The 109,935-nt window shown below is 69.1% G+C and carries 116 protein-coding genes, 4 tRNA genes and 1 pseudogene (1 of these 121 only partly in view); 52 read left to right on the top strand and 69 right to left on the bottom strand.

The window, feature by feature from the left end; translation table 11 throughout:
- Positions 1-95: 95 nt before the first annotated feature.
- A complete protein-coding gene (locus ACLBWP_RS14035) occupies positions 96-533 on the bottom strand; it encodes a MarR family winged helix-turn-helix transcriptional regulator (RefSeq protein WP_243564264.1) in 438 nt (145 codons plus the stop codon).
- A gap of 46 nt (positions 534-579) precedes the next feature.
- On the opposite strand from ACLBWP_RS14035, the gene ACLBWP_RS14040 reads away from it, so the two are divergent.
- On the top strand, positions 580-1,827 hold the full coding sequence (locus ACLBWP_RS14040; protein WP_447655639.1) for a multidrug effflux MFS transporter: 1,248 nt from the start codon (positions 580-582) through the stop codon (positions 1,825-1,827).
- A gap of 202 nt (positions 1,828-2,029) precedes the next feature.
- Here the strand turns inward: ACLBWP_RS14040 and ACLBWP_RS14045 are convergent, their stop codons facing one another.
- Complete coding sequence (locus tag ACLBWP_RS14045; RefSeq protein WP_447655640.1) at positions 2,030-2,746, bottom strand: phosphatase PAP2 family protein; 717 nt, start codon at positions 2,744-2,746, stop codon at positions 2,030-2,032.
- 144 nt (positions 2,747-2,890) lie between these two features.
- Between ACLBWP_RS14045 and poxB the strand changes: the two genes are divergently transcribed.
- Positions 2,891-4,615, top strand: a complete 1,725-nt coding sequence (gene poxB / locus ACLBWP_RS14050; RefSeq protein WP_447655641.1) for a ubiquinone-dependent pyruvate dehydrogenase — start codon at positions 2,891-2,893, stop codon at positions 4,613-4,615.
- A 64-nt stretch (positions 4,616-4,679) separates the two neighbouring features.
- Here the strand turns inward: poxB and ACLBWP_RS14055 are convergent, their stop codons facing one another.
- Positions 4,680-5,363, bottom strand: a complete 684-nt coding sequence (locus ACLBWP_RS14055; RefSeq protein ID WP_447655642.1) for an SDR family NAD(P)-dependent oxidoreductase — start codon at positions 5,361-5,363, stop codon at positions 4,680-4,682.
- 102 nt (positions 5,364-5,465) lie between these two features.
- Between ACLBWP_RS14055 and ACLBWP_RS14060 the strand changes: the two genes are divergently transcribed.
- The gene (locus ACLBWP_RS14060) at positions 5,466-6,326 is read left to right on the top strand and encodes a helix-turn-helix transcriptional regulator (RefSeq protein ID WP_447655643.1); all 861 of its coding nucleotides are present in this window, start codon (positions 5,466-5,468) and stop codon (positions 6,324-6,326) included.
- 131 nt (positions 6,327-6,457) lie between these two features.
- On the opposite strand, the gene ACLBWP_RS14065 is transcribed toward ACLBWP_RS14060, so the two are convergent.
- From ACLBWP_RS14065 to ACLBWP_RS14075, 3 genes are all read right to left on the bottom strand, one after another.
- Positions 6,458-7,345, bottom strand: a complete 888-nt coding sequence (locus ACLBWP_RS14065) for an SDR family oxidoreductase (RefSeq protein ID WP_447655644.1) — start codon at positions 7,343-7,345, stop codon at positions 6,458-6,460.
- A 95-nt stretch (positions 7,346-7,440) separates the two neighbouring features.
- Positions 7,441-8,934 carry an AAA family ATPase gene (locus ACLBWP_RS14070; protein WP_447655645.1) on the bottom strand — a complete coding sequence of 498 codons (1,494 nt, stop codon included), beginning with the start codon at positions 8,932-8,934 and terminating at the stop codon, positions 7,441-7,443.
- 104 nt (positions 8,935-9,038) lie between these two features.
- Positions 9,039-9,770: a S1 family peptidase gene (locus ACLBWP_RS14075; protein WP_447655646.1), complete on the bottom strand. Its 732-nt coding sequence runs from the start codon at positions 9,768-9,770 to the stop codon at positions 9,039-9,041.
- 212 nt (positions 9,771-9,982) lie between these two features.
- Here ACLBWP_RS14075 and ACLBWP_RS14080 point away from each other — a divergent pair, with 212 nt between their 5' ends.
- Entirely contained in the window at positions 9,983-10,441 is a 459-nt protein-coding gene (locus ACLBWP_RS14080) for a DUF4383 domain-containing protein (RefSeq protein WP_447655647.1), read from the top strand.
- Between the two features lie 108 nt (positions 10,442-10,549).
- On the opposite strand, the gene ACLBWP_RS14085 is transcribed toward ACLBWP_RS14080, so the two are convergent.
- The 5 genes from ACLBWP_RS14085 to ACLBWP_RS14105 form a co-directional block, all read right to left on the bottom strand.
- Complete coding sequence (locus ACLBWP_RS14085; RefSeq protein WP_447655648.1) at positions 10,550-11,470, bottom strand: ROK family protein; 921 nt, start codon at positions 11,468-11,470, stop codon at positions 10,550-10,552.
- The gene (locus ACLBWP_RS14090) at positions 11,470-13,194 is read right to left on the bottom strand and encodes a dipeptide ABC transporter ATP-binding protein (RefSeq protein WP_447655649.1); all 1,725 of its coding nucleotides are present in this window, start codon (positions 13,192-13,194) and stop codon (positions 11,470-11,472) included. Before ACLBWP_RS14090 ends, ACLBWP_RS14085 begins: the two co-directional genes overlap by 1 nt.
- Positions 13,191-14,087, bottom strand: a complete 897-nt coding sequence (locus ACLBWP_RS14095) for an ABC transporter permease (RefSeq protein ID WP_447655650.1) — start codon at positions 14,085-14,087, stop codon at positions 13,191-13,193. The genes ACLBWP_RS14090 and ACLBWP_RS14095 overlap by 4 nt, the downstream gene beginning before the upstream one ends.
- 55 nt (positions 14,088-14,142) lie before the next feature.
- Positions 14,143-15,102 carry an ABC transporter permease gene (locus ACLBWP_RS14100; protein WP_447655651.1) on the bottom strand — a complete coding sequence of 320 codons (960 nt, stop codon included), beginning with the start codon at positions 15,100-15,102 and terminating at the stop codon, positions 14,143-14,145.
- Between the two features lie 96 nt (positions 15,103-15,198).
- Positions 15,199-16,995, bottom strand: a complete 1,797-nt coding sequence (locus tag ACLBWP_RS14105; RefSeq protein WP_447655652.1) for a peptide ABC transporter substrate-binding protein — start codon at positions 16,993-16,995, stop codon at positions 15,199-15,201.
- 187 nt (positions 16,996-17,182) lie between these two features.
- Between ACLBWP_RS14105 and ACLBWP_RS14110 the strand changes: the two genes are divergently transcribed.
- From ACLBWP_RS14110 to ACLBWP_RS14120, 3 genes are read left to right on the top strand one after another with little or no spacing between them, the layout of a single operon-like run.
- Positions 17,183-18,367, top strand: coding sequence for an ROK family protein (locus tag ACLBWP_RS14110; RefSeq protein WP_447655653.1), 1,185 nt, complete (start codon positions 17,183-17,185; stop codon positions 18,365-18,367).
- The gene (locus ACLBWP_RS14115) at positions 18,360-19,886 is read left to right on the top strand and encodes a M81 family metallopeptidase (protein ID WP_447655654.1); all 1,527 of its coding nucleotides are present in this window, start codon (positions 18,360-18,362) and stop codon (positions 19,884-19,886) included. The genes ACLBWP_RS14110 and ACLBWP_RS14115 overlap by 8 nt, the downstream gene beginning before the upstream one ends.
- Complete coding sequence (locus tag ACLBWP_RS14120; RefSeq protein WP_447655655.1) at positions 19,883-20,641, top strand: copper homeostasis protein CutC; 759 nt, start codon at positions 19,883-19,885, stop codon at positions 20,639-20,641. Before ACLBWP_RS14115 ends, ACLBWP_RS14120 begins: the two co-directional genes overlap by 4 nt.
- Positions 20,642-20,852: 211 nt before the next feature.
- Here ACLBWP_RS14120 and ACLBWP_RS14125 read toward each other — a convergent pair whose 3' ends face one another.
- Positions 20,853-21,473: a GNAT family N-acetyltransferase gene (locus ACLBWP_RS14125; protein ID WP_447655656.1), complete on the bottom strand. Its 621-nt coding sequence runs from the start codon at positions 21,471-21,473 to the stop codon at positions 20,853-20,855.
- 80 nt (positions 21,474-21,553) lie between these two features.
- Between ACLBWP_RS14125 and ACLBWP_RS14130 the strand changes: the two genes are divergently transcribed.
- Together ACLBWP_RS14130 and ACLBWP_RS14135 are read left to right on the top strand one after the other, a co-directional pair.
- Entirely contained in the window at positions 21,554-22,174 is a 621-nt protein-coding gene (locus ACLBWP_RS14130; RefSeq protein WP_447655657.1) for a TetR/AcrR family transcriptional regulator, read from the top strand.
- Between the two features lie 77 nt (positions 22,175-22,251).
- Entirely contained in the window at positions 22,252-22,692 is a 441-nt protein-coding gene (locus ACLBWP_RS14135) for a DUF4190 domain-containing protein (RefSeq protein ID WP_447655658.1), read from the top strand.
- An 87-nt stretch (positions 22,693-22,779) separates the two neighbouring features.
- Here ACLBWP_RS14135 and ACLBWP_RS14140 read toward each other — a convergent pair whose 3' ends face one another.
- From ACLBWP_RS14140 to ACLBWP_RS14155, 4 genes are all read right to left on the bottom strand, one after another.
- Positions 22,780-24,120 (bottom strand): ABC transporter substrate-binding protein, encoded by a 1,341-nt coding sequence (locus ACLBWP_RS14140; protein WP_447655659.1) that lies wholly within the window; start codon positions 24,118-24,120, stop codon positions 22,780-22,782.
- A gap of 62 nt (positions 24,121-24,182) precedes the next feature.
- Positions 24,183-25,016: a carbohydrate ABC transporter permease gene (locus ACLBWP_RS14145; protein WP_447655781.1), complete on the bottom strand. Its 834-nt coding sequence runs from the start codon at positions 25,014-25,016 to the stop codon at positions 24,183-24,185.
- Between the two features lie 200 nt (positions 25,017-25,216).
- Entirely contained in the window at positions 25,217-26,134 is a 918-nt protein-coding gene (locus ACLBWP_RS14150) for a carbohydrate ABC transporter permease (RefSeq protein ID WP_243563013.1), read from the bottom strand.
- The gene (locus ACLBWP_RS14155) at positions 26,131-28,167 is read right to left on the bottom strand and encodes a beta-galactosidase (protein WP_447655660.1); all 2,037 of its coding nucleotides are present in this window, start codon (positions 28,165-28,167) and stop codon (positions 26,131-26,133) included. Before ACLBWP_RS14155 ends, ACLBWP_RS14150 begins: the two co-directional genes overlap by 4 nt.
- Positions 28,168-28,380: 213 nt before the next feature.
- On the opposite strand from ACLBWP_RS14155, the gene ACLBWP_RS14160 reads away from it, so the two are divergent.
- The 5 genes from ACLBWP_RS14160 (at position 28,381) to ACLBWP_RS14180 (ending at position 32,957) form a co-directional block, all read left to right on the top strand.
- Complete coding sequence (locus ACLBWP_RS14160) at positions 28,381-29,403, top strand: LacI family DNA-binding transcriptional regulator (RefSeq protein ID WP_447655661.1); 1,023 nt, start codon at positions 28,381-28,383, stop codon at positions 29,401-29,403.
- 146 nt (positions 29,404-29,549) lie between these two features.
- Positions 29,550-30,725: a sensor histidine kinase gene (locus ACLBWP_RS14165; protein WP_447655662.1), complete on the top strand. Its 1,176-nt coding sequence runs from the start codon at positions 29,550-29,552 to the stop codon at positions 30,723-30,725.
- On the top strand, positions 30,722-31,366 hold the full coding sequence (locus ACLBWP_RS14170) for a response regulator (protein ID WP_447655663.1): 645 nt from the start codon (positions 30,722-30,724) through the stop codon (positions 31,364-31,366). Before ACLBWP_RS14165 ends, ACLBWP_RS14170 begins: the two co-directional genes overlap by 4 nt.
- Positions 31,367-31,536: 170 nt before the next feature.
- The gene (locus ACLBWP_RS14175; RefSeq protein ID WP_447655664.1) at positions 31,537-32,274 is read left to right on the top strand and encodes an ABC transporter ATP-binding protein; all 738 of its coding nucleotides are present in this window, start codon (positions 31,537-31,539) and stop codon (positions 32,272-32,274) included.
- The gene (locus tag ACLBWP_RS14180; protein ID WP_447655665.1) at positions 32,271-32,957 is read left to right on the top strand and encodes a hypothetical protein; all 687 of its coding nucleotides are present in this window, start codon (positions 32,271-32,273) and stop codon (positions 32,955-32,957) included. Before ACLBWP_RS14175 ends, ACLBWP_RS14180 begins: the two co-directional genes overlap by 4 nt.
- 69 nt (positions 32,958-33,026) lie before the next feature.
- Here ACLBWP_RS14180 and ACLBWP_RS14185 read toward each other — a convergent pair whose 3' ends face one another.
- The 6 genes from ACLBWP_RS14185 to ACLBWP_RS14210 all read right to left on the bottom strand — a co-directional run bounded on the left by ACLBWP_RS14185 (position 33,027) and on the right by ACLBWP_RS14210 (position 38,305).
- Positions 33,027-33,707: an NUDIX domain-containing protein gene (locus tag ACLBWP_RS14185; RefSeq protein WP_447655666.1), complete on the bottom strand. Its 681-nt coding sequence runs from the start codon at positions 33,705-33,707 to the stop codon at positions 33,027-33,029.
- Positions 33,708-33,711: 4 nt separating this feature from the next.
- A complete protein-coding gene (locus tag ACLBWP_RS14190) occupies positions 33,712-34,788 on the bottom strand; it encodes an ABC transporter permease (protein ID WP_243563006.1) in 1,077 nt (358 codons plus the stop codon).
- Positions 34,785-35,666 carry an ABC transporter ATP-binding protein gene (locus tag ACLBWP_RS14195; RefSeq protein ID WP_447655667.1) on the bottom strand — a complete coding sequence of 294 codons (882 nt, stop codon included), beginning with the start codon at positions 35,664-35,666 and terminating at the stop codon, positions 34,785-34,787. Before ACLBWP_RS14195 ends, ACLBWP_RS14190 begins: the two co-directional genes overlap by 4 nt.
- Before the next feature lie 140 nt (positions 35,667-35,806).
- Complete coding sequence (locus ACLBWP_RS14200) at positions 35,807-36,481, bottom strand: response regulator (RefSeq protein ID WP_243563004.1); 675 nt, start codon at positions 36,479-36,481, stop codon at positions 35,807-35,809.
- Positions 36,463-37,821, bottom strand: coding sequence for a sensor histidine kinase (locus ACLBWP_RS14205; protein WP_447655668.1), 1,359 nt, complete (start codon positions 37,819-37,821; stop codon positions 36,463-36,465). Before ACLBWP_RS14205 ends, ACLBWP_RS14200 begins: the two co-directional genes overlap by 19 nt.
- A gap of 127 nt (positions 37,822-37,948) precedes the next feature.
- Positions 37,949-38,305, bottom strand: coding sequence for a VOC family protein (locus ACLBWP_RS14210; RefSeq protein WP_447655669.1), 357 nt, complete (start codon positions 38,303-38,305; stop codon positions 37,949-37,951).
- Positions 38,306-38,407: 102 nt separating this feature from the next.
- Between ACLBWP_RS14210 and ACLBWP_RS14215 the strand changes: the two genes are divergently transcribed.
- The 4 genes from ACLBWP_RS14215 (at position 38,408) to ACLBWP_RS14230 (ending at position 41,196) form a co-directional block, all read left to right on the top strand.
- The gene (locus tag ACLBWP_RS14215; RefSeq protein WP_447655670.1) at positions 38,408-38,974 is read left to right on the top strand and encodes a dihydrofolate reductase family protein; all 567 of its coding nucleotides are present in this window, start codon (positions 38,408-38,410) and stop codon (positions 38,972-38,974) included.
- Positions 38,975-39,167: 193 nt separating this feature from the next.
- Positions 39,168-39,491: a Dabb family protein gene (locus tag ACLBWP_RS14220; RefSeq protein WP_447655671.1), complete on the top strand. Its 324-nt coding sequence runs from the start codon at positions 39,168-39,170 to the stop codon at positions 39,489-39,491.
- Positions 39,492-39,590: 99 nt separating this feature from the next.
- Positions 39,591-40,085: a hypothetical protein gene (locus ACLBWP_RS14225; protein ID WP_447655672.1), complete on the top strand. Its 495-nt coding sequence runs from the start codon at positions 39,591-39,593 to the stop codon at positions 40,083-40,085.
- Between the two features lie 121 nt (positions 40,086-40,206).
- On the top strand, positions 40,207-41,196 hold the full coding sequence (locus ACLBWP_RS14230; RefSeq protein ID WP_447655673.1) for a carboxypeptidase-like regulatory domain-containing protein: 990 nt from the start codon (positions 40,207-40,209) through the stop codon (positions 41,194-41,196).
- Positions 41,197-41,323: 127 nt separating this feature from the next.
- Here ACLBWP_RS14230 and ACLBWP_RS14235 read toward each other — a convergent pair whose 3' ends face one another.
- Positions 41,324-42,064 (bottom strand): SDR family oxidoreductase, encoded by a 741-nt coding sequence (locus tag ACLBWP_RS14235; protein WP_447655674.1) that lies wholly within the window; start codon positions 42,062-42,064, stop codon positions 41,324-41,326.
- Between the two features lie 133 nt (positions 42,065-42,197).
- Here ACLBWP_RS14235 and ACLBWP_RS14240 point away from each other — a divergent pair, with 133 nt between their 5' ends.
- The gene (locus tag ACLBWP_RS14240) at positions 42,198-43,067 is read left to right on the top strand and encodes a helix-turn-helix transcriptional regulator (RefSeq protein WP_447655675.1); all 870 of its coding nucleotides are present in this window, start codon (positions 42,198-42,200) and stop codon (positions 43,065-43,067) included.
- Positions 43,068-43,077: 10 nt separating this feature from the next.
- Here the strand turns inward: ACLBWP_RS14240 and ACLBWP_RS14245 are convergent, their stop codons facing one another.
- The gene (locus tag ACLBWP_RS14245; RefSeq protein WP_447655676.1) at positions 43,078-43,497 is read right to left on the bottom strand and encodes a MerR family transcriptional regulator; all 420 of its coding nucleotides are present in this window, start codon (positions 43,495-43,497) and stop codon (positions 43,078-43,080) included.
- A 54-nt stretch (positions 43,498-43,551) separates the two neighbouring features.
- On the opposite strand from ACLBWP_RS14245, the gene ACLBWP_RS14250 reads away from it, so the two are divergent.
- Complete coding sequence (locus ACLBWP_RS14250) at positions 43,552-44,262, top strand: SDR family oxidoreductase (protein WP_447655677.1); 711 nt, start codon at positions 43,552-43,554, stop codon at positions 44,260-44,262.
- 184 nt (positions 44,263-44,446) lie between these two features.
- Here ACLBWP_RS14250 and ACLBWP_RS14255 read toward each other — a convergent pair whose 3' ends face one another.
- Entirely contained in the window at positions 44,447-44,881 is a 435-nt protein-coding gene (locus tag ACLBWP_RS14255) for a hypothetical protein (RefSeq protein ID WP_447655678.1), read from the bottom strand.
- Between the two features lie 366 nt (positions 44,882-45,247).
- Here ACLBWP_RS14255 and ACLBWP_RS14260 point away from each other — a divergent pair, with 366 nt between their 5' ends.
- From ACLBWP_RS14260 to ACLBWP_RS14310, 11 genes are all read left to right on the top strand, one after another.
- A complete protein-coding gene (locus tag ACLBWP_RS14260; protein ID WP_447655782.1) occupies positions 45,248-45,586 on the top strand; it encodes an SDR family NAD(P)-dependent oxidoreductase in 339 nt (112 codons plus the stop codon).
- A 352-nt stretch (positions 45,587-45,938) separates the two neighbouring features.
- Positions 45,939-46,670, top strand: a complete 732-nt coding sequence (locus ACLBWP_RS14265) for a class I SAM-dependent methyltransferase (RefSeq protein ID WP_447655679.1) — start codon at positions 45,939-45,941, stop codon at positions 46,668-46,670.
- Positions 46,667-48,532, top strand: coding sequence for an alpha/beta fold hydrolase (locus ACLBWP_RS14270; RefSeq protein WP_447655680.1), 1,866 nt, complete (start codon positions 46,667-46,669; stop codon positions 48,530-48,532). The genes ACLBWP_RS14265 and ACLBWP_RS14270 overlap by 4 nt, the downstream gene beginning before the upstream one ends.
- Positions 48,529-49,146, top strand: coding sequence for a DUF5819 family protein (locus ACLBWP_RS14275; RefSeq protein ID WP_447655681.1), 618 nt, complete (start codon positions 48,529-48,531; stop codon positions 49,144-49,146). The genes ACLBWP_RS14270 and ACLBWP_RS14275 overlap by 4 nt, the downstream gene beginning before the upstream one ends.
- On the top strand, positions 49,143-49,310 hold the full coding sequence (locus ACLBWP_RS14280; RefSeq protein WP_447655682.1) for a hypothetical protein: 168 nt from the start codon (positions 49,143-49,145) through the stop codon (positions 49,308-49,310). Before ACLBWP_RS14275 ends, ACLBWP_RS14280 begins: the two co-directional genes overlap by 4 nt.
- A gap of 74 nt (positions 49,311-49,384) precedes the next feature.
- On the top strand, positions 49,385-49,543 hold the full coding sequence (locus ACLBWP_RS14285) for a hypothetical protein (RefSeq protein WP_447655683.1): 159 nt from the start codon (positions 49,385-49,387) through the stop codon (positions 49,541-49,543).
- Between the two features lie 22 nt (positions 49,544-49,565).
- On the top strand, positions 49,566-49,733 hold the full coding sequence (locus tag ACLBWP_RS14290; protein WP_447655684.1) for a hypothetical protein: 168 nt from the start codon (positions 49,566-49,568) through the stop codon (positions 49,731-49,733).
- Between the two features lie 134 nt (positions 49,734-49,867).
- Complete coding sequence (locus tag ACLBWP_RS14295; RefSeq protein WP_447655685.1) at positions 49,868-50,716, top strand: GNAT family N-acetyltransferase; 849 nt, start codon at positions 49,868-49,870, stop codon at positions 50,714-50,716.
- Between the two features lie 377 nt (positions 50,717-51,093).
- Positions 51,094-51,870, top strand: coding sequence for a hypothetical protein (locus tag ACLBWP_RS14300; protein WP_447655686.1), 777 nt, complete (start codon positions 51,094-51,096; stop codon positions 51,868-51,870).
- 114 nt (positions 51,871-51,984) lie between these two features.
- Entirely contained in the window at positions 51,985-52,662 is a 678-nt protein-coding gene (locus tag ACLBWP_RS14305) for a hypothetical protein (protein WP_447655687.1), read from the top strand.
- A 25-nt stretch (positions 52,663-52,687) separates the two neighbouring features.
- On the top strand, positions 52,688-53,185 hold the full coding sequence (locus ACLBWP_RS14310) for a hypothetical protein (RefSeq protein ID WP_447655688.1): 498 nt from the start codon (positions 52,688-52,690) through the stop codon (positions 53,183-53,185).
- A 598-nt stretch (positions 53,186-53,783) separates the two neighbouring features.
- Here the strand turns inward: ACLBWP_RS14310 and ACLBWP_RS14315 are convergent.
- From ACLBWP_RS14315 to ACLBWP_RS14350, 8 genes and pseudogenes are all read right to left on the bottom strand, one after another.
- Positions 53,784-57,269, bottom strand: coding sequence for an amidase domain-containing protein (locus tag ACLBWP_RS14315; RefSeq protein ID WP_447655689.1), 3,486 nt, complete (start codon positions 57,267-57,269; stop codon positions 53,784-53,786).
- 302 nt (positions 57,270-57,571) lie between these two features.
- Positions 57,572-58,738: a hypothetical protein gene (locus ACLBWP_RS14320; RefSeq protein ID WP_447655690.1), complete on the bottom strand. Its 1,167-nt coding sequence runs from the start codon at positions 58,736-58,738 to the stop codon at positions 57,572-57,574.
- A gap of 324 nt (positions 58,739-59,062) precedes the next feature.
- A complete protein-coding gene (locus ACLBWP_RS14325) occupies positions 59,063-59,623 on the bottom strand; it encodes a DUF6338 family protein (protein ID WP_447655691.1) in 561 nt (186 codons plus the stop codon).
- Between the two features lie 41 nt (positions 59,624-59,664).
- Positions 59,665-59,814: pseudogene (locus ACLBWP_RS14330) on the bottom strand (hypothetical protein); the annotation flags it as partial.
- A gap of 150 nt (positions 59,815-59,964) precedes the next feature.
- A complete protein-coding gene (locus ACLBWP_RS14335) occupies positions 59,965-60,282 on the bottom strand; it encodes a hypothetical protein (protein WP_447655692.1) in 318 nt (105 codons plus the stop codon).
- Positions 60,283-60,340: 58 nt separating this feature from the next.
- A complete protein-coding gene (locus ACLBWP_RS14340) occupies positions 60,341-60,964 on the bottom strand; it encodes a hypothetical protein (protein ID WP_447655693.1) in 624 nt (207 codons plus the stop codon).
- A gap of 265 nt (positions 60,965-61,229) precedes the next feature.
- Positions 61,230-61,796 (bottom strand): ImmA/IrrE family metallo-endopeptidase, encoded by a 567-nt coding sequence (locus tag ACLBWP_RS14345; protein ID WP_447655694.1) that lies wholly within the window; start codon positions 61,794-61,796, stop codon positions 61,230-61,232.
- A 3-nt stretch (positions 61,797-61,799) separates the two neighbouring features.
- Positions 61,800-62,177, bottom strand: coding sequence for a helix-turn-helix domain-containing protein (locus tag ACLBWP_RS14350; protein ID WP_447655695.1), 378 nt, complete (start codon positions 62,175-62,177; stop codon positions 61,800-61,802).
- Positions 62,178-62,294: 117 nt separating this feature from the next.
- On the opposite strand from ACLBWP_RS14350, the gene ACLBWP_RS14355 reads away from it, so the two are divergent.
- From ACLBWP_RS14355 to ACLBWP_RS14375, 5 genes are read left to right on the top strand one after another with little or no spacing between them, the layout of a single operon-like run.
- Positions 62,295-62,450, top strand: a complete 156-nt coding sequence (locus tag ACLBWP_RS14355; protein ID WP_447655696.1) for a hypothetical protein — start codon at positions 62,295-62,297, stop codon at positions 62,448-62,450.
- Positions 62,447-62,713, top strand: a complete 267-nt coding sequence (locus ACLBWP_RS14360) for a multiubiquitin domain-containing protein (protein ID WP_447655697.1) — start codon at positions 62,447-62,449, stop codon at positions 62,711-62,713. Before ACLBWP_RS14355 ends, ACLBWP_RS14360 begins: the two co-directional genes overlap by 4 nt.
- Positions 62,688-63,860, top strand: coding sequence for a ThiF family adenylyltransferase (locus ACLBWP_RS14365; protein ID WP_447655698.1), 1,173 nt, complete (start codon positions 62,688-62,690; stop codon positions 63,858-63,860). Before ACLBWP_RS14360 ends, ACLBWP_RS14365 begins: the two co-directional genes overlap by 26 nt.
- On the top strand, positions 63,857-64,255 hold the full coding sequence (locus tag ACLBWP_RS14370) for a DUF6527 family protein (RefSeq protein WP_447655699.1): 399 nt from the start codon (positions 63,857-63,859) through the stop codon (positions 64,253-64,255). Before ACLBWP_RS14365 ends, ACLBWP_RS14370 begins: the two co-directional genes overlap by 4 nt.
- Before the next feature lie 31 nt (positions 64,256-64,286).
- Positions 64,287-65,255 carry a hypothetical protein gene (locus tag ACLBWP_RS14375; RefSeq protein WP_447655700.1) on the top strand — a complete coding sequence of 323 codons (969 nt, stop codon included), beginning with the start codon at positions 64,287-64,289 and terminating at the stop codon, positions 65,253-65,255.
- 91 nt (positions 65,256-65,346) lie between these two features.
- On the opposite strand, the gene ACLBWP_RS14380 is transcribed toward ACLBWP_RS14375, so the two are convergent.
- A tRNA-Ser gene (locus tag ACLBWP_RS14380) sits at positions 65,347-65,436 on the bottom strand.
- Positions 65,437-65,579: 143 nt separating this feature from the next.
- Between ACLBWP_RS14380 and ACLBWP_RS14385 the strand changes: the two genes are divergently transcribed.
- Both ACLBWP_RS14385 and radA read left to right on the top strand, forming a co-directional pair.
- A complete protein-coding gene (locus tag ACLBWP_RS14385) occupies positions 65,580-66,629 on the top strand; it encodes an SGNH/GDSL hydrolase family protein (RefSeq protein ID WP_447655701.1) in 1,050 nt (349 codons plus the stop codon).
- Between the two features lie 9 nt (positions 66,630-66,638).
- A complete protein-coding gene (gene radA, locus ACLBWP_RS14390) occupies positions 66,639-68,000 on the top strand; it encodes a DNA repair protein RadA (protein WP_447655702.1) in 1,362 nt (453 codons plus the stop codon).
- 91 nt (positions 68,001-68,091) lie between these two features.
- Here radA and ACLBWP_RS14395 read toward each other — a convergent pair whose 3' ends face one another.
- Both ACLBWP_RS14395 and ACLBWP_RS14400 read right to left on the bottom strand, forming a co-directional pair.
- Entirely contained in the window at positions 68,092-69,171 is a 1,080-nt protein-coding gene (locus ACLBWP_RS14395; protein ID WP_447655703.1) for a VanZ family protein, read from the bottom strand.
- Between the two features lie 70 nt (positions 69,172-69,241).
- The gene (locus ACLBWP_RS14400) at positions 69,242-69,625 is read right to left on the bottom strand and encodes an SseB family protein (RefSeq protein ID WP_447655704.1); all 384 of its coding nucleotides are present in this window, start codon (positions 69,623-69,625) and stop codon (positions 69,242-69,244) included.
- 294 nt (positions 69,626-69,919) lie between these two features.
- On the opposite strand from ACLBWP_RS14400, the gene ACLBWP_RS14405 reads away from it, so the two are divergent.
- Positions 69,920-70,126: a cold-shock protein gene (locus ACLBWP_RS14405; protein ID WP_056126521.1), complete on the top strand. Its 207-nt coding sequence runs from the start codon at positions 69,920-69,922 to the stop codon at positions 70,124-70,126.
- 116 nt (positions 70,127-70,242) lie between these two features.
- A complete protein-coding gene (locus tag ACLBWP_RS14410) occupies positions 70,243-70,689 on the top strand; it encodes a hypothetical protein (protein WP_447655705.1) in 447 nt (148 codons plus the stop codon).
- 18 nt (positions 70,690-70,707) lie between these two features.
- On the opposite strand, the gene ACLBWP_RS14415 is transcribed toward ACLBWP_RS14410, so the two are convergent.
- Both ACLBWP_RS14415 and ACLBWP_RS14420 read right to left on the bottom strand, forming a co-directional pair.
- Positions 70,708-71,397, bottom strand: coding sequence for a hypothetical protein (locus ACLBWP_RS14415; protein WP_447655706.1), 690 nt, complete (start codon positions 71,395-71,397; stop codon positions 70,708-70,710).
- A gap of 64 nt (positions 71,398-71,461) precedes the next feature.
- Positions 71,462-72,004, bottom strand: a complete 543-nt coding sequence (locus ACLBWP_RS14420; protein WP_243563475.1) for an amino-acid N-acetyltransferase — start codon at positions 72,002-72,004, stop codon at positions 71,462-71,464.
- 60 nt (positions 72,005-72,064) lie between these two features.
- Between ACLBWP_RS14420 and ACLBWP_RS14425 the strand changes: the two genes are divergently transcribed.
- Complete coding sequence (locus tag ACLBWP_RS14425) at positions 72,065-72,517, top strand: SRPBCC family protein (protein WP_243563474.1); 453 nt, start codon at positions 72,065-72,067, stop codon at positions 72,515-72,517.
- A gap of 130 nt (positions 72,518-72,647) precedes the next feature.
- Positions 72,648-73,064: a hypothetical protein gene (locus ACLBWP_RS14430; protein WP_447655707.1), complete on the top strand. Its 417-nt coding sequence runs from the start codon at positions 72,648-72,650 to the stop codon at positions 73,062-73,064.
- A gap of 88 nt (positions 73,065-73,152) precedes the next feature.
- Here the strand turns inward: ACLBWP_RS14430 and ACLBWP_RS14435 are convergent, their stop codons facing one another.
- On the bottom strand, positions 73,153-75,675 hold the full coding sequence (locus ACLBWP_RS14435) for an ATP-dependent Clp protease ATP-binding subunit (RefSeq protein ID WP_056126530.1): 2,523 nt from the start codon (positions 75,673-75,675) through the stop codon (positions 73,153-73,155).
- Positions 75,676-75,968: 293 nt separating this feature from the next.
- Here ACLBWP_RS14435 and ACLBWP_RS14440 point away from each other — a divergent pair, with 293 nt between their 5' ends.
- Positions 75,969-76,901: an NAD(+)/NADH kinase gene (locus tag ACLBWP_RS14440; protein WP_243563472.1), complete on the top strand. Its 933-nt coding sequence runs from the start codon at positions 75,969-75,971 to the stop codon at positions 76,899-76,901.
- A 31-nt stretch (positions 76,902-76,932) separates the two neighbouring features.
- Here the strand turns inward: ACLBWP_RS14440 and ACLBWP_RS14445 are convergent, their stop codons facing one another.
- The 16 genes from ACLBWP_RS14445 to tilS form a co-directional block, all read right to left on the bottom strand.
- The gene (locus ACLBWP_RS14445) at positions 76,933-77,706 is read right to left on the bottom strand and encodes a tyrosine-protein phosphatase (protein ID WP_447655708.1); all 774 of its coding nucleotides are present in this window, start codon (positions 77,704-77,706) and stop codon (positions 76,933-76,935) included.
- A 192-nt stretch (positions 77,707-77,898) separates the two neighbouring features.
- Positions 77,899-78,957, bottom strand: coding sequence for a sigma-70 family RNA polymerase sigma factor (locus tag ACLBWP_RS14450; RefSeq protein WP_243563470.1), 1,059 nt, complete (start codon positions 78,955-78,957; stop codon positions 77,899-77,901).
- 336 nt (positions 78,958-79,293) lie between these two features.
- A complete protein-coding gene (locus tag ACLBWP_RS14455; protein WP_279397035.1) occupies positions 79,294-79,425 on the bottom strand; it encodes a hypothetical protein in 132 nt (43 codons plus the stop codon).
- 52 nt (positions 79,426-79,477) lie between these two features.
- Complete coding sequence (locus ACLBWP_RS14460; RefSeq protein WP_447655709.1) at positions 79,478-79,630, bottom strand: hypothetical protein; 153 nt, start codon at positions 79,628-79,630, stop codon at positions 79,478-79,480.
- A gap of 170 nt (positions 79,631-79,800) precedes the next feature.
- Positions 79,801-80,004 carry a hypothetical protein gene (locus ACLBWP_RS14465; protein WP_071301300.1) on the bottom strand — a complete coding sequence of 68 codons (204 nt, stop codon included), beginning with the start codon at positions 80,002-80,004 and terminating at the stop codon, positions 79,801-79,803.
- Positions 80,005-80,089: 85 nt separating this feature from the next.
- Positions 80,090-81,643 carry a lysine--tRNA ligase gene (gene lysS, locus ACLBWP_RS14470; RefSeq protein WP_447655710.1) on the bottom strand — a complete coding sequence of 518 codons (1,554 nt, stop codon included), beginning with the start codon at positions 81,641-81,643 and terminating at the stop codon, positions 80,090-80,092.
- A gap of 93 nt (positions 81,644-81,736) precedes the next feature.
- A complete protein-coding gene (locus ACLBWP_RS14475; protein ID WP_243563467.1) occupies positions 81,737-82,462 on the bottom strand; it encodes a Rossmann-like and DUF2520 domain-containing protein in 726 nt (241 codons plus the stop codon).
- Positions 82,426-84,198 carry a PH domain-containing protein gene (locus ACLBWP_RS14480; protein WP_447655711.1) on the bottom strand — a complete coding sequence of 591 codons (1,773 nt, stop codon included), beginning with the start codon at positions 84,196-84,198 and terminating at the stop codon, positions 82,426-82,428. The genes ACLBWP_RS14475 and ACLBWP_RS14480 overlap by 37 nt, the downstream gene beginning before the upstream one ends.
- An 8-nt stretch (positions 84,199-84,206) precedes the next feature.
- Entirely contained in the window at positions 84,207-84,728 is a 522-nt protein-coding gene (locus ACLBWP_RS14485) for a PH domain-containing protein (protein ID WP_447655712.1), read from the bottom strand.
- 16 nt (positions 84,729-84,744) lie between these two features.
- Entirely contained in the window at positions 84,745-85,224 is a 480-nt protein-coding gene (locus tag ACLBWP_RS14490) for a DUF3180 domain-containing protein (RefSeq protein ID WP_447655713.1), read from the bottom strand.
- Positions 85,221-85,808: a 2-amino-4-hydroxy-6-hydroxymethyldihydropteridine diphosphokinase gene (gene folK, locus ACLBWP_RS14495; protein WP_447655714.1), complete on the bottom strand. Its 588-nt coding sequence runs from the start codon at positions 85,806-85,808 to the stop codon at positions 85,221-85,223. Before folK ends, ACLBWP_RS14490 begins: the two co-directional genes overlap by 4 nt.
- Entirely contained in the window at positions 85,805-86,212 is a 408-nt protein-coding gene (gene folB / locus ACLBWP_RS14500) for a dihydroneopterin aldolase (RefSeq protein ID WP_447655715.1), read from the bottom strand. Before folB ends, folK begins: the two co-directional genes overlap by 4 nt.
- Positions 86,209-87,093, bottom strand: a complete 885-nt coding sequence (gene folP, locus ACLBWP_RS14505; protein WP_447655716.1) for a dihydropteroate synthase — start codon at positions 87,091-87,093, stop codon at positions 86,209-86,211. Before folP ends, folB begins: the two co-directional genes overlap by 4 nt.
- A 6-nt stretch (positions 87,094-87,099) precedes the next feature.
- Entirely contained in the window at positions 87,100-89,088 is a 1,989-nt protein-coding gene (gene ftsH / locus ACLBWP_RS14510; RefSeq protein WP_243563460.1) for an ATP-dependent zinc metalloprotease FtsH, read from the bottom strand.
- A 115-nt stretch (positions 89,089-89,203) separates the two neighbouring features.
- Entirely contained in the window at positions 89,204-89,755 is a 552-nt protein-coding gene (hpt, locus tag ACLBWP_RS14515; protein ID WP_447655717.1) for a hypoxanthine phosphoribosyltransferase, read from the bottom strand.
- Between the two features lie 9 nt (positions 89,756-89,764).
- Positions 89,765-90,802, bottom strand: a complete 1,038-nt coding sequence (gene tilS, locus ACLBWP_RS14520) for a tRNA lysidine(34) synthetase TilS (RefSeq protein ID WP_447655718.1) — start codon at positions 90,800-90,802, stop codon at positions 89,765-89,767.
- Between the two features lie 64 nt (positions 90,803-90,866).
- On the opposite strand from tilS, the gene ACLBWP_RS14525 reads away from it, so the two are divergent.
- The gene (locus ACLBWP_RS14525; RefSeq protein WP_243563457.1) at positions 90,867-91,358 is read left to right on the top strand and encodes an inorganic diphosphatase; all 492 of its coding nucleotides are present in this window, start codon (positions 90,867-90,869) and stop codon (positions 91,356-91,358) included.
- Positions 91,359-91,512: 154 nt separating this feature from the next.
- Here the strand turns inward: ACLBWP_RS14525 and ACLBWP_RS14530 are convergent, their stop codons facing one another.
- Both ACLBWP_RS14530 and ACLBWP_RS14535 read right to left on the bottom strand, forming a co-directional pair.
- Positions 91,513-92,925 carry an NlpC/P60 family protein gene (locus tag ACLBWP_RS14530; protein ID WP_447655719.1) on the bottom strand — a complete coding sequence of 471 codons (1,413 nt, stop codon included), beginning with the start codon at positions 92,923-92,925 and terminating at the stop codon, positions 91,513-91,515.
- Between the two features lie 32 nt (positions 92,926-92,957).
- Positions 92,958-94,274, bottom strand: coding sequence for a M23 family metallopeptidase (locus ACLBWP_RS14535; protein ID WP_447655720.1), 1,317 nt, complete (start codon positions 94,272-94,274; stop codon positions 92,958-92,960).
- A 311-nt stretch (positions 94,275-94,585) separates the two neighbouring features.
- On the opposite strand from ACLBWP_RS14535, the gene ACLBWP_RS14540 reads away from it, so the two are divergent.
- From ACLBWP_RS14540 to ACLBWP_RS14555, 4 genes are all read left to right on the top strand, one after another.
- Positions 94,586-94,658, top strand: a tRNA-Glu gene (locus ACLBWP_RS14540).
- Positions 94,659-94,727: 69 nt separating this feature from the next.
- Positions 94,728-94,804, top strand: a tRNA-Asp gene (locus ACLBWP_RS14545).
- Position 94,805: 1 nt separating this feature from the next.
- Positions 94,806-94,878: transfer RNA gene (locus tag ACLBWP_RS14550), tRNA-Phe, on the top strand.
- A gap of 146 nt (positions 94,879-95,024) precedes the next feature.
- Positions 95,025-95,663 (top strand): hypothetical protein, encoded by a 639-nt coding sequence (locus tag ACLBWP_RS14555; RefSeq protein WP_447655721.1) that lies wholly within the window; start codon positions 95,025-95,027, stop codon positions 95,661-95,663.
- Positions 95,664-96,081: 418 nt separating this feature from the next.
- Here ACLBWP_RS14555 and ACLBWP_RS14560 read toward each other — a convergent pair whose 3' ends face one another.
- From ACLBWP_RS14560 to ACLBWP_RS14600, 9 genes are all read right to left on the bottom strand, one after another.
- The gene (locus ACLBWP_RS14560; protein WP_447655722.1) at positions 96,082-96,219 is read right to left on the bottom strand and encodes a type II toxin-antitoxin system VapB family antitoxin; all 138 of its coding nucleotides are present in this window, start codon (positions 96,217-96,219) and stop codon (positions 96,082-96,084) included.
- Positions 96,220-96,222: 3 nt separating this feature from the next.
- Positions 96,223-96,609: a hypothetical protein gene (locus ACLBWP_RS14565; protein ID WP_447655723.1), complete on the bottom strand. Its 387-nt coding sequence runs from the start codon at positions 96,607-96,609 to the stop codon at positions 96,223-96,225.
- On the bottom strand, positions 96,606-97,730 hold the full coding sequence (locus ACLBWP_RS14570; RefSeq protein ID WP_447655724.1) for a tyrosine-type recombinase/integrase: 1,125 nt from the start codon (positions 97,728-97,730) through the stop codon (positions 96,606-96,608). Before ACLBWP_RS14570 ends, ACLBWP_RS14565 begins: the two co-directional genes overlap by 4 nt.
- Complete coding sequence (locus ACLBWP_RS14575) at positions 97,714-97,947, bottom strand: hypothetical protein (RefSeq protein WP_447655725.1); 234 nt, start codon at positions 97,945-97,947, stop codon at positions 97,714-97,716. The genes ACLBWP_RS14570 and ACLBWP_RS14575 overlap by 17 nt, the downstream gene beginning before the upstream one ends.
- Complete coding sequence (locus ACLBWP_RS14580) at positions 97,937-99,298, bottom strand: replication initiator (protein ID WP_447655726.1); 1,362 nt, start codon at positions 99,296-99,298, stop codon at positions 97,937-97,939. The genes ACLBWP_RS14575 and ACLBWP_RS14580 overlap by 11 nt, the downstream gene beginning before the upstream one ends.
- A complete protein-coding gene (locus ACLBWP_RS14585; RefSeq protein ID WP_447655727.1) occupies positions 99,285-99,692 on the bottom strand; it encodes a hypothetical protein in 408 nt (135 codons plus the stop codon). Before ACLBWP_RS14585 ends, ACLBWP_RS14580 begins: the two co-directional genes overlap by 14 nt.
- Complete coding sequence (locus ACLBWP_RS14590; RefSeq protein ID WP_447655728.1) at positions 99,689-101,092, bottom strand: FtsK/SpoIIIE domain-containing protein; 1,404 nt, start codon at positions 101,090-101,092, stop codon at positions 99,689-99,691. Before ACLBWP_RS14590 ends, ACLBWP_RS14585 begins: the two co-directional genes overlap by 4 nt.
- Entirely contained in the window at positions 101,092-101,490 is a 399-nt protein-coding gene (locus ACLBWP_RS14595; protein ID WP_447655729.1) for a plasmid replication, integration and excision activator, read from the bottom strand. Before ACLBWP_RS14595 ends, ACLBWP_RS14590 begins: the two co-directional genes overlap by 1 nt.
- Positions 101,491-101,571: 81 nt before the next feature.
- Complete coding sequence (locus ACLBWP_RS14600) at positions 101,572-102,351, bottom strand: GntR family transcriptional regulator (protein ID WP_447655730.1); 780 nt, start codon at positions 102,349-102,351, stop codon at positions 101,572-101,574.
- Between the two features lie 289 nt (positions 102,352-102,640).
- On the opposite strand from ACLBWP_RS14600, the gene ACLBWP_RS14605 reads away from it, so the two are divergent.
- Together ACLBWP_RS14605 and ACLBWP_RS14610 are read left to right on the top strand one after the other, a co-directional pair.
- Positions 102,641-103,657 (top strand): nucleoid-associated protein, encoded by a 1,017-nt coding sequence (locus ACLBWP_RS14605; protein WP_447655783.1) that lies wholly within the window; start codon positions 102,641-102,643, stop codon positions 103,655-103,657.
- Between the two features lie 3 nt (positions 103,658-103,660).
- A complete protein-coding gene (locus ACLBWP_RS14610; protein ID WP_447655731.1) occupies positions 103,661-104,632 on the top strand; it encodes a hypothetical protein in 972 nt (323 codons plus the stop codon).
- 443 nt (positions 104,633-105,075) lie between these two features.
- On the opposite strand, the gene ACLBWP_RS14615 is transcribed toward ACLBWP_RS14610, so the two are convergent.
- A complete protein-coding gene (locus ACLBWP_RS14615) occupies positions 105,076-106,086 on the bottom strand; it encodes an aldo/keto reductase family protein (RefSeq protein WP_447655732.1) in 1,011 nt (336 codons plus the stop codon).
- 103 nt (positions 106,087-106,189) lie between these two features.
- On the opposite strand from ACLBWP_RS14615, the gene ACLBWP_RS14620 reads away from it, so the two are divergent.
- On the top strand, positions 106,190-107,188 hold the full coding sequence (locus tag ACLBWP_RS14620; protein WP_447655733.1) for an NAD-dependent epimerase/dehydratase family protein: 999 nt from the start codon (positions 106,190-106,192) through the stop codon (positions 107,186-107,188).
- Between the two features lie 146 nt (positions 107,189-107,334).
- Here the strand turns inward: ACLBWP_RS14620 and rocD are convergent, their stop codons facing one another.
- Positions 107,335-108,570, bottom strand: coding sequence for an ornithine--oxo-acid transaminase (rocD, locus tag ACLBWP_RS14625; RefSeq protein WP_447655734.1), 1,236 nt, complete (start codon positions 108,568-108,570; stop codon positions 107,335-107,337).
- Positions 108,570-109,460 carry a dimethylargininase gene (gene ddaH, locus ACLBWP_RS14630; protein WP_447655735.1) on the bottom strand — a complete coding sequence of 297 codons (891 nt, stop codon included), beginning with the start codon at positions 109,458-109,460 and terminating at the stop codon, positions 108,570-108,572. The genes rocD and ddaH overlap by 1 nt, the downstream gene beginning before the upstream one ends.
- A 220-nt stretch (positions 109,461-109,680) precedes the next feature.
- On the opposite strand from ddaH, the gene ACLBWP_RS14635 reads away from it, so the two are divergent.
- A protein-coding gene (locus tag ACLBWP_RS14635; protein WP_243563451.1) for an Lrp/AsnC family transcriptional regulator crosses the window boundary here: on the top strand, positions 109,681-109,935 show its 5' portion. Its footprint extends 183 nt past the window's final position; only the first 255 of its 438 coding nucleotides appear in the window; its start codon is at positions 109,681-109,683; its stop codon lies off the right edge, out of view.

Below are 109,935 nucleotides of genomic sequence, written 5' to 3' on the forward strand. Positions count from 1 at the left end.
TCCTGGTGATGGCAGAACTAGACAGCTCCATCAAGCCAGGAGGCCTCGTCACGTCACAAGACCCGAAGTGTCACCAACGTCATGGCCGGGTACAGCTAGTCGCGCAGTCCGTCGTCGATCCGGGTCAGCACCGCGAGGGTCGTGGCGACGCCCGCGTGGTCCGTCCCGAGTGCGCGTCGGAGCTGCTCGGCCCAGCGCGCGTGCAGCACGGCGATGCTCTCCGTCGCCCGTGCGGTCGAGAAGAGCTGTACGAGCCGGGCGTCGTCGGGGTCCGGACGGCGGTCGACCATGTCCTTCGCCACCAGCGCGCGGAGTGCGGCGCTGAGGTTGCTCCGCTGCAGCCCGGTGGCCTCGGCCGTGGCACTCGGCGAGGTGCCCTGGTGGCGGTCGATCCACCGCATCACGAGCGCTTCGGTACCGGTCAGCGGGACGATGTCGAGCGCGTGCGACGCACTCGGGTCGACCTCGCGCGAGATGCGCAGGACGACGTCGGCCAGTTCGGCCAGGTCGTCGTCGGTCGGGGCGGGATCCATGCGCCGACTGTACCGCTGGTCGAGAATGGGTTATGGTTTCATAACCATGACGATCAACACCGGCTCGAACCGCGCGGACCTCGCGGCGCCCACGACACGACCGCAGGGCATCACCACCGCACTGCTGCTCGCCCTCGGCCTGCTCAGCGCGGTGGCACCCTTCGCCACCGACCTGTACCTGCCGGCCTTCCCGGAGATGACCACCGAGCTGCAGACGTCGGCCACGACCGTCCAGCTGACCCTCACCGCGTTCCTGGTCGGGGTGACCGCGGGGCAGCTCGTCTTCGGTCCGTTGTCCGACCGCTTCGGCCGCGTGCCCCCGCTGATCGCCGGCGCCGCACTGTGCGTGCTCGCCAGTGTCGTCGCCGTGCTGGCGCCGAACGTCACCGTGCTGATCGTCGCCCGGCTGCTGCAGGGCCTGGGCGGCGCGGCCGGCATGGTCATCGGGCGCGCGGTGATCTCCGACCTGGCGACCGGCAAGCCCGCGGCCCGCGCGTTCTCGCTCATGATGATCGTCAGCGGGGTCGCCCCGGTCGTCGCGCCGCTGCTCGGCGGGCTGCTCACCGGCCCGATCGGGTGGCGTGGACTGCTGACCATCGTGCTCGGGCTGGCGGTCCTCATGCTGGTGACGGTGCTCGCCGTCATCCGCGAGACCCACCTGCGGTCGCACCGGGACGCCCAGCGTGCGGCACGCTCCGCGTCGTCGTCACCGCTGGCGGCCCTGCGCTCGCGGACGTTCCTCGGCTACACCGCGGTGTTCGGGTTCGCCTTCGCCGTGATGATGGCGTACATCTCGGCGTCGCCGTTCCTGTACCAGGACATGCTCGGCCTGGGCACCGTCGGCTACGGGCTGGCGTTCGGGCTCAACGCGCTGGCACTGATGGGCGTGAGTGTGCTGTCGGCCAAGCTCACCGAACGTCGCTCGGTGACCGGGGTGCTGTCGCTCGGCATCGTGCTGGTGCTGGCGTCGACCGTGGCGTTCGCGCTGCTGGTCGTCACCGCGGCGCCGGTGTTCCTGCTCGCCGTGCCGCTGTTCACCGCGGTCGGCAGCCTCGGCCTGGTGCTCGGGAACGCGACGGCCCTGGCGCTCGGGGCCGTGCCGTCGGCGGCGGGCAGTGCCTCGGCGGTGCTCGGCGCGCTGCAGTTCGGACTCGCGGCGCTGGTGTCACCGCTCGTGAGCATCGGCGGGTCGAGCACGGCCGCGCCCCTGGCGATCGTGATGGTCGCCGCCGCGGTCGTCGCCGTGGTCGCGCTGCTCGTGGCCCGGGATCGGCGGGCAGCCCGCGCCGAGTGACTCGGCGTCGCGCCCGCGCCCGCGCCGGCCCTGCGTCGCGCCCGCACCCGCGCCGGCGCCGGCCCTCGTCCGCGCCCGCGCCGGCCCGGCGTCGCCGAGTCTCGGCCCCGCGGACAGAATCGCGGCGCAGAGCGGCGCAAAGTGTCCGCCGGGGCGAGACTCGGCGCGGCACGGTGTGGCCCGGCAGCACCGCGGCGGCGCGTCAGCGGGCGACGGGCTTCGCGGGGCGCAGGTACGGCAGCCGCGGCATGAGCAGGTCGACCCAGAGCACCCGGGCGGCCGGGGCCACGGCGAGCGCCCACGCCACCGAGGCCAGCGCGTCCGTGGGGAAGTGCACGGCGTCGATCGTCACCGCGAAGAACACGACGACGACCGCGACCGCGCCGAGCGTCACGGCCAGGGTGTGCCACCGCGTGTCGCGCAGCACCCAGCAGATCGCGATCGTGAAGGCCACCATGAAGACGGTGTGGCCGCTCGGGTAGCCCGGGTCCGGCTGCACGGCGAACGGGTGCGACAGCACGGACACGTCGGGGCGAGCGCGGTGGACCAGCTCCTTCACGATGTCCGACGGCACCCAGGTGATCGCGACGACCCCGGCGAAGGCCGCGGCCGGACGGACGTTCCGCTGCACCACCCAGATCACCGCGGTGACGATCACGGTGACGACGATCGCGGGCGCCGGGCTGATCGCGTGGTAGACCCCGTCGGTGAACGCGCCGAGGGCTCCGGTGTGCAGGGCGTTGAGCGCGCGGGCCAGCCCGAGGTCGACGGTGCCCAGGAAGAAGCCGATGACCGTGAGCACGACGACCGCTCCGATGCCGATCGTCAGCGTCGCGAGCGGGTACGGCGAGCGGACCAGGATGCCGTTCGCGTCGGGCTCGCGGCGGCGTGGGCGCAGCGGCGGCGCATCGTCGATCATCCGTCCATGGTCGCAGCACCCGGCGATCAGCGGGCACGCAGCGGTCACCGAGTCGATCCGAATGCGCTCAGCCGCGCTCCGTCGCTCAGCCGCGGTCAGCGGGGGACGACTACACCGGAAGGTGTCCACCACGAGAGGAACCGCATGCCCACCGTCGCCGAGAACATCGTCGCCACCCTCCGCCTGAACGACGTCCAGCGGGTCTACGGCCTGCCCGGGGACTCCCTCAACGGCTTCACCGACGCGTTGCGCAAGGACGGCACGATCCGGTGGGAGCACGTCCGGCACGAAGAGGCGGCCGCGTTCGCCGCGTCGGCCGAAGCCGAGCTCACCGGCGACCTGGCGGTGTGTGCCGGCAGCTGCGGCCCGGGGAACCTGCACTTGATCAACGGGCTGTACGACGCCAACCGCTCCCGCGTGCCGGTGCTGGCCATCGCGGCACACATCCCCACGGCGGAGATCGGCTCCGGGTACTTCCAGGAGACCCACCCGCAGGAACTGTTCCGCGAGTGCTCGGTGTACGTGGAGTACGTCGCCGACCCGTCGCAGATGCCCCGCCTGCTCGAGATCGCGATGCGCGAGGCGATCGAGAAGCGCGGCGTCGCCGTCCTCGTGATCCCCGGGGACGTGCTGCTCGCCGAGGCGAAGGACACCAGGACCACCCGCATCGAGCGCACCACGCCGCGCATCCTCCCGTCCGACGCCGAGCTGCAGCGCACCGCGGACCTGCTCAACGGCGCGGACAAGATCACGATCCTGGCCGGCGCGGGTGTCGCCGGCGCGCACGACGAGGTCGTCGCCCTGGCCGAGCGGCTGCAGGCGCCGATCGTGCACGCACTGCGCGGCAAGGAGCACATCGAGTACGACAACCCGTACGACGTCGGCATGACCGGGCTGCTCGGCTTCGCGTCCGGCTACCGCGCGATGGAGGACGCCGACGTGGTGCTCATGCTGGGCACCGACTTCCCGTACCAGCAGTTCTTCCCGGCGAAGGCGAAGCACGTGCAGGTGGACGTGCGCGGCTCGCAGCTCGGGCGCCGGCACCCGGTGGACATCGGACTGGTCGGCACCGTGAAGGACACCGCGCTCGCGCTCATCCCCCTGCTGGACGGAGCGAAGCCGGCCCACCACCTGCAGGACGCCCGCAAGCACTACACGAAGACCCGCGAGAAGCTCGACGACCTGGCCGTTCCCGCTGGCAAGCACAAGCCGCTGCACCCGCAGTACGTCACCCGGGTGCTCGACCGGCTGGCCGCCGACGACGCCGTGTTCATCCCCGACGTGGGCTCGCCGGTCGTCTGGGCATCGCGGTACCTGACGCTGAACGGCAAGCGACGGCTGATCGGCTCGTTCGTGCACGGCACGATGGCGAACGCCGTGCCGCAGGCGATCGGCGCGCAAGCGGCGTTCCCGGACCGTCAGGTCATCGCGATGGCCGGTGACGGCGGCCTGACGATGCTGCTCGGCGAGCTCATCACGATCGTGCAGAACAAGCTGCCGGTGAAGATCGTCGTGTTCGACAACTCGTCCCTCAACTTCGTCGAGCTCGAGATGAAGGCCGCGGGCTTCGTCACGTACGGCACCGAGCTGCAGAACCCCGACTTCGCCAAGGTCGCCGAGGCGATCGGCATCAAGGGCTTCCGCGTGGACGAGTCGGACGACTTCGAGTCGGCCATGGCCGCGGCGCTCGCCCACGACGGCCCCGCGCTGGTGTCCGTCAAGGCCGACCGCCAAGAGCTGTCGATGCCGCCGGCGGTCACGTTGGAGCAGGCCAAGGGCTTCACGCTCTACGCCATCCGCACGGTGCTCAGCGGCCGCGGTGACGAGCTGCTGGACCTGGCCTCGACCAACTTCCGGCAGTTCATCTGACCGGACCCGACGACGGACGGGAGGCTCCCACCGGGTCCGGTAGGAGCCTCCTGTCCGTCACGGATCACCACCCGAGCGGTTCGCCGTCCTCCAGGAACACGCCGGTCGGGCCCTGCGGGCCCTCCGACGCGGCGGCCACGACGGTGGCGGCGCTGACCCCGACCGGGCGCCCGTGCGCGTTCGGCACGCCGCCGAGCTCGGTCGCGGTGTAGCCGGGCTCGAGCACCACGAAGTGCACCTCGGGCACGGCGCGGGCGTACTGCGACGTGAGCATCGACACGGCGGCCTTGCTCGCGCCGTAGACGATCGCGTTCACGGTCGACGCCGGCTTGGCGGGGTCGTGGGTCGCGGCGAACGAGCCGAGCGCGCTGCCGATGTTCACGACGATCGGGTTCGCCGAGCGGCGCAGCACCGGCAGCGCGGCCTCGGTGGTCCGGACGATGCCGACGGCGTTCGTGTCGAACACGGCGAGCGCGTCGGGGCCGTTCAGCCCGAGCATCGCGATGCCGGCGTTGTTGACCAGGACGTCGAGTCCGCCCTGGGCGTCGAGGTGCGCGAACGCGGCGGCGACCGAGGCGTCGTCCGTCACGTCGAGCTGCACCGCGTGGGCGCCGATCTCCTCGGCGACCGCGGTGCCGGCCTGCAGGTCGCGGACGCCGATCCAGACGGTGTGCCCGGCGGCGACGAGCTGGCGGGCGGTTTCCTTGCCGAGGCCACGGGAGGCGCCGGTCACGAGTGTCGTTGTCATGGCGGCAGCATGCGCCTGACCGATCGCGCGCAGGCAGTCGCCCGGTTGTCGTAGGACTCGCCGGGCCTGGCCCGCACGAGGCCCGCGCGGCAGACTGTCGCCATGGACCACTCCGAGTTCGGCACGACGCTGCGACGGCTGCGCGACCACGTCGCCCCGTCGGCGGTGGGGGTGCCGATCGGTCCCCGTCGCCGCGCGACCGGGCTGCGGCGCGAGGAGCTGGCCGGACTGGCCGGGATCTCGGCGGACTACCTGACCCGGCTCGAGCAGGGCCGGGCGACGTCACCGTCCGCCCAGGTGGTCGAGGCACTTGTCCGCGCGCTCCGGGTGTCCGACGCCGAGCGTGAGCTGCTCTACGCGCTCGCCGGGCACGCCACTCCCGGCGCGGACGTCGTGCCGACGCGGATCCCGCCGAGCGTGCAGCGCCTGCTCGACCGCCTGGCGGACACTCCCGTCGCGGTGCTCGACGCGGCGGGGAACCTGCTCGTGGCGAACCTGCCGTACGACGCGCTGATGGGGCCGGTCGGTGCGCTCCGCGGGCACGAGCGGAACACGGCGTGGCGGCACCTGGTCGGGCCCGGCAGCCGCGCCCTGCACACCCCCGCCGAGCAGGCCGCGTTCGAGGAGAACGTCGTCGCCGGGCTCCGAGCGACCGCGGCTCGCTACCCGCTGGACCGGCAGCTGCAGCAGCTCGTGCGGGACCTGCGCGCCGCCAGCCCGCGGTTCGTGGCGCTGTGGGAGTCCGCTGCAGCGCCGGCGGTCGAGCACTCCTCGCGGCAGAAGACGATCCTGCACCCCACCGTCGGGCCGATCCGGATCGACTGCGACACGCTCGTGGTGGGGCCCGAGGACCTGCGGATCATGGCCTACACCGCCGAACCGGGCACGCCGGACGCCGAGCGGTTGGCGCTCGCGATCGTGCTGGGGACGCAGGAGCTGGTCGACGAGCGGGTCGGTCACTGACGCGCTGGTCCGGTCGTCGGCCCCGCTGATGCCCGCGGGTTCGCACCCCCACGCGAACATCGCGCCCCGTCAGGACGGGGCGCGATGTCGTCGCGGGGGTGCGACCCAGGGAATCCGGTCGGGCTCGTGACTCAGAACGCGGGCGTGCCGCCGGCGATCGTGATGGTCGAGCCGGACTGGTAGCTCGACTCCGGGCTGACCAGGTGCACGTAGGCGGCGCCGAGTTCGGCGGGCTGCCCCGGCCGCCCGAACGGCGACTGCTCCCCGAAGTGCGAGACCGTCTCGGCGTCGTCGGACCCGGGCTGCAGCGGCGTCCACACCGGACCGGGTGCCACGGAGTTCACGCGGATGCCCTTCGGCGCGAGCTGCTGGGCGACGGCCTCGGTGAAGAGCTTGATCGCGCCCTTGGACACGGCGTAGTCGATCTTGTCGGGCGACGGCGTCGACGCCTGGATCGAGCCCGTCGTGACGATCGTCGACCCCGGCTCCAGGTGCGGCACCGCGGCCTTCGTCAGCCAGAACAGCGAGTAGATGTTCGTCTTGAACGTCGAGTCGAACATCGCCGTGTCGAGCGTCAGGATGTCGTCGTTGCTCTCCATGCGCCCGGCGACCATGACCAGGGTGTCGAGGCCACCGAGCTCGTCGACGGCCTTCTGCACCAGGTCCGTGCAGTACTGCTCGTCGGAGATGTCCCCGGGGACCAGCACGGCACGACGCCCTTCGGACTCCAGCAGGTCGCGGACCTGCTCGGCGTCCTCCTGTTCGTCCGGCAGGTACGACAGCACCAGGTCGGCGCCCTCGCGCGACATGGCGATCGCGGCGGCGCGGCCGATGCCCGAGTCGGCGCCCGTGACGATGCCACGGTAGCCCGTCAGCCGTTCCTTGCCGACGTAGCTCTCCTCGCCGTGGTCGGGCTCGGGGTCCATCTTCCAGGCGGCACCCGGCAGCGACTGCTCCTGCTTCGGGTACGGCGGTGCGGGGTAGAGGGCGTTCGGGTCGCGCTTGTCGTACTGGCTCATGGTTCCACGGTCCTCGGCCCCGCACGGACGCACACCCAGGTCCGGCCGCGAGCGGTCGGACACGGACCCGCGCTCGGTCCGGTCGCGGCCCGAGCTCAGTCCGTGGTCTCGCCCCGTGCGATGACCTGCCCGGCGAGCGGCGCGTACGCGACCCAGTGTCCACCATCGGAGCCGTCGTCCTCGGTCCCGTCGTCCGAGCCGCCCTCGTCGTCGTCAGCATCGCCGTCCCGCGTGCCGAGCAGCTTGCGGGTGAGCGCCGAGCGCGCGGTCAACAACGACTCGAGCGCATCCGCCAGGTCCTGGTCCTCGGGCTCGGCTCCACGCAACGCCGCCCCCAGGACACTCCGACGCATCAGCTCCTTGGCGAACGAGCCGGTGGTGTCCTCGGCCCGTTCGGCGGCGTCGGCGATCGCCTGGTCGGAGAAGGGCAGCGACCCCGCGTAGCGCCGGAACAGCCGCGTGCGCTCGGGGAGCGCGGGGAGCGGGACCTCGACGGCCAGGTCGACGCGTCCGGGCCGGTCAGCGAGCGCGCGTTCGAGCACCGACACCCGGTTGGTCGTCATCACGAAGGCCACGTCGGCGTCTCCGTCCAGGCCGTCCAACGCGTCGAGCACCTCGAACAGCAGCGGCTGCGGCGAGGCGGTCCGCTCCATCGCGACGAGGTCGATGTCCTCGAGCACGACGACGGACGGTTGGAACGTGCGGGCGATCTCGGCGGCAGCACCGATCGCCGCGATGCTCGATCCGGTCAGCAGGACGGCGGTCACGGTCGGTGTCCGGGTCAGCAGGTGCCGGATGGTCAGGGTCTTGCCCGTGCCGGGAGGCCCGTAGAGCAGGACCCCGCGCTTCAGGTGCTGCCCGGCGGCGAGCAGCGCCGCACGCTGTTCACCGATGCCGACCACGTGCGCCACGACCTCGTCGAGCAACCCGTCGGGCAGGACGACGTCGTCGGCGCTGACGTCCGGGCGCCGCAGGAACGTGGCGCCCGCGTCCGCGCCGTACTCGGAGCGCGTGAACGACAGCACCTGTCCGCGCAGCACGCTGTGCTCGATCATCAGGGCACGCAGCCGGACGAGGAACGCCGACGCACGGTCCTGGTCGGCGGAGAGCACGTCGAGCGTCGCGCTCGCCCGCCCGTACTCGGGCTTCGCCGCGCGCTGCAGGACGGCGATCGGTGTGCCGTCGATCGTCAGCAGCCACAGCCCGAACGACACGACGCGGCGTGTGGTGTCCGGTCCGGTCGCCCTCGCCGCGTAGCTGACCGGGCCGATCGACCACCGCGAGTGTGCGTGTGCGATGAACTCGCTCAGCGAGCTGTGGAACCGGCCGTCGTCCCCGGCGATGCCGACCAGGGACGCAGCATCGCCGCCGCTGAGGACCTCGAGCGCGATGTCGGCGTCCACCAGTCGGTGGTCAGCGATCTCTTCGGTGACGACGGGGACGGTCTGCGGGTCGACGCCCAGGTGGTCGCGGATCCGTTCGCCGATCGGGGTGAGCTCGGTCCGCTCTTCGCGGCCTGCCAGCTCGTTCGCGTGCTCGAGGTAGCGCCTGAGCGCGAGCATCATGGTCCGGTCGTCGTCATCCAGCACGACCGCATCCTGGCAGCACCGGGCGGCGCTCGCCATGAACGCGACCACAGGAAGGACGGGAGGCCCGTGGCGGGTCCGCCACGGGCCTCCGGTTCGTCAGTGGGTCAGATGCCTGCGGTCGACCGGATCCAGGACGCGGACTGCGCGAGCAGGGCGTAGTTCGAGCCGGCCGTGGTGTTCGCGCCCGGGTCGGCGCTGTCGCCCGTCGAGCACACGCCGACGACCTTGCCGTTCACCAGCAGCGGCCCACCCGAGTCGCCGTGGTTCGACGCGCCGCTGATGCCCGTCACGTGCTGCGCGGTGCCGCTGTAGGCATCGGTGCTGGCACCCGTCAGGGACACCGAGGCCTGGTACAGCCCGGTCGACTGCTGGGCGTTGGCGCGCAGGCCGTAGCCCTCGATCGTGCCGGTACCGCTCGACTTGGCGGTCGCGCCGAGGTCGAGGGACGCGTAGGACGACAGCGCGTACGTGCTGCGCAGGTGCACGAGCGCGATGTCCCCGGTCGGGGCTGCGCTGACGCGGTCGACGGCGACCGGGGTCCCGCGGTTCGCCGTGGAGTTGGAGTGGTAGACGTTCATCGCACCGATGCCGTCGATGCAGTGGCGAGCGGTGAGCACCCACGAGGCGTTGATCTGCTCGCCCGTGCAGTTGCTGACGTAGCCGGCGGGGATCGATCCGCCCGACGCCTCGAGCTGGACGGCCCACGCGGTTGCGGGCGCGGTCGAACCGCCGACGATCTGCGGGCTCGAGGTCAGCGCCGAGGCCGGCGCGGCGGCCGCCAGGCTCCCCGCGACGACGACGACCGCGGCGAACGCGGTGGCGATGGACTTCTTCATGACGACTCCTCTGTCGGTGGAAGGACCTGCCCAGTTGCGCTGTGCAACTGGGCACCATCCTCGTCCCCTGTTCGAGGGTGGCACCAGTCCGCTTTTCGACGGAGCCATGTTGTCAACCGCATCCGCTGCAAACCGGCAGCGCATCCGCTCCGAATCTCCTGAGACACACAGGGACGTCGGACGACGACCCACCAACCACGAAAGGTCTCGTCATGACCGCACACGCAGCAACCGGCCGCACCGGCTACGGCTCGACCTGGACCCAGAAGGGTTCCCTGGTCTTCGGGGTCGTCTTCCTGATCGTCGGCATCGCCGGGTTCGTCCCCGGCCTGACGATGGACATGGGCACGATGTCGGCCGCCGGCAACGGGTCGATGGCGCACCTGCTGGGCCTGTTCCAGGTCTCCGTCCTGCACAACATCGTCCACCTGCTGTTCGGCATCGTCGGGCTCATCGCAGCCCGGTCCGCCGCGGGCGCGCGCCTGTACCTGCTGGTCGGCGGCATCGTCTACGCCGTGCTGTTCGTGTACGGCCTGTTCACGGCGAACATGACCAGCGCCGCGAACTTCGTGCCGCTCAACAGCGCCGACAACGTGCTGCACGCGGTCCTGGCGGTCGCGATGATCGTGCTCGGCGTGGTCCTGCCGCGCGTCGGAGCCCGCCGGGCCTGACCCGCACGGCCTCCCCGCACGGCTCCACCCGCACAACCGGAAGCACCTCGCGCCACGGATCGTCGTGGTGCGGGGTGCTTCTCGTTGTGCGAGCGCGCCGGACCGCGGCTACGCGAGCTCGGCGTCGAGCACCAGGGAACGCACCTGCGCGGCGGCCCCGAGCGCGACCGCGTCGGACCCGAGCAGCGCCGGCTCGACACGGATCGTCGCACCGGAGACGGGCGGTTCGGCAGCGATCGCGTCGGCGATGGCCGGCCCGAGCAGGTCCCACGACCGAGCGACCCCACCCCCGACGACGACCGTCGTCACGTCGAGGATCCCGGCGGTCAGCAGGATGCCACGGGCGATCCCCCACCCAGCGGCGTGGAACACCGACGCGGCGTCCGCATCCCCCGATCGGGCGGCATCGGCGATCGCGTGCACCGGCAACCGGGTGCCGGTCAGCGTCGCGAAGCGGTCCGCCATCCCCCGGGCGGCCGCGATCGTCTCGAGGTGACCGTGCTGCCCGCACGTGCACAGCGCGTCGCCGAACCCGGGCACGTGGCCGATCTCGCCCGCAGCGCCACGGGGTCCGGCGAACAGCGCGCCGTCGAGCACGAGGGCACCGCCGACCCCGGTTCCCAGGGTCATCCCGAGCACGTCGCGCTCGCCAACGACTGCGCCGGCCGCGACCTCGCCGAGCAGGAACGCGTTCACGTCGTTGTCGAGCGTCGCGGGCACGCCGAGCGCCTGGGTCACCGCCTCGGTCACGCCGTACCCGGCCCACCCGGTGAACGAGTTGCCGGTCACCAGGACGGTCCCCGTGGCCGCGTCGACCACGCCGGCCGCGCCGATCCCGACACCCGCCAACACGGCCCGGTGCGTGTCGAGCAGACCGCTCACCGCTCCGAGCGCACTCGTCACGATCGCCGCGCCACCCGCGTGCGCCGGCGTCGGCAGGTCGATCCGGTCGACCACCTCGAGCGCCGGGGTCGCGAGCACCACCTTCGTGTTCGTCCCGCCCACGTCGATGCCGGCGAGCACGCGCATCACGAGCTCACCGCGGCGAGGGTCGCCAGCCGCTCCGTCCGACGCTGCCGTTGCAGCACCGGGTCGGGAACGGGCACGGCGGCCAGCAGACGTCGGGTGTAGTCGGTGGTCGGGTGCAGCAGCGTGGTGCCGGTCGTGCCCTGCTCCTCGATCACGCCGCGGCGCATCACCACGACGCGCTCGGCGAAGTGCTGCACGACGGCCAGGTCGTGCGAGACGAACAAGCACGCGAAGCCGAAGTCGGCCTGCAGCTCGGTGAGGACCTCGAGCACCGCCTCTTGCACGCTGACGTCGAGCGCCGACGTGGGTTCGTCGGCGACGAGCAGCCGCGGCTCGAGCACGAGCGCCCGGGCCAGGCTGACCCGCTGCCGTTGCCCACCGGACAGCTCGCGCGGTGCCCGGTTCGCCAGCGCCCGGGGCAGCCGGACGGCGTCGAGCACCTCGTCCACGCGCCCGCGACGCTCGGACGCGGACATCCCGCGACGGTGCACGGCGAGTGGTTCGGCGATGCACTCCCCCACCGACATCCGGGCGTCGAGCGAGGCGACGGGGTCCTGCAGCACGACACCGATCCCCGAGCGCAGCGCCCGTCGATCGCGCCGCGGAGCCCGACGCAGGTCCTGCCCGAACAGGCTGACCGTGCCGGACGTCGGCGCGATGAGCCCCAGGGCCACCCGCGCTGCCGTGGACTTGCCCGAGCCGGACTCGCCGACCAGGCCGACCGTCTCGCCCGCGTGCACGGCGATGTCGATGCCCTGCAGCGCGTGGACGGCGCGCGCCCCGCGCCCGAAGGTCACCGAGACGTCCCGCAGGTCGACCGCCGGAGCCGGGTCGGGCCTCCCGTCCGACGGTCCCGAAGCCGAAGCCGACACCGACGCGGAAGCGGACGCGGACACTGCCGGGGCCGCCGCCCGCTCGCGCAGCGCGATCGTCTCGGGGGTGTCCAGCCGCGGCACCGCGGCGAGCAGCCGCTTCGTGTACGCGTGCTCGGGACGGAGCAGGACGTCCTCGACGGATCCGGTCTCGACGATCTCGCCCTGCAGCATCACCGCGACCCGGTCGGCGAAGTCGGCCACGACACCCATGTTGTGTGTGACGAGCAGCACACCGGTGCCGCTGTCCACGGCGAGCGCGCGCAGCAGCTCGAGGATCTCGGCCTGCACCGTGACGTCGAGCGCGGTCGTCGGCTCGTCCGCGATCAGCAGCTTCGGCGCGTTCGCGATCGCCATCGCGATGACGACACGCTGTCGCTGCCCGCCGGAGAGCTGGAACGGGAAGGCCTTCGCACGCTCGGACGGGTCCGGGATGCCGACCTTGCGGAGCAGTTCGACGGCCTCGGCGGATGCTTCGGACGCCGACGCCTGCCGGTGGTTCCGGATCACCTCGGCGATCTGCGCTCCCACGCGGGTGAGGGGGTCGAGCGCCGTCGCCGGTTCCTGGAACACCATGGACACGGTGCTGCCGCGCAGTCCGCGCAGCGCGGGTTCGGCGGCACCGATGACCTGGTGTCCGGCGATCTCGGCGCTGCCGGTCGCGGTCGCGTTGCCGGAGAGCAGCCCCATCGCGGCGAGCGCGACGGTGGACTTGCCCGAGCCGGACTCGCCGACCAGCGCCAGGGTCTCCCCCGGAGCGACGGTCAGCGAGACCCCGCGCACGGCGTCGACCGGTCCCGACTCGGTGGTGAACGTGACCCCCAGGTCGGTCATCTGCAGGATGTCGGTCATCCTCGTCCCCTCACGTCGAAGGCGTCCCGCAGCCCGTCGCCCACGGCGTTGAACGCGCAGACGACCAGGATCACGGCCAGGCCCGGTGGCACGATCAGCCACCACCGTCCCGAGTACGCGGCGGTGAGTCCCGCCGACAACATCCCGCCCCAGTCCGTCGCGGGCGGCTGCACCCCGAGGCCCAGGTAGGACACGTAGGCGACGAGCAGGATCGCGTCGGCGACCTGGAACGTCGCGGCGACCACGATCGTCGACACCGAGTTCGGCAGCAGGTGCTTGCCGATCGCCCGGGCGTGCGAGCCGCCGATCGCGCGGAGCGTCAGCACGTAGTCGCGGTTCTTGAGCGTCAGGGTCTCGGCGCGGATCAGGCGCGAGGGCACCAGCCACGACACCAGGCCGAGGATCACGATCAGCCCGGCGACGCCCGGCGTGGTGATCGCCGAGATGACGAGCAGGATGAACAGCGCGGGGATCGCGATGCCCGCGTCGACGATGCGCATCATGACGGCGTCGACCCAGCCGCCGACGTACCCGGCGACGGAACCCCAGAGCGTGCCGACGACGGTGGCCAGCACCCCGGCGGCGATGCCCACCATGAGCGAGACCTTGCCGCCGTACATCAGGCGACCGAGCACGTCGTGGCCGACGGCGTCGGTGCCGAGCCAGTGGGCGGCGCCCGGGCCGAGGTTGGCCTGGGACAGCTGGGTGTGGGTCTGGTCGGTCGGGTACAGGAACGGCCCGACGAAGCAGAACAGCACGATGACGACGATGACGGCCAGGCCGATCACGGCGAGCGTGTTGTGCGAGAACCGGCGGGCGGCCAGGCGGAACCCGGTCGCGGCGACCGAGACGGGGGCGCCGGGGGCTTCCGGTGCGATCTGCACGGTGGTCATGCGCGGTCCGCCTTCACTGTGCGGTAGCGGTACGTGTCGATGAGGGCTGCGTCGGTCATGCGCGGTCCGCCTTCACTCGGGGATCGATCAAGGACTGTGCGACGTCGGCCAGCAGGGTGCCGATCACCGTCGCGATCGAGATGACGAGCACGCAGCCGAGCAGCGTCGGGTAGTCCGAGGTCTGGGCCGCGTTCCAGAACAGCAGCCCCATGCCCGGGTAGTTGAACAGCTGCTCGGTGACCAGCGCGCCGCCGAACAGCACGGGCAGGTAGTAGCCGAGCATCGCGACGACCGGGGTCAGGGAGTTCCGGAACACGTGCCGCCGCAGGATGGTCGCGGTCGAGGCGCCGCCGGCACGGGCGGTGCGCACGTAGTCCTCCTGCAGGTTCTCGAGCGTCGAGGCCCGCATGTACCGACTGAACACGGCGATCATCGCGAGCGCTCCGGTCAGCACGGGCAGCACGAGTCCGGCGGGGTCCTGGAACACCTCGGCCAGGGTGGTGCCGCTCGGCGCCTGCGAGGGCAGCCACGGCAGCTGCTGCGTGAAGACGACGATCAGGACCAGGCCGAGGAAGAACGCCGGCGTCGAGTAGAAGACGAACGCCAGCGCCGTGACCGTGTAGTCCACAGCACCGTTGCGGCGGGCCGCCTGCCACATGCCGACCGGGATCGCGATGACCAGGCCGAGCACCGCGGACAGGCCGGTGAGCACCAGGGTCTTCGGCAGGCGCTCGCGGATGAGCTGCGCCACCGGTTCGTTGAGCGTGTACGAGGTGCCGAGGTCGCCGCTGAGCAGCCGGCCGAGGAACCGCAGGTACTGGATCGGCAGCGCCTGGTCGAGGCCCTGCGCCTGGTTGAACGCGGCGATCTGCGCGGGCGTCGCGGAGACGCCGAGGACACCGCGGGCGGGACCGCCCGGCAGCGCGTGCAGCAGGCAGAACACCACGATCGTGACGATGAACACCACGGCGAGCGCCTGGAGCACCCGCCGGGTCAGGTAGAGGACTGTGGTCATGCGGCTTCCGTTGGTCGGTTCTTGCGTGAGCCGGCTGGGAGGCGCGGTGCGGGTAGGACCCGCACCGCGCCTCCAGGCCGTGGTCGCGTCAGCGGCCTACTTGCTCCACTTCCACTGGGCCGGGTGGAAGTTGGCCAGCGAGTCCTGGTCGAACCCGGTCAGGCCCTGCTTGACGACGGAGATCTGGTAGTCCGGGCTGGGCAGCCAGATCACCGGCAGGTCCTTGGCGACGGCGGCGCTGTAGTCCTGCACCGCTGCGGCGTCGGTCGAGGTGGTCGTCGCGTTGATGAGCGCGTCGACCTGCTTGTTCGAGTAGCTGCCGAAGTTGGCCGAACCACCGGTCTGGAACAGCGACTCACCCGTCGGGTAGGCCGGGAAGTACCAGCTGCCCGCGGTGCCGAAGAACGACAGGTCCCAGTCACAGCTCGCCTGGTCCGAGGTGCAGGTCGGGGTCTGCGACAGCACGCTCGACACCGGCGCGGTCTTGATCGTGAAGCCGATGCCGGTCTTCTGCAGCGACGACTGGATCGCGCTCATCATGTTGTCGGTGACGGTCGAGCCGGACTGCGACAGGACCGACATCGTGAACTTCGTGCCCGCTGCCACGCCCTCGCCGCACTGGCTGTCGCCGGAGCCGGCGTCGGTGCAGACCATCGTGCCGCCCTTGGCCGTCCAGCCGTGGCTGGTCAGCAGGGCCTTGGCCTTCGAGGTGCTGAACGGGTAGGGGTTGTCCTTCTGCGTGCTGGACACGTAGTCGGACTCCTGCGCCTGCGGGATCGGACCGTAGGTCGAGGTGGCGGTGCCGTTGAACACGACCTTCGACAGCGAGGCCTGGTCGATCGACATCTGCACGGCCTGGCGGGCGTACAGCTGCTTGAACACGGCACCCATGGTCGGGTTGTTGAAGTTGTACGGCATGTACGTGATCGCCCACCCGGTCCACGGCTTGACGTCGTAGCCCTTCGACGTGAAGGAGTCCTTCTGGTCGAGGTCGGTCGCGTTGATGTAGCCGTAGTCGACCGCGCCCGAACGGACCGCGTTGGTCTCGGCGTCGGTGGTCGTGTAGGGCAGCAGGTTCACCGTCGTGATCGAGGGCTTCTCGCCACCGTCGTACTGCTTGTTGGCGGTGAGCTGCACCTTGCCGGCGGTGCTGAACGAGGTCACGCCGTACGGACCCGAGATGGTCTTCCACAGGTCGTCGGTGGCGTAGTCCGAGATCTTGCCCGCGGCGGTGTTGAGGTACTTCCACACGGCCTTCGCGCCGGCGGTGGTCTCGTCGGCGTCCGTCACCTTCGCGCTCGCGCTCGTCTTGTCCCAGGCGTGCTGCGGCAGCGGGATGATGTGGCTCAGCTGGTTCGCGAGCATCCAGTCGGCGTTGTACGCCTTGTCGAACGTGATGGTGAAGTGCGTGTCGTCGACGGCCTTGAACGACGTCCAGTTGTCCGGCGCCTTGCCCTCGGAGTACGACCCCCACTGGTCCTTGTTCGCCTTGATCAGGTTGAACCAGAACTCGACGTCACGGCTGGTGATGGGCTTGCCGTCCGACCAGTGCCGGTCGCCGAGCGTCATGGTGACGCTCGTGCCGTCGCTGGCGAAGTCGGCCGCCGTGGCGACGGAGCCCGCCTTGTTCCACGCGATCTTGCCCGTCGAGCCGTCGTACGCCACCAGGGGCTCGTACAGCGACTGCGCGATCGAGCCGTTGTTCGTGTTGAGGTGTGCGGCGGTGCCGATGGGCAGGATCCAGTTCGGCGTGAAGTTCGCCGGCAACGCGTAGTTGATCTCGTCGGACTTCGTGCTCGAGGTGGCGGAACCGCCTCCGGAGCATCCGGCGAGCAGGGCGCTCACCGCGAGCGCTGCTCCGGTGAGCAGGGCCCAGCGACGGGGCTTCATCATTTGGACTCCTTGTGCGGGGACGTCGGGATGCGCACAGTCAATGGCCAAAGTCGTTGGAAAAACAAACATTCGCGTGTAAATAGTCTGTTTCTGCCGATCCGACGAAAGCCCAGACCGCCGTTCCGCCCATAGAGTTCCCACCAGACGGCCGGGTCCGGCCGTGCTTCGTGCATGATTGGAGAAAGTCGTGGCCGATCTCAGTTCCCGGGTGCTGGAGCTCATCGCCTCGGGTCAGGCGTCCAGCCGGACCGAGATCGCACAGCTGCTCGGCGCGGCCCCGTCGACGGTGTCGCACGTGGTCGGGCAGCTGCTCGAGCACGGCATCCTGGCCGAAGAGGGCACCGACGTCTCCACCGGTGGTCGCCCCCGCAAGGTGCTGCGGATCGGCGGCGCGGACGAGTACGCGGTCGCCGCCGACGTCGGTGGCGGGCACGCGCGGGTCGGCATCGTCCTGCCAGGAGGCTCGCTCGAGTCCGTCGCGAACGTCCCGTTCGCGCTGTCCGACGGTCCCGACGCCGGGCTCACGCGCCTGGCGACGCTGTTCGCGTCGCTGGTCGAGTCGCGCGGCAGTGCCGGGCTGCGCGGCATCGGTCTGAGCCTGCCCGGCCCGGTCGACGTCGAGGCCGGCGTGGTCGACCTGCCGAGCCGGATGCCCGGGTGGAACGGCTTCCCCGTGGCGGCGTGGCTGACCGAGCGGTTCGGGGTGCCCGCGGCCGTCGACAACGACGCGAACTGCATGGCCGCGGGCGAGCAGACCGTGCAGGACCCGCGCCGACGCCAGGCGATCACGGTGAAGGCCGGATCGGCGATCGGTGCCGGCATCGTCATCGACGGCCGGCTGTACCGCGGCTCGACCGGCGCCGCAGGCGACATCACCCACGTCCGCATCGACGCGGCCGGCGACACCCCGTGCTCGTGCGGCAACACCGGGTGCCTGGAGACCGTGGCGTCCGGAGCGGCGCTCGTGCGGATCCTGTCCGCCGCGGGAGCGCCGGTGACCTCGACCGCCGACGTCGTCCGGCTCGTCTCGGACGCCGACCCCGAGGCCACCCGCGCGGTCCGCCTGGCCGGGCGCTACCTGGGCGAGGTCCTGGCCGCCAACGTGAACTTCTTCAACCCGGACGCCGTCTACCTCGGCGGCATCCTCTCCACCCTCGACCCGTTCGTCGCGGCCGTGCGGAGCCAGCTCTACGAGAGCTGCCACCCGCTCATGACCGAACACCTCGCCATCGAGCGCGCCTCGCTCGGCGCGGACGCGGGTCTCGTCGGTGCCGGACAGTTCGCCCTGCAGCGTGGGCTGGCCGCCTCGTTGCACGAGCTCTCCGCACCGATCCCCCAGTCGACCACCAGGAACAGGAGCGCCCGTGTCTGACACGACCACCACCACCCGTCCGGTCATCGCCATCGCCGGGCTGGCCATCGAGACGTCGACCTTCACCCCGACCAGGACCCACGCCGCCGCGTTCCACCCGGACCGCGGCGACGAGGTCGTGACGCGGTACCCGTTCCTGGCCGACCTGAACGCGGACTTCCACGGCGCGCTCATCGGGCACGCGCTGCCCGGTGGCATCGTCGACCGCGCGTCGTACGAGGAACTGGCGTCCGAGATCGTCGAGCGCCTGCAGGCCATCGTGTCCGCGAACTCCGTGGACGGCCTCTGGTACGACATCCACGGTGCGATGGTGGTCGAGGGGCTCGACGACGCCGAGACCGACCTGCTCGGACGGATCCGCGCGGTGATCGGCCCCGACGTCATCGTGTCGGCGTCGATGGACCTGCACGGCAACGTCACGGCCGAGCTCGCGCACCAGGTCGACCTGGTCACCTGCTACCGGATGGCCCCGCACGAGGACGCGATGGACACCAAGGAACGCGCCGTCCGCAACCTGGTCGACGTGCTCACCACCCGGCCGGTCGGGTCGCAGCGCCCGGTCAAGGCCTGGGTCCCGATCCCGGTGCTGCTGCCCGGCGAGCAGACCTCGACGCGCATCGAACCCGCCGCGTCGCTCTACGCCCAGGTGCCGGTCGTCGAGCAGACGGACGGCGTGCTCGACGCTGCGATCTGGGTCGGGTACGCGTGGGCCGACCAGCCGCGCGACCGTGCGGTCACCGTGGTGACCGGATGGGACCGCGACGCCGTTGCCGCGGGCGCCGAACGCCTGGCACGTGCGTTCTGGGACGTGCGCCAGGACTTCGTGTTCGTGGCGCCGACGGGCTCGTTCGACGAGTGCCTGGCTGCCGCACTGGCACCGGACGCCGCACGGCCGTACTTCGTCTCCGACTCGGGCGACAACCCGACGGCCGGCGGCTCGGGCGACATGACCTGGGGGCTCACGCAGGTCCTGGCGCGACCCGAGTTCGCCGACCCCACCGGCCCGGTCGTCATCTACGCGAGCGTGCCGGGACCAGCCGCGGTGGCCACGGCCGTCCAGGCCGGTGTCGGGGCGACCGTCACCGTGACCGCCGGCGCCGCGGTGGACGACCTCCACGCCGGGCCGATCACCATGACCGGCCGCGTCCACGCGATCAAGCACGGGGACCGCGACGCCGAGACCGAGGTCGTCCTGCAGGTCGGCAGCGTCTTCGCGATCCTCACGACGCTCCGGAAGCCCTACCACCACGAGCACGACTTCACCGACCTCGACCTGGTGCCGCGCGAGGCCGACATCGTCATCGTGAAGATCGGCTACCTCGAGCCCGAGCTGTTCGCGATGGCCGCCGACTGGATGCTCGCGTTGACGCCGGGTGGTGTCGACCAGGACCTCGAGCGGCTCGGGCACCACCGCATCGTGCGGCCGATGTTCCCCTACGATCGGGAGCTCCCGTCGGCCCCGGACCTGGGTGCCCGGATCATCCCGCCGTCCAACGAACCCCTCGGAGTCGTCGCGTGACCACAGCCCTGTCCGTCCCGGTCCCGGTCTCGGCCGCACTCGAGATCGCCGTGACCTCACCGACTGGTGCGCTCGTCGCCCGGGACGGCGGGGCCGACCGGGTCGAGCTGTGCGTCGGGCTGGAACTCGGCGGCCTCACCCCGTCGCAGGCGCTGGTCGAGGCCGTGCACGAGACCGGGATCCCCGCGCACGCGCTCGTCCGCAGCCGGCCGGGCGGCTTCGTGTACGACGGAGACGAACTCGACCTGATGGAGCGCGAGGTCCGGGCCGTGCTGCGGTCCGGTGCCGCCGGTGTCGTGGTCGGGGCCCTGCGCCCGGACCACACGCTCGACGTCGATGCACTCCGACGGTTCGTGGACGCTGCCCGTTCGGTGCGAGCCTCGGTCGAGGTCACCCTGCACCGCGCGGTCGACCACGCCACCGACCCCGTCGTCGCCGTCGCACTGCTCGCCGACCTCGGGTTCACCCGGGTGCTGACGTCCGGTGGAGCACCGACGGCCTCGGCTGGCGCTGCGACGATCGCCCGCATGGTCGATGCCGCCGGCCCCGTGCAGGTGATGGCCGGCGCCGGGGTCACCCCACACGACGTCCCGGCCCTGCTGCGCACGGGAGTGGCAGCCGTGCACCTGTCGGCGAAGCGCTCGGCCGGCAGCGCGCACGACGGGGTCCCGATGGGCACGGGTGACGACGGCTCAGCGCACTTCGTCACCGACGCCGCGGTCGTCGCCGCGGCGCGGGCCGCACTCGACGCCTGACGGCGACGCGGCCGCGTGGCCGCCGTGCGTCGAACGCGTCGCACCCCCTGGCGGACGTCGCGCCCGGGTGCACCAGGGCGCAACGTGCGTGGCGGGGTGCGGAGCCCACCGGTACCGCCCGCCGGACAGGAGGTTCGGTGCGCGTCGGCACCGCGCCTCCCGCCCGTCAGCCCCGCCGGCCCCGCCGGCCCCGCCGGCCCGGCGCACCGTGTCAGGGCGCGACGGCGGGCCGCCACATCGAGATCGGCGCAGCCGACCGGAACCCCGGCACGGGCGCCCCGTCGCTGAACCCGTGCCGCCGGTACAGGCGCCGGTTCACGGGCGTCGAGGACTCCAGGTAGGCGTGCTGCGCCTGCCCGTCGACCCGATCGAGCGCGTGCTCGAGCAGCAGCCCGCCGACCCCCTGCCCACGGGCGACCGGTGCGACGCCGATCCCCAGCAGGTACCAGTGCGGCGCCTCCGGACGCACGCGGTCGGTCCGGCGCAGGTGCCGCAGCGCCGACAGCCCCCCGACCACCCCGAAGACCCCGAGCAGCGCCGGGAGCTGGCGGACGAACGCGATCGTGCCGCCCGGATGGGGTCGCGGTGCCTCCCAGAACGCTGCCCCCACGACGCGGCCGCCGGTCTCGACGGCGACGTCCAGCGCGCGGGACCCGGCCGGCACCGAGCGGACGAGCGCGGCGAACAGCCTGCCGAGCACGGCGACACGGTCCTCGTCGGGGCGGGGCGGCCGGAACTCCGCGAGCACCGGGTCGGTCGCGAACGCCTCGCCCAGCACGGCTGCTGCGACCTCGATCTCCCGCTCGGCGGCGGGTCGGACGGTGATCTGCATGATGACTCCTCGCAATGTTGGCCAAGCGGCCAGATTCATGGTGGCGAACCTGGCTGCGCGGGAGCCGTACGCTTCCTGTGATGGACCAGGACCAGCAGCCGCGGCACTACCGCAGCCGTGCCGACCGCCGCCAGGAACTGCTCGACGCCGCGGCCCTGGTCGTGCGGGACGACGGGCTGTCCGGGCTGACGACGCGCGCGGTCGCCGATCGTGCGGGGGTGGCGCACGGCGTCGTGCACTACGTGTTCGGCGCCCGACGGAACCTGGTGATGGCCCTGCTCGAGCGGCAGGCGCGCGCAGCCCTGCCGCCGGTCCTGGCCGCGGCCGACCAGCACGACGACCTGCACGGCGCACTCGACGCCGCCGTGGCGACGTGGATCGGCCTGGTGCGGCAGGAGCCCGAGCGCTTCCGGCTGCTCGAGGCCATGAGCACCACCGTGTCCGGAACGAGCGGCGACGCGACACTGGTCGAAGCCGAGCGCCGGCTGTGGCACGACGCGGTCTCGGCCGCCATCGAGCGATGGACCGCGACCCGCCGCGTCGCGCTGACGGAGCCCGTCGCAGACGCCGCGGCCGCGGTGATCGCCCTGGTCGACGGGCTCGCGCGGGCGTCGTGGAGCGACCCGGACGGCGCGGCGACCGATCGCTCGCGAGCGTTGCTGGTGCGCGGGCTGGCGTCCGCGCTGACGACGGACAGGTGACGACCGGCCGCTGCCGACCATCGCGCTCGGGTGTCGGTGGCCGATAGGGTGCGGGGACCATCGACGAGGGGACCACGATGACCGACCACGACCCACACCAGCCGGCACCGCCGCACCAGGACGCGCCGCCGCAGTACCGGCAGCCGGCGGCCGCGCAGCAGCAGCAGGCACCGCAGGCGTACGGCCAGCAGCAGCACTTCCAGCAGACGCCCCAGGCGTACGGGCAGCAGCCCCACCCCGGGTACCAGCCCGCACCGCCGCGCGGCCTGAGCATCACGAGCATGGTCCTCGGCCTGGTGTCGATCGTCGCCGGCTTCACGCTGGTGGTCCCGGCCGTCGGCCTCGTGCTCGGCGTCATCGGCATCCGGAAGGAACCCGCCGGCCGCGGGATGGCCATCACCGGACTCGTGCTGAACGGCATCATCATCGCCGGGTGGGTCATCCTGCTGCTGGTCATGCTCATCGCGGGCATCGGCCTGTTCGGCGCAGCGGCCACGAGCAGCACCACCAGCCCGTAGGCGGGTACCGCCACACGACGGACGGGAGGCCCGGTGCCAGCTGGCACCGGGCCTCCCGTCCGTCCCTGCGTCAGCAGGTCAGGGGCGTCAGCCCTTGACCGGGATCGACTGCGCCTTCAGCGCCGCGATCGTCTTGCTCTGCCCGGACTGCAACGCCTGGGCGAGCGTGCCCTGGCCGGACGCGGCCTGACCGAAGCCGTCGGAGACGTCGGCGTAGGTCTGCGTCATCGTCGGACCCCAGGTGAACGGCTGGATGTCCTTGGCGGCCGAGGCGAACTCCTCGTAGATCTTCTGGTTGCCGTAGAAGGGCAGGCCCTCGGTCAGCGCGGGGAGCTCGGCACCGGTGGAGGACGCCGGGTACAGGTTGGCTTCCTTGTTGAGTGCGGAGAGCGCCTCGGTCGAGGTGTTCAGCCAGACCAGGAACTTCGACGCCTCGGCGGGGTGCTTGCTGCCCGCGAAGACGACGTTCGACGAACCGCCCCATGCGGCGGACTTGCTGTCACCGGACTTCCACTGCGGCATCGGGGCGACGGCCCACTTGCCCGAGGTCGACGGCGCACCGCTCGAGATGGTGTTCGCACCCCAGACGGCGGAGACCCAGGTCCAGTCCTGGCCGCTGTCGTAGGCGCTGTTCCACTGGTCGGTGAAGCTCGGCAGGGTGTTGACGAGCTTCTTGTCGATCAGGTCCTGCCAGTAGTCGGCGACCTTCTTGGATGCGCTGTCGGTCAGGTCGACCTTCCAGTCCTGGCCGGAGTTCGAGAACCACTGGCCACCGGCCTGCGAGACGAGCCCGGCGAACTGGTTGACGTCGCCCTTGGCGAAGTTGGTGATGTTGCCGCCCATCGCCTTGATCTTGACGGCGTCCTCGGCGTACTCGGCCCACGTCTTCGGCGCGGACAGGCCGGCCTTGTCGAACAGGTCCTTGCGGTAGTACAGCGCCATGGGGCCCGAGTCCTGCGGGACCGCGTACACGGCCTTGTCCTCGCCGAACGTGACCTGGTTCCAGAGGCCGCTCGAGAAGTCCTTCTTCGCGGTGCTGATGCCGGAGCAGGCGCCGATGTCCTCGAGCCCGCCCTGCACGCGGAACGCCGGCAGGGTGTCGTACTCGACCTGGCCGATGTCCGGTGCCTGCTTGGCCTTCAGCTGGTTGAAGAAGTTCTGGTAGGTGCCGCTGTTGCCGTTGGCGACGATCGAGGTCTTGACCTGGATGTCCGGGTTCGCCTTGTTCCAGATGGCGACGACCTTGTCCATGTTCGGGACCCAGGTCGTGAAGTCGAGCGTGACCTTGCCGCTCGAGGGCTTGCAGCTCGATGCGCTGCTGTCGGAGGAGCCGCTGCTGCTGCCGCTGCCGCCGGTGCTGCAGCCGGCGAGGGCCACGGTCGCCGCGACCGCGATGGCGGCCACGCTGAGGAACTTCGTTGTCTTCATGCTGGTTCCGTTTCGGGATGTGGTGGGGATGGTGCGAAGGGAAGGAGAGGGAAAGCGGGGCGCTACTTCAGGCCGCCGGAGCCCAGGCCGCCGCGCCAGAAGCGCTGCAGGCTGAGGAAGGCGATGAGCAGCGGGATGATCGAGACGAACGACCCGATGAGCACGAGGGTGCGCAGGTCCGGGTACTGGTTCACGCTCGAGTTCCACGTGTACAGACCGAGGGTGACGGGGAACAGCGACGAGTTCCGGAGCATCACGAGCGGCAGGAAGAAGTTGTTCCAGATGGCGACGAACTGGAACAGGAAGATCGTCACCAGGGCCGGGGACATCAGCCGGACGGCCACGGTGAAGAACGTGCGGACCTCGCTGGAGCCGTCGATGCGGGCGGCCTCGATGATCTCGTCCGGCACGCTCGACGCCGCGTACAGGCGCGACAGGTACACGCCGAACGGGCTGACGATGCTCGGCAGGAACACCGACCAGAACGTGTCGGTCAGGTCGACCTGGCTGAAGATCAGGAACAACGGCAGCGCCAGCGCGGTCGCGGGCACCAGGACGCCGCCGAGGAACACGTTGAACAGGGCCTCGCGGCCGCGGAACCGGTACTTCGCCAGGGCGTACCCGCACATCGCGGAGATGACGGTGCCGATCAGGCCGGCGACACCGGCGTACGCGATGCTGTTCGCCATCCAGCGCAGGTAGATGCCGTCCTGCCGGGTGAACAGCTCGCCCAGGTTCGTGATGGTGTCCTGCACCGCGGTGCCGCTGAACCACAGCGGCGCCGAGGTGTTGAAGTTGCCGACGGTCTTGGTCGACGACATCAGCAGCCAGAAGATCGGCAGCAGGAAGTAGACGGTGAAGACGCCCATCACGATCATCGCGGCGCTGCGCGAGATGACGCTCTCGCGCGGTCCGCGGGTGCCCCGCTGGGGCGGACGGGAGGCCCGGTTCGACTCGAGCGGTCGGCCTGCGTCGAGCACGGCTGTCGCGGGGTCGGCGGCGCGCGCGGCGGCGCTCGGGTCGGCGGCGCGCGCGGCGGCGCGGTCGGCGGGGGCGTTGACGGTCATTCGGCGGCCTTCCGAGGGGACGTTGACGGTCATTCGGCGGACTTCCGCTGGGTCAGTCGGAGGAACCCGATCGACAGGATGAACGTGGCGAGGGCGAGGACGACCGAGAACGCGGCCGCCAGGTTGAAGTTCGGCACCGAGGACGTCGAGTACACGAGCATGTTCGGGGTGAACGTGGACGAGATCGTCGACGTGAACTGGCGGAACACGGTCGGCTCGGTCAGCAGCTGCAGGGTCCCGATCACCGAGAACACGGCGGTCAGCACCAGCGCCGGCACGACGAGCGGGATCTTGATCGACACGGCGATCCGCCACTGGGACGCCCCGTCGAGCTTGGCGGCCTCGTAGATCTCCGCCGGGATCGCCAACAGCGACGAGTAGATGATCAGCATGTTGTAGCCGACGTAGACCCAGGTCACGACGTTCGCGACGGCCCACAGCACGGTGTCCGCGCCGAGCAGGTCGAAGCGCGTGGTGACGGCGGAGAACGGCGACAGGTTGGGCGCGTACAGGTAGCCCCACATGATCGCGGCGATCACCCCGGGGACCGCGTACGGCGCGAAGAACGCCAGGCGGAAGAACCGCTTGCCGCGCAGCAGCGGGGAGTCGAGCAGCAGCGCGAAGACGAGCGCCAGCAGGAGCATGACCGGCACCTGCACGATGCCGAACAGCAGCACGCGCAGCACCGAGCTCCAGAACTCGCTGTTCTGGAACACCAGGGCGTACTGCGTCAGACCGCCGAACACCTGCGTCGGGGCGCCGAACGTGCCCTGGCGCTCGATCTTCTGCAGTGACTGCCACACGGCGTACAGGATCGGGACGAGGTAGAACGCGGTGAACAGCACCGCGAACGGGGTGATGAAGATCGCGATGGCCCGCCGGTAGCGGAACCCGCCGGCGGTCCGGCGTCGTCGTGACGCCCGGGTGGGCTGGGCGGAGGTGGTCATGAGCGCTTCCTGTCCTGGCGGATGATGTGGGTCCCCCCGGGGGCGAGTGCGGTCCGGCCGGCCACGGGGTGGTCGCCGACGAGTTCGTGGCCGGACTCGTCGTGGTGCACGGTGCGGTCGGTGTGGTTGAGCAGGAACACCCACTCGTGGTCGTCGTCACGACGGCGGACGACCTCGACGCCGTCGCCCGCCGGAAGGGCACCGGCACGGACCCCCGCGCCGTCGAGCACGCGGCGCAGCAGCGCGCGGCGCGCGTCGTCCTCGAGCACGGTGGAGACGTACCAGGCGGTGCCCTCGCCGTGCGCGTTACGCGTGACGGCGGGCATGCCGTCGAGCGGGCCCTCGGCGTAGGTGGTGACGGCCTCGGCGCCGCGCAGGGCGACGGGCTCGGACCAGAGCGAGCCGCGCGACCCGTCCGACAGGGCGAGCGTGCCCCCGACCGGCAGCGGCATGAACTCGTCGACGTGCACGCCGAGTAGATGGCGGAAGGCGCCCGGGTAGCCGCCGGTGCGGACGGCGTCACGCTCGTCGACGATCCCGCTGAAGAACGTCACCAGCGCGGTGCCTCCGGCGGCGACGAAGCGGTCGATCACGGCCGCGTGCTCGTCCCGCACCAGGTACAGCTCGGGGACGACGACGACCGCGTACCCGTCGAGCGGGGTGCCGGGTGCGACGACGTCCACGCCGACGCCCAGGTCCCACAGCGCGCCGTACAGCGCGTGCACCTGCTCCAGGTAGCGCAGGTCACCGGTCGGGTGGGCTTCGAGGTCGGCGGCCCACTGGACCTCCCACCCGAAGACGACCGCGACGTCGGCGACGACCCGCGAGCCGCGCAGTTCGCCGAGCCGTTCGACCAGCGAGCCGAGGGCGACGACCTCGTCCCAGGTGCGGGAGTCGCGGCCGGCGTGGGGCAGCAGCGCCGAGTGGAACTTCTCGGTGCCCTGCACCGAGGCGCGCCACTGGAAGAAGCAGACCGCATCCGCGCCGCGGGCGATGTGCCCGACGGTGTTGCGGAGCATCTGCCCCGGGGCCTTCGCCAGGTTGCGCGGCTGCCAGTTCACGGCGCCCGTCGAGTGCTCCATGAGCATCCAGGCACCGCCGCGAGCCAGACCGCGGGTGGTGTCCGCGGCGAAGGCGAGCTCGACCTCGGGGCGGTCCAGACGGTGGTCCAGGTAGTGGTCGTTGGCGATGACGTCCATGTCGTCCGCCCAGCTCCAGTAGTCCAGCGCCGTGATGTGGGCTGCGACCATGAAGTTCGTCGTGACGGGCAGGGCGCTGTGCTGCCGGATGACCTCGGCCTCGGCGCGGTAGTGGTCGAGGAGCTGGTCGGACGAGAACCGGTCGAAGTCCAGGGTCTGCGCGGGGTTGACGAACGACAGCGTGGCCCGCGGCGGCAGCACCTCGTCGAAGGCCGAGTAGCGCTGGCTCCAGAACGCGGTGCCCCACGCGGCGTTGAGCGCGTCGACGTCGGCGTACCGGGCACGCAGCCAGTCGCGGAAGGCGTCGGCCGAGACGTCGCAGAAGCAGTACGCGTTGTGGCAGCCGAGCTCGTTCGACACGTGCCACAGCCGGACCGCCGGGTGCTGGCCGTAGCGCTCGGCGGTCGCGCGGACCAGGGCGAGGGCGTGCGAGCGGTAGACCGGGGAGCTCGGGCAGAACCCCTGGCGGCCGCCGGGGAAGCGACGGGTGCCGTCGGCCACCATCGGCAGCATCTCCGGGTGCAGCGTCGTCAGCCACGGGGGCGGCGAGGCGGTGCCCGTACCGAGGTTCACGCCGATGCCTGCCTGGTGCAGCAGCTCGATGACGGTGTCCAGTCCGGAGAAGTCGTACTCGCCGGGCCGGGGTTCGACGTGCGACCAGCCGAAGACGTTGATCGCGACCAGGTTCACGCCGGCCTCGCGCATCAGGGTGACGTCCTCGGCCCAGACCTCGGGGGTCCACTGCTCGGGGTTGTAGTCGCAGCCGAACACGAGTCCGGTCGTGCCGAGGCCGAGCGCGGTGGTGGCCGGCGCCGGCAGGGTGTTGGTGTCCACGGGTCCTCGTGCTTCCGGGGTGACCGCTCCCTGCCAGCGGTCGTCCGACCCCTTCGGCAGTGAAGGTCACCCTTGTTCTGGGAGCGCTCCCAGATCGCGACGGCGGATTCGCGTCGGATCTGTCTGGGAGCGCTCCCAGATCAAAGCCCATGACGGCGTCGATGTCAACACGAGCGTCCTCAGGAGCGCGCTGCGCACCGCTACGCTGGCCAGATGCCCGACGGCCGACCCACGCGCTCCCGCGTCACGATCCAGCACGTCGCGGACGAAGCCGGGCTCTCCCGCGGCACCGTCTCCCGGGTCCTCAACGACGAGCCGTACGTCTCCGACGAAGCCCGCGATGCCGTGCGTGAAGCCGTCCGCCGCGTGGGCTACGTGCGGAGCGCCGCCGCTCGCAGCCTCGTGACCAGCCGAGCCGGGGCGGTCGCGCTCATCGTCCACGAGCCGCACGTCGTCGTGCTGGACGACCCGAACATCGGGAACATCCTGATCGGCACGAACACCGTCCTGTCCGAGGCCGACCAGCAGCTCGTCACCGTCATCGTCGACTCCGCGCGGGACAGCGAGCGCGTGGTCGAGTACCTGCGCGGCGGGTTCGTCGACGGCGCCATCGTCCTGTCGGCCCGCACCGACGACCCGATCACGCGCGCCATCATCGAGATCGGGCTGCCCGCGTGCTTCGTCGGGCGCCCCTCCGACGCGGTCGACATCTCGTACATCGGCATCGACAACGCCGAAGCCGCCGAGCAGATCACGCGTCGTCTCGTCGCCACCGGGCGCAGGCGGGTCGGCATGCTGGCGTCCGGACTCGACCGCGACTCCGGACAGGACCGCCTGGCCGGGTTCCGCGCGGCACTCGGGGACCGCTACGACCCGCGGCTCGTGGTCGACGACCCGCTGTTCAGCTACGCCGCAGGGGGGACCGGGATGCGCGAGCTGCTCGAGCGCGCACCGGACATCGACGGGGTGTTCGCCGCGTCCGACGCGGTCGCCGCGGGCGCGATGGACCACCTGCAACGCCGGGGCATCGACGTCCCCGGGCAGGTCGGCATCGTCGGGTTCGACGACAGCGCGTGGGCACTCCGCTGCGACCCACCGTTGTCGACCGTGCGGCAGCCGGCGCTGACCCTGGGCGAGGACGCCGCCCGCCGCGTGCTGCTGCAGATCGAGGGTTCGACCCCCGAGCCCCGCGGCCTGATCCTGCCGACCGAGGTCGTCTGGCGCGGCTCGGCCTGACCGGTCAGTCGTCTGCCGCCGACGTCGCACCCCGTTGCGGACATCGCACCCCGCCACAGCGGGGCGCGATGTCCGTATCGGGGTGCGATGCGCATCGGCCCCGCATGCGCTGCGTACCGCCTGGACCGGAAGGTACGGTGGGCCGGGTGACGACCGCGTCCCCTGCTCCGCCCCGACCGGGTGCCCTCGAGCGCTGGGCGGGCCGGCACCCAGCGGCCATCGACGTCCTGCTCGTCGTGGTCTACAGCATCGTCACGACCGGGCAGCTGCTGTCGCTCGACGCCTTCACCACCGCGCCGCTCGGGGCGACGGCACTCCTGGTCGCCGGGTTCGTCGTCGGCGTGCTCCGACGACGGGCCCCCCTGGCGGCGTTCGTCGTGGCCGGCATCGCGGCGACCCTCGCGGCCCCGGTGCTCACCCTGCCGTCGATCCTGCTCGTCGTCGCGACGGTCGTCACCCGCGTCGGCGCCCGCACCGGGTGGATCGCGTCCGCCGCCGTCGTGCTGATGGTCACGGTCGTCGGGACGCTGACGCTGCACGATCCGTCCCGGGGCGTGTTCGGCGCGGTCGTGCTGCTGGCCGGCATGGTGCTCGGGCTCTGGATCCGGACGCGCCGCGCGTACGTGCAGGCGCTCGTCGACCTGGCCGACCGGGTCAGGGCCGAACAGGAACAGCGTGCCGTCGCCGCGGTCGAGGACGAGCGCGCCCGGATCGCCCGCGAGATGCACGACGTCGTCGCCCACGGACTGTCGGTGATGATCCGGCTGGCGGACGGCGCGGACGCCCTGGTCGACAAGGACCCGGAGCGCTCGCGGGACGCCGTGCAGCGCATCGGAACGGTCGGGCGTGACTCGCTGGCCGACATGCGCCGCGTACTCGGTGTGCTGCGGACCGGTGACGCAGCCGCCCGCCAGTCGCCGACCGACCCGCAACCGTCGTTCGCCGACCTCGACCGACTCGTCACCGACCAGCGCGCGGCGGGCCTGCCGGTGACGCTGCACTCCGACGACGTCGACGGACTGCCCGACAGCCTGGCCACCACGGTGTACCGGATCGTGCAGGAGTGCCTGACGAACGCGTCCCGGTACGCCCTCGACCCGACGACGGTCGACGTGCGGGTCACCCGGTCGGGCGGCTCGGTCGTCGTGGTCGTGGAGGACGACGGCGGCGCGCAGGGCCCGGTCGCGTCGCAGGGCTCGGGACGCGGACTCGTCGGACTGCGCGAACGGGCGGCGCTCTACGATGGCCAGGTGGAAGCGGGACCGGTGACACCGCACGGCTGGCGTGTGCGCGTCGTCCTGCGTGCCGGAGGGACCGCATGATCCGCGTGCTGCTCGTCGACGACCAGGACCTCATCCGGATGGGGACCGCGATGGTGCTCGGCGCGACCGACGACATCACCGTGGTCGGCGAAGCGGCGACCGGACACGACGCCGTCGAACGCACCGCGGCGCTCGATCCAGACGTCGTCGTGATGGACGTCCGCATGCCCGGCATGGACGGGCTCGAGGCCACCCGCCGCATCGTCGACTCCGGCGCCCGGGCCGCGGTGCTCGTGCTGACGACCTTCGACCTGGACGAGTACGCCTTCGGTGCGCTCAACGCCGGGGCCAGCGGCTTCCAGCTGAAGGACGCCCGCCCCGAGGAACTCGTCAGCGCCGTCCGGACCGTGGCCGCTGGCGACGCGATCGTGTCGCCGCGGGTGACCCGGCAGATGATCGAGCTGCACCGCGGGAAGTTCCCCACCGCCACCGGCGTCGACGACCAGCTCGCAGCCCTGACCGACCGCGAGCGCGAGGTGTTCGTGGCCATCGGTCGCGGCCGGAACAACACGGAGATCGCCGGCGAGCTGTTCCTGTCCGAGTCGACGGTGAAGACCCACGTCGGGCGCGTGCTGGCGAAGCTCGAGCTGCGGGACCGGGTGCATGCCGTGATCCGCGCGCACGAGCTCGGCCTGGTCTGACGCCGCGGCGACGACGCCGCAGCAACACCGCAGCAACACCGCAGCAACGCCGCAGCAACGCCGCAGCAACGCCGCAGCAGCGACGCAGCAGCGACGCCGGTACCCGGGTACCACCGGCGTAGCCCCGCGGGGCGATGGGCGTCGCCGCACCGCTCCGTAGCGTCGGAGCCATGATCGCAGCACGCAACCTGACCAAGCGGCACGGCGCCCGGACCGTGGTCGACGACCTGTCGTTCACGCTCGAGCCCGGCACGGTGACGGGCTTCCTCGGCCCGAACGGTGCCGGCAAGTCCTCGACGATGCAGATGATCGTCGGCCTGGACCGCCCGACCTCGGGCACCGTCACGGTCGGCGATCGTCCCTACGCCGACTCCCCCGCCCCGATGCAGCTGCTCGGCGCGATGATCGACGCCAAGGCCGTGCACCCCGCCCGCACCGCCCGCGCCCACCTGACCGGGCTCGCACTGACGCACGGCATCGGCCGGCGCCGCGTGGACGCCGTCCTCGACATGACCGGTCTGGCAGGCGTGGCGAACAAGCGCATCCGCACGTTCTCGCTCGGCATGGGCCAGCGACTCGGCATCGCCTCCGCGCTGCTCGGCGACCCGCAGGTCCTGATGCTCGACGAGCCGGTCAACGGCCTCGACCCCCAGGGCGTCGTCTGGGTGCGCCAGCTCTGCCGGTCCTTCGCCGCCCAGGGCCGCACCGTGCTGCTGTCCAGCCACAACATGGCCGAGACCGCCGCCACCGCCGATCGACTCATCGTCATCGGCAACGGCCGCCTGGTCGCCGACGGCACCACCGACCAGCTGCTGGCCGCGTCACCACGCCGCAGCGCCACCCTCGAGGACGTCTTCTTCGACCTCACCGCCGGCCACACCAGCCACGACGCAGGAGCCATCCGATGAGCACCGCCACCATCACCTTCCCCGGCCTGCTGCGCTCCGAGCTGCAGAAGACCTGGTCGGTTCCGTCCATCGGGTGGCTGCTGCTGCTGGCCGGACCGGCGATCGTCCTGACGATCGTCGCCGCGGCACAGTACAGTCCGGGGGTCGCGGTCGCGACCGGCAGCATGGTCGGGGGCGCCGTGCTGGCGCTGGCCGGCGGGCTGTCCGTCGCCGGCGAGTACGCCACCGGGTCGATCCGCACGACCTGCACGGTCGTCCCGCAGCGCGACCGCGTCGTGCTCGCCAAGGGCCTGGCAGTCGTGCTGTTCGGTCTGGCGATCGGGTGGGTCGGCGCACTTGTCGGCGCTGCTGCGGTCGGCATCCTCGGCGCCGCGGTGGTGCCCGTCCTGGCGGCTGGTCCCGCGGTCGCGGCGACCGGGCTGCTGGGGCTGTTCCTCGGCTTCCTGATCCGTCGCGTGGCTCCGACGGCCATCGTCACCGTGATCGGCCTCTTCCTGGTGAGCGGGCTGATCGGCGGCGTGCGGATCGGCGACGGCTACGTGGTCGACTGGCTCTTCACCGACAACGCGACCGCACTGGTCGCCGGCACACCCGACTGGGGCCGCCCGCTGGTGAGCGTGGTGCTGTGGCTCGTGGCCACCGGTGCCGTCGCGGTCGTCCGGCTCCGACGGTCGGACGTCTGAACCACCGGACAGGAGGCCCGGTGCCAGTTGGCACCGGGCCTCCCGTCCGGCAGTCCTGCGGTCTCCCCGTCAGCGCCCGTCCGACAGGACGCCCCGCAACGCTGCCCACTGCAGCAGCATGATGGTCTTGCCGTCCACGATCCGACCGTCCTCCACCATGGCCAGCGCCTGGGTGAACGGCAGCTCGAGCACCTCGATCTCCTCGCCCTCGTCCGCCACGCCCCCGCCTGCCGTCACGCGATCGGCGGGGGTGTACTCGGCTGCGTAGAAGTGCACCCGCTCGGTGACGGACCCGGGGCTCATGTACGCGTCGAACACGTGCGTCAGGGTGCCGACGTCGACGCCGAGCTCCTCGCTGGCCTCGCGGCGGATCGCGGTCTCGGGGTCCTCCTCGTCGAGCAGCCCGGCCGCGGTCTCGATGAGCATGCCGTCCGGGTGGTCGTTGACGTACGCCGGGAACCGGAACTGCCGTGACAGCAACACGGTCCCGCGCGACCGGTCGAACAGCAGGATCGTCGCACCGTTGCCGCGGTCGTACGTCTCGCGCTGCTGCGTCGACCAGGTCCCGTCCCGACCGCGGACGTCGAACGTGGTCCGGCGCAGCACGTGCCATCCGTCCGACGTCACCTCGACGTCGCGCACCACCACGTCCGGGTTGCGGTCCAGGTGACGTCCGACCCGGTCGAGTCCCGTTCGGCCACGACTGTCGGGTGTTCGGTGCACGGGGGTGTCCTGCTCGGTCGAGGTCATGCGCTCATCGTCGCATCGCCTCGGTGAGCTTCACGCGGCCACCGGTGCGGAGCAGCGCGTTCTCGTACACGCGGGCGCCGACGACCACGACGAGGGCAGCGGACGCGATGACCACGAGCAGCGACACGATCGGCTCCCACCACTCGGCCGTGCCCAGGAAGATCCGCATCGGCATCCCGATCGGGGCACTGAACGGCACGTACGACATGATGCCGACCACGGTGGGGTTGTCCGCGGCGAAGATGATCAGGAAGTACGGGATCATCAGCAGCATCATCACCGGGGTGGTCACGCTGCCGACGTCCTCCTGCCGCGAGACCAGTGCCGCAGCGGCCGCGAACAGCGACGCCACCAGCACGAACCCGATCGCGAAAAACACGACGAACCACAGCATGCTCGGCCCGAGCAGCCCGAACAGGTTGTCCTGCCCGGTCACGGCGAGCGCCACGGCGGCGGCGATGGCGATCGCGACCACCTGCCCGAGCGCCATGATGCTGCTGCCGATCACCTTGCCGGCCAGCAGCGCGCGGGCCGGGATCGCCGCCATCAGGATCTCCACCACGCGGGTGGACTTCTCCTCGACCACGCTCTGCGCGATCGACTGTCCGAACGTCACGGCGGCAGCGAAGTACACGATGCCGAACGCGATCCCGATCAGCGAGATCAAGCCCGGCGCCATCGCGTTCGGGTCGAGCAGTTCGACCTTCGGTGACACGCTGAGTGCCTGGATGACCTCGGTCGGCGCCTTGTCGAGGCCGACCACGCCGAACCCGAGCGGACCGGACTCGGGCACGATCGCGGCGTCGACGTCCCCGGAGCGGACGAGCTTCTCGGCCGCGGCCCGGTCGTCGACCTGCGTGACCTTCAGCCCGTCGGACGACGGCAGTGACACGCCGTTCACGACCGCGACCGGTGTGGTGTTGCCGGCGGTGGACTTGCCGACGATCCCGCCGACGACGATCGAGGCGACGACCATCACGAGCAGGATGACCGCCGAGATCACGAAGGCCTTGCTACGCAGCCGGGCCTGGATCTCGCGGACGGTGACCAGGCGGACCGCCATGGCGAAGGAGTTGTTCATCGGACGACCTCGCGGAAGACCTCGCTGAGTCGGGGCACGCGCGGGCCGAACGACCCCACGGTCCCGGTGGTGACGGCGCGCTGCAGCACGCGCTGGGCAACGGTCTCGTCGGCCTCGAAGACCGCGTAGCCGCCGTCGAACTCGCGGACGTGCACGCCGGGTTCGTCGCGCAGCCACGCGGCGTCGCCGTCGACCAGCAGCTCCCACGCCGCGGGACCCGCGCTGCGGCGGAGTTCCTCCTGCGGACCGGCCGCGCGGATGCTGCCGCCGGCGATGACCACGACGTCGTCGCAGAGCCGTTCGACGACGTCGAGCTGGTGGCTGGAGAACAGCACCGGGACGCCGTCGGCCGCTGCCTCGCGCAGGACACCCAGCACGACGTCGACCGCCATCGGGTCGAGCCCGGAGAACGGTTCGTCGAGCACCAGGACCTCGGGGCGGTGGGCCAGCGCGGCGGCGACCTGCACGCGCTGCTGGTTGCCGAGCGAGAGCTTCTCGACAGGGTCGTCGGCGTGCTGCCCGATCTCGAGCCGTTCGAGCAGCTCGGCCGTGCGGGTTGCAGCGGCGCGACGGTCGACGCCGTGCAGCCGCGCCAGGTAGGTGATCTGTTCGGCGACCGGCATCTTCGGGTACAGGCCGCGTTCCTCGGGCATGTACCCGAAGCGGCGGCGGTCGGTCGGCCCGATGGGCTGTCCGTCGATCGAGACGGTCCCGCCGTCGGAGTCGAGCACCCCGAGCATGATCCGCATGGTGGTGGTCTTGCCGGCGCCGTTGCCGCCGACGAACCCGGTGAGCCGACCACGACCCACCTCGAACGTCACGTCGTCGAGCACCCGGCGTTCGCCGAAGTGCTTCGTCACTCCTTCGACCCTGAGCATCGTTTCCCCTTCCGGCGGTGAGCTGCTTCCCACCGCACCACCGACGCTACGGAGGACCTGCGCTCGGTACCTCCCGCGCCGGACGGAACCCGGGCCTCCATCCCGAGACGGAGCCGAGCTCCAGCACGACCGTCCGCGCTTCATCCGCCGGAGCGGACCACCCCGTGCTCGTACGCCCACACGACGGCCTGCACCCGGTCACGCAGCTGGAGCTTCTGCAGCACGTTCGACACGTGGGTCTTGACGGTGGCCTCGCCGACGAACAGCTGCGTCGCGATCTCGGCGTTGCTGCAGCCGCGGCCGAGCAGCCGCAGCACCTCGGTCTCGCGCTCCGTCAGCCCCGGCACCGCGGCATCGGGTGCGACGACCGGCACCGTGCCCGTCGTCGCGCGGCTGATCACCCGGCGTGTGACGTCGGGGGCCAGCAGCGCGTCACCGGCCGCGACCGTCAGGACCGCATCGACCAGTTGCTCGGGCGTCGCGTTCTTCAGCAGGAAGCCGCTCGCGCCGGCATCGAGCGCGTCGAACAGGGTGTCGTCGTTGTCGAACGTGGTCAGGATCAGGACTGCCGGCGGATCGGGCAGCGCCGTGATGCGACGGGCGGCCTCGATCCCGTCCACCGTCGGCATCTGGACGTCCAGGCACACCACGTCCGGTCGGTACTGCTCGACCGCGCGGATCGCAGCCGCGCCGTCGGCAGCCTCGGCGACCACGACGATGCCGGGCTCCGACTCGAGGATGACCCGGAACCCCGCCCGCACCAGGTCCTGGTCGTCGGCGAGCACCACCCGTACGGTCACGTCGTCGGCAGCCATGCGCGCACCAGGAACCCTCCCCGGGCTCGGGGCCCGATCTCGACGGTGCCGCCGACCGCGGACACGCGCTCGCGCATGCCGACGTGGCCCAGGCCGCTGCCCCCGCCCATGCCCGTGCCGGTTCCGGCAACGCGGTCGGCGTCGTGGTCGTCCGCGCCGCTCGGACGCACGGCACGGCTGCCGACCCCGGTGTCCGTGACCTCGACCTCGATCGCGTCCGGCAGGTAGCGCAGCCGCAGGTCCGCGCGGGCGTCCGGCCCGGCGTGCTTCAGGACGTTCGTCACCGCTTCTTGTGCGATGCGGAAGGCAACCGTCGCCACGGTCGGGGGCACCGGGCGGACGTCGCCGACGACCGTGTACTGCGCGGGGTGGCCGGCCGTCCTGGCGGCGTCGGCGAGCTCGGCGATGCGCGCGATGCTGTCGGTGCTGGGGGCAGTCGTGCGTGCGGTGCGATCAGCGTCGAGGAGACCGTCGGCCGCATCGGCGTCGCTCTCGCGCAGCGTGCCGAGCATCCGCCGCAGTTCCTCGACCGCCGTGCGGGCGCTGTCCTCGACCACCCCGAGGGACGTCGCCGCCTGGGCCGGGTCACGCTCGAGCACCCGACGAGCGGCCCCCGCCTGCACACCCATCAGCGACACGTGGTGGGCGACGACGTCGTGCAGCTCGCGGGCGATGCGCACCCGCTCGAGCGTGATCGCCTGGGCAGCCGTGCGCTCCCGCTCGACCGCGAGCTCGGCCGTGCGCTCGTGCAGCGCGTGTTTCGCCACGGCCGACGCCCACGCCCGGTTGCCCGAGTACCAGGCGGCACCGAAGTACACCAGGTTGATGATGATCGACAGCAGCGCGTTGGCGATGAACGGCGGGATGAGTGAGTCGCCCTGGTTCGGCAGTGCGCTGGGGACCGACCAGCGGAACACGATCGCCAGGAACAGCCAGATGAACATGCCGACGATCACGAACCACCGGACGAACTCGGCACGGACCCGGTCGGAACACCACGCCCCCACCGTGTAGAGCCCGATGAACAGCGTGAAGTTGATGAAGATGGCCTCGGGCACCCGCAGCAGCTGCGTGCCGACGAACGCCAGCGCGACGACCACCGCCACGGTCATCGGGAAGCGGCGGCGGAACGCCAGCGGCCCGGCGTTCGCGACGACCATGAGCGCGGAGACCCACCACGGTGCCTGGTCGTCGTACATGCCGGCAGCGCCGGACAGGACTGCCGAGATCGCGATCCCGCCGGCGAGCACCAGCGCGACGACGACGTCCTGCCGGTACTCACGGCGGCCGACGGGCAGGCGCGACCAGCCGTCGTGCGCGGCCACCCCCGTCGTCGTCATGGGGACCACGGTAGCGGGCCGACCGCTGCGGGTGGCAGCGTCGCGGGAGGCTGTGGAGAGCGGACGGGAGGCCCGGTGCCAGCTGGCACCGGGCCTCCCGTCCGGACCGTGGTCGCAACGCGACCCGTCAGCTGGTCGGCGGAGCGTACAGCTGCAGGTCGTTGCCCTCGCTGTCCTTGAAGGGGACGATCTTGCCCCACGGGTGCTCGCTGATCTCGCCCTGGATGTCGGCGCCGCGCTCCTTGAGGGTGGCGACCTCGTCCTCGATGCTGCCGTCCGGCTGGAACGACACGACCGCGCCGCCGTCGCTGGACGCGCTGGCCGACTCGCGCGCGTTCAGCCCGATGCGCAGGCCGTTCGCGTCGATCTCGCTCCAGTCGTCGTCCTGGCTGGTGACCTCGAGCCCGAGGGTGTCGCGGTAGAACGCGACCGCGCGGGCCATGTCCGTGACGGGGACCCAGACTGCTGCAACTCCTGTTGCCATGATGATGCCTTCCGTGGTTGGTGACCCGCACGCTCGGCGCAGGGCGATGGGCACCGGCTCAGGAACGTGCACGGACCGCACCACGGGCGTAGGTTCCGCGGCATGAAGCGGGTCACGTACTCCATGGGCATGACGGCGGACGGGTTCATCACCGGACCGGACGGCGGCTTCGACTGGGGCGCCCCGGACGCCGAGGAGTTCCGCGCCTCGATCGACGAGATCCACGGCGTCGACGTGCACCTGCTCGGGCGGAAGCTGCACGAGACGATGGTCTACTGGGAGGACCCGGTGCAGGCGGCCACGTGGGACGAGGCCGAGCGCGAGTGGGCCGACCTGTGGAACGCCCTGCCGAAGGTGGTCTTCTCGCGCACACTCCCCAGCGTCGACGCCAGCAACACCCGGTTGGCGACGGGCACCGTCGCGCAGGAGATCGAACGACTGCGTGCCGAACCCGGGGACGGCGAGATCGCGATCGGTGGGGCGACGCTCGCCGCAGCGGCGGCAGAGCTGGGGCTGATCGACGAGTACCGCGTGCGGGTCTCCCCTGTCCTGGTCGGCGGCGGGACCCCGTTCTTCGCCCGGCTCGAGCGGCAGGTGGACCTGGAGCTCCTGAGCAGTCGGACGTTCCGGATGGGCACCGTGGCACTGCGGTACGGCGTGCGACGGTAGACGCCCGGCCGTCACCCGACTGGCCGACCGGCCACCGGGAGAGCCGGGACCTCGTTCTTCCGGAGGATGCCTCGAGGATCCGACCCGCCGTATCGTCGGTCACACACGGGGGGCGCGCCAGTTCGGGGCGCTTCATCTGGTTCGATTTCCGGAGCCCTCCACGCGCTCGGCATGGTCCTGGCAGGCTGCAGGCATGACCGACAACGACGCACTCAACACGTCCGGTGTGACCCACGTGGTCCTGGTGCAGTGGCACGACGGCGTCGACCACTCCGCCCAGGCCGATGCCCTGTCGCAGCAGCACCTCCCCCGGATCGACGGGGTCCTGGCGGTGTCGTCCGGCACGAGCGTCAGCACCGAGGGGCTCGAGGGCGGCTTCGACTGGATGCTCGTCGTCCGGTTCCGCGACCGCGATGCCCTGGTCGGCTACCTGCCGCACGCCGAGCACCAGCCGGTCGCCGACTGCATCGGTGCGGGCAGCAAGCGGGTGGTGGTCTTCGACATCGCCGCCAGCTGACGTGGCCCGCAGAACGTGGGTTCCGGTCACGAACGGTCGGAACCGGGCAGTATCTGTACGGACGGTCCCGAAGGTCGAGGCCGGAGGAGGACCACCAGCATGACGTCGAACCCGTACCAGTCGAACCCCTACCAGTCGCCCGCGGCCGGTGCAGCACCCCGCCTCGTCACCATCGCGTTCTGGCTGTACCTGGTGACCGCGCTCATCCGCGTCATCAGCATCATCGTCAGCGCCACGCAGCTGCCGGCGGCCAAGCAGGCTGCCAAGGACGCGATCGCCCAGACCGGCGGTTCGACGAACGGCATCAACGTGGACGCCGTCGTGCAGGCCTCGTTCGTGTCCGGCATCGTGATCGGTGTGTTGTTCATCATCGCGTTCGTGGTGTTCGACCTGCTCATGCGCCGTGGCGCGAACTGGGCCCGCATCGTGCTGCTGATCATCACGATCCTCGGCCTCACCGGTGTCGTGGGGGGCGTCGTCGCCGTCCTCGGCGTCCTCGCGTCGATCGTGGCCGCCGTGCTCACCTTCCTGCCCGCCTCGAGCGCGTGGTTCCGCGCGGTCAAGGAGCAGAAGCTCGCAGCGAAGCAGCGCTGACAACTGACCGACGGGAGGCGCGGTGCCAGCTGGCACCGCGCCTCCCGTCGTTCTTCCCCACGGCCCGACCGGCGCGTACAGTCCCCCGCAACGAACGACCGGTGTGCGATCAGGGGACACGATGCGACGGATCATGGGTACGGGACTGGCCGCGGTGCTGGCAGCAGCCGCTCTGGTCGGCGTGGCGACGCCGGCGGCCGCAGCCGGCTCGGGGTCGATCTCCGTGCAGCTCACGACGCCGGACGGCGCCCCGATCCGGCTGCCGGACGTTGAACTTGCCGCGATCGGGACCGACGTCGTCGTCGGGAACGCGACGACGGACGCGGACGGCACCGCGACGTTCACCGGCATCCCGGCGCCGGACACCGTCACGGTGACGACACGGGTGGTCCCGCCGCACGGAGCCGCGACGTACGCACCCGGGCTCCGGTCGGGCATCGCGGTCAGCGGCGGCTCGAGCGCCGCGGTCACCGTGCCGCTCGTGCTCGGTGCCACCGTGCGTGGTGCCGTCGTCGGACCCGCCGGGCCGTCGGCGGGCCGCCTGATGTACGCGTGGAACGAGGACACGTCGCAGGTGTTCCGCACAACCTCCGACCGGGCGGGTCAGTACGAGTTCGTCGGCCTGAGCACCGGTCTCTACCGCATCGAGGCGCACGCCAACGGGCTGGCCTCCCCCGCCGTGTGGAAGACCCGGGTGTACCAGCAGCGCGGAACCGTCCCGGCGTCGCAGGTGACGCTGTCGCGGCACTACGCGCACGACGACTACGACCTGACCGTCGACGCCCACGCGGCATCGCTCCGACCCTCCGCCGAGCTGAGCGGTGCGACCGTCACGGTGACGGAAACCACGAGCGCGGCGTCGTTCTCCACCCGGTTCTCCGGTGTCCTCGACGACGAGCAGACTGCCCAGTTCCAGATCCCGTCGGGGCAGTACGTGGTCGAGCTCCGGACGGTCGCGACGTCCGCCACACCGGCACGTGTCCTGTGGCTCGGACGCCCGGGTGGCGTGTACCGGTACGTGACCGAGCGGGCGCAGGCGGTGCCCGTGCGCGTCGTGTTCGGGGGCATGAACGGGTGGGGTGGGGCGGTGCCGGAGCCCGCCGGGCGCTGACGAGGGGCGGGGCGACGTGCCACGACGTCGAGTTCCGGCATGCCACCAGGGTCGTCGGGCCCGGCCGCTCCGACGTCCGTGCACCTCCGGCGTCGTGGTCGGCGACGCAGCCGCAGATGCAGACGGATCAGCGGCCCGGAAGGGTACCCAGCGACTGGGAGCGCTGCGCGAGCAGCTCGGCGTAGGTGCCGTTCTTCTCAGCCCACCGCAGACGCTCCGCTGCCTGGACGACAATCTCGTTCGGCGTCGGCGTCTGCGTGACCAGCCCGATGACCTCGTCGAGGAAGTCGCCGAGCGGCAGCGCGGCGGGGTTCAGCTTCTCCTGGCCCGCGTTCGCGACGGCCGGTGGGATCAACTCCGTGACCCCGACACCGGTGCCGTCGAGGTGCGCGCGCAGCGACTCCGTGTACGCGTGCACCCCGGCCTTCGTCGCACCGTACGTGGGCATGAGCGGGAACGGGAGGAACCCGATCCCCGAGGTCACGGTCATGACGTCGCCGTGGCCTTGCTGGATCAGGTGCGGGGTGAAGGCGTCGATGACCCGGATGGTGCCGAGGAGGTTGACCTGGATGCTCGTCTCGGCGTCGCTGAAGTGCGCCGGGTCCCGGAGGTCCTCGACGAGCATGACGCCCGACATCGTCACGACGAGGTCGAGGTCCGGGTGTGCGGCGAGGACCTCGTCCCGGGCGTTCGACACCGACACCGAGTCGGTGACGTCGATGCGGACGGTCTCGAGGTCGTCGACCTGGTCGGTGTTGCGGCCGCCGACGACGACGGTGCTGCCGGCGTCGGCGAACCGGTGGGCGAGGCCGAGGCCGATACCGGAGGTGCCTCCGACGACGAGGACGGTGCGGTTGGTGATGTCCATGGGGTGTGCTTCCTGTCGATGAGCGGTACCCCCAGAGCCTCCCGCGCGGTCGCGGGCCGTGGAAGGACCCTGCTGGCCCAGGGGTCTGGCAGGACCCCCGCTGCGACCACGATCACGAACTAGCGTGATCGGCATGGACGACGACGCTTCGGCAAATCGACTCGGGGCCTACCTCCGTGCCCGCCGCGACCTGGTCACCCCCGCGATGGCCGGTCTGCCGGAGAACGCGAACCGCCGCGTCCCGGGGCTCCGGCGTGAGGAGGTCGCCCTGCTCGCCGGGATCAGTGGCGACTACTACCTCAGGCTGGAGCGGGGGCGGGACAACAACCCGTCCCCGCAGGTCCTCGAGGCCCTGGCGAGGGTGCTGCAGCTGGACGACGTCGAGACCGAGTACCTCCTCGGCCTCGGCGCTCCTCGTCCCCGGGCTCGACGCACGCGCCGCATCGACCGGGTTCCCGCACGGCTTCACCATCTCCTCGCCGCCGTGGACGTCCCGGCGTTCGTCGAGAGCCGCACCTTCGACGTCCTCGCATCCAACGCACTCGCACAGGCCCTGTCGCCGCGGCTGGTCCCGGGCCACAACCGACTCCGAGATCTGCTGCTGGACCCCGAGGAACGCGCGTTCCACGACGACTGGGACACGGCCGCAGCCGATTCCGTGGCGTCGTTCCGGAGCACGGTCGGCGACGACATCTCCGATGCCCGCGTCGTGGAACTCGTCGGCGAACTCTCCCTGTCGAGTGCTCGGTTCCGTCAGCTGTGGGCACGCCAGGACGTCCGACACCTCGAGGGCGGGACGGCCAGCGTCCACCACCCCACGATCGGAGCACTCACCCTGAACCGCGAGAAGCTCCCCGTCGGAGACCTCCTCGTCGTGCTCTACTACCCCGACCAGGGATCGTCCACCGCCGACCGACTGCGCCTCCTGGCATCCGTGACGACGACGCCCGCTCACCGAGACGCGTGGACCACCGACCTGACGCCGGCGCAGCCGTCCGATTGACCGGCCGGTCTCACCGAGACCGATCTCGTCCCTGACCGGCGACGGCGGCGTTCGCCGACGGGCGGCACTCGTTCGGAGACCTCCCCGCGACCGAGTCTGCGGCGATGTCGCGGAGCCTCGTCAGGCGGTCGTGCGTGTCGGTGAGGGCTGCGATCTGGCGCTGGATCCGATCTCCTTCCTCGTCGAAGTGTCCGAGCATCGTCGGCGTGGCGACGCCGGTGTCGAGGAACGGCAGCAGCTCGCGGATCCGGTGGCTGGGCATGCCCGCTGCGTACAGCATCTGCAGGAAGCGCACTCGGGTCACGTCCGGCTCCCGGTACTCGCGGTGCCCGCCCGTGGTCCTGGTGGACGACAGCAGAGCCTGTTCCTCGTAGTACCGCAGGGACCGCACGCTGACGTCCGCACGTTCCGCCAGTTCTCCGATGCGCACGTGGTGTCCCTTCGACTTGAACCTGACGCTGATGTCAGGTTCTACGGTAGCGCCATGCACATCTCTGGAGCCACTGCCCTCGTCACCGGCGCGAACCGCGGCATCGGCCGTCACCTCGCGGCCCAACTCGTCGAACGCGGCGCGAAGGTCTACGCGACCGCTCGTCGCCCCGAACGCATCGACCTCGACGGCGTGGAGCGCGTCGCGCTCGACATCACCTCGCCGGCATCCGTCGCCGCAGCCGCCGCGATCGCCACCGATGTCGACCTGCTGATCAACAACGCCGGGATCGCCACCTCCGCGAGCCTGCTCGGCGACCTGGACGCAGCGCACTTCGACATGGACACGAACGTGTGGGGCACCCTGTCCGTGATCCGGTCCTTCGCACCCGTCCTGGCCGCGAACGGCGGTGGCGCGATCGTGAACATCGCCTCGGGCGCCTCGTGGCTGGCGATGCCCGGAGCGTCCGCCTACGCCGTGTCGAAGGCCGCCCTGTGGAACATGGGCAACGCGTTGCGTCACGAGCTGGCCGAGCAGGGGACGACGGTGACATCCGTCCATCTGGGGGTGGCGGACACGGACATGACCGCAGGACTCTCGATCGACAAGACCGACCCTGCTGACGTGGCACGCGCCACCCTGGACGGGGTGGAACGCGGCGACTGGGAAGTCGTCGTCGATGAACAGTCGTCGCTGATCAAGCAGATGCTCGCCCGTGACCCCAAGGAGCTGTACGCGGTGGTGGCGCAGATGCTCGCTTCCTGAGGCCGACCATCCTGGTCTTCCGGCAGCGCTGTGGCCTCATCTCGGCATGTCCGTTTCGATGCGCAGACCCGCTGCCGGTTCCGTCGACGAGGTCGTCGCCGCGCTGGGCCGCCTCGCATCTGACGCCGTAGATCGACAATCGTCAGGTGACACGAGTTCGCGAGATCATGAACGTGGACGGTGCTCAATATTGTCTCGGTGTCGTTCCAGCCCACCATCGCTCGACTTCGTCGCGAGCTTCGGCTTGCCTCGCGTCCGACTTTCGAGATCTGCCACTGAGGAATGGCGTCACGATCAACTCGACCGATTTGTCGTGCTGTTCGACATCGAGCCGGGGGAACCGTGTCACTGCCGAGACCGCGTCTCGGTTGATCCGCTTCGTTCGAGTAGCTCCGTGGACGACCATCTCGTCACTCCGAAGGTCGACACCCGCCGTCAACTGCCTCACCGCGAGGTAGATGCCTGCGACTGCGAGCACACAACCGATGATCAGCCAAGCGGGGCCGCCCAACGTCGCCATGTAAAGAGATACCGCCGCCAGCACCCACCACCCGATTGAGTTGGTTACTCGGACCCGGACCGGCTGATTCAGCCGTCGGCCCGCGGCTTCGTCGATCAAGCGTTACTTCTTTCCTCGACGATCGCGCACGAACGCGATGATGACGCACACGATCAAGACCGCGAAGATTGGAATAGCGAGCTGACCCGCGAGGGGAGAAAGCATTGTGCCTCAATTCGAAAGGAGACTGGTACCGGTCTCGATACCGGTGTATCCGGCTGCAGTGACCGTCTTTGTGAGCGTGGGAACCTCCAGCGCCTCCCCCAGTCCCCCGAGACCGAGCGTTGCGGTTCCAAGTAGACCCGCGCCTACCGCGCCGCTGGTGTCGCCTACGACAGCGCGAGCGCCAACCGATGCGACGGTAGACCCTGCGGCCAGCCCCAGTCCAAGTCCGATCGGAGCGCCGATACCGGTCGCCGTCGCGAGATCGCCTCGGGCGCCTCGTGGCTGGCGATGCCCGGAGCGTCCGCCTACGCCGTGTCGAAGGCCGCCCTGTGGAACATGGGCAACGCGTTGCGTCACGAGCTGGCCGAGCAGGGGACGACGGTGACATCCGTCCATCTGGGGGTGGCGGACACGGACATGACCGCAGGACTCTCGATCGACAAGACCGACCCTGCTGACGTGGCACGCGCCACCCTGGACGGGGTGGAACGCGGCGACTGGGAAGTCGTCGTCGATGAACAGTCGTCGCTGATCAAGCAGATGCTCGCCCGTGACCCCAAGGAGCTGTACGCGGTGGTGGCGCAGATGCTCGCTTCCTGAGGCCGACCATCCTGGGACGCTCGCCAGCGGCACCTCGTTGACGTGGGATCAGGGAGCCGAGATGGCGGCCCACCGACAGTTCCACATCGCGACCGGGGTTCCCGTGTTCGTCTGCGATCCCGCGAGCGCCTCGCGAGCCTGCTACGAACGAACTGACCCCACCGGCGTTGCGACCAGAACTGGAATCTGCCAGCTGGCACCGGGCCTCCTGTCCGTCTGTGGTCGGGCCACTCCCACGACGACTGCGTCAGAGAACCTGAGAACTTCTTCCGAGATACGGAACTGTGCGTCTGCACAGGGTTAACGTCTCTTGCATCGGGCGGGAGGGACGCCCGGGACGGGGGAGTGCGACATGCAGCGGGACTACGGGCGCCAGTTCGCCGACGTGTACGACGAGGTCTTCCCGCCCGACGGACAGCTCGTGGCGGCGCTGCTCGACAGCCGGCCCGGCACAGCGCTGGAACTCGGGATCGGGACCGGACGCGTGGCGGTGCCCCTCGCGGCTGCTGGGGTCGCGGTCACCGGGGTCGACCTGTCGCCCGAGATGCTCGATCGGGCACGGAGTGCGGCCGAGCGCGAGCAGGTGCCCCTCGAGCTCGTCGAGGGGTCGATGACCGACGTCCGACTCGACGACCGGTTCGACCTGGTCTACTGCGTGTGCGCCTCCATCTCGATGCTGCTCGAACGGCGCCAGCAGCGGCAGGCCCTCGAGGTCGCCGCGGGCCACCTGGCTCCCGGCGGCCGGATCGTGGTCGAGACCCACAACCCGGACGCAGTTCGATCGCTGCACGACGGTCGACGGCGGGAGACCTGGTTCGTGCCGTACCCGGGCACCGGCCGCGGCCTGCAGTCCTACGGTGTGCTGGACGAACCACGGTCGCTCTGGCAGGTGAGCCACCTGTGGCACGACGGCGGGACGACGAGTGTCGGGAGCGAGGTGAGCCTCCTGACGCCACCCGAGGTCCTGACGGGCCTCGCGCAGCACGCCGGGCTCGCGGTCCGGTCGGTGCACGGTTCGTGGCGGGGCGGCCCCGTGACGCCGGACTCCCCGACCTACGTCGCCGAGTTCGGAGCAGCGGCGTGATCCGGGCCGTGGCCGGCGCGGTCGAGGGGTTCGCCCGTCGGGTCATCGCCCGCGGCACCGACCGCGACGCTGTCGTCACGGCCACCGAGCGCGCGTCGGCGCTCGTGGTGCTGATGGGGAGCCTCGAGCACCTCGCCAACGCGGAGAACCGACGCACCGGAGGCCTGAACGACTGGGCGGTGTTCCGCGACTCGGCCCTGATCCGGAGGGAACGGGTCCGTCGCGCCCTGGACGTCGCCTACCGACCGGCCATCGTCACCACGATGCACGCCCTCCGTGTCGCCGCTGCCCTGGTGCACCTGTCTCCGGTCCGCGACCCCCGTGCCCGAGCGCTCGCGTCCGGGGTGACCGTCGCCACCGGGTACGTCCTCGGGCCGCTGCACCACAACGGCGGCGACGGGAGCGACCAGGCGGCGTTCTTCACCCAGGCCCTGTCCGGAGTCGCACGTGTCTCCCGCCGGACGGCCACAGTCGACACCGCCCTGTGGGCGATCGCCGCGCAGGCCACGCTGTCGTACGTCGTGTCCGGCTGGGTCAAGCTGCTGGGCGAGCCGTGGCGGAACGGCTCCGCGCTGCTCGGGGTCATGCGCACGCGCGTGTACGGCTCGGAACGGGTGTGGCAGCTGCTCCGCCGCCGGCCGGGCCTCGCGCGGGTCGGCGAGGTCGCCACCCTCGTGCTCGAGTGCGGGTTCCCCCTCGTCTTCGTGCTCGGACCCCGCGCGCGACTCGCGCTCCTCGGCGCCGTGGGCGGCATGCACCTGACCATCGCGGCGACCATGGGTCTCGGCCGGTTCCTCCCGGCGTTCCTCTCCCTGCAGCCGGCAGTGCTCTTCGTCACCACGGACCGACGAGCCGCTCGGCCCGCACGTGACGACACGCTCCCCGTGGTCCTCGGCGCGCTGGCGGCGGTCATCGGTACCGTCGCGGCGACCCGACAGGTGCTCGACGCCGTCAAGAGCACGCGTCCGCGCGACGGACAGCAGCTCCTCCGCACGTCGAGCGGATCGGTCCTGGCGGTCCGCCACCGTCCGTCGACGCGACCCGACGCCCCGCTGGTGGTGTTCGAGAACTCGCTCGTCGCGGTGCAGGAGTACTGGGACCCGATCATCGACGGTCTCGGTGCCGAAGTGTCCACGCTGACGTACGACCGGCCGGGCACCGGGGCGAGCGCCGTCCCGCAGCAGACCCTCGCGACTTACGGCGACGACCTGGTGGAACTCGTCGACCGCCACGCCGGCGGACGCCCCGTGTGGTTCGTCGCCCATTCCTTCGGCGGCCACCTGCTCCGAACCGAAGCGCACCGACTGGGCGACCGGGTCGCCGGTGTGGTCCTGCTGGACCCGACGACCGGGCTCGCCGGTCGACCCGACGGCGAGGTCCTCACTGCGCTGCGCTCGCTGACCGCGGGCTTCCCGCTCATGGAGTGGTCGCTCCGTACCGGCTGGGGGTGGCTGCTCGACGCCACCACCTGGTCCATCCCCGCACGGCCGGCCAGCAGCCTGGGGCTGGCCTCCGTGTACCGGAACGCCCGACTCTGGCGGACCGGGCGGTCCGAGTGGGAGGCCGCCGAACCGGCACTCGTGGATGACCGCCCCGGCCGGAGGTTCCCCGAGGGTGCGACGGTGGTCGTGGTCACCGCGAGCTCCAGCGACGAGCTGCAGCCCGCCGTCAGCGAAGCGCACGCACGCGTCGCCGCCGAGCACGGCGGACACCGCGTCGTCGTCCGGGCCACGCACGACGGGCTGCTCGTGCACCCCGGGCCGGTGCGCCGTGTCGTCGAGGTCATCCGCGAGACGATCGGCAGCGGCGAGGACCTCCGCACCCCCGCGCTCGGTGGCAGCACGTCCGGGGAAGAACGATGAGCCGGTCGAACCTCCCCCTTGCCGTCGCCCTCGGGGCGTGGCTCGTCGTGACCGTCATCGGGCAGCATCCGAACCGACGCTTCGACCGGGTCCGCCATGTCGACACTGCGGCGCTGCTCATCCCGAACTGGCGGTTCTTCGCGCCGATCCCCGCCTCGACCGACTTCGAGGTGCTGCACCGGTACCGCGTCGACGGCCGTGTGACCGACTGGACCCGCACGAAGGCCGTCGCCGGACGGCGTCTGCGCGACATGGCGTGGTTCCCGTCCCGACGCGTCGACAAAGGACTGTTCGATGTCATCGGCCGGTTCCTGGTCGCCGCCGAGCAGATGCCGGACGGGTACGAAGCCGGGGCCGACTACCGGGCCCTGCTCGGGTTCGTCCGCCGGGCAGCCGCTCGGCAGTCCGACGGTCACGCGGACGCCGTGCAGTTCGCGATCGTCAGGACCGGCGGTCACGACGACGCCGTCCCGGTGGAAGAACTCTTCGCCTCCCGTCGAGAGCCGATGATCGAGCACGCGCCCCGGTCGCACGGTGTTCCGTCCGCAGCCCCCGGGCAGGCGACGCCCGGGTCACCATCCGCAGAGGAAGCATCACCAGAGGAGAACGCATGAACGCCAACACCCGCACGATGCTGTGGTTCGCCGCTCCGGTCGTGCTCATCGCCATCGTGGTCGCGATACTCCTGTTCGACCTGCCCGGGCTGGCCTGGCTCTCGGTGCTCGTCGTGCTCGGCATCGCCGCCGGCGTCTTCGTCGTGTCAGCACGACGCGAGTGACCTCGACCACCGGTCGAGCTGCCGTCCCGACCGGGACGGCCCCTGATGCACCACCACCGTGAAAGGACGACATCATGACGACCATCGCCGACATCGCGTTCGACACCAGCCGCGGCCAGCGATTCGCCCCAGAACAACCACTCGCTGCGACACCACTCGCAGCACTCGCAGCGAGCTCCGTGTTCACCGGTGCCATCGCCGCGTACGCGGTCGAAGAAGCCGTCGGGAACTGAGCGAAGAAGAGAGGACCTGACGATGCAACAGGACATGCGCGGGCTCGACGCCCTGCCGTTCGACTCCGACACCGCGACGACCTTCCGAGCACTCCGGCCGGTCGCGGCCACCCCGGCAGCGGTCGCCTGGGCAGGCGCTGTCGTGGCGGCCGCCGGTGTCGGCGCCGCCATCGGCGACGCGGTCGACTGACGAACGCTCGCCGACGAACGCAGACCCCCGGACCCTTGTCCGGGGGTCTCCGTGCGCCCCGTCACAGTCACGGCCATGGTGCTGGCCTTGGCCTTCCGGCAGCGCTGTGGTGTCATCTCAGCATGTCCGTTTCGATGCGAACACCCGCCGCCGGTTCCGTCGACGAGGTCGTCGCGGCGCTGGGCTCCTGGCAACGCGACGATGCTCTCGTCCAACTCCATCCGGGCGACCTCGGTTGGGCCTGGCGCCACGGTGAGGCCGCAGTCGCGGAGTCGCTGCGAGTCTGGTGGGACGACGGCGTCATCGTCGCCGTGGGTCTCATCGACGGACCGACGGTCCTCCGCATGACCGTCGCCCCCGACCGGTGGTCAGACGACGGCCTCGCCCGCCGGGTGCTCAGCGATCTCGACGGAGGAGCCCTCGCGCCCCGTCTCGGTTCCGTGGAGATCCCGACCGGAACAGCAGTCCATGCGGTGCTCCGCTCCGCCGGGTGGACCGCTGGTGAAGCCTGGACACCGCTCGCCCGTGACCTGACGACGACGGCCGTCGAGCCGAGTGGGCTGCAGGTCCACGTGGTCGGCCCGGACGAGGTCGAGGACTTCACAGCGGTGCACCGATCAGCGTGGGGCAGCGAGACCTTCACCGACGACGTGTGGGAAGTCATGTCCCACGGGGCACCGTTCCGCAACGGACGGTGCCTGCTCGGTCGGGACGCAGCCGGGAGGGCCGTTGCCGGGGTGACGGTCTGGTCAGCGGGCGACGGACAGCCCGGGCTGCTCGAGCCGATGGGCGTGCACTCCGAGCACCGCGGCCTGGGCCACGGCAGAGCGGTCTGTGTCGCTGCGGCCGCTGCCCTGCAGGAGCTCGGCGCATCGACCGCGTGGGTGTGCACGCCGAGTTCGTTGCGCAGCGCGGTGGCGACCTACCGGTCGGCCGACTTCACCCCGCTGCCCGAACGACTCGACTGCGTTCGACCTCGATGAGCTGACGTCGGCGGCTTGCTCGTGGCCTCGTCTGGGCACCGACGACAGGCACCACACCGCGAGCGCGCGCTGACAGCGCCCTGAACGAGGAAGACCCCCGCATCAGCGGGGGTCTTCTGTGGCGGGTCATTTGCAGGTCTCGTTGATCCGCGCGGTTGAGCGGATGCAGACTCCCCAGCTCCGGCTCATTAGCCGAGTTTCCCCTGGGCTGGCTCCGATTTTCCCCTCTCGGAAAAGCCCTGGTCAGGAATGAGGCGGGACTGCACGATGGAGGAGCGCCTGCGGCGAACTGGTTTGTCGCGAGGCGCTCCGAGGCCGCGCTGTGGATCGCGTGTCCGGGGGGCTCGATGACTCCTTCGGTAGTGACGGAGAGGGACTTGAAGGTCGGCGGCCCGAACCTGTTGCGCACCGTTCCTACGATTACGATCCTGGTCGTGGATCAACAATGGAAGGACTCACTCGAGGATGCGGGTTCAGCGCTGGCGCAAGTTGCGGCGGGCTTCGTTCCGGGAGTTGGGCCACTTCTCGCCGCCGCGGTCCCTCTGATCGCCGGCTCCGCTCAGATGCGCCGCGTGGAGCGCGACCTCCTTGCGTTGCGAGCCGATGTCGAAGACGCGGTTCGCAGCGGCAGAATCCCAGACGTCGAGGCGGCACTCACCTCCGAGACGTTCCTCGCCGGGGTTCAGTTCACTGTTCAGCACATGCTTGAGACAGCGTCTGCGGAGCGTCGGCAGCGGTTACGAAACGCGCTGGTCGCCGGTACAGCGGGCGAAATCCGAGATCCGGAAGCGACGCTGCGACTCACCGACCGCCTCGAAGAGCACCACGTCCAAGTGCTTCGCGCGTTGCGGCACCTCGGCGTCTCCGCCGAGAGCAGCTTCCTCTCCGTCGATGCCGGGCGGCTGCGAAACGCCCTAACCCAGTCCCCCGGCAAGGCGATGTCCGAATCGCAGGTCCGCAACACCTGCGCCGAACTCGCGGGGTTCGGTCTACTACAGGCCTTCCAGCACCTGGAGCTGGATGACGCCACAATCACACGACCCACTCGTGACAGTGCCGGGGAACTCGGCAATACAGCGGTCGAGGCGGACGAACAGTACCTGCTGGCCGATGACGGGCTCGATGTCATCACCGCGTTACTGCGGAGCGAGTAGGTCCTTGTTGTCGTAACGGCACGAACGGCCTCAGCCCTGCGATGGACCCTGCTGCGGATTGCGTTGAATCGTTGGTTCTGTGCGGACGTCGCCCGTCGACGGGACGATTCATCCGTGGACGACGCTTCTGCGCCGACGACTGTCCCGGACGATGACGCCCCTGGGTCGACAAGCGGTGACAGCAAGACGTCCGACTTCATTGAGGCGTTTCAGTGGCGTGCTGACGACAACATGGTGGCGCTCCGGTTCCGAAGCGGGCTCGTGCGAGGTTTCGGCGGGGACGCCTCGTTCGCTACGCACGCGACGGACTTCGCCGTGGTGGAGGTTCATCCATGGCGGCGGAACGTGTTCTTCACGACGACTCGAGGGGATGGGTTCTCGTCGAGGTTCGGATCACGGTTCAACTCGTCGCCCGTTCATGACCGTCCCGTGGTCTACCTTGATCAGAACCAGTGGAGCACGCTGAGCAAGTCCGTCAACGCTCCTTGGCGGGTGCGGTCGGATGGTGAGCTCCGAGCGGCTTGGCTTCTCATTGGTATGGCTTCGTCGGGGAAGGTGATCCTGCCACTGTCCGCCGCTCACCTCGGGGAGACCGGCACTTGGGGTAACGCCGACGGACGCTATGAACTTGCGGTTGCAATCATGTCCTGCAGCGGCGGATGGCAGATGCGCGACCCACTGCAGGTTCGTGCTGCAGAGTTCCGTCGAGTCCTCGCCCGCTCCTCCGGCAAGCCGGCGGCGCCGGTGCCGGACGTCTTCTCCGCTCGAGGTTCCTGCCGACGTTCCTGCTGAATGGGGTTACGCATACAGGGCGTCGTTGTCCAACATCGTCTACGCCTCGATGATGCTCGACCAGCAGGCAACGCCTCGCGGGAACATGGCCGGCTGGGTGCAGCGAGTGCAGGGGTTCTCCACCTGGCTTTCCGGAGAGACCAACCGAACGAAGCAGCAACGACGGCGTGCCGCAGAAGTTTTCATGTTCTCGGATGCCATCCGCGAAATCGCGCAGGCCGCCATCGATGCGAGGCTCACCCCTAGCGAGATGTCCGCGTGGACACAGTCAACCTGGCACAGCCCGGGGCTGGGGGCACCCGCGATATCGCTGTTCCGCGCCACGATGATTGACAAGCTGCTCGGCTCAGGTCGGTGGGAAGGCAATGACCTCTCCGACCTTTTCTACCTATGCACAGCAGCCGGGTACGCCGACCACGTCGTTGGTGAGCGACGAACGATCGGTTACTTCAGCAGTCCGTTCGACGTCTGGGAGCTCCGGTGCAACTGCACCGGACGCTGGTGTCGGTGGTGGACGCCCTGACCAGCGAGCACGTGTAACGTGCTGACACCCTACGAGGTCAGCGCTCCGGGCGGAGCTTCGGCTGGGGCGACACTCATCGCGTCCGCGGTCGACATGTGATGCAGGCCGCGGCATCCGGATGACCTGGATCGGATCCGATGACGATGATCGTCGAAACTTCTGCTACTGGTCGGGAACTCCTGCTACAGATGGAAGCGGCGCTAGCCCTGGCCTTGGTCAGTGAGACGCCAACCGTCGCCGGTCTTGGTGTAGCAGAAACTCCAGTCCCGTTCGCCGTCCATCATCTCCTGCTCGCCGGACGCTTTGCTCGTGACAGTTGTCGCGACGCAGGTCTCTTTGGTTTCGCCAGGATTGAAGGGAACGACTTCGGCCTTGTCAGTGACTGTGTAGGACTGCAGAGTCGGGTTCTCACACCATGCCCACGTGCTACTTCGTGTGAGCGCCTTCGTGACATCACACTTCTTCGCTTTGGCAGCGGCTAGGTAGACCTTCGTCAAAGCCACGGGATCCGTCGACTTCGGCGGGAGCTCAGGCGAGCTACAGGCCGACAGAGCCCCGAGGAGCGCTAGTGCGGCGACGGTCGCTGTGAGTGTTCGTTTCACTTTGCTTCCACGGGTCGAGTCACCCAGAGGTACAGGTGCGAGTTGTAGCCCCGCCACGAGTGCCACCCCTTTTCGTTGTTGAGGGAGTCGATGGTGTTGCTTGTGTGCTGAGCGATGTAGGCGTTTTTGCTGGTCACCCGGACGATGACGCCGGTGTGGTCGACGTGATTGCCGCTGCTGTCTCCGTTCCAGTTGACATACACGATGTCACCGGTACCCATACCGGCGAGGGAATGGCTCACCGCGGTACCTTCGTTACGAAGGAACGCAAAATTGTTCTTTGCTACGCCCCAGGATGTGGAGTAGCGGGGGTAGACACTGTTCCCACCATGGTACCAATGGTGATCGTTGGAATCGTTGTGCGGAAGTACCCCGCCGCCGCTTGGGAAGATCATGTGCATTCCACCGCCGTAGTACATGGCGCGAGATGCGAAGTCTGTGCAGTCATCTCCGTAGCCGTTGTTGTTGGAGCCGCGCGCATTGTTCGAAGCCCACGTCGCAATGCCACTGTAATTGACGCTGACGTACTTCGACGCAGCCCGACTCACGACAGCGCTTTTCACTGCCGCGCTGGTGGGCGCACTGGTCGACGTGAAAGCGCCGGTCTGTGTATTGAGCTCGATCGGCGCCGCGCCCAGGGATGCGGTCGTATCGCTGGCTGCTGTCAGACTGTCGGCCGCTGTCGGGGCAACGGGCAGCGCCAGGGCGCTGGTGTCCCCGGTGCTGATGACCGTTGGGTCGCCGCTAGTCGTCAACGTGAAGGCCAAGTTGTTGACGGACCCGGTTTGGATAGTGAAAGCGTTGTTCGGGTCGCTGGTGTCAACCGTGGTGCCCTTATCAGTCACGGTGGTAAAGACCGTGGCAGAGCCTGCGGCGGCGTTGTAGGACACCAGAGTGTTGGACAGGGTCGTGGCACCTGGCGTGTTCGCTTGGTCGTTCAGCTCGGCCGCGTCGCTCTGGGTGATGAGCTGCCCGCCGTTCACACCGAGAGCATCTCGAACTGTTGCGTCACCCTGCGAGGCGTCATCGGTGCTCTGGCTGGCGCCGGACTCGAGCTGCGTCTGCGCAGTCGTGAGCGTCTGCACCTCCGAGGTGTATGCCGCAGTTCCGTTTGGGACCGCGACCGGCGTGCCGATGACTAATGCTGCCGGGCCAACGCCGATCGGGTTCTTCGCAGTCACTGCAACCTGGTACGCAGCAGCGTTCGTCAGGCCGGTGATGACAGTTGAAGTGTCGGTGGTGGTCGCGGCGATGCTTGTGCCGCCGGCGGACGGAGTTGCGGTGACGGAGTAGCTCGTCACCCCGCTCGTGGTCCCGCTTTGGTCGAGGTAGCCGGTGTCAGTCGGCGCAGCCCAGCTAACGAGAAGACCACTATCACCGGCGGTGGTCCGCAGCAGTGTCGGAGCGGCTGGGACGGTCGGTGCTGCGTAGGTGACTTCGAGAGATTCGGCAGGGTCGAGGTGGAATCCGGTGGAGCTGGTCGCGGCGGAGAGGATCGCGCCGTTGTTCGACACGGAACCTGCTCCGTACCAGGACTGCACTAGAGCGGTGAGGTCGGTGTCGCCACCGTTGCCGCTGAGCGACACGGCGTCACTGGTGACCGGGACCGCTGCGGCGTCGTCCGGGGAGCTCAATGCTGCGACGTCTGAGTTCGACGGAGTCAGCGATGCGGACGTGGACGTGCAACTCGAGCTCGTCAAGCAGACGGCGGATCCGCCGTGCAGGACGGCTTTCACGATCCGGGATCCGATGGGCAGTGTCGAGAAGTTGACCTTCATCGAGGAGACCCACTGCGCGGATCCGTCCGTGCCGGCCGTCAGCGGGCCGCTCGCGAACGCACCGCCGACGGGGCCTGCTTGGATACCAAGGTCAGCGCCGGTCAGCTGCACGGTCGTGGTCATCGGCGCGAGAGTCGTGTCTTGCCCCATCGTGAAGTTCTGCTTCGCGGATGTTGCTTGCGCGGCGCAGGAGTCCTTGGTGCTGGCATGCATCCACCACGTGTACTTCGCACCAATCGTCAGCCCGGACGGATGGAAGACCGCTGATGTTCCCGAGTCCACGGTGCCGGTGGCGGTCGGCGTTGCACCGACCGCGTTGCCACTCGCGTCGACCAGGTAGAGCGCTGTGTCGATGCTCTGCCCAATTCCGTTGGTCACGGCAGCGGATAGGGTCGGCACCGCGTCTGTGGCGCCAGTGGTGGCGATGTTCGACAAGGTGACGTCGTCGTGGTTGCACAGCGTTGAGGATGCGCCGGTGTACCAACCCTCGATGTCGATGATGAAGTCGACGGTGGTGTTGCTGAGGTTGCGGATTTGGATTGCCCCATCGAGGCCGACCGGCACTGTGTTGGTGTTCGATCGGATCGAGTCGGGTGCGTACTCGAGGGCAGAGATGTTTGGCTCAGCGGTCCCGTCCGCCCATGTTCGAGCGAAGCCGGCAGTGTCGTTCGACGCGTGCAACGCGGTGAGGTCGATAACGACCGACGAGAGGCCTTCGTAGCTGTTCGGAATCCCGTGCGTGCCGCCGAGCGGGACGGTCAACGTCTTGCCTGCAGCGACCGCAGTGTGCGGCTTGACACGGGTGTCGTACGCGCGGCCAGCACCAGCGGTGAAGGAACCCGCGGTCGAGGACCCCTGGACGAAATACCCCTCGACGTCGATGTTGAGCTTGATCGCCGAGCCCACGCGATTCCACACTTCGAGCTTTCCGTCGGAGCTCAGCGATACATGCGCGCTGGTCGCGGTTGCCACGTTGGCCACACCAGGATAGTTCAGCGACGTCACCGGCGGGTTTGCCGCGGCGGGACCGGGAGAGATGTATCCCTGGGAGGTGCCCTGGTTCTTCACGATGAAGTCTGCCACGACGGCAGTCGCGTTCGCAGGGATCCCGTTCACGCCGGTGATCTGGATGGTGAAGTTCCCTCCCGCCGCGATGGTCTGATCCCCCACGTAGCGCTTGCCAGCAATCGGGACGTACCCGCCGGAGGCCGTCGAAGACGTGGAGTAGTACCCCTCCACGTCAATCACGAGCTGCGTCGATGCGTTCGCCATGACCTGGATCGTGCCGTCACTGTTTACCGCTACGTCCGCCTGGTTCGACGTGATCCCCAGATTGCCACCATCGAACGTCCCGACAAGCGTCGACGCGGTGTCCGCGTTCGGCCGAGCGCTGACCTGCCCCAAGCCGCTCGGGCTGACCTCGGTCAAGTTCAGCGCGACGGCCGTCACGGACGATGTTTTCGGAATCCCTGCAAGGCCGGTCACCTGCAAGGTGCGCCACGTGCCTGCGGGCATCGCCGTCTTGTACCCGCCGGTGCCGTCGCGCGTGTCCATGATTCGTCCCGTCGCGGAGACGAATTGACCGCCGCCAGCAGCATCCGCGATTGCGGGAGCCGGCGCCGTGACGAACAGCGTCGCGAGCAACGCGAAGACTGCAGCGATGGCGACCACCAAGAAACGAGTCGGCGTGAACAGTCGGCTCAAGCGCACCGGTATCTCCTTGCTCCACCAGGTCCCTCCTCGGCAGATCGGTGCAAGCAAAGCGTAAGAAGACGCCGAACATCCATGAGCACCCGCACAGCCCACGGCCCCACAACAGGGGTCTCAGCGGACCACGAAGATGGCAGCTCTTGAACTGATACACGTCTGGGCAGTGCAGGAGAGGTCTCAGCGGACACCACCACGCAGAACAACCTGGACAACCTCCCGCCGTTCTCACGGCCACGGGCTGCCGCCACGGACTTGTGGCGGCATCTCGGCGGTGATCGTCTGCGGGGGCTGCCTTCTCACCAGCTCGTGAGATGCCGTTCAACTTCGTCTTCGGCCTGTGACCACCAGCTTTGGTATCGGTCCCCGTTGGTGAGGGCGACTACGAGCCTTCCAGCAGGTAGGTGTTCGTCGGCCGGCACTGTCGTGGCTTCGATGAACGAGATCCACGGGATGGTCGGGCTGTCCATGGTCCACCGTTCATACTGCGGTGGGTAGAGGACTTCGATGACCACCGGGACGAGTTCCAGCAGGATGTTGTCGAGGTCTTTCCCAGCGGGACCTGGCGCGTAGAAGATGCTCAACCCGACGGGCACTTCAACGGTCTGCCACCATCGGTTTGCCGCTTTGAATTCGGTCAACACCTGATGGAACCGGCCTCTGAAGTCGGGGTGCTGACCGCGTTCACTAGGCAGCTCACCGAGGTTGAAAGCGGGTACTCGCCTGCGGCTCAGGTGCGCCAGAGTCGCCCCTGGGCTCAACTCACCTAGCCGCTTTTCGGCGATCAACCGGTACACCAGTCCGATGGTCTCGTCCGCGGAGCCCAAGTCATATGACTGCCAGCATCGCCGGACGCGCTGCTCTGCTGACTCTCGCTCCTCAGCCGAGTCAGGCATGCTCTTTGCACGCTTCAGGTCGTCGAGGGCGAAGTCGAGTTCCGCGTCCGCACGATGGCGGTCCCACGGCCGATCGTCGAGGTCGTCGAAGTGATCTCGCTCATCGGGGTCGTGGCGTCGCCGGAGCGCGGCTCGAGCGTCCGCTGCCGTCCGTGCGCTGATCAGCATCAGCGGATCTCGTTCATCGCGCGGCGGCCAGCACCGGGCGTAGAGCATTGCGACCTGCCGGTCGTCGGCGTACACAGCAGGTCGGGTCTTCGAGCCAAGAATGTCCAAGAGCCACTTGCACACGTGGTCGACCCGCGGAGGCCGCCTACTTGAGACGGAGACGTCGAGTGCGATGCCGGCACGGGGCTTCGGCCATCGGTCGCGGGGAAGCGCTCGGTAGATCTCCGTGGCGCGGTCGAGCAGCTCGGCGAAGTCAGCGTTTCTGCCCTTGCTCCGCGCCGCTGACCGTTTCGTCAGCGGCTGGCGATCGACACGAATGTTCAGGGTTCGCAATCGTCGCGACAGGTCTTGTGTGCGCCTACCTTCATCGCTGTTCCAGTAGCTGCGGTCACGACGTCTCAAGCGATCCTTCCCCTCGACGCCAGTGTGCTGTCACCGCGACGCTCCTCCGGCGCCGATGGGTGCGCAGCGATCACCTCGCCCCCATCGAACGAGATCGCTTGGACGGCGACCTTCATTCTGACGCGAGCCGGCTACTCCTTCGGCGCGTTGTTCGCCGGTCGAGTAGCAGGCGCCGGGGAAATGCCCGACGGCGGCGTCGGCCCGGTCGGGAGCACGACGCGGGCCAACGGCGTGGTTGCGCCTCGTGCCCCTTCGGACACTCGGCCCGTCCGAGCACCGAAGTGTCCTGTCGCCCCGGCTCCGTGGGTCAGCGAATCGGATCGGTCATTCTCGGCCATCTTCTGCCTCCTGCAGTTCAGTTGCGGTGTACGAGGGGTTCAGGAACTCGACGATGTGCTCGTCGCTGACCTCCAGCCACAATCCTGCCGTACCTGGCAGCGGTCCCGCGAAAGAACCATCGTCGTTCATCTGGTACTGGTGGCTCAGATAGAGGTCTCTGGGTTCTGGGTAGGTACTTACGTAGGACCCTGGGCCGAAAAAACCGCCGACGAATCGACCGTCAGTGAGACGCACTCGGACAAGCCGCTGCGACGGGTTCGTCGCCGCCCAGTCCCATGCCGTCGGTACCGAGTCGTAGTACACCGTCCGGCGGAGCTGCACCGGCATCCGCTCTGCAATTTGCCGCAGACGTGGCGGAGTCGGCGCGGTGCGCCGCGTCGCGCCCTCATGGGCGGATCGACCCCGCCGGAACTGGTACGGGCTGTAACGCAATGCCGCCAACAGGGCCGGCAACGCAACGGCGCCGACGAGAATCGCAACACCCAGCGGAACTGGAGCTTCGATAGCGACTTCGCCCCCGAGAAGGTCACTAGCGAAGCAAGCCACGCGCCACCAATGACAACGTAAAAGGCGTCCAGCGCGACGCTGATGACAAGCGCCTGAGCGATGCGAGCATCAAGAGTGAGATCGTCATACTGAAAACCTCGGAGGCCGCGGCGGACCAGTCCAAACGCCAGTCCTGGCACGACCATCACAACCACGACTACGACGCCGAACGCTGACGTTGGCACAGGCATGACGACCTCCGTTCTCGACGATCTTTCACGGCAAACCCTAGGGTAGCTAGATCACGGACGGTAGCGGCCAGCGTTCTGGAGACTTTGCCCGCACCGGCCGGCAGGTCCGTCCGGACCGGTCTACTTGATTCACAGCGACAGCGTGCCCCGTCAGCGAACGAGCATGTCGTGAATGAACCGGTTCCGTCTCGCATACAGCCTGTTCGCTGCGGTCAGCGTCGCGTTCACCGCTCGCTGGCCGGCGTCGTCAATGCCGTCATGCTGGGAGAGGAGCGCTTTGCACTCCTTGATGATGGTTGTGATGTACCGCGGAGCGTCGAGGAACGCGTCGATCTCATGACGCCCGCGCAGAGCAGCATGCACGAATCGGAGTGCCGCGTCGAGGCTCGTCGTCTCAGAGGTCACCCGGCCGAGCAGGAACACCCGTTGATCGGAAGGCGGAAGCGTGCGCAGCGTGTTGAGGTCCACACATCGACTTTGGCAGGCGAGTGGGAACAGCGACGCGGGAACCGCCTGAGCCTTCCCGTCAGGGCGCTGTTTCTCCGCGGCCGTTGTGCAGCTGCGCGAGCGCTCGGCACGCCGCTTGCAGTTCACGGGCTTGGTCTGCGTACGCGATCGCCGAGCCCGGTGTCGGGATCTCCTTCGCGTGAGCAACAGCGTTCCGAAGTTGGCGGAGCTCGTTCGCCGTCTCGACAAAAAGGTCGTTGACGACGCCAGCGCGTTCGAGCGCCGCTGCTGCAGATGCAGCGTTCGTCGCGCGCACTCCGGGAACGCGCGCGTGCGCGAGTCCGATGATCTCCTCCGACAGATGCTCCCAGGAGCGCAGAACCAGTGCCGAAGGCTCCACTGGCTCGGAGTCAACGTTGCCTGCCTCGTCGGAGTCCGCCGCTTCCGGTTGACCGGATGCAGCTTCAGCACCCGTCGCCGACGCCTGGAACTTCTCGAATGTGTTCTCGGCCTTCGCCAATCCCTCGCCGAACGTCGCCTCGCCGCCGGGCACTTTCAGGTGTGTCAGCCGGGCGACAAGGCCCGCAACTTCGGTCCGGAATAGCAGTGCTGCGATGAGGACGACAGTAGGCCACGCCAGCGACCGCACCAGCGAGTCCACGAAAACCGAGCCAAGACACATGCCCATCATGGCCCATGCCACCGGCCGAGACCCTCCTGCCGACCGGGACGAAGCCGGGACGAAGCCGGGACATGGATTTACCGGTGGTGTGGCTCAATCCGGGAGGGCCTGAATAGTCCCACGCTCAGAAGCGAGGCTGCTCTTGCCGCAACCGGTGATGTCCTCGTGTCTCGAGTCGCCGGGTGAGGGTCGCGGTGTCGTCTCAACGCAGCTCGCTCGCGAGGCGTCACTCGACGTCTGGCCAGTTCGACGTCAGGTGCGTCGACGTGTTGGGTCCCGTCCCGTGTCAGCCGGCGAAACGACGGAAGTTGCGCGCCGCGCGCTGTGCGCGGACGCGCTGACCCTTCATCTGCATCTGCGCGAATTGCTCGCTCACCCCGTACACGTGCGCCACCCGTGCGTTGTCCCAGCCGTTGAACGCGGCTTGTTCAGCCGCCTTCATCGGCACGAGGAGCTCGCCGGAGACGTACTTGGCCTCCTTCTCCTGCTTCGCGTCGAACTGCCGCTCGTGATCCTCGTCGAGAAGGACCTCGTCGAACGGGTGCTCGAGCAGGAAGTGCCCGAGTTCGTGCGCGATGCTTGAGCGGCGCCGAACCGGAGCGTGACTGTCGTTTTCGAGGATGATGCGCGCACTTTCGATGGGGATGAGCGCAGCAGACCAGGCGCTCGCCCGTCGCAACGTGAAGTGAACCACCGCGTCCAGGTCCCCTCGGCCATCGAAGGACGACACGGGGTAAACGTTGATTCCGTGCAGCTTGCATAGTGCGTACGGATCCAACCTGTCGCGCGGCCCGATGCCGAGGTCGGCGCGCTCTTCAGCGGCAATCTCCCGCATCTCAGCCTGCGTGGTCACCGATCAACTTTCGCCTCGCTCGCTTCGGAAACGTTGAACGGCGCTGCCGATCAGCTGCTCGAGGTACCGCACGTCATCATCGCGCAGGTCACTCCGGGCGCGAAGCAGTGGAGCGAGTTGTGCGACAAGCTCTGGCTCCGCGTCTGTGGCCGTTGTGCCGGGCGTTCGGTAGAAGTCCTCCGCGCTCATACGCAGCCAGGTGGTCATCGCGGCGAACGCGGTGACGTCCGGGCGCAACCCGTTCGCCATCCTCGAGATGGTGGAGGCGCTGACGTTGAGGGTCTTCGCGAGCTGCCGCCAGGACAGCCCCGCTTGCAATCGGGCGGCGTCAAGGGCTGCGTGCAGCGCCTTGACGTCGACCTCTGGTGTCGAATCGGTCATTGATCTCCTCGGGGTGCTCGACACTTCGAGCGATGGTGCTATTCTAGTCTTGCTCGACATGTCGAGCAGTGTGCAGCAGATGCAGCACGTAAACGAGATGAAAGCGAGGTGGCCATCGTGGCCAAGAACACCGGCAAGGGCTTCCGACGAGGCGAGGTCAAGGAACGCAGCGAGTTCCAATCGAAGGGCACCTGGTTCAAGCGGGACACCGCCACCGGCCGCATCATGGACGGCTCAGCCCGCCAGCACAAGGGTGTGAGGAACGAGAAGTGAGCGCGGAACTGAAGGTCCACAAGGAGACCGAGTTCGCCATCGTCATCAACGGCGAGCTCGCGGTTGTGCCAAACCAGCGGGTGTCGTTCGAGGAAGCGGTGGCGATCGCGTTCCCGGTGCCCCCGTCGCCGGAGACGACGTTCACCGTCGTGTTCCGGAAGGCGAAGAGCAACCCGCACAACGGCAACCTTGCCGAGCATCAGGCGGTCGAGGTACGGAAGGAGGGAACGTCGTTCGATGTCTACCCGACTGGTCGGTCGTAGTCCCGACCTGCAGCGGCTCCTCAGCGAAGGCTTTGAGATGCGCATCGAGGGCGGCATGCTCGTCGTCGATCACGTCCCGTACGTCACCGTCGAGAAGACGGTGGCGTACGGGGCGCTCATCAGCGAGCTCACCACCGACGGCACGGCGACGCTGCGCCCCTCCGACCACACAATGCATTTCACGGGGGTGCCGCACGACAACGACGGCCGCCAGCTCACGAAGGTTGTCAACACCGAGGAAGACCAGCTGTTCGGCACGCTGCGGTCCCTTTCCTACCTGTCGAGCAAGCCGCAGGTCGGGTACTACGACGACTACTACGCGAAGGTGACCGCCTACGTCCGTATGATCAGCCCGTGGGCGACGCACATCGACCCTTCCGCAACGCCGAACACGTTCGCACCGTTGGCACGCGACTCGGAGGATGCTGTCTTCGACTACTTTGACTCCGCGACCAGCCGTGCCGGCACCGGAGACTTGAACGACCGGCTTCTTGGACCGGTTGCGATCATCGGCACCGGTGGCACCGGCAGCTACATCCTCGACTTCGTCGCGAAGACCCCGGTCGCGGAGATCCACCTCTTCGACGCCGACGACTTCCTCGCACACAACGCCTTCCGAACCCCCGGCGCCGCAAGCATCGACGACCTCGCCGCGCATCCAACGAAGGTTGACTACCTTCGCGACCGTTACGCAGCGATGCGCCGCGGCATCCACGCGCACGCGGAGGGACTCGACCACACGAACGCGTCGGCGGCCCTCGCCCCGATGCAGTTCGTCTTCATCAGCATGGACGCCGGCCCCGCCAAACGCGACATCATCAACGCGCTCGAAGAGCTGAGCGTCCCGTTTGTCGACTGCGGTATGGCCGTCGCGCGCCAAGGCAACGCCCTTGGCGGGATCGTCCGCGTGACAGGAAGCGTCCCAGGGGAACGCGGACACGTCCGACAGTGGGTGACGTACTCCAACACCGATGAGGACGAGTACGGCTCCAACATTCAGATCGCCGAACTCAACGCCCTCAACGCCGCGCACGCGGTCATCTGGTGGAAGAAAGTCAGCGGCTACTACGTCTGGTCCGACCATGAGATGCACACCACGTACACCGTCTCCGGCAACCTGCTCATGAACGGCGAAGCGACAGCATGAACACCGACCGATTCCGTCGAGAAGACGTCGAGTTCATCCCGAGCCGACGTGACGACGGTGTTCTCTACGTCACGGAAGCGCACAAAACCGCGGTCCATAACTGCGCCTGCGGCTGCGGCGTGAAGGTCGTCACCCCACTCAGCCCGGCCCGGTGGACCGTCACCGACGGAACGGCCGGCCCCTCGCTGGCGCCATCGGTGGGGAACTGGCAACTCCCCTGCAAGTCGCACTACTGGATCCGAGACGGACAGGTGCGCTGGTCCACTCGTTGGACGGACGAGCAGATCCGTCGCGGAGCGGCGGCAGACCGCCGTGCCGTCGAAGCTGAATACCGGCAGCTGCCGCTCATCACACGTGTGACGCAAACGCTGCGCAAGTGGTTCAGGAGACGTTGACAGGGCACCACCAACATCGTGCCGACGGCGCTTGGGAGCCTCGAGCGCGCTGCGAGGCGACCACGCCATTGCACTCCTCGACTCCCTCGAAGCGCGCGGCTACGAACTCACCCGGTTTTCGTTCGACCGGGGGTACTCGCAGCTCACCGACGCGTTCCACGAGGAACTCGTTCGACGGCGCACCCCCGTTGTGAAGGACTACGTCGAACGGCAGAAGGGCATCACCAACGGTGCGCTCGGCGGCGCCATCATGGTGAACGGACGGTACGCGTGCCCGTCCACACCGATGGACCTGCTCGAAGCAACTGAACGGTGGGACCGCGGCGAGCTCACCAACATCGATTACTGGAAGGAACTCGAAAAGCTCGAGGGCTATGAACTCAGCGTCCACGAGCAGAAGGCCGACGGCACACTCCGGCTCAGCTGCCCAGCGTCCGGCATCTCACCCACCGCGTCCTGCCCACTGCGGACGCTGCACCCCAAGGCCGTGCCGGACGACGAAGCCGACCGCGTGCGCATCCAAAGAACAAACATCACCGACCGGCAGAAGAACTACAAGGTGTGCTGCCAGACCAGCGTCACCGTCAAGCCGACCGAGCACGTGCAGCAACGGCAGATGCTCCGTCACAACACCCGGCAGTGGCTCAAGACGTACCGGTCCGACCGCAGCAGCAGCGAGTCCACCAACGATCTGCTGCAGCGCGACCACAAGCTGAGCGTCACCACAAACCGGCCCATGCGCGGTCTCGCCGCCCAACAGTTCGCCCTCGCCCTGTTCGCAGTCAAGTCCAACATGACCCGCATCACCGACTTCGAAGCGGAGATGCGGAAGCAGGCAATGCGAGAAGCAGCCGGCCGACGCCGCATCCCCCGAAAGCAGGAAGGCGAGTACCTCCAGCGCTCACGCGACCGCCGAGGAGAAAGCCGCTACATGCGGAACCCACCGCCCCGCGAACTCGTCCCCCACGTGGAACCGGAGATGCCTGCGCCGCCGGCGTAGCGGGAACAGAAGAGCCCCCAGCGTCGGCTGGGGGCTCTTCTGTTTGGTCAGACTTGCAAACGCTGGAACCCCAGACTTGCAAATGACCCTGTGGCGGTACCGGTGGGATTTGAACCCACGGTGGAGTTACCCCCACACATGTTTTCGAGACATGATCCTTCGGCCGCTCGGACACGGTACCGGGGACGAGTTTACACGATCCGGGAGGCCCCTCGCGACACCGCAGGTCGGCTCCCCCTCCACAGATGGTCACCTCCAGGACGTCACCCACACCCCCAGGATCCGCTCTGATCCGACGAGTCCCACGGGCGTACCGTCCACGGCATGAAGTCCCGAACCCTCATCGCACTGCTCTCCTCGATCGGCGGCGGCCTGGTGGTCGCCGGTGGCGCGGCCATCGGCGCCCGGGCCGGCGTCAAGGGACAGCGCGCCGCTTCACAACGCGTGGTCGAGATGCTCCCGACGCACGCGGAGTGGTGGCGCGAGCGACTGCACCACGAGGGTCAGCTCACCTACCTGGCGATCGGCGACTCCGCGGCGCAGGGCGTCGGCGCGAGCGTGCCCTCGCGCGGGTACGTCGGACTGCTCGCTCGGCGGATCCGGCACCGATCGCGGATGACGCTCCGGGTCGTGAACCTGAGCGTGTCCGGCGCGACGACCTGGGGTGCCAAGGAGGACCAGCTGCCGAAGCTGCAGGGGTTCACGCCGGACATCTGCACGGTGTCGATCGGGGCGAACGACATCGCCGACTTCCACCCGGACAAGTTCGAGCGGAACCTCCGGGCGATCTACGGCGCCGTGCCGTCGCACGCGGTCGTCGCCGAGCTGCCGTGCATGTTCGCTCCCGACCGTGAGCGCAAGGTCGCCGTCGCGAACGAGATCGTCCACCGCGTCGCCGACGAACTCGGGCTGACCGTCGCCCCGCTGCACGCGATCACCAAGCGGGTCGGGATCCGCCGCACGTTCTTCAACTCCTACGGCGACCTCTTCCACCCGAACGACCGCGGCTACGAGGTCTGGGCGAGTGCGTTCGAGCCGGCCATCGACGCCCGCGTCGACACCGTCGCCGCGATCCGGCACTACCTGTCAGCGCGCGAGGCCGAGGACCTGGGGCGCGAAGCCGGTGCCGTGGCCAACGCCCGTTCCGAGCAGGACGTCGCAGGTGCCGAGGAGATGGAGCACGCGCACCGCCCGAACCGGATCGACCGGCTGCGCGAGCGCATGACCGGGGGCATCCCGATCCCCGGTGCGCAGGACCGGAAGCAGAGCGAGCAACAGTCCGAGCACCAGCCCGAGGGCCCGCATGACGAGCACTCCGACGACGACTCCGACGGGCCGCAGCAGCGGTCGGGTGATGTCGGCGGCGCGGCCTAACCTCGACCCATGGCCCGCCCCCAGTCCACGTTCCGCTGCTCCGAGTGCGGGTGGACCACGATCAAGTGGGTCGGCCGCTGCGGTGAGTGCCAGTCGTGGGGCACGGTCGAAGACACCTCCGCCGTCACGGCCAGCGCCCGCGGCACCACCGCCGTCGCGGTCACGGGCACCCGGATCGCCCAGCCCATCACGCAGGCCCGCGTCGGTGCGGTCCCCCGGTGGACCAGCGGCATCGGCGAGTTCGACCGCGTGCTCGGCGGCGGGATCGTCCCCGGCGCTGCCGTCCTGCTGAGCGGCGAACCCGGTGTCGGCAAGTCCACCCTGCTGCTCGAGGTCGCCTCGCGCGCGGCTGCGACAGGCAAGCGGGTGCTCTACGTCAGCGCCGAAGAGTCGGTCGACCAGGTCCGGCTGCGCGCCGAGCGCACGGGCGCCATGCACGACGAACTCTTCCTGGCCAGCGAGGTCGACCTGGGCGTCATCCTCGGGCAGATCGACCAGGTGCAGCCCGACCTGCTGATCGCCGACTCCGTGCAGACGATCTCCTCGGCCTCGATCGACGGCATCGCGGGCGGGACGTCCCAGGTGCGCGAGGTCGCGTCGACCCTGATCCGCGAAGCCAAGCAGCGCAACCTGCCCGTGCTGATCGTCGGGCACGTCACGAAGGACGGCTCGATCGCCGGTCCGCGGCTGCTCGAGCACCTGGTCGACGTGGTCTGCCACTTCGAGGGCGACCGGCAGACGGCGCTGCGGTTCGTCCGTGCGCTGAAGAACCGCTTCGGCCCCACGGACGAAGTGGGCTGCTTCGACATGGCGGGTGACGGCATCCACGAGGTACCCGACCCGAGCGGGCTGTTCATGTCCCGCAACGGCACGCCCGTGTCCGGCACGTGCATCACGGTCGCGATGGAGGGCCGTCGCGCGTTGCCGGTCGAGGTCCAGGCGCTCGTCGTGCCGAGTTCAGCGCCGCAGCCCCGCCGGGTGGTGAACGGCGTCGACGCCTCGCGCGTGGCGATGCTGCTGGCCGTCCTCGAACGGCGCGCGGGCATCAAGCTGTCCGACGCCGACGTGTACGTGTCGACCGTGGGCGGCATGAAGCTCACCGAGCCCGGTGCCGACCTGGCGATCGTGCTCGCCCTGGCCAGCGCCGCACGCGATCGCCCGTACCCGCACACGTTGGCGGCCATCGGCGAGATCAGCCTGGCCGGCGAGATCCGCCAGGCGACGGGCGCCAAGCAGCGTGCGAGCGAGGCGCGACGACTCGGGTTCACGACCGTGCTCGGTGCCGACGCAGAGCACCTGCGCGAAGCCCTGCGGGTCGCCTTCTCGATGACGAAGTCCGTGCGCGAACGCGAGCTCGACGCCGCGTTCTGACGCGCCGGCATGGCGGCCGCGGGCCGAGCCTCCAGCCCGACCCGCACCTGCGTGGCGGACGCGGGCCGAGCCTCCAGTCCGACCCGCAGGGTCAGCGCACCGGCAGCCGGTCGTCCTCGACACCCAACCGTGCGACGGCCGACGCGAACCCACGACGGTCCTTCGTCACCAGCAGCCCGATCACCGCGGCAACTGCCAGCGCGGACGCGACCAGCCCCGAGAACGGCAACCCGCTCGTCGACAGGAGCGCCCACCCGCCGGAGCCGAGCGCCCAGCGCACCAGTCGCTGCCCCACACCGGGCGTCGGCACGGGCCGCAGGCGCACGACGGCCTCTCCGAGCGTGCGGCCGGTCGCGAGCACGACCACCAGCTGCACCAGCGGTGCGACGAACCCGACCAGAGCCTGCGCGGTCAGGGTCGCGGGCGAGCGCAGGTCGACGCCGAACGCGTTGAGCGCGAGCGTCACCCCGACGACCAGCACACCGCTGGTCAGGGACAGCGCCAACACGTCGGCCAGGATCCCGAAGGCCCGACGCCAGAACGTGACCGGGCGAGCGGCATCAGGAGACGGCTGTCGTCGTGATGCCAGGAACACCCCGAGCAGTGGCGCCGCCAGGGTCCCGAGCAGTGCGCCCGTCGTGTTCGCGATGAGGTCGTCGACGTCGAACAGCCGGTATGCGCACGGGTACAGGAACCAGTCGCCCGTGAGCTGGGTGAACTCGATCGCGAGCGAGACGACGAACCCGGCCGCACCGCCGATCAGCAGCCCCCAGAACCAGCGGCGCGGTGCCAGCGCGTTCCGGACCAGCGCGCCGAGGGGGAAGAACAGCAGGACGTTGAACACGACCTGTGCGGCAGCGGGGTTGCTCAGCAGGGAGCGTGGACCGGACAGGCCGCCCTCGCGGGAGACGTCATCCAGGAACGTGAACGGGTGCAGCTGCGGCATCGCGGACACGCGGCAGGCTGCGGCAGCGTCGGTGGGCAACGGCAGCAGCGTGTACGTGACGAGTGCCAACGCGTAGACCAGGGTGACGAAGGCCAGCACGCTGCGGCGGAACCCAAGTGCACCGTGCCGGCGGTACTGGATCGCGGCCCACGGCACGACCGCGGCAACGGCGAGGAACCCGCCCAGGACGAACGCGATGATCCCTGGCAGCACGGTGGTCCCCATGCGGCGACAGTACCGACAGGACCGGGATCGCGCCGACGGGACCGGGATCGCGGCGACTGGTCCGGCGTCGTCAGGCGCGGAGTGCGTCCAACAGGTCGGCGGGCTCGGCCTGCATCGTGTGCGGGCCGGCGATGTCGAAGAAGACCCCCTCGAGCGAGTCGAGGTGCGCGGCGAGGAACTCCTCGAGCCGGGCGGCGTCGTAGACCATGACCTGCCGGACCTTCTCGCCCGGGACCATCGCCGTGTAGGTGTCCGCCGACGAGAACAGCAGCAGGATGCGCTTGTCCGAGCCCTCGCGGCCGAACACCCGCACCTGCATGTCCTTCTTGCCGGTGACCAGCCGCGGCACGATCACGATGTCGTTCCGCAGCGCGTACGCCACCGCTGCCACGTCCTGCTTCGCGAGCGCGTCCTCGAGCTGTTCGCTCCGGAACCGCTGTTCCTTGTCTGCCATCAGGGTCAAGTTCACCAGATTTCCCGAATCGGGGCGACCGCGTCTGGCCCTGGGCCCCAAGACCCGCTACGTTGGTACCACCGCTTCGGCGGCGTCCAACGTCCGGACGAGGTGGTTTCGCCCCTCAACCGGACTCATGGGTCAGTACATCCGGGTCTTCGACCCACCGTCTGATCCCGCACCCGTCCCGCCGGCACCTGCCCGCGTGGCGCATCATCCTCGTCGACATACGTCGAGGCTCCGTCTGCGTGTCATACCGCGATGGAAAGCAAGAACAGTTAAGGAAACGCCATCATGGCAACTGGAACCGTCAAGTGGTTTAACAACGAAAAGGGCTTCGGGTTCATCGCCCCGGACGACAACAGCGCGGACGTCTTCGCGCACTTCTCGGCGATCTCGGGCAGCGGCTACCGCGGTCTCGAAGAGAACCAGAAGGTGGAGTTCGAGATCACTGAGGGCCGCAAGGGCCCGCAGGCGGAGAACATCACCGTCATCGGCTGAACCCCAGGGGAACGCTGACCGTCATCCGGTCGGCTGACCCCGAACACGACCGCGGTCGGACTCGATCGAACCTTCGTCATGACGAAGTTCGATCGGCCGGCCGCGATTGTGTTTGTATGACCATTCGCAGCACCATCACCCGTGCGTCCGCCGCTATCGTCCTGGGCGCAGCAGCCCTCGCTCTGACGGGTTGCACGCAGATCCACCAGCAGTTCGGCGATGCCTGGTCCGTCACCTACGAAGTCAGTGTCGACTCGTCCGACGCCACCACGTTGCACGCCGTCTCGTACCTGGGTGCCGAGTCCCGTGGCGATGCCGCCACGACGCGCACGCTGTCGACGGCCATGACCAAGCCCGGCGCCGGCAGCTCCGACGGCAGCGCGTCATGGACGCACGAGACGATCGTGCTGGCCGAGTCACCAGCCTCGGTCGCGGCGACCCCCGCAAGCGGCCGCACCGCCACCTGCCGCATCCTGCTGGACGGCAAGCGCGTGATCTCCGAAGAGCAGGGGCAGCCCGGCCAGCCGGTGCGCTGCAAGGTCGACACCCCGAAGTTCAGCTGATCCCGCCCGGCCCCGGACTCAGTTCAGGATGAACTGCGCCGAGTCCGTCGAGGTGATGTTGCCGACCGACACGGACAGGTGGTAGCTCGCTCCCCCACCGGTCACCGACGGCCGTGACGAGTCGCACGTGCTGGTCGACGAGCGGGTGCGGTCCCACGCGATGGCCGGCGTGGTCAGGGTCTGCCCGGCCTTGATCGTCACGTCCTGGTTCGTCCCGCCGGTCTGGCAGTCCTTCGACGACCAGTACTGCTCTTCGCCGGAGCTGATGGTCAGCACCTGCTGCGCCGACCCGAGGTCCAGGTGGCAGGACTTCGACCCGGTGTTCTCGATCGACATCGCGATCTTCGGGTCTTCGGTGGGTCCGTAGGTGCTCTTGTCGAGCACGGGCTTCAGGGTGATCTGCCCCTTGGCGCACGTGGACCCGTCGGCACCCCCGGGATCGGCCGTGGCGGACGGTGCCGGCGTCGCATCGCCCGACGTCCCGGACGATGGCGCCGACGACGCGGATGCCGCCGGTGCTGCAGCAGCGGACGAGGTGCGCGCAGACGCAGACGGCGACGGCGCTGCCGCAGGAGCACCGTTCCCGCGCCCGACGACGATGAGCACGACCACGATCACGACGACCGCGATGATCCCCAGCACGGTCAGACGACGGCGCCAGTACACGCCCGGCTTCTGCGGGCCCACGGGGTGACGGAACGACGACATGCGCACAGGGTAGACACCGCGCGGCGCTAGGCGAGGGAACCCCGCCGACTGCGACGAGAAAGCGTCAGAGGATCTTCAGCATGCGGGTGTTGCCGAGCGTGTTCGGCTTGACCCGCGCCAGGTCGAGGAACTCCGCCACGCCTTCGTCTGACGAGCGCACGAGCTCGGCGTAGACGGACGGTTCGACGACCTGCTCGCCGATCTCCAGGTACCCGTGCTTGGCGAAGAACTCGACCTCGAACGTCAGGCAGAAGATCCGCGCGACGCCGAGTTCGCGGGCGTCGTGCTCGAGCGCTTCGAGCATGCGGTGCCCGACCCGCTTGTGGATCCAGTCCGCGTCGAGTGCGAGCGTACGGACCTCGGCGATGTCGTCCCAGAACACGGCCAGGGCGCCGCAGCCGATCGGCGTGCCGTCGGGCCCCTCGGCGATCCGGAACTGCTGGATCGAGCCGTACAGGGCGACGTTCTCCTTGCCGAGCAGGATCCGCCGGTCGACGTACGGCGCGATGAGCCGCTGGATGTGCGGGACGTCGGACGCCAGGGCGGGGCGCACCAGGATGCCGTGGTCGTCCCGTTCGTGGAACGCGTGCTTCCCGTGCTGAGTCATCGTCCCAACCCTAGCCCGACCCTGTGCCGCACCCAGCACCCGCCGCCTACCGTCGACGTCATGCCCCAGATCATCGAGACCATCGACGTCAACGTCCCCGTCAGTGCCGCCTACGGCCAGTGGACCCGCTTCGAGGAGTTCCCGCACTTCCTCGACGAGGTGCAGCGGATCATCCAGGTCGACGACACCACCACCGACTGGACCGTGAAGGTCGCCGGTCAGGAGCGCGAGTTCCGCGCCGTCATCACCGAGCAGCACCCGGACGAGCGTGTCGCCTGGACCGTGAAGGACGGCGAGACCGACCACGCCGGTGTCGTCACGTTCCACAAGCTCGCCGACAACGAGACGCGCGTCACGGCGCAGATCGACTGGCAGCCCATCGGCTTCCTCGAGAAGCTCGGTTCAGCTGTCGGCGTCGGCAGCCACGCGGTCAAGAAGGACCTGCAGAACTACAAGGAGCGCGTCGAGTCCACGCCCGCCGACGCCGGCTGGCGCGGCGACGTGCAGGCCTGATCCACGGCACCACGAGACGGAACGGGAGGCCCGGTGCCAGTTGGCACCGGGCCTCCCGTGTATCCGTGGTCACGATGTGTACATGACATGTTGGATACGCTGTGAGCTCCTACCTTCGACAGGAGCACACATGCGCACCAAGCACATCACCGCGGTCGCGATCGGGCTGGCCCTGGCCGCCGGACTCGCCAGCCCCGTTGCCGCGAACGCCGCCACGGCCCACCAGCACATCCAGAGCCGCGGGATGCACACCCCATCGGTCACCTCGGACAAGCCCGACGACGCGGCGTCGCCGATCCGTCTGACAGCGGGCACCACGTTCGTGCCCGGTGCGTCCACGACGCTGACCGGGACGGCAACGCCCGGGCACGAGTTGTTCGTGAGCGTCCCCGGGGCCGACATCGCGACGTCGGTCACCGTGGACGACGACGGCACGTGGTCGGTCCCGCTCGGGACGCTGCGCGGCAGCTCCTACGACGACAACGTCGCCTTCGACCAGGACGACATGGCACAGAACGTCGTCTTCTCCCTGACGTCCGCCGGCTGACGGCTGGCGGCCTGGCGGCCGGCACCGCGGACAGACGGGAGGCCCGGTGCCAGCTGGCACCGGGCCTCCCGTCTGTGCGTCGTCAGTCCTAGGACTCGATCTCGCCCTGCGGAGCCGCGTCCGTTCCGGACTCGACGGCGGCTGCTCCGGCGAGGACCTCTTCGCGACCCGGCTGACGCCCGGTCTCGAACTCGAACTTGCCCTCTCGGAAGTCGACCTTGACGTGGTCGCCCGCCGTCAGCTCACCCTGCAGGATGTGCTCGGACAGCTGGTCCTCGACCTCGTGCTGCATCGCGCGGCGCAGCGGTCGAGCACCCAGGGCGGGGTCGAACCCGACCTTGATGAGCTGCTCCTTGGCCGGCAGCGTCAGCTCGACGGTCATGTCGCGGTCGAGCATGCGGTCGGACAGACGCTTCACGAACAGGTCCACGATCTGCAGCAGCTCGGGCTGCGACAGCTGCGGGAACACGATCGTGTCGTCGACGCGGTTCAGGAACTCGGGCTTGAAGTGCTTCTTCAGCTCCTCGTTCACCTTCGCGCGCATCCGGTCGTAGCCGACGCCCGAGTCACCCTCGACCTGGAAGCCCACCGGGCCACCGGCGATGCCCTGCGAACCGAGGTTCGTGGTCATGATGATGACGGTGTTCTTGAAGTCGACGACACGGCCCTGACCATCGGTCAGGCGGCCCTCTTCGAGCACCTGCAGCAGCGAGTTGAAGATGTCCGGGTGGGCCTTCTCGATCTCGTCGAACAGCACCACGGAGAACGGCTTGCGACGCACCTTCTCGGTGAGCTGGCCACCCTCTTCGAACCCGACGAACCCGGGAGGGGCACCGAACAGGCGCGAGACGGTGTGCTTCTCGCCGAACTCCGACATGTCGAGCGAGATGAGCGCGCCCTCGTCGTCGAACAGGAACTCAGCCAGCGCCTTGGCGAGCTCGGTCTTGCCGACGCCCGTGGGGCCGGCGAAGATGAACGAGCCCGAGGGGCGGTTCGGGTCCTTCAGACCGGCGCGGGTGCGGCGGATCGTCTTGGACAGGGCCGAGATCGCCTCTTCCTGACCGATGACCCGCTGGTGCAGTGCCTTCTCCATGAAGACGAGACGCGAGGTCTCCTCTTCGGTGAGCTTGAACACCGGGATGCCCGTGGCCTGCGCCAGGACCTCGGCGATGATGCCCTCGTCGACGGTGCCAGAGGCGGCCACGTCACCGGCACGCCACTGCTTCTCGAGGCGGAGACGCTCGCCGAGCAGCTTCTTCTCCTCGTCACGCAGCGACGCAGCCTTCTCGAAGTCCTGCTCCTCGATGGCGGCTTCCTTCGACCCGCGGACGGTCGAGATCTTCTCGTCGAACTCGCGGAGCTCCGGCGGTGCCGACAGGATCGACAGACGCAGGCGGGCGCCGGCTTCGTCGATCAGGTCGATGGCCTTGTCCGGCAGGAAGCGGTCCTGCACGTAGCGGTCGGCCAGGTTCGCCGCAGAGACGATCGCACCGTCGGTGATGGACACCTTGTGGAACGCCTCGTACTTGTCGCGCAGGCCCTTGAGGATGTTGATGGTGTGCGGCAGCGACGGCTCGTTGACGGTCACCGACTGGAAGCGACGCTCGAGGGCGGCGTCCTTCTCGAAGTGCTTGCGGTACTCGTCGAGCGTGGTGGCACCGATAGTCTGCAGTTCACCGCGAGCCAGCAGCGGCTTGAGGATCGACGCGGCGTCGATCGCACCTTCGGCAGCACCGGCACCGACCAGCGTGTGGATCTCGTCGATGAAGACGATGATGTCGCCGCGGGTGCGGATCTCCTTCGTGACCTTCTTCAGGCGCTCCTCGAAGTCACCGCGGTAGCGGGACCCGGCGATGAGCGAACCGAGGTCGAGCGAGTAGAGCTGCTTGTCCTTGAGCGTCTCGGGGACGTCGCCCTTGACGATCGCCTGGGCGAGACCCTCGACGACGGCGGTCTTGCCGACGCCCGGCTCACCGATCAGGACGGGGTTGTTCTTGGAGCGGCGGGAGAGGATCTGCATGACCCGCTCCATCTCCTTCTCGCGCCCGATGACGGGGTCGAGCTTGCCGTCGCGCGCGGCCTGGGTGAGGTTCCGACCGAACTGGTCCAGGACCTGCGAACCCTGCTGCGCGTTCTGCTGCTGCTCGCCGCCAACGGCGACCGCTTCCTTGCCCTGGTAGCCGGACAGCAGCTGGATGACCTGCTGGCGGACACGGTTCAGGTCAGCGCCGAGCTTGACGAGGACCTGGGCGGCGACACCTTCGCCCTCGCGGATCAGGCCGAGCAGGATGTGCTCGGTGCCGATGTAGTTGTGGCCGAGCTGGAGCGCTTCGCGCAGGGACAGCTCGAGGACCTTCTTGGCGCGCGGCGTGAACGGGATGTGCCCGGTCGGCTGCTGCTGGCCCTGCCCGATGATGTCCTGCACCTGCTCGCGCACGGCGTCGAGCGAGATGCCCAGCGACTCCAGCGCCTTGGCCGCAACGCCCTCGCCCTCGTGGATGAGGCCGAGGAGGATGTGCTCGGTGCCGATGTAGTTGTGGTTGAGCATCTTCGCTTCTTCTTGAGCGAGGACGACAACACGACGGGCTCGGTCGGTGAATCTCTCGAACATGTGCTCTCCCTTGGCCCTTCGAACCGGGCCGACAGCTGCACCGGTCTCGTGTGAGTCCGGTCACGTACTCCGAGAGTAACCAGCGCTCCCCCCTCCAGCTGCCCCTGTTCGCCGTGGGCGTGACCTCCTTGGCCCTGGCGGGCGGCAGACGGACAGGAGGCCCGGCGCACGTCCGGCACAGCACCCGCTGTCGGCCTGTTGGTCACGCTCTGTCGGCCTGTTGGTCGCGCTCTGTCCGCGTGCTGGTGGCGCTCGACGACGTGCGAGCCAGGTCGGCCCGGTAGCATCCGGCCATGGAGCAGCCCGTCGTCGGCCTCGTCGTCCACCCGACCAAGAACGTGCAGGAGTCCGTCGCGACCCTGCAGCGCTGGAACTCCTCCGGCCGCGGACGCCTGGTCGCCCGGCGGATCGACGCCGCCCGCATCAGCGCCACGATCGACGTCGTCGAGGACGAGGACTTCATCGGCATCGTCGACCTGGTGGTGGCACTCGGTGGCGACGGCACGATGCTCGGCGCGATGCGTCTGGTCGCAGGGCGTCCGGTGCCCGTGCTCGGCGTCAACCACGGGAACGTCGGGTTCCTGGTCGAGATCGAACCGCCGGAACTCGAGGCCGCGCTCGAGCGCCTGTCGGCCGGCGACTACCAGCTCGAGCCGCACCACGCGCTCGAGGCCAAGCTGTCCTGGAGCGGCGCCCGCACCGACTACCTGGCGTTCAACGACCTGACCATCGTCCGCCGCCCGGGTGCCGGACAGGTCTCCGCCGACCTGAGCGTGGGCGGGTTCGGGTACGGGTACTACCGCGCGGACGCCATCGTCGCGGCGACCCCGGCCGGGTCCACCGCCTACAACTACGCGGCCGGCGGCCCGGTGCTCTCCCCCGCGCTGTCCGGGTCCGTCGTCACGCCGGTGGCACCGATGGCCGGCATCGACCGCGCCGTGGTGCTCGCCGCCCGCGAGCGCTACCGCTTCGACATCGCCGAGGGCACACGGAGCGCCGCGCTCGAGGTCGACGGGCTCGTCGTCGGCGAGGTCGCGATGGGGGCGCAGATCGACATGCGCCTGCGGAAGGACGCCGGCAGCGTGGTGCGGCTCGACGCCGAACGCCACGGGCGCACGGGGCGCGTCAAGCTGAGCCTGCTGGACCTGCCCGTCCGACCGGACCAGCTCATCGAGCTGATCCCGAGCGACCTGCGGCAGAAGCTGCGGCGCGAGGTCGAGGACTGACACCGAGGACACGGCCGCGGGTGACCGGCCGTCAGTCGAGCAGCCGATCGCGCAACGCCGTCAGGTCGTCGTCGGACAGGCCGGCCGCCCGCAGGGCGCCGGTCGCCGAACCCCACCGCTCGGTCAGGTGCGCGATGGCCGCCTGCATCGCCGTCCGTGGCGACCGGGTCGCGATCTGCTGCACCGCCTCGTCGTCGACGTCCATGCCCTGCTCGTGTGCCGCCCGGACCATCGCCGAAGCCGTCGCACCGAAGGTGTCGGGCAGGAACCGCTCGGTCGCCTGGTAGTCGTCGAGCACGTCCTCGGGGTCGACACCGACCGCCAGCAGCACCAGGGCGATCACCACGCCGGTGCGGTCCTTGCCGGCAGAGCAGTGCACCAGGACGCCCGGTTCGTCGCGGGCGACACGGCGGACCGCTTCGGCCACGGCCGCCGGTTCGTCGTCGAGCAGGTGACGGTACAGCTCGGACACCGTCGGCACGGTGGTCATCGTCGACGCTGCGCCGGCGAGCATCGGGATCGCCGTCGCCCGGACCGCGGATCCGACCAGGGCGTCCGGCGCCGCGAGCCGCTCGGCGTCGGAGCGCAGGTCGATCACGGACCGCACACCGAGCGCATCGAGCTGGCCACGCCCCTGGTTGTCGAGGCCCGCCAGGCTGCCGGAACGGAAGAGCCGCCCGGTCACGACCGTGCGACCGTCGGTGGTCCGCAGACCGCCGAGGTCACGCAGGTTGAAGGTCCCGGAGACGGCGGCGGATCGCTCGTCGGCGGTACGGCTTGCCAGGGTGTTCGCTGCGTCGGACATGGAGCTCCCGAGTCGTGGTCGATCCAGGACACGATACATCACACATCGGGACGGAGACCCCCGGACATGGATGTGGCCCGCCCGAGCAGTGCTCGAACGGGCCGTCCCATCACCCCACCGGATCGTCTTCCCACAGAACGACCCGGTTCCCCGGTCCGGCGTCGCAGTGGACACCGGCCGAAGTCGTCAGCGCTACTCGGTCAGGTAGAGCTGCATGTCCTGCGAGACCGCCTTGGCGAACAGGCGGAGCTTGGCGCGCGACTCGACACGGCTCACCGCCTGGCGCGTGGTGTGCACGATCTTCGAGATCTCGTCGAGCGTCATCGGCTTGTCGTCGTCCAGGCCGTAGCGCATGCGGATCACGTTCGCCTCGTCGCTCGGCAGTTCGGCGACGATGGACCGGATGTCGCGGTGCAGCAGCGTGGTCTCGGTGAGCTCGTTCGGGGACGCGGCGTCCTCGTCCTCGATGAAGTCACCGAGTTCGCTGTCGTCGGAGTCGCCGACAACGGTGTGGATCGACACGGGCTCGTGCGAACGGCCCTTGAGGTCGACCAGCTCTTCCACCGACATGCTCAGCTCGGCGGCGACCTCGTCGGGCATCGGCGCACGGCCGAGGTCGACGGTCAGGTCACGCTCGGTGCGCGAGATCTTGTTGATCAGCTCGACCGTGTGCACGGGGATGCGGATCGTGCGGGCCTTGTCGGCGAGACCGCGCGAGATCGCCTGACGGATCCACCAGGTGGCGTACGTCGAGAACTTGTAGCCCTGCGTGAAGTCGAACTTCTCGACCGCACGGACCAGGCCGAGGTTGCCCTCCTGGATGACGTCCATGAAGGGCAGTCCACGCTGCGAGTAGCGCTTCGCGATGCTGACGACCAGGCGCAGGTTCGACGTGATCATGCGCTCCTTGGCACGTTCGCCGTCGCGGACGAGCCACTTGAGTTCGCGCTGCAGGGCCTTGGGGAGTCCGGCTTCGGTGACCAGCTTCTCGCCGGCGAACAGCCCGACCTCGATGCGGCGGGCGATGTCGGCTTCTTCCTCGGCGGTGAGGAGTGCCAGACGACCGATGTGGCGCAGGTAGTCACCGACCTGGTCGACCGATGCACCACGGACCCCGGCGAGCTGCTCGTCCGCCTCGACCTCGGCCACGGCGCCGAGCGTCGTGCTCTCGACCTTCGTGGCCTCGGTCGTCGCGGCGGCCTTCTTGGTCCGGCGCGAGGTGGTGCTCGGTGCTGTCGTTGCGATCGTCATGTGACTCTCCCTGCATTGACGGTGACGGCGGTGGGTGAGACCAAGTAGAGCGGTCCGGGGGTGTACCCCACAAACCGATCCGATCGATTCCCAGGCTTCTCCGTGATTCACCATGGGGACCGCCGCCCTCGGGGTACACCGTGCCGCCAGTCTGCCGCGGTCGCATCCCCGAGATCAAGCGGTTCCCGTTGTGAATCCGGTGATGCAGAGGAGTTTGTTGCACGACAGCAAGGTTGTACCCCGGGGTGCAGCGCTTCGTGGACAAGCAAAAGGGGTACGTCGATCCGGATCAGGTCGATCCGGTCGCCGTACCCCGAACAGCAGGTGACGGGTGACTCACCAGGAGGGCTCGAGCCACCCCGCCCGGCGCTTGGAGACCTCGAGGTCGGCATCGCGGTCGTACTCGTCGTACTCGCTCTCGATGTCGCCGACGAGGCTGCGGACACGGAGGCGCTGGATGAGGGACATGGCGACGATGTTCACACCGCATGGCAACGCCCGCGTGAACGCGCGGCGACGCTCAGACGTCGATGTCGTCGTCGTCCTCGTCGTCCCACACGCCGTCATCACGGGCCGGGTCGGGCAGCACGGTGTGGCCGAACGCGTCGGCCGGGTCGAGGTCCGGGTCGACGGCAGCGGCGTCGTCGCTCGGCTCGCGAGTCCACGGGTGCATGCGGCCCACGGTGACACCGCCCGGTGAACGCCCGGTGTCGCGGTTCGGGCTCCGTGCGCGGACCGATGCCCCGCCGAGTCTCGGCCACGCGGACACTTCGCGGCGCACAACAGGCGCGAACTGTCCGCCGAGCCGAGACTCGGCGGGCGAGATGGCCGGCGGCGGCCGGGCTACTCCGCCGAGGCGGGGGCCGGCGCGGGGACGCCGTGCTCGCGTTCGAAGCGGGCGCGCTCCTCGGCCTCGACCTTGGCGTACGCGGCGCGCTCGGTCCGGTCAGCCCGCATGATGGCGCGCATGACGAACCAGAACACGAGGCCGACCACGACGGTCGGCGTCAGGGCGAAGATGATCCCGGTCACGACTCCATGCGGCACGCGTGCATCTTAACCCTTTCGTGGTGGACGAACCGGACTCGCAGGCTCCTCCGGGGCTGGCGTCGCGCAGCGCTGGCGCGCTGCCCTAAGCTCCAGCGCCCTTCACGAGCGGGAACAGGATCGTCTCGCGGATGCCCAGGCCGGTGATCGCCATGAGCAGCCGGTCGACGCCCATGCCCATGCCACCCGACGGCGGCATCGCGTGCTCGAGTGCCCGCAGGAACTCCTCGTCGACGCGCATCGCCTCGGGGTCGCCGCCGGCCGCCAGCTTGGCCTGCTCGACGAAGCGCTCGCGCTGGACGACGGGGTCCACCAGCTCGGAGTACGCCGTCGCGAGTTCGAAACCGCGCACGTACAGGTCCCACTTCTCGACGATGCCGGGACGGGTGCGGTGCTCGCGGGTCAGGGGCGAGGTGTCGACGGGGAAGTTCATCACGAACGTCGGGCGGTCGAGCGAGTCGATGACGAAGTGCTCCCAGAGCTCTTCGACGTACTTGCCGTGGGTGGCGTGTGCGACCTCGACACCCTCGGCCGCAGCCAGCTCCTGCAGCTCGGACAACGGGGTCTCGGGGGTGATCTCGCGACCGGCCGCCGACGACAGCGAGCCGTACATGTCGATGCGCGGCCACTCGCCGCCCAGGTCGTACGCGGACCCGTCGGGCAGCGTCACCTCGAGCGAGCCGCCCGTCACGGCCTTGGTGGCGTTCTGCACGAGCTCCTGCGTCAGGTCGGCCATCTGCTCGTAGTTGCCGTACGCCTGGTAGGCCTCGACCATCGCGAACTCCGGCGAGTGCGACGAGTCGGCGCCCTCGTTCCGGAAGTTCCGGTTCACCTCGAACACCCGGTCGATCCCGCCGACCACGGCCCGCTTCAGGAACAGCTCGGGCGCGATGCGCAGGTACAGCTCGGTGTCGAAGGCGTTGGAGTGCGTGACGAACGGCCGCGCCGAGGCACCCCCGTGCTGGGTCTGGAGCATCGGGGTCTCGACCTCGAGGTACTCGTGCCCCGTGAAGGTCGCACGGAGCGAGGCCATGACGGCGGCACGGGCGCGGACGGTCGCACGGGCCTGGTCGCGCACGATCAGGTCGAGGTACCGCTGGCGGACGCGGGTCTCCTCGCCGAGTTCGTTGTGCAGGTTGGGCAGCGGCAGGATCGCCTTGGCAGCCATCGCCCACGCGTCGACCATGACCGACAGTTCGCCACGGCGCGAGGAGATCACCCGGCCGTGCACGAACACGTGGTCGCCCAGGTCGACGAACTCCTTCCACTGCGCCAGCGCGTCCTCGCCGACCTCGGCCAGCGACACCATCGCCTGGATGCGGGCACCGTCGCCGGACTGCAGCGTCGCGAAGCAGAGCTTGCCGGTGTTGCGCGAGAACACGACGCGGCCGGCGATGCCGACGACGTCGTCGGTCTCCTGACCGGTCTCGAGGTGCTCGTACTGCTCCCGGACCGCGGGGATGGTCGTCGTGATCGGCAGCTCGGCCGGGTAGGCCTGCACACCGGACTCGAGCAGCCGCGCGCGCTTGTCGAGGCGGACCTGCCGCTGCTCGCTGGTCTCCTGCTCGGCGAGCGCGGCAGCGTCGGCGTCGGCGAGCGCGGCAGCGTCGGTGTCGGTGGTGGCGGTCTCGTCGGTCATGCGGGTGCGGCTCCGGAGGTCGTGGGGGGACGCGTCGATGCTACCCGGCCGCGCGCACTCCCCCGGCTGCTCCGGAGACCGGGGACCGAGCACCTACAGCCGCGACTGCCCGTCCGCAGCGGCCAGCGCGTTGTCCACGGCGGACCGCACCAGGGCGCCGAGGACCCGACCGGGGTGCTCCACCCCGATGCCCGACAGGGTGCCGGCGGACTGGTCGACGATCGCGGTCGAGAAGCTCACGGCCGCCCGCACGGCATCGGCGTACGCGGGCCGGTCCTGCTCGGCGACGACGAACGGCTCCGCCCCCATCTCGACCACGAGCGCCTGCGCGATCGGCAGCACGGGCGACGGTGCCGTCACGGCGCAGTAGGCGTCGCGGAGCCGGGCGAGGTCGACACTGGTGCCGGTGAACGCCATCGCGGGGTGGATCGCCAGCGGGATCGCGCCGGCCGCCATGGCGGGAGCGAGGATGCCGACGCCGTGTTCCGGGCTCGTGTGCACGACGAGCTGCCCCGGCTGCCAGATCCCCGCGTCGGCGAGCCCCTGCACGAGCCCGACGAGCTGGTCGTCCGGCACCGCCAGCAGCACGAGTTCGCTCCGCTCGACCAGCGCGGGCGTCTCGAGGACGGGGACCCCGGGCAGCAGGGCCTCGGCGCGGTCGACACTCGACTCGGACACGGCGGTGATGCCCACGACGGCGTGCTCGGCGTTCGCGAGCGCAGCACCGAGCACCGGTCCCACCCGGCCGGCCCCGACGACGCCGACCCCCAGGCGTCCGGCCCTCACCGCACCGCTCCGGTGGGCGGGACGTCGCCCCACCCGGCCGGCGCCGGGGACCAGACGGGAGGCCCGGTGTGCCCTGGTGCCGCCACCTGCGGTCCCGCAGGTGGTGCGCTCACGTGCCCCCGGGCCTCCTGGCCGGCTGCGTGCCCCGAGGCGGACCGCCAGCGGTGCGACGTGTCGGAGGCCGCGGCCTCGACCGCGCGTTCGGCCGTGTCGGCCCAGAGCTGCTGGGCGTCGCGCGCGTCGAGCGCGCCGATCGCCGCGGTGACGGGACCGTGCACGGTCTGCACGTGCACCGACGCCAGGCGGAGCAGGCGCTCCACGGGGCCCTGCGAGACCTTCACGCTCTGCACCCGTGGCAACGGGACGACGACGAGCGTGCGCCAGACGGCCCCCATCCGCAGCAGCACGGCGCCGGGGACGAAGCGGTACCCGTTGCGGCGCGCGGACAGCGGGCGGAGCAACCGGCCACGGCGGGGCGAGTGCTGGAAGCCACCCCGGTCGCCCGTGGTGGTCAGGCTGTCGTCGACGACGCTGACGGCCTCGGCGGATCCCTCGCGCATCCGGTCCTTCGTCGCGCCCGGGCCCACGACGGCGCTGCCGACGAGCGACGGCAGGATGATCTCGAGGACCTGGCGCACGTCCTCGGCGGTGCCCACCGGCAGCACGATCGACGACACCTGCTGGTTGTTCGACGCGCCGTTGCCTGCGTTCGTCGCCCGGTTGATGCGGATGTCCCACCAGCCGAACGGTCGCCACAGCAGCGGCTGCGCGACGCTGACGGCGTGGATGCGGCCGGGCGGCAGCGTCTCGTTCGACGTCGACACCAGGCCGAAGCCGATGCGGATGCCGTCGCGGGTGTCCGCGATCGTGTACTGCAGCGACTTCGAGAACTTGCGGACGTAGTAGCCGCCGGCGCCGATCACCGCGGGGAACAGCGAGACGAGCAGGAAGTACTCCCCCGTGACGGCGATGCTGACGATGATCGCAGCGAGCACGAGCAGCAGGAACACCGTCGTGCCGGACAGCAGCAGCGACGCGACGAGCCGCCCGGGCTGCACCTTCACGATGCGCGTCGCGTGCACGGCACCGGCGTCGAGCTCGGGCGACAGGAACTCGTGCACGCGGTCGGACACGAGCCCCTCGGAGTCGTACCGGGGCTGACCGTCTGCGGCCTCGGCCTCGTCCTCCTGCGCTCCCGACGCCAGCACCAGGATGCGCTGCCGCAGGTCGTCGCCGGCCTTGGCACCCAGGTAGGCGAGCTGGACGTTGGCGTCGTTGCCGGCCTGGGCGATCTCGAGCTTGGCGGTGCCGAACAGCCGCGGGATGAGCGGCCGCGAGACGTTGATGCCCTGGATGCGGTCGAGTCGGGCCTTGCGGTGGTTGCGGAACAGCACGCCGGACCGCACCTCGACCACGTCGCCGGTGACCCGGAACTCGTGCATCCGCCACGACAGGTAGAACAGCCCGATCAACACGATCACGAAGCCCACCAGGCCGAGCAGCACCCAGCCGACGGCGCCGTGCTCGTAGACGTAGCGGACGGGGTCGCCGTCCTGTTGCGGGCCACCGCCGGGGATGACCATCTCGACCAGGGTGTCGCGCAGGTTGTTGAGCAGGATGCCGAGCACGACGATCAGGACGATGCCACCGCGCAGCAGCGGGGTCAGCGGGTGCAGGCGGTGCCACTCGCCGTCGGTCAGGGGTGCTGCCGCGGCGGCGTTCCCCCTGCGCGCCGGGGCGGGCGGTGGTGGGCCGGGTCGGAACGTCACGATGTCCCCTAGAGCCCGGCCCGGCGGGCCTCGGCGAGTTCGACGAGCCGGTCACGCAGCTCGTCGGCGTGCTCGGCGGGGATGCCCGGGATGCGCACGTTCGTCGACGCGGCCGCGGTCACGAACTTCAGCTCGCTCATGCCGAGCGCCCGGTCGAGCGGGCCGCGGTTGACGTCCACCAGCTGCAGGCGACCGTAGGGCACCGCGGTGAAGCGCTGCCACATCAGGCCCTTGCGGAGCACGAAGTCGTCGTCGCGCAGGGCGTACCCGATGGCACGGACACGGCGCGGCGTCAGGATCGCGGTGATCAGCGTGACGATGCCGACCGCGGCGCCGATGAGCGTCCAGACCAGGCCGGCGCCGTCCGACGGACCGCCGCTCGCGACGCCGATCAGCACGCAGCCGACCGTGACCACGACCCCGGCCAGGACGGTGGTGATGAGTTCCGTCCACACGAGCTTCGTGGACACCCGCGTCCAGTCGATGCCGGTCAGTCCGAGTCCCTGCTCGTCGAGTCGTTCGCGCGGCATCGGGCCCTCCTGGTGGTCATCGTGCCGTGGTGCCGCCCCGCGGTTCGTCGCGGTCGTCGTCGTCCGGTGGGGCGATGCACATGCGCTCGGCGACGAGGGCGCACACGGTCAGCACGATCCCACCGCCGACCGCCACGGCACTCGGCAGGGTCGAGCCTAGCGAAGGCACCACCGATCGGGTCAGCAGGTACACCAGCAGCCCGAGGGCGAAGGTGCCGAACAGCACGCCGCAGATGCTCGACGCCTTGGCCAGCACCACCACGCGGGTGGCGTAGATCGGGTCCACGCGGCGGCCGGGGTCGCCCCGGGCGTGCCGACGGACCGGCACTGCGAGCGCGATGAGCACGATGCCGATGAAGGCCAGGGCGAAGCCGAGGGGGCTGACCAGGATGAGCGCGGGGGCCTGGCGCGAGGCCAGTGCGGCGTTCAGGGCGAAACCGGCGATGCCGGCGACGACGGCCAGGCTGACGAGCGTCGAGGCGCGGGTGGTCCTCACGAGGGCGCGTCCGCTCGGTCGGGCTGTCCGGACTGCGCAGTCTGCGCCGCCGGTTCCGGACGGGAGGCCGTGGTCGCGTCGTCGAACAGGCGCGGCTCGTCGACGCGCTCGGTGTCGTCGCCGAGTGCGGCCAGCAGGTCCGCCACCGGTCCGCGCCCGGGCAGCACGGCGTCCGGGTCGGCGTCGAGCCAGGGCGCCAGGACGAACGCCCGCTCGTGCGCGCGGGGGTGCGGCACGTCGAGGGTCTCGGTGGCGATGTGCGCGTCGCCGTAGGTCACCACGTCGAGGTCGAGCGTGCGGTCGCCCCAACGGACCTGGCGGGTGCGGCCGTGCGCGTCCTCGACCGCGTGCAGCGCGTCGAGCAGCTGCTGGGCGCCGAGCTCGGTGTCCACGACGACGACGGCGTTGCGGTACCGGGGCTTGCTCGTGTCGAGGCCGTCCAGGGTCAGCGCGACGGACTCGACCTCGTGCGACGACGCGACGGCGTGCACCCCGGGGATCGCGGCGACGGCGGACGCAGCGGCGCGCAGGGTGCTGCCCCGGTCGCCCAGGTTGGCACCGAGGGCGATGACGGCGCGGGTCACGCGGCACCCGGGTCGGCGGTGCGCACGCTGCCGACCGTCGACGCGGAGCGTTCACGCCGGATCGAGATCGACACGTCGGTGAACGGCACCGTGATGGGGGCCTGCGGCTTGTGCACCGTGACCTCGGTCGCCAGGGCAGCGTCGTGGGTGAGCACCGCGGCGGCGATCCGCTCCGCCAGCGTCTCGATCAGGTCGACCGGGTCACGCTCGATCTCGGCGACGACCTGCTCGGCCAGCACCCCGTAGTGCACGGTCTTGGCCAGGTCGTCGGGACCGGCGGCGGCGTGCGCGTCGATCTCGACGGCGACGTCGACCACGAAGTCCTGCCCGTCGGCGCGTTCATGGTCGAAGACCCCGTGGTGTCCGCGGGCGCGGACCCCCGTCAAGCGGATGGTGTCGTTCACGATCGAGCTGCCCTCCAGGCTTCCCAGACGTCGAGCACGGCGCGGGTGGGGACGGGATCGTGCACGCGCACGCCCCATGCTCCCCGCTCCGCTGCCAACAGGCTGATGGCGGCGGTCGCCAGGTCGCGTTCCGCCGGTGGTGCGCCGGCAGGACTGCCGACGCCGTCGAGGAACCGCTTGCGCGACGCCGCGACCAGGACGGGCAGGCCGATCGAGGCGAACCGCTCGTAGCCGGCCAGGATCTCCCAGTTCTGCACGCCCTGCTTGGCGAAGCCCAGCCCCGGGTCGATGACGACCTGGTCCTGGTGCACGCCGAGCACGATGAGTTCAGCGACGCGCATCTCGACCTCGCGGCGGACCTCGTCGACCGCGTGGGCGTAGACCGCGTCGCGGTACATCCGGTCGCTGTGCCCGCGCCAGTGCATGACGACGAAGCCGCAGCCCGTCGACGCCACGACCCGGGCCATGTCGTCGTCGGCCAGGCCACCCGACACGTCGTTGACGATCGTCGCGCCGAGCTCGACCGCGCGTTCGGCCGTCGCCGCGTTCATGGTGTCGACGCTGACGGCGATGCCCTCGGCGACGAGCTGCTCGACCACGGGCAGCACGCGCTGCTGCTCGACCTCGACCGGCACGCGCTCGGCGCCCGGACGGGTGGACTCGCCCCCGACGTCGACGATGTCGGCGCCCGTGTCGACCAGGTGGCGGGCATGGGCCACGGCGGCGTCGTACGCCGCGTGCAGTCCACCATCGGAGAACGAGTCGGGCGTGACGTTGAGGATGCCCATGACCCGGGTGCTCCCCTGCTGGGAGACACCCGGGTCACGGCGACGGCTGGCCGCGGCGAGGCGGCGGTCCCGTCTCGTCGGGAGGTCGGTCATGCCGGCCTAGGCGGGAGCGATGCCGGGGTTGCCGAACGGACGGTGCCGCGGGGTCTTCGACGGCTCGCGGTCGTTCGACTCGGCTGCGGTGTTGGCCGCCTTGCCGGGGACGTCGATCGCGGGCAGGTTGCTCACCGGGCGCTTGTCGCTCGACAGCCACTGCGGGCGCTCGGGCAGCTTGCGGACGTCCTTGAAGATCTCGACCAGCTCGGGCGCGTCGAGCGTCTCCTTCTCGAGGAGCTCACCGGCCAGGCGGTCGAGGACGTCACGGTTGTCGTTGAGCACCTGGTAGGCCTCGTCGTGCGCGGCTTCGAGCAGTGCGCGGGTCTCGGCGTCGACCGTCTCGGCGATGTTCTCCGAGTAGTCGCGACCGGTGCCGCCGCTCATGTCACGGCCGACGAACGGCTCGGTGGACCCGGCGCCGAGCTTGACCGACCCGACAGCGCGGCTCATGCCGTACTCGGTGACCATCTTGCGCGCGGTGCCCGTGGCCTTCTCGATGTCGTTCGAGGCACCCGTGGTCGGGTCGTGGAAGACGATCTCCTCGGCGACGCGGCCACCCATGGCGTAGGTCAGCTGGTCGAGCAGCTCGTTGCGGGTGACGGAGTACTTGTCCTCGAGCGGGAGCACCATCGTGTAGCCGAGGGCACGGCCGCGCGGCAGGATCGTGATCTTCGTCACGGGGTCGGTGTGCCGCATCGCTGCCGCCGCCAGGGCGTGTCCGCCCTCGTGGTAGGCCGTGATCAGGCGTTCCTGGTCGGACATGATGCGCGTGCGGCGCTGCGGTCCGGCCATGACGCGGTCGACGGCCTCGTCCAGGGCGCGGTTGTCGATGAGCTGCGCGTTCGAGCGGGCCGTCAGCAGAGCGGCCTCGTTCAGGACGTTCGCCAGGTCGGCGCCGGTGAAGCCCGGCGTCTTGCGTGCCAGGAGCTCGAGGTCGACACTCGCGGCGAGCGGCTTGCCCTTCGCGTGCACCTCGAGGATCTGCTTGCGTCCGGCCATCCCCGGGGCGTCGACACCGATCTGGCGGTCGAAGCGGCCCGGACGCAGGAGTGCGGGGTCGAGCACGTCGGGGCGGTTGGTCGCGGCGATCAGGATGACGTTCGTCTTGCCGTCGAAGCCGTCCATCTCGACCAGCAGCTGGTTCAGCGTCTGCTCGCGCTCGTCGTTGCCACCACCGATGCCGGCGCCGCGGTGACGGCCGACGGCGTCGATCTCGTCGATGAAGACGATGGCCGGCGAGTTCGCCTTGGCCTGTTCGAAGAGGTCACGGACACGGCTGGCGCCGACGCCGACGAACATCTCGACGAAGTCCGAGCCGGAGATCGAGTAGAAGGGCACGCCCGCTTCGCCGGCGACGGCGCGCGCGAGCAGGGTCTTGCCGGTTCCGGGAGGGCCGTACAGCAGCACGCCCTTGGGGATCTTGGCGCCGACGGCCTGGAACTTCGCCGGCTCCTTCAGGAACTCCTTGATCTCGTGGAGTTCCTCGATCGCCTCGTCCGAACCGGCGACGTCGGCGAAGGAGACCTGCGGGTTCTCCTTGTTGTTCATCTTCGCCTTGGACTTGCCGAACTGCATGACCTTCGAGCCGCCGCCCTGGGCGCTCGAGAGCAGGAACCAGAACAGGCCGAGGATGAGCAGGAACGGCAGGAGCGTCAGGACGAGCGAGACGAACCAGTTCGACTGCTGGACGGTGTCGTTGTAGCCCTTGGGCAGGTCGGCCTGCGCGATGGCGTCCACGACCTCGGCGCCACGCGGCGTCGAGTAGTAGAACTGCTCGGTCGTGCCGCCGTCCCGCAGGGTGAGGTCGACCCGCTGCTCGGTGGAGTTGACCACCACCGACGAGACCTTGCCGTCAGCGAGCTGCTCGAGCCCCTTCTGGGTGTCGATCTGCTGCGTGCCGGACTGGCTGATGAAGGCCCATCCGATCCAGATCCCCACGAGTGCGATGAGCACGTAGAGGTACGGCCCGCGGAGGATGCGCTTGAAGTCCATGTGATCCGGGCGCCGTGGCCCGAGCCTTTCTCTGCCGGAGTTGCGTGCTGATCAGCATACGGCCGCGATTCTGTGGCGAGAATGGATGTCCTCTGCGGGCGAACTCGGAGGTCGGCTACGAGTAGATGTGCGGGGCCAGGACCCCGATGCCACGCAGGTTGCGGTACCGCTCGTCGTAGTCGAGTCCGAAGCCCACCACGAAGGCGTCGGGGATGTCGCAGCCGACGTACTTGACGTCGACCTGCACCTTCGCTGCCTCGGGCTTGCGCAGCAGCGTGACGATCTCGACGCTGGCGGCCCCGCGGGACTCGAGGTTCTGCTTGAGCCACGACAGGGTCAGGCCGGAGTCGATGATGTCCTCGACGATGATGACGTCGCGGCCGTGCAGGTCGGTGTCGAGGTCCTTGAGGATCCGCACCACGCCGGACGACTTCGTGCCGGAGCCGTAGGACGACACCGCCATCCAGTCCATCTTCGCCTGCAGGGTCAGGTGGCGGGAGAAGTCCGCCATGACCATGACCGCACCCTTCAGGACACCGACCAGCAGGGGGTCCTTGTCGGCGTAGTCCCGGTCCACCGCGGCGGCGAGTTCGGCGATCTTGTCGTCGATCTGCTCGGGGGTGAAGAGCACTTCGGAGAGGTCGTCCTGCACGTCGGAGAGTTCCACCACGCCAGCCTAACGGTCCGGATGCACCTGCCCGGCGGCGAACGACAGCCGGTCCCCGTCGCGGGACACCCGGATGCCGGGCAGGTCGATCGGCCCCTGCCCGCTCCACTCGGTGACCAGTCGGCAGACCTCGAGCGTCTGCAGTCGGCTGAGCGTCACGCCGAACTCGCTCTCGACCGCCAGCCGCACCAGCCGCTGCCGGAGCGCCGGCGGGTTCGCCTGCAGCTGCCGAACCGACAGCGCGATCCCCGCCTCGGAGTGCTCCGCCAGGTCCTCGGCCATCTCCTCGGCGAAGTGGTCGAGCGCCGCGGCGTCCTCGCGCAGCTGGTCGGCCGTGCGGGCGAGGGCTGCGGCGACGTCGGCACCGAGCTCGCGTTCGAGCACCGGCATCACGGCGTTCCGGACGCGCACGCGGGTGAACGCGGTGTCCTGGTTCTGTGGGTCGTGCCAGGGCGCCAGGCCGGCGGCGGCGCACGCCTGCCGCGTGGTGTGCCGACGGACGCCCAGCAGGGGGCGGCCGTAGGCCGGACCGTCGACCCGACGGGCGAGCGGCGGCATGCCGGACAGACTGTCCGGCCCGCTGCCGCGCAGCAGGCCGAGCAGGACCGTCTCGGCCTGGTCGTCCAGGGTGTGCCCGAACAGCACCAGGGGCGACCCCAGGTCCGACGCGACGTGCGCGATCGCGGTGTGGCGGGCCTCCCGTGCGGCGCCTTCCGGACCACCGTCGGAGCCGACCGTGACGCGGCGGACGGTCACCGGGTCGAGTCCCAGCTCGGACGCCTGCCGGGAGGCCCGGGTCGCCACCGCCTCGGAGCCCGCCTGCAGCGCGTGGTCGACGACCACCGCACCGGCCCGGAGCCCCTGCTTGGGCGCTTCGAACGCGGTGGCCGCGGCCAGTGCCAGCGAGTCGGGCCCGCCGCTGAGCGCGACGAGGACCAGGTCGCCGGGACCGACCACCGACGTCTCGAGCGCCTGCGCCAGGAGCGCACGGACGCCGCGCCGGGTCTCGGCGACGGCGGGATCGAGCCGGGGACGCGGAGAGTTCACCCGGTAACGTTAGCCGCGCTCTCGGAACCACCGACAGCCCCAACGACACACCAGGAGTGCAGACATGGCCGCGTACGACGTCGTCGTCGAGATCCCCAAGGGCAGCCGCAACAAGTACGAGGTGGACCACGAGACCGGTCGCGTGTACCTCGACCGCGTGCTGTTCACCTCGTTCGTCTACCCGACGGACTACGGGTTCTTCGAGAAGACCCTGGCGGACGACGGCGATCCCGTGGACGCGCTGCTGCTGCTCGAGTACCCGACCTTCCCGGGCGTCGGCGTCAAGGTCCGCCCGGTCGGCGTCTTCAAGATGAGCGACGAAGCCGGCGTCGACGCCAAGGTCCTCGTCGTCCCCGCGAAGGACCCGCGCTGGGCGCACATCCAGGACATCTCGGACGTCGACGAGCAGACCAAGGCCGAGATCGCGCACTTCTTCGAGCGCTACAAGGACCTCGAGCCGAACAAGTGGGTCAAGGCCGAGGGCTGGGGCGACGCCGCCGAGGCCGAGGCCATCGTGACGGCCGGCCAGGCCGCGTACGTGCCCGGCTCGCACTGACGCTCGTCGGTCGGCGGGCCGGCGTCGCCGTGACCCGCTGATCGCACCGCGTGCTGATCGCCCCGCTGTGATCGCACCCCCGCAACGACATCGCGCCCCGTCTCCACGGGGCGCGATGTTCGTTGTGGGGCGCGATGCGCCGTCGTGTGGGGGACTACATCGAGCCCGACGGACGGGCGACGTACGGCAGCAGGTCGCCCGTGCCCCAGACCGCACGCTCGACGACGCCCACACCGGGTCGCGCGGCCTCGATCATGCGGCCACCGCCCGTGTAGATCGTGTCGTGGTACCCGCCCGACGCGGCACCGTTGTGCGAGAAGAACAGGATGTCGCCGGCCTGCCGTTGCGACAGCGGCACCAGCCGACCGATCGAGCGGAAGTAGTCGTACTGCCAGACGACGTTGTGGCCGCCGGTCGCGATGCCCTGCGAGCTGTAGGCCATCATCACCAGGCCGGAGCAGTCCCAGACGTTCGGGCCGGCGCCACCGAGGACGTAGGCGTCGCCGAGCTGTGCGCGAGCGAAGGCGATCGCGCCCGCGGCCTTGGACGGGGTGCTCGGCGCGGTCGGCGTCGTCGGCGCGGGAGCCGGTGCCGGGGCTGGTGACGGCTTCGACGGGGCGGGAGCCGGCGCGGGCGCGGGAGCTGGCGCTGGGGCCGGGTTGCTGTTGCCGCCGCCGCTGTTGTTGTTGCCGGACTTGCTCGGGGTGCCGCCGGTGCTCGGTGCGGGGTTGTTCGTGGTCGTCGTGCCCGTCGGCGCGCTCGATCCGCTGGCCGCGTCCTTCGCTGCCTGCGCCGCCAGCTGCGTCTCCGCCTGCTTCGCGCGCTGGTCCGAGTAGTAGGCGCTCTCGGTCGCGACCGTCGTGCCCTTGAGGAACGCGAGCTGCTCGAGCACCTCGTTCTGCTGGTTCTGCGCGTCCTGCAGCTTGCCGCTGGCCTGGGCCGCGACAGCGTTGGCGGTGTCGAGCGCGGTCTTGGTGGCGTCGGTCGCCTTCCCGAGGGCCTTCGTCGCCTGGCTCTTCTGGGCTGCGACCGAGTCGAGCGTGTTCTGGTCGGCCTGGGCCTTGGCCAGGACCGTCGCCGAGCGCTCCGACAGGTGCGACATCGTGCCGACCTGGTAGAGCAGGTCCTTGGCGTCCGAGGCGTCGACCAGCATGCTCGTCGTCAGGTCCCCGCCGCCGCTGCGCGAGAGCTCGACCACGAGCGCGGCGACCTGGCCGGCGGATGCGTCGGCGGCCTGCTTCGCGCGCTTGGCCTGGGCGTCCAGGTCGTCGAGCGTGGCCTGCACCTCCTGCTGTTCCGATGCTGCCAGCGCGTACGTCTGCCCGGCCTGCTGCACCACGACACCGGCCTGGTCGGCGGAGTCCTGCAGTCCGGACAATCGCGAGGCGAGCTCGTCGACCGTCTGCTGCGTGTCGGCCTGGTCGGCCTTGGCTGCCTGCACGTCCGCCCACGACGGGGCCGTCGCGGGGGTCGCCCCTGCCGGTCCGGCGATGCCCACCGGCAGCCCGATGCCGAGCAACGAGACGGTGGCGATGCCGCAGGCGAGGGAACGCGCAGGCTTCTTCATGTGGTGTCAGGGCCTCTCGGGCGCGCACACGGTCATACCGAGATCCCCCGCGCAGCCATGAAGGGGACCGGGTCGACGGCAGCGCCACCCACCCGGGTCTCGAAGTGGAGGTGGCAGCCCGTGGACCAGCCGGTCGAACCGACCTGGGCGATCTGCTGCCCGGCGGAGACCTGCTGGCCGTTCGCGACCATGATCCCGCCGTTGACGATGTGGCCGTAGGCGGTGGAGATGCCGCCGCCGTTGTCGAGGATGACCTCGTTGCCGTAGCCGCCGCCGTTGCCGGCGAACGTGACGGTGCCGGAGTGCGCCGCGTAGATCGGCGAGTAGCAGCCCGGTGCCAGGTCGACGCCGGCGTGCAGCGCGTGTGCGTGCGTGTAGGGGTCGATGCGGTAGCCGTAGGGGCTGGTCTGGTAGCCGGCACTCGGGCGGACCCAGCCGGACGACGTGGGGGCGCCACCGCCGGAGCCGTTCGAACCGCTGCCCGAACTGCTGCCGGCTGCGGGGGTGCGCGCGGCGGCAGCTGCTGCGGCTGCCGCGGCCTCGGCACGCTGCTTGGCGAGCGCGGCCTGACGGGCCTTCTCGACCTGCACGCCCTTGTTGTACTTCGCCTCGACGTCGGTGGCGTTCGAGGTCAGGAGCGTGAGCTGCGCCTCGAGCCGTGCCTGGTTGTCGTTCTGCGCGTCGACCGCGGTCTGTGCGGCGTCTGCGGCGCTCTGCGCGGCCTGCATCTTCTGCTGCGCCGCGTCGGCCAGGGCGCCGAGCGCCTTCTTCGCAGTCTCGGACTTGTCCGACTGCGCCTGGGCGGTGCCGCGGTCCTGGGTCGCCTGCGCGTAGATGCCGTCGGCCTGTTCGCTGAGCTTCGACATCGCGCCGAGCTCGTACAGGTAGTCCTTGGAGTCGGTCGGGTGCGTGAGCAGGTCAGTCGTGACGTCGTTCGCACTCGCCCGCCCGAGCTGCGCCGCGAGCTGACCGGCCTGCGCCTCGGACTGCGATGCCGTCTTCTCGGCGTCATCGGCCTGCTGCTGGAGCTTCTGCTGCTGCAGGGTCGCCGCGTCGTACTTGGTCTGCGCCGTCTGGTAGGCCGTGCCGGCGTCCTCGGCAGCCTGCTGCTTGGCGGTGGCCTGCGAGGTGAGGTCCGCGATCAGGCCCTTGATCTCGGTGACCTTGTCCTGCTGCGCCGACTGCGAGGCCTTGGCGGCCTGCACGTCGCTCCAGCTGGGGTAGCTCGTCGCCGACGCACTGTCAGTCGGTGCGATGGCGGCAACGGCCCCGGCCGTGAGCACGACGGCGACCGCGGCGGCGATCACGCGGCGGCGGAAGCTGAGGAGGGAGAGGGAGGAGGTCGACATGGTCTCGATTTCGTAACAGCGCGGCATGGCTCACGCACGTAACACTGTCAACAAGCGCAACAGTAACAACAGGTGCCGGCCCGGTGCAGCCCCTCGCACGAGGGACACGGCCGACGACGATGCTCGCACTCGAACACCGACGGCGCAGAATCGCAACCCGCAGATCGGTGGCAGGTCCGTGGCGAGTGAAGCCCGCGGAGCACCCCCGGCCGGGTGCGACACGCCGGGCGACACGGGCGCGACGGGTCCGATTTGTCATCAGCGCGGGGCTTCCGTATGCTTGACCTCCGGTGCAGCGATGTACTGCTTGCGGCCCCATCGTTTAGTGGCCTAGGACACCGCCCTTTCACGGCGGCAGCACGGGTTCGAATCCCGTTGGGGTCACTCCACGTGAGACAGCAAGCAGCACGGACGGACACCACAGCATGATCAGCACCACCAGTAATTCAACATGGCCCTGTAGCGCAGCTGGTTAGCGTGCCGCCCTGTCACGGCGGAGGTCGCGGGTTCAAGTCCCGTCAGGGTCGCCACGGCTGGATAGCTCAGTTGGTAGAGCGTTCGACTGAAAATCGAAAGGTCCACGGATCGATGCCGTGTCCAGCCACAGCAGGAAGCCCCCGGTGAAGCCGGGGGTTTTCTTGTTTCCGGGGTCGGATTCGATGCCGCTCCGGTGACGCTGTGCCGGTTCTGTGCCGGTTGCTCGTCGCCAGGCAACTCCCCCAGGGCTCCCGATCGAGCTAGCGTCGGAGCATGGAAGACGCACGACGAGTACCCGAAGATGGAGCTCCGACGTTCGACTTCGATGCCGTCGACTTCGTCACCGCAGACCATCACTTCGGGCATGCGCGGATCATCGAGCACGCGAGGCGTCCGTTCGGCAACGTCGAGACGATGGATACCTCTCTCGTCGAGCGCTGGAACTCAGTCGTCCCGCCGGAGGCCATCGTGCTGCACCTCGGCGATCTGCTCATGGCCTCGATGAACGACGTCGGTGATGCTCTTGCCCTCACCCGTCAGCTGCACGGACGTCGGCTGCTCGTCCCGGGCAACCACGACTGGGTCTCGCGAGCGACGCAGACAAGGACTCGCATCCAATCAATGACGCCTCTGTACGAAGCCGCCGGCTGGACGGTGCTCCCCGAGGTGCTGAACGGGTCACGACACGGGCAACTGCTCCGTGCTTCGCACTATCCGTATGACACTGTCCCGATCGACAAGCTCAAGAAGGTCCGTCCGGTGGACGATGGTGTTCCACTCGTTCACGGGCACACGCACTCGACGGCGGTCTTCACGAATGACGACGCGATGATGCATGTGGGCGTCGACGCTTGGAAGTTCGCACCGGTCCCGATGAGCGCGGTCGACACCTGGCTCCGAGAACGCATCTGAGCGCGGCCGTGCGGATCACTCGGTTGTTCGAAACTGAAGGACGGAGGTTCCACTTACGCTCGCCCCATGTCTTGGACTGAAAGCTATGGACTCATCTGCCAGGTGTGCTCGTTCGACAGCTCTGTCGTCTCGTTCACGCCGATTGAGAACGGCGGGGTCATCTGCTCTTGTGGAGCAGCTTGGAACGCGGATGGATCGCGACGCAGCGACTACACGCCCCCAGCACCCTTCGGGGACTACCCCGACCTGACATTGGCAGAGTGGGTGTCTCGCGGAGACGCCGGGACGCTCCCTCCCGTCACACGACGGGCCGATTGACACAGAGCCGTAGTACCCCTGCTCCCTCGCGCAGGAGGCCACGAATTACTGTTCCCCTGTGCCGGCCGTCGCAATCGCCGAATCTGATGCCGCCTGGCGATCAGAGCGGTTGGCTACTGGTCCGGTGGACCGCGATCAAGGTCTCGAGAGCCAGGACAAGCACTTCACGGTCAGACTTGCTACCCGTTATTTGCCTCGCCTCATCGAGCAGCTCTCGGTCGATTGACACTCGGGCCATGGGCTAAGCCCCCTGCCATTGGGCCGACTCTCGATCGAGTCCGTCACGGAAGCGGTCGATCAACGCTGCGTCATCGAAATCTGCAACTGGCCGGTGCGCTCCCAACAGGAGAGTCATCACGTCGCGGTCCTTCTCAGCGTCATACCGGGCCTCCCACATCGCTTCACGGAGGGCCACCCCGCCGACCTGCAGAGACATCCGCCCGCTGCGTACGAACGCATAAGCGGGCTCCACAGCACTGAAGAAGAACCAAATCGTGTGCAGCTTGGCCGCAAACCCAGGCGTGCGGACCAGATTCGCTCGCTCTACTCGCCGCGGGAAGCCGTCGACCTCGACCACATCATCCGGGAAGTCCCGCAGCGACTCTGCGACGGTCGTCTTACCGTTCACGGACCCGTCCCTCCTAGAAACAGCTGGTCAAGTGCGCCGGTTGCTCGCACTGCGGAGTCGGAACGTGCACGACTGTAGCGCTCCGTGACCTGCATCGAAGAGTGTCCCAGGATGGCCTGCACGTCGTTGGCAGCGCTCCCGGCATCGAACAGGAGCGTTGCGAGAGTGTGTCGGAGATCGTGGATGCGCAGATCTGGCCTGTCCAGGACTCGTCGAAGGTTCTCCCAGTCGACGGCCCTACGGACGTTCGACACCTGCAGGCGTCCCCCCTTGGGACCGGTGAACACGAGATCGTTGCGGCGTTTACCCTCGACCTGCTCGGTTATCGAGGGCAGGAGCGTCCCTGGCAGGGGGACGGTTCGCTCCTTGTGACTCTTCGGGCTCTGCTCGATCAGCTCACCATTACGTCCCGGCGAGAAGCTCCGACGAACGTGGATCACTCGTCCCGCCAGGTCGACGTCGGACACCCGCAGAGCACTCGCCTCCCCCGCTCTCATCCCGGTGAACACGAGTGCCGAGAGGTATGCACGGTAGGGACCGTCCTCAATCGCAGCGAGAAGCGTGCGGACCTCCTCGGAAGAGAGCGCTCTCGACCGAAAACTCCGTGCTCCGTCTTCGCGAGGCCGACGAACCAGTCGCGCCGGGTTCCCGCCGATCACGCCGAACCGGACCGCACCGTCGAGAAGCCGACTGAGCATGGCAAGAGCGTCGTTGCGCGTCGAAGCCGATCCGCTCCACTGTCCGATTGCCTCATCGACATCGCCGGCAGAGATCGTCTCCAACTTGCGGTGCCCGAACCACGGCTGCACTCGGCGTCGCCACGCAACGTCGTAACCACGAGCCGTAGCGGGACGGATACTCGATTCGATCGTCGGCCAGTAGCGCGAGTGCCAAACATCGAGGGTCATACCGCCGTCTGGCTTGATCCGAGTTCGAGCTTCACTCCGCACACGCTTCGCTTCGGCAAGCGACCCAACGAGGAAGCTCCGCTCTCGATCCTCACCGTTCAGACCTGTAGCCCATACACGGACCTGGTACTTCCCGCGGTCGGTCCGGTACCTGATTCCTTCGGGGAGCGGCTTGCGAGTCCGCGGGTCCAGCCGCTCAGTGCGCTCGGCCACTGGTACCACCCGATTCGAGGAAGCCGACGATGGTCGACGTCTTCCACAGCACGTGTTTCCCCATGCGCGCGTCCGGGTACGGAACCCTGGACTGGCGGCGGAGCGCATCGAAGGTCGAGAGCGGGACACGGCAACGAGCAGCCGCCTCGCGTCGCGTGAGGTAAGCGTCCTCCTCGACGAGTGTCGTTTCTTCGTGAGCTTCCTGATCAGCGAACATCGCCGTCTCCTTTGTCTGGCCTCTTGGTGTTTCGCGAATCTCTCCATTCCCTCGCCGCACGGGCAGCCTCGATCGCGAGAGCCTTGTCGCCCTGCGAGGTCCATCCCATCCCGGCGTAGGACCAACTCCCAACGACGAGCACGCTCTCGACTTCTCCCGCGTCAGGCTCACTTGCAGCCGCGGCGATGCGTTCAAGTCGCCACTGATGTCGTGCTTCCCGGAGAGAGCCGAGCGTTACCGAGTAGCGCCTCGACTTCGTCGAGAAGTGGCCACGAAAGCCGAGCATCCGAGACCAACGCTCAAGAAGTACGTAGGGCGACTGCGGTTCTGCAGCGACTCCGATCTGCTCGGCGACGTCGCGGAGCCTGACGAGGTGTGGACGGGGCGAAGCCCCCACATCCAGATCCTCCGTCGCCTTGGTCGCGTACTTGGCGATGTAGGCGGCGACCGCACGATCCGACAGCCGTCCATCGAGACCTTCGCCTCGAACGATCGGCTTCACGTCGATTTGCCGCCCCCAACGGAGCACGTTCGGGAAGCGTCCAGAGGGAAGGCTGGGCGGTTGATACCGCACCGCACGCGCAGCCTGGCGGATCGCTTGCGTCAGGTGAGCGGTCGTCATGCGATCATCTGGCGCTGGGAAAGCATCATCGCTGTCGACACCGTCGAGTCGGACGATCGCGTGGAAGTGGACGGCGCCCCGCTTCTGGAACTCCGCCACTTTCGCGAACTGTGGTCGAACGAGAGTGGAAGCCTGTCGCTGACTCATGCCAAGGACTCTGGCGAGCTCCCTACGAAGCTGGATGGTGAATCGCCTCCACAGCTCGGACGCGAAGTACTGCCACACGACGTGGCCCTCGTAGTCGTAGCAGTCTGGGCAGATCGCATCGCCGAGCTCGGGTCTGCCTCCTCCGTGTCCGGTCCCGCATTCCGGTCGGCCACCGTGTCTGCAGGGTTTGGCCCGGGCGCAGGCCGCGCCGTGTACGGCTCCGAACGAAGGAGCGGTCAGTGTGAGGAAGACCATTGGGTGGGCCGCGACTGAGTTGGGAACGCCCTTCATACCGCCGGCTGCGCCAGCCATGATCATGTGCCAGGTGTCGCCCTTGTACTCGTGGCTGCACGAGGCGCAGCGTTGCGCGCGGCGGTTACCGCAGCGAGTGAAGAGGACGTGGTCCGGCTGGTCGGCAGACGAGAACCTGGCGCGCTCCTCCCCCGTCTCAGATCCGAAGGTCGTGGATGCTCCGACCAGCCGAACCGGGTTCGTGCAGAAGCCCACCCGGGCGGCACCCCGCATCCAACGGTCGAACTCCGGACTGCGGAGACGGCGCGCGACTGACTCAGCGAGGCCCATCAGACACCACCAGTTCGGGGACCGCGCATCCGATCGGGTACACGTACCCAGTCACATCGTCTGTGCGCAGCACTGGACGGCAGACGTCTACCGCGGCGTGCTCCTTGCGTCGTTGATTGATCCAGTCGGTGAGCTGCGCGTCAGTGCACGACTGGTTCGCGATTTGCCCGTACCGCTGGACGAGTGAACGGTCTGCAAGATCTGGCGCGACGTAGATCGCGTGCTCTACACCGTTCGTCGTGTCCCAAGAGATGCGCAGGTTGCACATCGAGGGTTTTGCCTCGGCCGCGGCTGGAGCGTGTTTCGCTGCGGTGAAGTGACCGAGGATCGCGCCGCCGGCGACGAGCACCCCAGCGACGACGATGACCAGTGCGGATCGTGCGATGTTCTTCATGACTCCTCCTTCGATTGAACAGCGCTCCGCGTCCGACGTCGCGGACGGGCGGGCTCACGTGCACTTTGTGTCTCAGGTACGACCACCGGCTTGAAGCGCGGCGCTGCAAAGGTTCGTGCCGTGTGCGTGATCAGGGCGTCGTCCGCGTACCCAGCCCGCACCCGCTGCGGTGTCGCGAGCTCGTCGGACAGGACGTAGGCGGTGCCGGGCGCGCCGATCGGGATCTCGTGGCAGAGCGCACCGGCAGCGACAGAGCCGTCGCCGAGCACCATCGACGTCTCGGTCCGGTCCCGGAGACGAAGCCCGATCGTCTGGGTGAAGAGCCCCCGCGCGGGCAGCGCCTCCTTGCGTGGATCCTGCAGGCACGCGATCACCACGAAGCCGACAGCACGCCCTTGTGACGCCAGCGTTGCGATGCTGGCGTTAGCCCGGCGCTGCAGATCCCGGTCTGGTTCGTACGCCGTCAGAGCAGCGAGTTCGTCGATCAGGACGATCACGAGAGGGGCCTCAGTGGAAGCTTCATGCTGCCGAGTCGTCCCGGCGAGGTCGCGAGCCCGTGCCTGCATCTGAGCGACGGCCTCCTCGAGCATGGTCACCGCGTGCACCGAGTCGTTCGCGAAGCGAGTCAGGAGAGGCTTACCCATCCCGAGCTCCATGCCGCCCTTGAGGTCGACGCCCCACACTTCGACCATCCCGGATCGGACTGCGCCGGCGAGCCCCAAGAGGAGCGCCCAGACGATCGACGCTTTGCCGCTTCCCGAGGCCCCTGCAACCAGCGTGTGCGGACCGAGACGGAGCCTCCAATCGTCGCCCTCCTCAGTCCGGCCCATCGTGACCGCTCGTCCGTCCCACTCATCGCTTGGAGCAAGTACGAACGGTTCGGCAAGAGGGTCGGCGTAGTACAGGCGAAGTCCGAGCTGATCGATCCGCGTCCCGGACAAGGTGGCGCGACGCGCCCCGAACGCTGCCGCGATCCGGTCCAGGTGAGCTCCGACGTCCCCGGACGTGAGACCGCTCGGGAGGTACAGCGGGACAAGACACGCATCTGCGTCCCAGCTCGGTGAACCGATACCGGCTGCGATACGCGATCCACTCGGACCATGCGCTTCAAGCCGGAGTGTCTGCGCAAGAGCCGGCCAGGCGGCCACGATGTGCCGGGAGATCGAGCGCTGCTGCGCTCGGTGGAGGGCTTCGTCGATGGTGCCCCACACCCGCAGACGGCGAAGCACGAAGATCAGTGCCACGAAGCCGTTGAGCGACCACACAAGTGGCAACCAGGTGGTCAAGAGATCCACGAGAGTGAGGATCATCAGTCCGATCAGCACCCACCGGAAGCGTCGGGCGAACCCCTCGAACTCGTCAGCCCAATAGCGGACCTCCTTACGAACGGACCAACTCATCACTCACCACCCCGCGGCTTCGCAGCGGCCTTCATCTCGCGAGCCCGGAGCGAGTACGCGACGCGTGGTCGACCGCCGTTCTCCTTCACGTACGGGGTGACCGACAGACCATCGAAGACGACCGGACGGAACGGGAGGCCTTGGATCTCCGGCGGGGCAACCGGCTCGCTGATGCTGATGATCTTGACCGTGACCTCGTTCTGGCCCTTGCGCGCGTCAGGATCAGCGTCGATCACGCGCACCTGCCACATCGGCTGACCGGAGTTCTTGTCGAGGTCCTGCCCCTGACGCTGCCCGTCATCGGACCACTTCACGACCGGCTCGACCTCACCCACCATGAACGCACCCTTCGGGAAGTACGCGTCGAAGCTCACCGGGATTGCTGACTGGAGTGCCATGAGATTCCTCTCTAACTTGGTCTATCTAGATACGTTGCAGTAAGTTCCTACCGGCACCTACTGAGATCAACGGTAACTTATCTAGACAGGCAAGTCAACCAACGTGACCGGCGCACGGCCATCACGAACGGTCTCCGCACGAATGACCTCAACCCCGCCGCTCAGTCCGACATGCCGCGTGACAAGCACCGGCTGCTCCCTCGGCAGAAGCAGATCCGCAGCCTCGCTCCGAGTCGGCATCCTGCTCAGGACCTCCTCGTGCAGTCCATCCACCGAGTCGGCCACCGCGCACAAAGTCGCTACGGATTCGGTGACAGAGCCGCCATGCGCCAAGGCCTCAGGGAGGACGTAGCGGCTCACGGCGAAGACCTGGCCTGAGTGCTTGTGGAAGATCTCCAGCAATCGGCCCTCACCCAGCCACTGCGGAGCGGAAACCAGCCCTCCTCGATCAGACAACGCGAGAGAGTCGGTCACACGAAGGTCACCCGTGGCGAGCTTTGCCAACACGTCAGCGAGGTCCGGGGGCTTCGGCAGCGCACCAGTCAGCGGAGGCAACACCGACGCGTCGAACGAGAGCGTCCTCATGGCCACGCGCAACGGCGGTGGCCCGTCCACGTACACCCCCTTGCCCTTCTCCGACACGATCCGACCCTCTGCGCGAAGGACGTTCAACGCCTCGCGGATCGTCATGGGTGCCACGCCGAAGTGCCGAGACAGCTCGGGGGTCGACGGCAGCATGTCCCCAGACGCCAGCGCACCGGTCGCCATGAGATCGAGGAGCCGGTCGGCGATCTGGCGATACAGCGGATCGCCAGAAGCTCGGTCGAGCTCGCCGAGGTCAGAAGCAGCCAGACGGTTCATATCTAGACAGGTTACCCGACTGCCCCGGCCAGCGCTTCAGCCCGAGCTGTGAGAACTTTCTCTACTCGTTCAAGGCCGGCCTAGCGGCCGGGCCGGCGCGCGACGCCTCCGGTGCGTCCGGTCCTCGCTTCGCTGCGGTCCGGGCGCTCCTCGCCCTCGCACCCCGGCGCACCGTCGGCGGATGGTGCGAAGATCAGCACGCGCCACAGCAGGTCCCCAAGCCAGGCGGTGTAACCCGCTGTGGTAACTTCCGACAACGCCTCACGTTGTTCGACAGGAGACCCAGTTGGTGCAAATCACCCGAGCTATCGTTCACGAGATCCCGAAGGGCAGATACGCTGCAGACGGCGAGCACCAGGTTGGCCTCTCAGCAGAGGAAACCGTTTTGGCCCCTCAGACCAAGCGCTTCATCGAAGAAAACATGCTGGACTTCGCTCTAAAGAGCCCGCGGCAGGTCATTGAAGACTCTGGCGCGGGCTCGACCACGCCCGATCAGGTCCGCAGCATATTCAAGAATCCGGACACCTTTGTTACGGCCTCGCAAGAACTCGCGCACAATCTCCACCGATCCCAAACCGGGAATAGCCCTTCAGGCATTCTCATCGTAGCTATTGCGACGAACAACGGGGAGTCCTCTTTGATCCTTCTCAAAGCTGAGCACGCGGAAGGCATGCGGCTGCGCCGCGTCGGAGACGAAGCCACGGGACATTTCGACCTTGAGCACCTGAATGAGCTAATTGTCGGTAACAATTCGCGAATCTACAAGATTGCAGTACTCAAGGTCAGCAACTCTCTCGTGATCGGGCAGATGGTGGACCAACAAAACGGGGTTGCCTTCGCGGAGTTCTTCATGTCCACCTTCCTCGGCTGCCGCCTTGCGGACAACTCAGAGGTTCAGACGAAACAATTTATGCAATCCGCCATGGGCTGGGTAAACCAGACTTCGGCGGATGACGGCACGCAATCACGATACGCGACTGCCCTCCTTGCTTACATGAGCGCTCCCGCTCCAACCTTCCAAGCCTCGGAATTTGCAGATCAATTTCTAGAGGCGGAAGATCGAGACAGTTTCATGAATTCACTACCCGAAGATGTTTCGCAGGCAGTTGTCTCAAAAGATCTCGCCCTAGTCCCTGGTCACGGCGCTGGGCTGCGCATGTATGGGCACGGAGTCGTGGTCTCAGCAAGTGCTTCCGCCCTTGACCGTGGGGATGTAGAGATCGTCTCAGAGGGTTCCGACGGGACCACGATTTATATACGGGGTGCTTTGCGGCGGTACGGCTTAGGTACAGCCCCAAAGGATTGACGAATGAGTATCACTAGCCTGACCGAACGCTACTTTCAGGAGAAGAGCTCCCTTCACGAAGCTCTCACCGCCTGGAAGCTGCTCCTTGAGCCTGCAGCACATCGCATTGATCCAGCTGCTGCGATCCTCGGTCGGGTTAAGACTTACAGCAGCATGCTGGGGAAGGCGTACCGTAAACCCAGTCACGTACGCCAATGGCACGAGTTCGGTGACCTTGTGGCTTTGAAAGCAATCTTTCCGACCACACAGGGCGTGGACGCGTTCACCGACTGGCTGCTCAAGCAAGCCGAATGGGAGCCAGTACTAGATCACAAGGAACTAAAGCCCGATGAGATGAAGTACAGGTCGGAGCAATTTGATCTCGTCTCGAAAGAAATCACGGACTCAACTGGTCAGCCGATCAAGATTGAAGTTCAGGTTCGCACTGCAGCTAGCGATGCGTGGTATGTGGTCGACCATCGGCTCCGCTACAAGGGTGCGGTGGAACTCCCCGACGAACTCAAGCGGAAACTGTTGAGGCTTATTGTCCTCACCGAACTCTTCGACGAAGAAGTCAAGGCGGTAATAGAGAAGCAGGCCGAGATGCCTGAGTATGCCGTTGCTCGTACCTACGACAATTTGCGGGTTCAAATTGAACGCTTGGTCGACGATCAGACGAGAACTTCAAGACCAGAAGGGCTTCTCGAGCTACTGCTCGATGCGTATACGCCCGAGGAGATGGAAGACCTCGACCGGCGCCTATCGACCTTTGTGGATGTCAATGAGGAAGCACTCAGGGCCACACTGATGGCTCATCATCACGAGTCGCTTTCCTACGTCGAGGAACGCGACTGGATCTATTACGAGCCCGAGGTGCTTATGATCGCAGAACGTTCGGCGACCAAACCTGCCCTCTTGCGCTCGAAGGTCGAGTATTCAGACTTCGGAGGAATTATCGGGCCCGCAATACAGGTGTTCATATTAGCTCTTGCCTAAAGCCCTCGCGCGGAGGATTTCCGACTATGTACAGGAGGGTTTGCTACCTCGCCTTGGCCTGACCGCTAAGTGCGTCCTGAGGGAGTCAGAACTTGACGCGGTAGAAGCCGGAAAGACGAGCCACCGTGCCGGTAACGTGCCGGGAAACCAATCAATCTGGCCAGGACTAACTAGCGCCAAACCGCCTCGCACCCTCGTCCGACCTGGACATCAAAGACCAACGGGTACTCGACTACCGGCAATTTCCTGACTGAAAATCGAAAGGTCCACGGATCGATGCCGTGTCCAGCCACGGTGAAAGGCCCCTCACGGAAGTGAGGGGCCTTTTTCCGTGGTACGGCTTCGGGTGTTCTGCGTGCGCGGTTTGCGCCCGAACAACCGGAAGCACCTCAAACCACGGCGATGCGCGGCGCGAGGTGCTTTCGGTTGTACGACCGAACCCGTCAGGCCTCGCGGGTCTTCGGGCTGCTGTCGTTCGTCTTCGCGGGGTCGCGCTCCACGACACCACCGAGTGCGTCGTCGATGCGCGACAGCAGCTCGGCCGGGATCGTCACACCTGCGGCGCCGGCGTTGTCGTGCACCTGCTCCGGACGCGATGCCCCGATGATCGCCGACGCGACGTTCTCGTTCTGCAGCACCCACGCCACCGCGAGCTGCGCCATCGACAGGTCGAGTTCCTTCGCGATCGGCTCAAGCCCCTGCACCGACGTCAGGACCTCGTCGCGCATGAACCGCTTGATCATGTCCGCGCCGCCCTTGTCGTCCGTGGCGCGCGACCCCTCGGGCAGCGGCTGACCCGGCTTGTACTTGCCCGTCAGCACCCCCTGGGCGATGGGCGACCAGACGATCTGCGAGATGCCGAGTTCCTTCGACGTCGGCACGACCTCGGCCTCGATGACGCGCCAGAGCGCCGAGTACTGCGGCTGGTTCGAGATGAGCTGGAAGCCGAGCTCCTTCGCCAGTGCCGCACCCGCGCGCAGCTGCTCGGCGGTCCACTCCGAGACGCCGACGTACAGGACCTTGCCCTGCCGCACGATGTCGGCGAAGGCCTGCATGGTCTCTTCGAGCGGGGTCTCGTGGTCGAAACGGTGCGCCTGGTACAGGTCGACGTAGTCGGTCTGCAGCCGGCCGAGCGATCCGTCGATCGACTCGAGGATGTGCTTGCGCGACAGCCCGACGTCGTTGTGGCCCTTGGGCCCGGTCGGACCGAAGACCTTCGTGGCGATCTCGAGCGACTGGCGTCGTTCGCCCTTGAGCGCTTCGCCCAGGACGGTCTCGGCGCCGGTGTTGGCGTAGACGTCGGCGGTGTCGAACGTCGAGATGCCGACGTCGAGCGCCGCCCGGACGCAGGCGATCGCCGCGTCGTTCTCGACCTGGGAGGCGTGGGTCAGCCAGTTGCCGTAGGTGATCTCGGAGACCTTGAGGCCCGAGTTGCCGAGGTAGCGGTACTCCATGTGCGTGTCACTCCTGTCGTGGCCGCGTCGATGCGACTCACGGGGTGACGGTAGTCCCCCGAAACTGCGCGGCATCCGACGCCGCACGTGGTTTCGTGGACGCATGACCAGCAACGGAGCGAGTGTCCTGTTCATCGGCGGGAGCGGCGTCATCAGCGCCGCGTGTGTGGCGGAAGCGACCCGACAGGGGATCGACGTCACGGTCCTGAACCGCGGGACCACCGGGGGCAGGCCGCTGCCCCAGGGTGTGGAGCGCCTCCAGGCCGACGTGTCGGACCGCGACGCCCTGGCAAAGGTGCTCGGCGACCGCCGCTTCGACACGGTGGTGAACTGGATCGCGTTCACGCCCGACCAGGTGCAGGCGGACATCGACTTCTTCGCCGGCCGGACCCGGCAGTACGTGTTCATCAGCTCGGCCTCGGCGTACCAGACGCCGGCGACGCACCTGCCGATCACCGAGTCGACGCCGCTGAAGAACCCGTTCTGGCAGTACTCCCGCGACAAGATCGCGTGCGAGGACCTGCTCATGCAGGCGTACCGCGAGCAGGACTTCCCGGTGACGATCGTCCGGCCGTCGCACACCTACGACGAGACGAAGCTGCCCCTGTCGGGCGGGTGGACGGCGGTCGCGCGCATGCGGGCCGGCAAGCCCGTCATCATCACGGGTGACGGGTCGTCGCTGTGGACGCTGACGCACAGCCGGGACTTCGCGGTCGGGTTCACCGGGCTGCTCGACAACGCGTCGGCGATCGGCGAGGCCTTCACGATCACGAGCGACGAGGCCCCGACGTGGAACCAGATCGCGGCCGAGATCGCTGCGGCGGCCGGTGTGGACGACCTGCGCATCGTGCACGTGCCGGCGGACGCGATCGCCGCCGTGGACGCCGAGTGGGGCGCGGCGTTGCTCGGCGACAAGGCGAACAGCTCGGTGTTCGACAACAGCAAGATCCGCTCGCTCGTGCCCTGGTACCAGCCCCGCACGCCGTACCGCCAGGGTGTGCGCGAGGTCATCGCGTGGTACGAGGCGCACCCGGACGAGCAGGTCGTCGACGAACGGCTCGACGCCCTGATGGACCAGCTCGCCGAACGCTGGGCGGTCTAGCTGCCGAGCGTCCATCGAGGGAGCAGGAATCGTCGGGTGGTTCGGGCCGACTCGACGATTGCTGCTCCCTCGACGGGGTCCCGCACGGGGTCCCGCACGGGGCGCGGACGGGGCGCGGACGGGAGGCCCGGTGCGGGCCCGGCGCGTCAGCTGCGGTCGTGCAGGACGGCGCGCAGGGCCCCGATCGCGTCCGCGATCTGCTCGTCGGTGACGACGAGCGGCGGCGCGAAGCGGATCGTCGACCCGTGGGTGTCCTTGACCAGGACCCCGCGTGCGGCCATGGCCTTGGCGATCTCCTTGCCGGTGCCGATCGCGGGGTCGATGTCGATGCCCGCCCACAGTCCGGCGACCCGGTGCGTCACGACTCCGCGTCCGACCAGGTCGTCGAGCAGTCCGCGCAGCAGCGGTTCGCCGTCGAGGGCCCGCTGCTGGAACGTGCCCTCGGCCAGCATCGCGACGACTTCGGAGCCGACGGCCGCGGCCAGCGGGTTGCCGCCGAACGTCGACCCGTGCTCACCCGGACGCAGGACGCCCAGGACCTCGCGCGACCCGACCACGGCGGACACCGGGACGATGCCGCCGCCCAGGGCCTTGCCGAGCGTGATCAGGTCGGGGCGCACGCCGACGCGCGACACCGCCAGGGTGTGCCCGGTCCGACCCAGGCCGGACTGGATCTCGTCGGCGATGAACAGCGCGCCGAACTCGTCGCAGACCGCACGCACGGCCGGCAGGTAGTCGGCCGGTGGGATGACCACGCCACCCTCGCCCTGGATCGGCTCGAGCAGCACGGCCACGACCGTGTCGTCCATCGCCTCGCGCAGCGCTGACGCGTCGCCGTACGGCACCGTGCGGAACCCCGGCGTGTACGGGCCGAAGTCGTTGCGGGCGTCGGGGTCGTCCGAGAACGAGATGATCGTCGTGGTGCGGCCGTGGAAGTTGCCGCTCGCGACGATGATCGTTGCGCGGTCGGCGGGGACGCCCTTCACCCGGTAGCCCCAGGCACGGGCGACCTTGATGGCGGACTCGACGGCCTCGGCGCCGGTGTTCATCGGCAGGACCATGTCGGTGCCGGTGAGCTCGGCGAGTGCCGACGCGAAGGGGCCCAGCCGGTCGCTGACGAACGCACGGCTGGTCAGCGTGACGCGGTCGAGCTGCGCCCGTGCGGCGTCGAGCAGCCGGGGGTTGCCGTGGCCGAAGTTCACGGCCGAGTACGCGGCGAGCCCGTCGAGGTACTGCTTGCCGTCGACGTCGGTGACGGTCGCACCCGAGCCGGATGCGATGACGACGGGCAGTGGGCTGTAGTTGTGCGCGAGCGAACGGTCCTCGACGGCGAGCGCCGCCGCGGTCGCCGATCCGGTCGCGGTGACGTCGGTGGTGCTCATCAGGACCGCGCCACGGAGGTGCCGGTACCGTCCGGGTGCAGGTCGAGCGTGCAGCACTTCACGCCGCCGCCGCCGAGCAGCAGCTCGGACAGGTCGACGCCGATCGGGTTGTAGCCCTTCTCGCGGAGCTGCTCGGCGAAGGTGGTGGCCCGCGCGGCGATCACGACGTTGTACCCGTCCGAGTAGGAGTTCAGGCCGAGGATCGCGGCGTCCTCCTCGGTGGCGATGATCGCGTCGGGGAAGCGTTCGCGCAGGATCGCCAGCGACGGCTCGTCGAACGCGCTCTCGAGGTACGCGATGTTGCTGGTCCCGTCCGCGGACGGCTCCGGGTCGAGCACGGCGATCGCGGTGTCCAGGTGGTAGAAGCTCGGGTTGATGAGCTTGAGGGTGACGACCTCGCGTCCGTAGACCTCGGCGAGCTCTTCGTGCGAGGTGCTGTCCGAGCGGAAGCCGGTCCCCGCGTAGATGGTGTTGCCGATGAGCAGGAAGTCGCCTTCGCCCTCGTTCGTCTCACGCGGCTCGGCGACCCTCAGGCCGGCACTGCGGAACCAGTCCATGTACGCGGGGCCCTCGGGCTGGCGCTCCGGGTACTGGAACTTGGCACCGTACGCGACACCGTCGAGCACGAAGCCGCCGTTCGCCGCGTAGACCATGTCCGGCAGGCCGTCGATCGGGTCGATGTACGCGATGTCGAAGCCGAGCTGCTCGTAGACGTCGACGAGCGACTGCCACTGCTGCACCGCCTTGGACGTGTCCGTGGGCTGCTCGGGGTGCATCCACGGGTTGATCCGGTAGCTCACCGTGTAGAAGTCCGGCTTGCACATGAGGATGGTGCGCTTGGTCGCGGTACGGGCGGGGGCCGACATCGTCTCGGTTGTGGGATTCGACACTGGAGTCCTCCTGGGGGACTTCGGGCCCGAGCCTGCCAGGAACCACCACTCGAGGAAGAGCTCGGTGAGATGCAGGCTCACTCACCGTGTTCCGAGGCGGACCAGGTCGACGCCTGGGATCAGTCTAGGGAGACTCGAGCCCACACAGGCTGCGAACGCGCGCACGTTTCGTGCGTCCAGCACGGCGACCTCGCAAGAACTCCGCGTAGGATCCTCAACGATGGATTCGCTCGACCACCGCATCCTGGATCGACTCCGGGACAACGCCCGCGCCGGCTACGGCGACATCGGGGCGGTCGTCGGGCTCTCGGCGTCGGCCGTCAAGCGCCGGGTGGACCGCCTGGTCGCCGACGGGGTGATCCGCGGGTTCACGATCAAGGTCGACCCCGCGGTCGAGGACCGGGGCACCGAGGCCTGGGTCGAGCTGTACTGCCGCGGCACCGTCTCCCCCGACGAACTGCGTGCGCTGCTGGAC

This window comes from Microbacterium sp. M1A1_1b, assembly GCF_053345565.1.

What these genes read in the sequence shown, in the direction of transcription:
- ACLBWP_RS14210 (WP_447655669.1), bottom strand. Translation starts at nt 38,305, where the DNA reads ATGGCAACAGGAGTTGCAGCAGTCTGGGTCCCCGTCACGGACATGGCC.
- ACLBWP_RS14280 (WP_447655682.1), top strand. Translation starts at nt 49,143, where the DNA reads ATGAACGCCAACACCCGCACGATGCTGTGGTTCGCCGCTCCGGTCGTG.
- ACLBWP_RS14195 (WP_447655667.1), bottom strand. Translation starts at nt 35,666, where the DNA reads ATGCTCAGGGTCGAAGGAGTGACGAAGCACTTCGGCGAACGCCGGGTG.
- ACLBWP_RS14590 (WP_447655728.1), bottom strand. Translation starts at nt 101,092, where the DNA reads ATGAGTTGGTCCGTTCGTAAGGAGGTCCGCTATTGGGCTGACGAGTTC.
- ACLBWP_RS14285 (WP_447655683.1), top strand. Translation starts at nt 49,385, where the DNA reads ATGACGACCATCGCCGACATCGCGTTCGACACCAGCCGCGGCCAGCGA.
- ACLBWP_RS14085 (WP_447655648.1), bottom strand. Translation starts at nt 11,470, where the DNA reads ATGCGCGTGCTCGCCGGCATCGACGTGGGCGGGACGAACACGAAGGTG.
- folP (WP_447655716.1), bottom strand. Translation starts at nt 87,093, where the DNA reads ATGACCGACCTCCCGACGAGACGGGACCGCCGCCTCGCCGCGGCCAGC.
- ACLBWP_RS14080 (WP_447655647.1), top strand. Translation starts at nt 9,983, where the DNA reads ATGACCGCACACGCAGCAACCGGCCGCACCGGCTACGGCTCGACCTGG.
- ACLBWP_RS14420 (WP_243563475.1), bottom strand. Translation starts at nt 72,004, where the DNA reads ATGACTCAGCACGGGAAGCACGCGTTCCACGAACGGGACGACCACGGC.
- ACLBWP_RS14190 (WP_243563006.1), bottom strand. Translation starts at nt 34,788, where the DNA reads ATGAACAACTCCTTCGCCATGGCGGTCCGCCTGGTCACCGTCCGCGAG.
- ACLBWP_RS14055 (WP_447655642.1), bottom strand. Translation starts at nt 5,363, where the DNA reads ATGACAACGACACTCGTGACCGGCGCCTCCCGTGGCCTCGGCAAGGAA.
- ACLBWP_RS14200 (WP_243563004.1), bottom strand. Translation starts at nt 36,481, where the DNA reads ATGGCTGCCGACGACGTGACCGTACGGGTGGTGCTCGCCGACGACCAG.
- ACLBWP_RS14405 (WP_056126521.1), top strand. Translation starts at nt 69,920, where the DNA reads ATGGCAACTGGAACCGTCAAGTGGTTTAACAACGAAAAGGGCTTCGGG.
- poxB (WP_447655641.1), top strand. Translation starts at nt 2,891, where the DNA reads ATGCCCACCGTCGCCGAGAACATCGTCGCCACCCTCCGCCTGAACGAC.
- ACLBWP_RS14105 (WP_447655652.1), bottom strand. Translation starts at nt 16,995, where the DNA reads ATGATGAAGCCCCGTCGCTGGGCCCTGCTCACCGGAGCAGCGCTCGCG.
- ACLBWP_RS14610 (WP_447655731.1), top strand. Translation starts at nt 103,661, where the DNA reads ATGAGTATCACTAGCCTGACCGAACGCTACTTTCAGGAGAAGAGCTCC.
- ACLBWP_RS14365 (WP_447655698.1), top strand. Translation starts at nt 62,688, where the DNA reads ATGTCTACCCGACTGGTCGGTCGTAGTCCCGACCTGCAGCGGCTCCTC.
- ACLBWP_RS14370 (WP_447655699.1), top strand. Translation starts at nt 63,857, where the DNA reads ATGAACACCGACCGATTCCGTCGAGAAGACGTCGAGTTCATCCCGAGC.
- ACLBWP_RS14075 (WP_447655646.1), bottom strand. Translation starts at nt 9,770, where the DNA reads ATGAAGAAGTCCATCGCCACCGCGTTCGCCGCGGTCGTCGTCGTCGCG.
- ACLBWP_RS14400 (WP_447655704.1), bottom strand. Translation starts at nt 69,625, where the DNA reads ATGGCAGACAAGGAACAGCGGTTCCGGAGCGAACAGCTCGAGGACGCG.
- ACLBWP_RS14455 (WP_279397035.1), bottom strand. Translation starts at nt 79,425, where the DNA reads ATGTCCCTCATCCAGCGCCTCCGTGTCCGCAGCCTCGTCGGCGACATC.
- ACLBWP_RS14440 (WP_243563472.1), top strand. Translation starts at nt 75,969, where the DNA reads ATGGAGCAGCCCGTCGTCGGCCTCGTCGTCCACCCGACCAAGAACGTG.
- ACLBWP_RS14230 (WP_447655673.1), top strand. Translation starts at nt 40,207, where the DNA reads ATGCGACGGATCATGGGTACGGGACTGGCCGCGGTGCTGGCAGCAGCC.
- ACLBWP_RS14560 (WP_447655722.1), bottom strand. Translation starts at nt 96,219, where the DNA reads ATGGCCCGAGTGTCAATCGACCGAGAGCTGCTCGATGAGGCGAGGCAA.
- ACLBWP_RS14185 (WP_447655666.1), bottom strand. Translation starts at nt 33,707, where the DNA reads ATGACCTCGACCGAGCAGGACACCCCCGTGCACCGAACACCCGACAGT.
- ACLBWP_RS14600 (WP_447655730.1), bottom strand. Translation starts at nt 102,351, where the DNA reads ATGAACCGTCTGGCTGCTTCTGACCTCGGCGAGCTCGACCGAGCTTCT.
- ACLBWP_RS14615 (WP_447655732.1), bottom strand. Translation starts at nt 106,086, where the DNA reads ATGGAGTACCGCTACCTCGGCAACTCGGGCCTCAAGGTCTCCGAGATC.
- ACLBWP_RS14445 (WP_447655708.1), bottom strand. Translation starts at nt 77,706, where the DNA reads ATGTCCGACGCAGCGAACACCCTGGCAAGCCGTACCGCCGACGAGCGA.
- ACLBWP_RS14205 (WP_447655668.1), bottom strand. Translation starts at nt 37,821, where the DNA reads ATGACGACGACGGGGGTGGCCGCGCACGACGGCTGGTCGCGCCTGCCC.
- ACLBWP_RS14585 (WP_447655727.1), bottom strand. Translation starts at nt 99,692, where the DNA reads ATGAAGAACATCGCACGATCCGCACTGGTCATCGTCGTCGCTGGGGTG.
- ACLBWP_RS14040 (WP_447655639.1), top strand. Translation starts at nt 580, where the DNA reads ATGACGATCAACACCGGCTCGAACCGCGCGGACCTCGCGGCGCCCACG.
- ACLBWP_RS14160 (WP_447655661.1), top strand. Translation starts at nt 28,381, where the DNA reads ATGCCCGACGGCCGACCCACGCGCTCCCGCGTCACGATCCAGCACGTC.
- ACLBWP_RS14350 (WP_447655695.1), bottom strand. Translation starts at nt 62,177, where the DNA reads ATGACCGATTCGACACCAGAGGTCGACGTCAAGGCGCTGCACGCAGCC.
- ACLBWP_RS14575 (WP_447655725.1), bottom strand. Translation starts at nt 97,947, where the DNA reads ATGTTCGCTGATCAGGAAGCTCACGAAGAAACGACACTCGTCGAGGAG.
- ACLBWP_RS14425 (WP_243563474.1), top strand. Translation starts at nt 72,065, where the DNA reads ATGCCCCAGATCATCGAGACCATCGACGTCAACGTCCCCGTCAGTGCC.
- ACLBWP_RS14240 (WP_447655675.1), top strand. Translation starts at nt 42,198, where the DNA reads ATGGACGACGACGCTTCGGCAAATCGACTCGGGGCCTACCTCCGTGCC.
- radA (WP_447655702.1), top strand. Translation starts at nt 66,639, where the DNA reads ATGGCCCGCCCCCAGTCCACGTTCCGCTGCTCCGAGTGCGGGTGGACC.
- ACLBWP_RS14410 (WP_447655705.1), top strand. Translation starts at nt 70,243, where the DNA reads ATGACCATTCGCAGCACCATCACCCGTGCGTCCGCCGCTATCGTCCTG.
- ACLBWP_RS14140 (WP_447655659.1), bottom strand. Translation starts at nt 24,120, where the DNA reads ATGAAGACAACGAAGTTCCTCAGCGTGGCCGCCATCGCGGTCGCGGCG.
- lysS (WP_447655710.1), bottom strand. Translation starts at nt 81,643, where the DNA reads ATGACCGACGAGACCGCCACCACCGACACCGACGCTGCCGCGCTCGCC.
- ftsH (WP_243563460.1), bottom strand. Translation starts at nt 89,088, where the DNA reads ATGGACTTCAAGCGCATCCTCCGCGGGCCGTACCTCTACGTGCTCATC.
- ACLBWP_RS14415 (WP_447655706.1), bottom strand. Translation starts at nt 71,397, where the DNA reads ATGTCGTCGTTCCGTCACCCCGTGGGCCCGCAGAAGCCGGGCGTGTAC.
- ACLBWP_RS14555 (WP_447655721.1), top strand. Translation starts at nt 95,025, where the DNA reads ATGGAAGACGCACGACGAGTACCCGAAGATGGAGCTCCGACGTTCGAC.
- ACLBWP_RS14595 (WP_447655729.1), bottom strand. Translation starts at nt 101,490, where the DNA reads ATGGCACTCCAGTCAGCAATCCCGGTGAGCTTCGACGCGTACTTCCCG.
- ACLBWP_RS14430 (WP_447655707.1), top strand. Translation starts at nt 72,648, where the DNA reads ATGCGCACCAAGCACATCACCGCGGTCGCGATCGGGCTGGCCCTGGCC.
- ACLBWP_RS14395 (WP_447655703.1), bottom strand. Translation starts at nt 69,171, where the DNA reads ATGGGGACCACCGTGCTGCCAGGGATCATCGCGTTCGTCCTGGGCGGG.
- ACLBWP_RS14290 (WP_447655684.1), top strand. Translation starts at nt 49,566, where the DNA reads ATGCAACAGGACATGCGCGGGCTCGACGCCCTGCCGTTCGACTCCGAC.
- ACLBWP_RS14130 (WP_447655657.1), top strand. Translation starts at nt 21,554, where the DNA reads ATGGACCAGGACCAGCAGCCGCGGCACTACCGCAGCCGTGCCGACCGC.
- ACLBWP_RS14265 (WP_447655679.1), top strand. Translation starts at nt 45,939, where the DNA reads ATGCAGCGGGACTACGGGCGCCAGTTCGCCGACGTGTACGACGAGGTC.
- ACLBWP_RS14530 (WP_447655719.1), bottom strand. Translation starts at nt 92,925, where the DNA reads ATGAAGAAGCCTGCGCGTTCCCTCGCCTGCGGCATCGCCACCGTCTCG.
- ACLBWP_RS14295 (WP_447655685.1), top strand. Translation starts at nt 49,868, where the DNA reads ATGCGAACACCCGCCGCCGGTTCCGTCGACGAGGTCGTCGCGGCGCTG.
- ACLBWP_RS14460 (WP_447655709.1), bottom strand. Translation starts at nt 79,630, where the DNA reads ATGCACCCGTGGACTCGCGAGCCGAGCGACGACGCCGCTGCCGTCGAC.
- ACLBWP_RS14485 (WP_447655712.1), bottom strand. Translation starts at nt 84,728, where the DNA reads ATGCCGCGCGAACGACTCGACGAGCAGGGACTCGGACTGACCGGCATC.
- ACLBWP_RS14060 (WP_447655643.1), top strand. Translation starts at nt 5,466, where the DNA reads ATGGACCACTCCGAGTTCGGCACGACGCTGCGACGGCTGCGCGACCAC.
- rocD (WP_447655734.1), bottom strand. Translation starts at nt 108,570, where the DNA reads ATGAGCACCACCGACGTCACCGCGACCGGATCGGCGACCGCGGCGGCG.
- ACLBWP_RS14580 (WP_447655726.1), bottom strand. Translation starts at nt 99,298, where the DNA reads ATGGGCCTCGCTGAGTCAGTCGCGCGCCGTCTCCGCAGTCCGGAGTTC.
- ACLBWP_RS14180 (WP_447655665.1), top strand. Translation starts at nt 32,271, where the DNA reads ATGAGCACCGCCACCATCACCTTCCCCGGCCTGCTGCGCTCCGAGCTG.
- ACLBWP_RS14170 (WP_447655663.1), top strand. Translation starts at nt 30,722, where the DNA reads ATGATCCGCGTGCTGCTCGTCGACGACCAGGACCTCATCCGGATGGGG.
- ACLBWP_RS14435 (WP_056126530.1), bottom strand. Translation starts at nt 75,675, where the DNA reads ATGTTCGAGAGATTCACCGACCGAGCCCGTCGTGTTGTCGTCCTCGCT.
- ACLBWP_RS14175 (WP_447655664.1), top strand. Translation starts at nt 31,537, where the DNA reads ATGATCGCAGCACGCAACCTGACCAAGCGGCACGGCGCCCGGACCGTG.
- ACLBWP_RS14535 (WP_447655720.1), bottom strand. Translation starts at nt 94,274, where the DNA reads ATGTCGACCTCCTCCCTCTCCCTCCTCAGCTTCCGCCGCCGCGTGATC.
- ACLBWP_RS14095 (WP_447655650.1), bottom strand. Translation starts at nt 14,087, where the DNA reads ATGACCACCGTGCAGATCGCACCGGAAGCCCCCGGCGCCCCCGTCTCG.
- ACLBWP_RS14065 (WP_447655644.1), bottom strand. Translation starts at nt 7,345, where the DNA reads ATGAGCCAGTACGACAAGCGCGACCCGAACGCCCTCTACCCCGCACCG.
- ACLBWP_RS14090 (WP_447655649.1), bottom strand. Translation starts at nt 13,194, where the DNA reads ATGACCGACATCCTGCAGATGACCGACCTGGGGGTCACGTTCACCACC.
- ACLBWP_RS14250 (WP_447655677.1), top strand. Translation starts at nt 43,552, where the DNA reads ATGCACATCTCTGGAGCCACTGCCCTCGTCACCGGCGCGAACCGCGGC.
- ACLBWP_RS14035 (WP_243564264.1), bottom strand. Translation starts at nt 533, where the DNA reads ATGGATCCCGCCCCGACCGACGACGACCTGGCCGAACTGGCCGACGTC.
- ACLBWP_RS14045 (WP_447655640.1), bottom strand. Translation starts at nt 2,746, where the DNA reads ATGATCGACGATGCGCCGCCGCTGCGCCCACGCCGCCGCGAGCCCGAC.
- ACLBWP_RS14235 (WP_447655674.1), bottom strand. Translation starts at nt 42,064, where the DNA reads ATGGACATCACCAACCGCACCGTCCTCGTCGTCGGAGGCACCTCCGGT.
- ACLBWP_RS14135 (WP_447655658.1), top strand. Translation starts at nt 22,252, where the DNA reads ATGACCGACCACGACCCACACCAGCCGGCACCGCCGCACCAGGACGCG.
- ACLBWP_RS14385 (WP_447655701.1), top strand. Translation starts at nt 65,580, where the DNA reads ATGAAGTCCCGAACCCTCATCGCACTGCTCTCCTCGATCGGCGGCGGC.
- ACLBWP_RS14100 (WP_447655651.1), bottom strand. Translation starts at nt 15,102, where the DNA reads ATGACCACAGTCCTCTACCTGACCCGGCGGGTGCTCCAGGCGCTCGCC.
- ACLBWP_RS14125 (WP_447655656.1), bottom strand. Translation starts at nt 21,473, where the DNA reads ATGCAGATCACCGTCCGACCCGCCGCCGAGCGGGAGATCGAGGTCGCA.
- ACLBWP_RS14450 (WP_243563470.1), bottom strand. Translation starts at nt 78,957, where the DNA reads ATGACGATCGCAACGACAGCACCGAGCACCACCTCGCGCCGGACCAAG.
- ACLBWP_RS14215 (WP_447655670.1), top strand. Translation starts at nt 38,408, where the DNA reads ATGAAGCGGGTCACGTACTCCATGGGCATGACGGCGGACGGGTTCATC.
- ACLBWP_RS14225 (WP_447655672.1), top strand. Translation starts at nt 39,591, where the DNA reads ATGACGTCGAACCCGTACCAGTCGAACCCCTACCAGTCGCCCGCGGCC.
- ACLBWP_RS14220 (WP_447655671.1), top strand. Translation starts at nt 39,168, where the DNA reads ATGACCGACAACGACGCACTCAACACGTCCGGTGTGACCCACGTGGTC.
- ACLBWP_RS14275 (WP_447655681.1), top strand. Translation starts at nt 48,529, where the DNA reads ATGAGCCGGTCGAACCTCCCCCTTGCCGTCGCCCTCGGGGCGTGGCTC.
- ACLBWP_RS14620 (WP_447655733.1), top strand. Translation starts at nt 106,190, where the DNA reads ATGACCAGCAACGGAGCGAGTGTCCTGTTCATCGGCGGGAGCGGCGTC.
- ACLBWP_RS14150 (WP_243563013.1), bottom strand. Translation starts at nt 26,134, where the DNA reads ATGACCACCTCCGCCCAGCCCACCCGGGCGTCACGACGACGCCGGACC.
- ACLBWP_RS14525 (WP_243563457.1), top strand. Translation starts at nt 90,867, where the DNA reads ATGGCCGCGTACGACGTCGTCGTCGAGATCCCCAAGGGCAGCCGCAAC.